Genomic DNA, 82,409 nt, shown 5'->3' on the forward strand with positions numbered 1-82,409 from the left:
GATAAGGCCAACTACGACAATAAGCTGGCGGAAAAAGCAGCGGCAGACGCCGCCAATGTCCAGGCGCAGGCCCAGTATGCCGCGGCCAAGGCCCAGTATGATGCAGCTAAGGTCCGGTACGATCAGGACAAAGCTCAGTACGATGCCGACAAGGCTGAGTACGATATCGCTAAGGTGCAGTACGACAGTAAGCTAGCTGAAAAACAGGAAGCTGACGCCTTCAATCAAGCCGAAGAAGAGCGCTATACCCGTGAAACTGAGCAGTATCAAAAAGACAAGGCTGATTATGAGGAAGCCCTGTCTGAATATACAATCGAACTCAAAGAATATCAGACAAAACTGGCTCAGTATGAAAATGCCAAGGAAGCCTATAATAAGTTCATAGCCGACCATGGTCTGACCGAAGCAGCAGCAGCGCAAGAATTAGTCTTCCTGAAGGAACCAAATGCGACTCATACTATTACAGGCATTGATACCTATCTGAAAAAAGAAGCTCAGCAGCGCCTTGGCGCTAGTGCTGTTAAACAATATGATTCTAATGCCCTGACAGATGGCGATATTGTTTCCAACAGCCCTTGGGACAATAAGGGAGCAGAGTGGTTAGTTATCAAAGAAGGGGACAAGTTCACAGTTACCTATGACGGCTTGTCTCAATCTGAAATGATTATCAACGGTAAGCCCCAACCTATTACTAAGGTCGTCTATCATTATACAGTTGAAGAACTGCCTTCAGCGAATGGCAAAGGGATTGCCAAGGTTGATGGTGACCCTACTGTCACCCTGACCGTGGGAGCCTCAACAGATGATCCCCAAAAAGAAATTAGGATTACTGTTGATGTTGAGTTCTATGATAAAAACGGTCAAAAATATGACCTGTCACAGCGCAAGGCCATACTGGCTCTTAACTCTCTCAACCACTGGACAGGGGCTGCTTATGCTAATGGTTCCGATAACCCCCGTGAGCTGGTTGTCGAAGCTAAGGATATCAACGGCAATCCGGTTCGCGGAACCTGGAATCCTTACGCAGACGGTAGTTCTCCAGCCTTAAACAACGGTGCGCCTGTTGTGAAATCTGGTCGTGCTACCTTTGACAATGGTGCCATCGTTGATTACTCAGCAGACAATCCACTGAAAATTGTTACCGTAAAATATAGCTGGAATGGCCAAATGTTTGCCCCAGAAGACGGCATTGTCACAGATGCGACTACAGTCAATGCTTCAGGCGGCGGCAACGGCCACTCTACTGGTACGGAAGATTATCAATTCAATGGTAATGATGATGTCCTCGGTACTTATACGATTGATCCTACTAGTGGCCTGATTACCTTCACGCCTAAGAAGAAGTTCCAGAGCACAGAACACCAAGAGTTTGTCAATATCGGTGATAAGGAATTCGTCGCTATTCCTAACTCAAGTGTAACCTACAACCCTGACACTAAGGAAGTCACCTCGGTTAATGATAACCAATATATTGAACACGGCGCCGTCTTTAATGGGGAGTCCACTCCGACCCTGCGCGGATGGGATGATTCAGAATCGCCTTATTTATACTATGGCGGCGGCGGTGTTAAACTGACTGACGGTCATCTTGTTTTCTCAGCTAAGGGGGGCAATGCTGATTATGAACCAACGATTTATTGGTTTGCCATCAACTCAAATGTTGGTTTCCCTAAGGATCCAGGCCAAAGGCCTCAAGAACCAGTTAAACCAGTTGCTCCAACTCCACCAGCCGAACCTGAAAAGCGTGTTGTAGTAGTTCCTCAAGAACCTAAGGAACCAACTGCTCCGACCGAGCCGACAGCGCCAACGCCTCCTGTTCTGCAGGAGGTAGAGGTACCAGACGAGCCCGTGGCCCCAGTTGAGCCGACAGCGCCAACACCGCCTGTTCTGCAGGAGGTAGAGGTTCCGACAGAACCTGTTGCCCCAGTTGAACCAACAGCGCCAACACCGCCTGTTCTGCAGGAGGTGGAAGTACCGGACGAGCCCATTGCCCCGACGGCCCCAGTTGAGCCCATTGCACCAACGCCGCCTGTTCTGCAGGAGGTAGAAGTACCGGACGAGCCAATTGCACCAACGCCGCCTGTTCTGCAGGAGGTAGAAGTACCGGACGAGCCAATCGAACCAACAGTTCCAGCTGTTCCTCTAGTTCAATGGCACAGAAATCTAGTGGTCCAACAATTTACGGTGACCAAACCACAAAAACCACTTCAAAAGTCAAGCTCTAAGCAGGCCGTCACACCTGTTAAGCTTACGGATCCAGCACCAGCAGCTGTAACTTCTGAAAAGACCCTGCCGCAGACTGGTGATACCAAAGACTACGGAATAGCAGTCTTTGGTGCAGGAATTCTGGCTTTCACAGTGGCAACCCTCTTGGGCAGCACCAAGAGACGTGAGGAAGATTAAGCCTAAATCAGAGCCTTATGGCTCACCCTCTAACACACTATATTTCCTTAAAAGAGGATGCCCTAGTGGCACCTCTTTTTTGGGTAAAAGACAGAAGTCGAGTTTTATACTTCACGAAAATCAAAATTTTCTGACGGGCAAGAAAAATCTAAGATTTGAAAACTCTTGGTTTGCAACAATAGCCACTCTGCTTTTGATTTTCAATGAGTATTAAGCAAACTTTGGAAAAACAATAACAGAATAGACACTTTATCTAAAAATTGAACAGTTTTTCCTAGAATTCAAAAAAATCCTATGGTCATAAGGATTTGAACGGTTTACCAGAATCCTGAAAGCATGATTTTCACTTTATTTTTTGCTTCCATTTTTGCTAAATCGTGCTAAAATGTAGGTGTCATTAGAAAGAAGGCGATTACATGACTGATCCAAGTGTTAACTATCAAGGGCTCACTCCCGAAGAAGTCTATCAAACCTTGGCGACTAGACAGTCCGGTCTCTACAATGAAGAAGTGGCTAAACGTCAGACTCAGTTTGGTAAGAATCTTCTCGAAAGCAAGAAGCAAGAATCCAAGTGGCTCAGATTTTTGAAGAATTTCACCAGTCTAATGGCGATTCTTCTTTGGATTGGCGGTTTGGTGGCCATTCTCTCAGGAACTGTTGAGCTAGGGATTGCCATCTGGCTGGTCAATGTTATCAACGGCGTCTTCAGCTTTATCCAAGAAAATCGAGCCCAAAAGGCGACCGAGGCCTTGAAAAATATGCTTCCTTCTTATGCTCGGGTTGTCCGTGACGGGATTGAGCAGAAAATATTAGCCGAAGACTTAGTGCCCGGTGACATCCTCCTGATAGAAGAAGGGGACAAGATTTCAGCCGATGCCAGAATTATTCTCTCGACCGATCTCCAAGTCAACCAATCTCCCCTGACAGGGGAATCCAACCCCGTCCGCAAAAATGCCAGACTTGTCACAGATAGTGATGTGACCGCTTTGGAGGCCGACAATCTAGTCTTTGCGGGGACGACAGTCGCCAATGGCTCGGCTCGTGTTGTGGTGACCGAGATTGCCATGCAGACTGAGTTTGGGAAAATTGCTAATTTGACTCAAACGGTTGCAGATGAGAAGAGTCCCCTGCAAAAAGAAGTAGATCGCCTAACCAAGCAGATTTCGGTCATTGCTCTGAGTGTGGGCATCTTTTTCCTTATGGCTTCTGTCTTCTTTGTCAAGGAACCCCCAGTCAGGGCTTTTATCTTCTCTTTGGGGATGATTGTAGCCTTCATTCCAGAAGGGCTCCTGCCAACCATTACCCTATCTCTGGCTATGGCTGTGCAAAGAATGGCCAGACAGAATGCCTTGGTTAAGAAGTTATCATCTGTAGAAACGCTGGGAGAAACTTCTGTTATCTGTTCCGATAAGACAGGAACTTTGACCAAGAATGAAATGACTGTTCATAATCTATGGACCACTAAGAAGGAATACAAACTGACAGGTCTTGGCTATGCTCCAGTTGGCCAAGTTCTTCTTCACGGCCAAACAGTAAGAGCCAGTCAGGATACTGATCTCAATTGGCTTTTGCGGGGAGCTACGCTCTGCAGCAATGCCAAAATCAGCAGTCCCAATGCTGATAATCCTAATTATACTGTTCTGGGGGATCCGACCGAAGCCTGCCTGGAAGTAGCTGCGCAGAAGGCTGGGATTGATTTATCGGACAATGAAGCAGAAAACTATCGCCTTAAAGAACTGCCCTTTGATTCGGACCGCAAGCGGATGACCACCTTTAATCATCTGTCAGAGGCCATTGATGGCAAAGAAACAGCCTCCTTCACCAAGGGTGCCCCAAAAGAAATTTTGGAGCTCAGTTCCTATGTTCGTGAAAATGGTCAAATCCGTCAGCTTAATGAGCAGGAAAAATCAGCCATTCTTCGAGCCAACGATGCCTACGCCCAAAAGGGCTTACGGGTCTTAGCTCTGGCCTGTCGGATCTATGATGATGAATCTCGTATTCAGGCTGCAGCGATTGACACGGCTGAAAAGGATATGGTCTTCATGGGACTTTTGATTATGCAGGATCCTCCGCGTGAAGGAGTCAAAGAAGCTGTTGCCAAGTGTCATGCAGCGGATATCCGGATCATCATGATGACAGGTGACTATGACCTGACGGCTGTCAGCATCGCCAAAAGTATCGGCATTGTTAAGACTGAGCAGCCGCGGGTTATCAGCGGCCGTATTCTGGCTGATATGTCTGATGTGGAACTGCAGGAAGCTCTGAAAGATGAGGTCATCTTTGCTCGGATTGCCCCTGAACAAAAGTTCCGTATTGTTACCAATCTGCAGGCTCTGGGTCATGTTGTCGCTGTGACAGGCGATGGTGTCAATGATGCTCCTGCCCTCAAAAAGGCCGATATCGGTGTTGCCATGGGGATTACCGGTACAGATGTGGCCAAAGAATCGGCAGATATGATTCTGACCGATGATCACTTCACCTCCATTGTTAGGGCCATTGAAGAAGGCCGAGCCATCTACAGTAATTTACGGAAGTTCCTCAGCTATATCTTCAACAGCAACACATCGGAAGCTGTGCCTTCGGCCGTCTTCCTCTTTTCTAAAGGTCTGGTGCCTCTACCCTTGAGCGTGATGCAAATTCTGGCCATCGACCTAGGCAGTGACATGATGCCCGCTCTGGGACTGGGGGTTGAACAGCCGGAAGAAGGTATTATGAACCAGCCGCCACGAGCCAAGACAGACCGGCTCATCAATTCCAAGATGTTGGTCAAGTCCTTCCTCTGGTATGGCGGTATGGAAGCCTTAGTGGCCATGGCTGCCTTCTTTGCAGTCTTTGCTCTGCATGGACAAAGCCTAGTTAACCTGCCCGCGAATGGAGAGCTCTACCGAGAAGCGACCACTATGACTTTGGGTGCCATCATCTTTTGTCAAATCGGTCAGGTCATGAACTGTCGGACCAAAATCCAATCCATCTTTAAGCGCGGTTTCTTTACCAACCGCACCATCAACTTGGGGCTGGCTATTGAAGTTCTCCTCTTCAGCCTCTTGGCTTATGTCCCTTTCCTTAATGGTCTCTTCGGCACTGCACCAATTACTAGCTTAGAATGGGGCATCCTCATTCTCTGCCCTATCCCAATCTTCCTCCTGGAAGAAATTAGAAAGGCCTGGCTGCGGAGAAGGCAGACTTGATAGACCTATCTAATACTCAATGAAAAAATCAAAAGCAAACAAGGAACAGAGACCCCAGCCGCTAAGGAGATCAGGTTGCAGTAGTTGACGGCTGTCTTGGTACCATTTTGAGGTACAGAAGGACAGCCAATCACCCTTGCTGGGGTAGTCAAATAGTCCGGTAGACTATTTTAGCCCGACACTTGAAATTAGAAAGTGAGGGACCACGAAGGTTTTGATGATTGTCAAAGCCTTTTTTTTCTGTCTGACTCCCTAACGGCAACCGTCCTGGCAGTTGCCTAGCACCCTCGCTAACTAGGATAAAATAGTATGAATAACTATTTTATACTCAATGAAAATCAAAAACAGACGAGGCAACGAACTGCAGATAGTATTGACGTACGGCAAAGTGAGTTAACGAAGTATCTTTTTGATTTTAGAAGAGTATTAGTTAATGTCTGAAGAAGGACAACTGCCTCTATTCATTAAAAACAGCGGATTATGGGTCTTTCGCAGGATGATAAGAGCTGATCTATCACCTAAGATGTCAAAGCTGTCATCATTTTGTTTCCACTTTGTTGCCGGACGTTTAACTTTTTGTAAATTATCCCCGTTAAACTGGTAACAACACTTTTAGAAAGGGTTAAGACATTATATTATGAATAAAAATTACATTTTCAACCGATCTGCGTTTTCTCAGAGCAAGGGACATGACATTAAACGCAAGTCCTCAAAAGGCTTGGTAACGGGTCTTGTCCTAGCTAGCACCATTGTATTACTCGGAGCCAGTCAACCTGCCTCAGCTGACGAGGCAACTGCTGCTAGTGACAGCAGTGATAAGGTGGTTTCTGTAGAGGAGCCCCCTACAGCAGCTGACAGCCAAACAAGCACTTCTGATACTGAAAACACTGCAGCATCCGATCAAACAGCTGATGCTGCTGACATTGATACCGATACGGAATCTGTTGCTGCCGACACAGACAGCCCTAGCAGTCAAACAGCTGATTCAGCTATAGATTCAGATGTCATCAGAGCCGATGCGGCGCATTACCATGAGAGATACGACTGGGATGAAGCACGTGGCCGTGATAGAGATGCACAAAGAGCAAGGGTGATTACCTTTGCTGATGCCAATGCGCAGTCCAACTCGTCAAGGGTCTCCATTGATGGGAAAACTATTACCATCAATCAAGCAGGCACTTATACTCTGACGGGTTCTGGCAATGGTTATAGCATCGGAATTGCAGACAATGTAACTGATGCAGTAACCTTCAATCTTAAAACGCTTGATTTAAGGGACTCTAATATTTCTGCCCGCAAAGATTTGACGCTCAATATCCTCTCGGACAGTTCTCTGGCTTCTTCAACAGCAAACACGATTGAAGCAGGAGGGGCTCTCTATATTTCAGGTAAAAATAAAGCAGCCTTGGTACTGAAAAGTACAGTAGGGCATGCCATCAAGGCAGATAACCTAAAAGTTAAAAAAGTCAACCTTGATTTAACATCTGCTAAAGACGGCATTCATGCTACTAAAAAGGTTACTATTGATGGCTCTGCCATCACGATTAAATCTGATGATGACGGTATTAAAGTTAAAGATGAGAGCGATGTCAATTCAGCAGATCTAAAAATTGAAGATTCAACCCTAACAATTAACGCCCAACATAAAGGACTGGCAGCTTACGATGAGGTAACAGTAGATGGCGCATCAACCATAACTATCACCTCTGGTCATGAAGGGATTGAAGGCCGCTTTGTGAATCTGAAGAAGGGGAACATCACAATCAATGCAGGCGATGATGGGATCAACGCTTCTGAGTGGACGGACAAGGATGATGCTGACTTGTCAAAACTGAAAAACAGTCCTTCCGATATCAAAAACGACTTAGGTATTTTTATTAAGGGGGCTGATATCTCCCTTATTGGCTATGGCGATGGCGTAGATTCTAATGGTAAAATTATTATCACCAAAGGAAGTCTCAAATCACAAAACATTACCAATTACAATTCGGCACTGGATCATGATGGCGATGCCTTGATTTCTGGCGGTACAGCTTGGGCAATCGGACATATGGGATTTTTCCAAGGCTTCTCTAATGGCACACAGCAGGCCTATGTTTCAGCTATTGTTTCCGGACTTGCAGGCGATACTATCACCATAACTGATTCTAAGGGAAGAGTTGTTGCCCAGACAACATCTGAAGTGGATTTTGACCATGTTGTCTTTTCAAGCAAAGATATTCGTAAAGGTAAAACCTATACAGTAACCACCTCTGATGGACATACGACAACTGTAACGGGAACGAAAGACTATATCCAACACAGTAAAGGAAATGTGCCGGACGGAACACCACCGCTTTTACCTAATGGTAAAAAGCCTGCCTTCCCAGGTAATGGAGTGCCACCAGAAAAAAATCCAGCCAATTCTAATGAGGATTCTAAAAATGATGCTAAGGATGGTGATAATGATGACAAGCATCACGCTAAGTTAACTGAAACTGATGCCAAGTCTATTGCGCTGTCAGATGCTGGTCTTACGGAATCTGATGTGAAATCTCTCAAGGTTGAAGGTGATTCGGATGATGATATTCCTGTTTATGAAATCGAATTTAAGCGAGGGGATACAGAATACGATTATACCATCAATGCCCTTGATGGTACAATTACGGAAAAAGATATTTCATAATACTTTTTACGACATTTCGTTTTCAAAATCGATGCTATTTTGAAAATGAAAGAGTAAGGTGACTAGGGAACTCGCTCTAGCGATTATCGCAGTTTATCAGTGGCTTTTAATCACTAATAAACTGGCTAGGTTAGAAAGTATCAAAATTGAAAGTTTTGAAACATAACGAGTATTAGCTATAAAGAAAGGACCCGCTCCAATCGGAGTAGGTCCTTTTGTCTGGACTGATAAGACTTAATCAGACTTTGCTGGGATTGCCACCGCCATCAAAGTGATAAGAAACCCCATCAATGGTCAATTCAGTATTCTTTGCTTGAACACCCTTTTCGTCGAAGTAGCGCTTGGTACCATCAATGGTTTGCCAACCAGTTAACATATGGCCATCTTTGTTGAAGTAGTACCAATTACCTTGAATTTCCTTATATTGATTGCTAGCTGGCGTACCATCCTCATCGAAGTAGTAGGCATTATTTTCGATAGTATAGAAGCCGTTTTTAGATTGGACGCCATTTTCATCAAAGTGACGCTTTAGTCCGTCAATGGTTTGCCAACCAGTCAGGGCTTGACCGCTTTCCTTGTCAAAGTAGTAGAAGTCATAACCATCAGCCTTATATTGCCCTTTTAGAGTGTCTCCTACATGGTCATAGAAGCCGAAATAGTAGAGCTTACCATTGATTTTACGGAAACCATTGTCTACTCTGCGATAATTATCGCCGAAATAATATTTATTGTTTCGAACAATATACCATCCTTTAACAGCTTTACCATCAGGTCCGAAGTAGTAGGATCCGTTTAGAGTGGACTTATCGTCGTTTTGGTACATTTGACCGGTTTCGTAGTCATCGTCATCGAAGAAATATAGATTACCATCGATAGTCTTAAAGCCAGTTGCGTTGCTACCATCTTCATTGCGATAGTAGGTTTTACCACTTCGAGTGTAGAAGCCTGTTGGGAGGCTGTAGGCCTTGCCATCTAGGGTGAAAGGATTACCATTTTCATCGAAACGAAGCTGGGTTCCTTCAATAGTGTAAATACCATTTTTGGCCTGGACGCCTGTCTGGTCATCAAAGAAGCGCAGAGTACCATCAATGGTTTGCCAGAATTTCAGCGGCTGACCATTATCCTTATCAAGGTAGTACCAGTTGCCATTAAATTCACCATAAGTACCTTTGACTTGACTGCCATCTGGTCTGAATAAATAAGTATCGCCATGGAACTTAGCTAAACCGTTTAGGATTTCACCAGTATCTTCTGAAGCGCAATACCAGGTGGAACCATTATCAAGACTAAAGAATTGATTTTCTACTAAGCGACCATCGTTTTGAAAATAATAAGGTTTTCCTTCAATGGTTTGGAAGCCTGTAAGGTTATGACCCTGACCGTCACCGTAGTATCTTTCCCTATCCCAACGATGCCAGCCTGCAGTTGTTGGTGGCTCTAGTGGAATACCATCAATAGATGTTGCTCGGCCATTTTGATTGAAGGTATAGGTCTTACCATCAATTGTTTTTGTTGTATTCTTCACTGCGGCATTAAAAGGATCAGCAAAGTAGAGAATTTCACCATTACGGTTGAGTAAGCCACTATAAGCTTTTCCGTCTTGGTCAAAGTAGAATGGACCAGGGTGAGATTTCACTCGCATGAAAGCGTAATAATCGTTAATGCTACCTTCAAGTATGATATCTCGGCCAAGTTTATTTTCCGAAGTCACAAAGAAGCAGACAGTAGCATCAGAACTGTAGTGGATTTCTCCACTCTCAAATTTTTCTCCTGAGGCAGTTGTAATATTATCATCTTTATCAACGACGGCAACAATCTTACCCTCACCATTAATACGGTACTCCTTATCTCCCACCTTTTGCAGCCCTGTAAAGACAACCCCGTCATCTGCAAAGTAGTAGTAGGCACCATTAAATTTTGTAATTCCTTTTTGATTGGTTATCTTATAATCAGAAGTCCTCACATACAAAAACTTTTTTCCACTTTCGTCTGCTTTAAGGTAAAGTGGAACAGTAAAACTTACTCCAATATCAGGTGAATCATTGGGGACTACTCGACCCTCATTATCAAAAGTATAAACGCTCTCGCCAATCTTTTTGACAGTATTTCGATACTGTTGATAGTTATCAGGGTCAAAATAGTAGCGTTCATTATTTAAACTTAGCCAGCCACCAACCTTTTGACCATCCCCATCAAGATAATAATAGTAATAGTGATTAACTTCAAAATGCGGACTGTTATAAGGGTCAATCAATGTTGGCGAAATATAATGATAGGTTACAAATTGATTAGCGACAGCATCGCCTTGGTCGTTGAAATAGTAGGCCTTACCGTTGACCTCGTGGAAACCACGATATGAAGTTCCCTTAGGTAGGTTGGGGTTGACTTGAAGCCTTTCTGTAGCGGGTTGTTCAGTATTTGTTGGCTGGGCTTGGGGCTGAGTTTGGTCCGCAGGTGTAGCTTGCTTGTCAGAGTTAGCCGTTCCATTGTTAGTTTCTGCGACTGGAATGGCTTGGTCCATTGGGACAGAGTCAGCCAAATCGCTAGCCTTTACTGTGGTGTCAGAACTAGTATCAGATTGGTTTGTCGATTCCTCTGTTTGGTTATCCAGTTTGTCAACTGAAGCAGTAGTGTCGATAGTAGCAACAGGTTTGTTAGCACTTGGCTGGACTTGACTAGTTGAATCGGCTTGCGCTACTGGGCTAGTTTCATCAGCGCTAACTTTGACAGCTCCTAGGCTGGTCAGAGCAAGAACCGTCATGCCGATAGCGACCCAGTGTTTTTTTACCTTGTGCATTTTGACACGGTGTTTCGCTTCCATATAGGACCTCCCCTTCTTGGATGCCAGCAAATAATCTCGTCAGGTTTCTAATGCAAGAGGGTTCAAGAGACAAAATTATTTGCAAATTAAAGTTTTCTAAATTTATTATAGCACCCCAAGAAAGGGCTTACAATATTTTTTAGAAAATTTTTAAGGAGCTTAAAGAGGATTCTCGAAAAATGAACAGACCAGCTAAAATAGAGGATTAAGAGCTAACAAAAGCATAAATCATCGGAAAATCACTTGAATCTCAGACGGCAGCAGTAGTGTATAAAAATAAATTGTCAGAAAATGATTTTTAGACTTGAAATTGTCAGAAAACTTTGCTAAACTAGCTTCATCAAAATAAAACGATGATAGAAAGGCACCAAATCAGCTATTTTAGAGAGTCCCGTGGCTGAAAAAGGGACAAGGGTTTGGTCACACATTCTTGAGTGCAGGTGCGAAGAGTTCAGTAGTGCCTGACGGCTGGTCCCGTTACCGACCGGAAGTCAATGACTTCGTGAGGAAAGGTGGGCGACTGCCTTTCGAAATAAGGTGGGACCGCGTTTTAACGCCCTTGCAAGTTTTTTTGCGAGGGCTTTTTTCTATGCCTCTTAGCGAATGCGAAACAGAGCTTAGAGACATTGATGCAGTTTGAGCAAAGCGAAAACTACGTTCCGCTAAATCCCGAAAGGCAAAGTCGAATTTAGAGCTATTGACGCAGTTAGTGTGGTAGCGAGAACTAGGGTCCTTAAAATTCTTAACGATTACCAAGAGAGCGGGATAAAGATCGTGATTTCGGAGAAATCGATTTTGTCGTCCCGCCTCCGCACAGTTGACTTGGTTTTCTCCAACAGTCTCCCAGACTGTTGGACCTATCACTTGCCTAGCAAGGAATACGGACTTCCAATCAACCACTGCGTCAAACTGCTAGATGTTTGAAAAGTAAGGAGGTTAGGAGCTTTTGTCCCAGCTTCAGCAAAGCGATACTAGTTTTCCAACCCCCTATTCCAAATTTAGAGGAGGTTCTTATGATGAGAGGTCTAAGAGAGATTGAGCCCTATGTAGCGGGGAGGCAACCCCAGGGCAAGCAGTTGATTAAACTCAATACCAATGAAAATGCCTACGGCCCCAGCCCTAGGGTGGCTGAGGCATTAGCTGATTTTAACAGTCAGGACTTGCGTAAATACTCTACCCTAGACCAAGAAGGCCTCTGTCAGGCCCTAGGCAAGGAATTGGAGATAGACCCCGACTGGATTATCATCGGGAATGGCTCAGATGATATCCTCTCTCTGGCTTTCCAAGCCTTCTTCAACAACGATTTGCCAGTTCTTTTTCCTGACTTGACCTATGGCTTTTACAAGGTCTGGGCTGATCTCTACCATATCAACTACCACGAAATCCCTCTCAATGAGAATTTCCAGATTGATATGACAGATTATTTGGTCGACAATGGCGGTATTGTCCTAGCTAATCCCAATGCTCCGACGGGCATTTACAAGTCTCTGGAGGAGCTGGAAACCATCCTTAAGGCTAATCCAGAAGTAGTTGTCATTGTTGACGAAGCCTATATTAATTTCGGTGGCCAGACGGCCCTGCCCCTCTTGAAAAACTATCCTAATCTCTTTATTACCCGAACCTTCTCTAAGGATGCTGCCCTAGCCGGTCTCCGGGTCGGCTACGGTATTGGCGACCCTGAGCTGATGGCCGTTATCAAGGCCGTTAAAAATTCGGTCAATCCCTACAATGTCAACAGCCTGTCGGAAAGATTAGCGACGGCAGCTGTTCAGGATTGGGCCTATTATGAAGATACCTGTCAAAAGATTATGGCAACCAGGGACTGGTTTAGCGAGGAATTACAGGCTCTGGGCTTTGAGGTCCTGCCTAGCTCGGCCAATTTCATCTTGACCAAGCCGGTAGTACCGACGGAAGGGCTCTTTAACTATCTAGAAAGTAAGAAAATCTATGTCCGCTATTTTCCAAAGGTAGAGAGAATCAAGGACTATCTGCGAATTTCCATCGGTAGCCAAGAGGAGATGGAGAAGGTCGTCATGGTAATTCAGGAGGTGCTTGGATGAAGAAAACAACACTCCCAGTTGGGATGCACGATAAATTATTTAAACGGGCGACGACCATCTATCGCCTGGAGCGAGATATTAGCGATTTGCTGATTGAGCAGGGCTTTAATCGGATTGAGACGCCGACTCTGGAGCATTTCGAGGTCTTTGGTGACCAGCTCAAGCCAAATCATTATCACCTCTTCGATAAGTCGGGGGACTTGCTTAGCTTGCGACCTGACATTACCAGTCAAATCGGTCGGGTTATCGCTTCGACCAAGGTGGAGACTCCCATTAAATTTTCTTATTCGGGCAAGGTCTTTAAGTCCAATGAAGAGTTGCGGGGGCTCCTCAATGAGCACACCCAGGCTGGGGTAGAAATTGTTGGTTTCCCGGCCGATAAGGCTCTCAAGGAAGCTGTCCTGACCGCTAGATCGGCCCTAGATGTGGCTGGGGTCAAGGTCTACCAGTTTGAATTTTCTCACGCAGCCATTCTGCAGACCATCTTTGAGGCTCTCAAGCTGGATGCTAGCAGTCTCGAAAATCTGCGATCTGCTATTTTAGAAAGGAACATTACAGGTCTCAATAGCTTTACCCAGGCCCACCCTAGTGAATTTGATGAGTTTCTGCGGGAGCTGCCCTTCCTCTTTGGTGAGAGCCATCAGGTTCTGGCCCAGGCTTGTCAGTTGGTCAAGAATAAGGTAATTCTGGCGGCTATTTCTGATTTGGAGGCCATGCTGCAGGATATTCATCGCTTCCTGCCCCAGACCACGGTGGATTTAGCCCAGATTCCTAGCATGCCCTATTATACAGGTATGATGTTCAAGGTTTTCGGTCCCCACGTTCCCGATGCCTTTGTTTCCGGTGGCCGTTATGACAAACTTTTTGAGCGTTTCGGTGCCAAGGAATTGACGGCCGTCGGTTGGGCTGTTGATTTGGATAGTGTTTATCAGGCCGTACATGATAGTCTGGAAGGAGGTGATCTGGCATGAGTGAGCGTTTAACCATTGCCCTGACCAAGGGGCGGATTGAGAAGTCAACCCTGGATTTACTGGAAAAGGCAGGCTTTGATATGTCTTTCATGGCCGATAAGGGTCGGAATTTGATTTTTGAGAGCCCCGATAAGCAATTTCGTTTTCTCCTGGTCAAGGCACCAGATGTGACGACCTATGTTCGCCATGGGGTGGCGGATTTGGGCGTGGTCGGCAAGGATGTCTTAATTGAGCATCCCAATGGCTATCTGGAAATGCTGGACTTGAATTTTGGTCTTTGTAAATTTGCGGTAGCCTCCATTCCTAGCTTTGACCCTAACGACCACAAGCGTAAGCGGATCGCTACCAAATACCCTAGCGTAACGACTGATTTTTACAATAAAAAGGGCGAGGATGTTGAGATTATTTCTATCCAAGGGAGTGTGGAAATCGCCCCTGTTGTCGGTCTGGCCGATGCTATTGTCGATATTGTCGAGACCGGCTCGACTCTTAAGGCCAATGGTCTCCAAGTTTTTGAAGACATCTGTCGGATTTCGGCCCGCTTGATTGTCAATCCAGCTTCCCTCAAGAATAAGTCGCAAGTCCTGCCCTTTATCAAGAAGATTCAAGCCCAAGTTGGCCAAGAGGAGGTGCCTTTCCAATGAAACGATTAAGTGGAACTAATGAAGAAATTTCTCGGATTTTAGCTGCCGAGCAGTTGGAGCTCAGTCGCCAAAATCTGGATGTGGAAGAAGCTGTCCGCCAAATTATCCAGGCAGTCAAGGAGGGCGGTGACCAGGCCCTGCGAGACTACTCGGAGAAGTTTGATAAGGTTAAGCTGACAAATCTGGAAGTCGGTCAAGATTTGATTGACCAGGCCTTCGATGAAGTGGATCCGACAGCCCTGACGGCTCTGGAAAATGCCAAGGCCAATATCGAATCCTACCACCGTCAACAGGTGGAGCAGGGCTTTGAGGACCAGCCTAGTCAGGGTGTTATCCGCGGTCAGCTTATTCGGCCTATTGGGCGGGTTGGGGTCTATGTACCTGGTGGGACAGCTGCCTACCCATCCTCCGTTTTGATGAATATTATTCCAGCCAAGATTGCGGGGGTTAAGGAAATCATCATGATTACGCCTCCTCAAGAGCACTTTGTGCCAGCTATTCTGGTTGCGGCTAAGTTGGCCGGTGTGGATAAGATTTATCAGGTCGGTGGAGCCCAAGGGATTGCGGCTCTGGCTTACGGGACGGAAACCATTCCTAAAGTGGACAAGATTACGGGACCAGGTAATATCTACGTAGCGACTGCCAAGAAGCAGGTCTACGGCTTGGTTGGTATTGATATGATTGCCGGTCCGTCAGAAATCGGGGTCATCGCAGATGATTCGGCTAATCCTAAATACGTGGCAGCCGACCTCCTCTCTCAGGCAGAGCACGATGTGCGGGCTAGAGCTATTCTGGTGACCGATTCGGCCGAACTGGCTCAAGCCGTTGAGCAAGAGATTGAGCAACAACTGACCAGCCTGCCTCGTGAGGAAATCGCCCGAGCTTCGGTTCAAAACAACGGTCGGATTATCATTGCCCGGGATGCCGATGGCATGTTTGACCTCATGAATCAGGTGGCTCCTGAGCACTTGGAAATTGCTATGGACCAGGCCTATGACTACCTAGACCGGGTTCAAAATGCTGGCTCTGTCTTTCTGGGCCATTTTACCAGTGAGCCTATCGGCGACTATTATGCTGGTGCCAACCACGTCCTGCCAACAACAGCCACCAGTCGTTTTTCTTCGGCTCTTGGAGTTCATGACTTTATCAAACGGATTCAATATACCCAGTACAGCCAGGCAGCAGTTAACTTGGCTGAGAAAGATATTACGACCCTGGCCTATGCCGAAGGTTTGCAGGCCCATGCTAAAGCAATAGAGGTGAGAAATGACAAAAACTAAGGGACTTCTGGTCATGGATGTGGATAGCACCCTGATTCTCGAAGAGGGCATTGACATTCTGGGGGAAAAAGCCGGTGTTGGTGCCAAAGTCGCTGACATTACCGAGCGAGCTATGCGGGGGGAGCTAGATTTTGAAGCCGCCCTGCGAGAACGAGTTGGCCTGCTTAAGGGCCTACCAGAAAGCATTTTTGATGACGTCTTGGCTGAGATTCATTTCACCCCAGGAGCGAAAGAACTGGTTGACGAGCTCCATACCCGAGGTATTAAGGTCGGTCTAGTTTCTGGTGGTTTTCACGAAACGGTTGATGTCCTAGCTGATCGCTTGGGAATTGATTATGTCCAGGCCAATCGCTTGGAAGTAGTTAACGGCCAATTGACAGGTCGCGTGTTGGGATTCATTGTCACTAAGTCCGTCAAATTGCAGAAGTTGCAGGACTGGGCGGTAGAGAATGATTTAGCTATGAGTCAAACCATTGCCATGGGGGACGGGGCTAATGACCTGCCTATGATAGGAGCAGCCGGCATCGGTATCGCCTTCTGTGCAAAACCTCTGGTCCGCCAAAAAGCCCCCTATCAAATCAACGAGAAAAATCTTTACAAGGTAATTGAGATATTGGAGGGTGTTCAAGGAGAGCAAACATGAAAATTGCAGTCATTCAGGCGAGTACACAAGCTGATAAAAACAAGGTGCTGACAGAAATAGTGAAAAAGGTTGCATCTCCTCTTGGCCACGAAATAGTGAATTTTGGTGTTTTTGAAGATGAAGCAAATTATTCATACACTGAAATTGCCCTGCTTATTTCAATTTTACTATCCAGTAAATCAGTTGATTTTATTATTACAGGCTGTTCATCTGGTCAAGGTATGGCACTAGCTTGCAATACTTTGCCTGGGGTACTTTACGGTTTTGTTCAAAATCCTCAGGATGCCTTTCTTTTCGGGCGTATTAATGATGGCAATGCTATTTCATTTCTTCTTGGGCTAGGTTATGGCTGGTTGGGTAAACTTAATTTAGAATATAGTTTAGAAAAATTGTTTGCGGGTGAATTTGGAATCGGTTATCCTGCATAAGATGCTGACCGCAAGGTTAGAGAAACGGATCAGGTAAAAGCATTTAACAAACTCGTAAAAAGAAATATAAGCTGGTTGTTAAAACAACTGGAAAGACCAATTGTTGAAAAGCTAATAGCTAAAACGGATGTCCTTGATTATATTATGAATATGGACAGGATGAGCAATTAGAAGCAGTCTTGATTAATTTGAGGGAAAAGGAGACCGCATGAGACAAGCAAGTATTGAACGTAAAACAGCAGAAACAGATATAAAATTGAGCCTCAACTTGGATGCCCAAGAGCCAGTTGATATTAAGACGGGTGTGGGCTTCTTTGACCATATGTTGACCCTTTTTGCTCGTCACAGCCGAATTTCTCTGGTGGTGGAAGCTAATGGGGACACCTGGGTGGACAGCCACCACACGGTCGAAGATGTCGGTATTGTTCTGGGGCAGGCCATTAAGCAGGCCCTGGGTGACAAGGCAGGTATCAACCGCTACGGGACCAGTTTTGTGCCCATGGATGAGACTCTGGGCATGGCCAGCCTTGATTTGTCAGGCCGGTCCTATCTGGTTTTTGAAGCTAGCTTTGACAATCCCAAGCTGGGCAAATTCGACACCGAGTTGGTGGAAGAATTCTTCCAAGCCCTGGCCTTTAATGTTCAGATGAATCTCCATCTGACCATTCTCCATGGCAAAAACAACCACCATAAGGCGGAGAGTCTTTTTAAGGCAACAGGGCGGGCCCTACGAGAAGCCATTACCCTCAACCCTGAAATTCACGGGGTCAATTCGACCAAAGGAATGCTCTGATATGAAGATGGTTGTCATTGATTACGATGCTGGCAATACTACCAATGTCCTGAGGGCTTTGGCTAAATTGGGAATCCAGGCACAATTGTCAGCCGACCCTCAGGTTCTGGCTGAGGCTGACGGCTTGATTCTGCCGGGTGTGGGTGCTTTTGCTAGCGCCATGGCCGAGCTGCAAAAGCGAGGGCTGGTTCAGGTTATTCAGACTGCAGTGGCAGCCGGCAAACCTCTGCTGGGGATCTGTCTGGGCATGCAAATTCTTCTGGAGCAAGGTCTGGAACATGGTCAGACTCCAGGTCTGGGTCTAATTCCAGGCACCTGTCGGCCCATTCCCAGCCAGCCCTCTTTTCCTGTTCCCCATATGGGTTGGAATGATTTAGAGGTCAAAAAGGCTAGCTCGCTAACAGCAGGTCTTGATGGACAGGCTGTCTACTTTGTTCATTCCTACTACACTGATGTTCCAGAAGGCTATATTGATGTCACAGCAGACTATGGCCTAGAAATTCCTGCCATGATTCATAGAGATTTGGTCTTTGGGGCCCAATTTCACCCAGAGAAATCCGGTCAGGTTGGCTTGGGTATCTTACAAGCATTTTCGGAGGTTGTTTATGCAAATTCTACCCGCCATTGATATAAAGAATGGTCAAGCCGTCCGCCTTTTTAAAGGGGATTTTGCCCAGCAGACGGTGGTCAATCCCGATGTTCTTGGCCAGGCTCGACTTTTCAAGGAAGCTGGCATCCGCTTTATCCATGTGGTAGATTTGGATGGTGCCTTGGAGGGCAAGGCCAGCAATCGTGACCTGATCGCCCAGATAAAAGAGACTACTGGTCTGGGTGTCGAGGTCGGGGGTGGCATTCGCACTCTGGAACAGATTGAGGATTATTTGGAAGTAGGCATTGACCGTGTGATTATCGGGTCCATGGCAGTTAAGAGTCCCGATTTCGTCCAAGCTGCTTTGGAAAAATTTGGAGCAGACCGCATTGTCGTTGGGATTGATGCCAAGTCAGGCTTGGTGGCCACCGAAGGTTGGTTGGAAACCAGCCAGGTCAACTATCTGGACCTAGCTCTGGCCATGGAAAAAATCGGCGTTAGACTCTTTGTTTATACCGATGTTGATCGGGATGGTACTCTAGCTGGTCCCAATCTCCAGCACTATCAAGCCCTGATGACCAAGTTGACATCAGCCCAAGTTATTGCCTCTGGTGGCATTGCCCAGCTCTCGGATTTGGAGGAGCTGGCCAAGATTGGTCTGCCAGCTGCCATCGTTGGTAAGGCCTACTACAGTGGCAATATTAGCCTAGCCGAGCTCAAAGCTTTCGGAGGTTAGCTATGCTGAAAAAAAGAATTATTCCCTGTCTGGATGTCAAGGACGGGCGTGTGGTCAAAGGGGTCAATTTTGTCAATCTGACCGATGTCGGTGATCCCGTGGACTCAGCCCAGGCCTATTATCAGGCTGGCTGTGATGAGCTGGTCTTTCTGGACATTACGGCCACTCATGAAAAACGCGATACGACCGTGGAAATGGTCAAGCGGGTGGCAGATCAGGTCTTTATCCCCTTTACGGTCGGTGGTGGCATTCGCTCAGTTGAGGACATGAACCGCATGCTCAAGGCGGGTGCCGACAAGGTGGCGGTCAATTCCTCTGCTCTAGCTAATCCCCAGCTGATTAAGGCCTGTTCCCAGAAATTCGGCAGTCAGTGCGTGGTCCTAGCTGTTGATGCCAAGAAGCAGGAAGACGGCAACTGGCATGTCTACGTGGCTGGGGGTCGCAAGGATACTGGCCGTGACTTGTTGGATTGGGTTCAGGAGGCCGTGCAACTAGGAGCAGGCGAAATCCTTCTGACCTCTATGGATAAGGATGGTACCAAGTCGGGCTTTGATTTGTCCATGCTGAATGCTGTAGCTAACCTAGTCAATGTTCCCATTATTGCCTCAGGTGGTGCTGGGTCTGTAGCTGATATGGTTCAGGTTTTTGAGGAAACCCCTGCAACGGGAGCCTTGGCTGCCTCCATCTTCCACTATGGGGAAATTTCTATTGCGGAGACCAAGGAAGTCATGGCTCAAGCTGGATTGGAGGTCAGACTATGACAGAAATCAAGCTGGATTTTGCCAAGCAAGGCGGGCTCATTCCCGTCATTGTGACCGATTACCAAACAGGGCAAGTTCTCATGTTGGCTTATATGAACCAGGAGAGCTATGACCTGACCCTGAAAACCAAAGAAATGCACTATTGGAGTCGCTCCCGTCAGGAAATCTGGCACAAGGGCGAGACCAGTGGTCATTTCCAAAAGGTCAAGTCTATCAAGACCGACTGTGATTGCGATACGCTCCTAGTAGCCGTTGAGCAAATCGGTGCCGCCTGTCATACCGGTGCCTATTCTTGCTTTTTTAATGATATTTTATAAAGTCACAAATTCCATTAATGGTGTCCAGCAGAAATTCTTAGGCCCATGCTTAGCATTTTTATCAACTTTGGTAGGGTCTACTTATTAGGACAGCTATATTTCATAAGGAGGAAGCTATGTTAGAAACACTTTACCAAGAAGCTCAGGACCGCAAGGCCAATCCCAAGGAAGGCTCCTATACCAATTATCTCTTTGACAAGGGGCTGGACAAGATTCTCAAGAAGGTTGGAGAAGAAGCAACCGAAGTTGTCATCGCCGCCAAGAATGGAAATAAGGAAGAAATCGCCAACGAAACAGCTGACCTCCTCTATCACCTAGCTGTCACCCTAGTCGAAACAGGTCTGTCCTTGGCGGATGTCGAAGTAGTCCTTCAAGCCCGCCAGGGAAGACAATCCCGCATTCATGACCGCCCAGAAATTACGGACTACTAAGGTTGGAGAAGTAGCTTTAAGATTCTAGCCTGAGCTAATGAGAGACTTCACCAAAAATAATTAAGATTTCTGAAAGCTATAAGGTTTACCATAAAAATAAAATCGGATTGAGCAGCTGAGCTGAAAAAGCTTTGCGTCATGTCAAGTCTAAATTTGAGAAGAAATCTTATGTTAGTCATCAATCAATTACTCAGTGCTTTCTTGCAACTAGGTCTAGTTATCCTGCTTTCCTTAGTTTGGTATTTCATTCGCCAGCACAAAATTCAGGGCTATTTTTCTTGGCTGGGACTAAAATCAAGCAAGTCCCTGCCCTGGAAACCCATGCTAGGGATTTTTCTAGCCTATTTTCTACTAGCTTTTCTACCCTACCTTTGGTTCTACCAAACTGGAAGCCTCCAGCTTTCTGATTTTCGAGCGCAGGTCTTTCATCAGTTGGGATGGTCCTGGCAAACGGTACTGGTCATCCTTGTCTGGTCAGTCTTTCAGACTTCCCTTAGCGAAGAAATCTTCTTTCGAGGCTTTCTCGGTAAAAGACTGATGGCCAGGCTCGGCTTTGTCAAGGGCAATAGTCTTCAAGCCTTGCTCTTCGGTAGCCTTCATACCTTGGCATTGGCCAAGTACAATCTTTTAGCAGCCTTTCTGGTCTTTCTTTTGACAGCTGGTATGGCCTACGCTTTGGGCTGGTTGATGGCTAAGAAGGCAGATGGGAGTATTATCTATGGTTGGCTCATTCATGCTCTGACTAATTTTTTCTCAAGTTTTCTGCTTCTAAGTCTTCTTTTTTAGAAGGAGCTTAAGCTTGAAGACCGATTTTGGGCTAGAATTAGGGAGCTCCATAAATCCTTAGACCCTAAGAGCTAGAAATAAGAGCAAAGACCCTCTAGGATGTACAATGTCATTAAGCTAAGTGTTCCCCTACCATCAATTTATATGGTAGGGGTCTTTTTTGATTTGTTTCACTTTTGTAGAGGGGTCAGTTTTTTGACGATAAAAAATAAGCTGAGACTTTCAATCTCAGCTTATTTGTATTCTATCTGCTTTCTTCCAGACCTACTTGGAGCTGGATGAGGAGGAATCAGAGCTACCGTGGATTTCTTCATAGGACTTGGCCTGATAGAGATCCTCTGTTGATTGGTCTCCTTTTTTGTGGTAGAGACTGGTTGACTTATCACCCTTGTTCTTACTGATTTTTTCCATCTGCTTCAGGGCGCCGTTGTAATTGTACTGGCTGGAATCTGTCTTGCTTAGGCCTGGAATGGTAGCAAACCTGAGTAGGTCTCCTGTTTGAATGGCATCACTATTAGACAGTTGAGCAGCTGCCGCATCCTTGAGCTTATCAAGGTCAGCCTTGGTTTGGGCATTTGGTGCTGTAATTTCTTGACCAGTTTGGGTGTAATAAACCTTGCCACCATAGCTAGTATAGGTTGGACTAATGAAGTAACCAGAAGTCCGCAGGGGCACTAGATTATCATTTTGTGGTGACAGTAGGTCTTGTCCCATTTGTAGGTAACCCTTGGTATCAATTCCGAGGAGGTGCAGCAGGGTTGGTAGGGAGTCAATTTCACCCCCATAGGTATCGCTGATAAAGCCATCGGTATAGCCCGGAATATTGATGATATAAGGGACTTTCTGCATCATGGCATTGTCGTAATCAGACCAGGTCTCGGCATCTTTGCCCAGAAGCGGAGCCAAACTCGTGTTGCGGTCATTAGAGATACCGTAGTGGTCACCGTAAAGGACGATGATAGACTTGTCGTAGAGGCCGGTAGCCTTAAGATAATCAAAGAAGGATTTGAGGGCCGAATCCAGGTAGTTGGCAGTTGCGAAATAGCCGTTAACCGTATCGTCCTTGGTATCAGCTAGAGGGAAACCAAGTTCCTTCTTGTCGCCATTGAGACTGGTGTAGGGGTAGTGGTTGGAAACTGTGATGAACTTAGCGTAGAAAGGTTGCTGCATTTGTTCTAGATACTTGATAGAGTCTTTGAATAGGTACTTATCATTGAGCCCATACTGGAAGGAGTTGGAATCATCTTGCTTTTCGAAGTAGGTAGAGTCGAAGAAGTAGTTGTAACCCCATTGTTTATAGGTATTATTGCGGTTCCAGAAACTTCCGGTATTACCGTGAAAGACGGCACTGGTGTAGCCACCCTTTTGGGCGAGGATGGAAGGTGTCGCATAGGCGGTATTATCACCACCGTAGTTAACCATGTAGGAACCGTTATTAAGACCATAGAGGGAGTTTTCCATCATGGTCTCGGCGTCCGAGGTCTTCCCATTTTTTACTTGGTTAAAGAAATTAGAGAAGGCGATAGAGGACTTGGAGTGATAGAGGGAATTTAGGAAAGGCGTAACTTCGTATTCCTTGTCATCTGATTTTAGCTTGTAATCGAGGAGGAATTGTTGGAAACTCTCAAGGTGAATGACGATGACATTACGGCCTTTAGCGATACCAAAGTATTTGCTGTTAGGGGCGGCGTAATTCTTTTTGACATAGGCATCAACCTTCTTGAGGTCACCAGCAGTTGCCGCGCTTCTTTCTCGGTGGGCCTGATAGGTTTGATTAGCGCTATAGGTCATAAAGGCTGGAAGTCCAATCCCTCTGACCACGTAATAGTTGGCAAATCCCCGAGTCAATAATTGGGGACGAATCGTTTCAGCCGCGAAGAGATTGGCCGAAAAGAGAAGGACTGACAGAGCAGTGACGGCAAAGCTAGCCCGTTTATTGAAGGGGCGCTTATCCGATTTCATCTTCTTGAAGAAGAGCAGAGGGATAAAGACCAGTAAATCAATCAGGAAGAAGAGGTCGGTAAGCTCAACCAAGTTACCTGCCGTATCTCCTAAACCAGCTGCCGACTTAGAACTAGCCATCAGCGTGTTTACGGTGATAAAATCAGTAAATTCCCTAAAATAAATAGCATTGCTGATAATCAGGATATTCAGAATCAAATAGATGAGAATTTCTAGGGGATAAAAAATCTTGCTCTTCTTGAAATAAAGCGGTAGCCCCAAAAGCAGGAGCCCTAGCGGTAGGGGATTGAAAATGGCAACAATTGTCTGAGAAGTGTTTTCTAAGTCTAAATTGAAATCAATATTGTAAGCCCAGAGGGACTTAATCCAATAAAAGAAGAGAAGGACTAACACAAAACCTAAACGTGTGTTGATTATTTTGCCCATTTTCTTTAAAGGGCTTAAATACTTTTTCATTCCATATCCTCGTTAATTTTAATTTCAGAAAAAATCTAATTTACATTATACCACAAAATAAAAGTTGAATAGGAAACGAGGTAGAAAGTTTCCTTACTTTTTGGTACAATGTTTAGTATGAATAAGCTTATTGTGGATGCCTTGGTTGAAAAGAAAATCAATCGTGGAATTCAACTCCTTCAGGGACAGGATTTTAATGATTTTTCGATGTCAGACCAAGTGCTTGGTCTCTATAATGCCAAGCAAAAATTTCTGGGGACAGCCTACCTTTCCAAGCAAAATAAGGGAATCGGTTGGCTAGTCTCACGAAAGAGCGTCCAATTAGATAAGCCTTTCTTTATCGATCTTTTTGAAAAAGCCAGAGTCAAGCGCCAAACCTATGAAAATGATGACCTGACTACAGCCTATCGTCTCTTTAATCAGGATGGCGATGGCTTAGGAGGGCTGACCATTGACCGTTACGGTGATTATGCTCTCTTTTCATGGTACAATGCCTACATCTATAGTTTGAAAGATAGCATCGTGGCAGCCTTCCGCCTAGTTTATCCAGAGCTTGGCGGTGGCTATGAGAAAATCCGTTTTAAGGGTCTGGACTACCAGTCTGCCCACCTCTATGGTCAGGAAGCACCTGAGACCTTTACGATTTTAGAAAATGGGGTCAGCTACAGCGTTTTTCTCAACGATGGCTTAATGACAGGGATTTTTCTGGATCAGCATGAGGTCAGAGCCAGTCTTATCGATGGCTTAGCCATGGGGAAAACAGTTCTCAACACCTTTTCCTACACGGCGGCTTTTTCCCTAGCAGCTGCCATGGGAGGAGCTTTTGAGACGACTTCGGTCGATTTAGCTAAGCGCTCTCGGGAGCTGTCTCAGGCTCATTTTCTTGCCAATGGCTTAAGTATGGACCAACACAAGTTGATTGTTATGGATGTTTTTGATTACTATAAGTATGCTAAGCGCAAGGGGCTGACCTACGACCTGATCATCATTGATCCACCTAGCTTTGCCCGCAATAAGAAGCAGACCTTTTCAGTCGCCAAAGATTACCATAAGTTAGTTTCACAAGCTCTGGAAATTATCAATCCTGGAGGTCATATCATCGCTTCGACCAATGCCTCCAATCTATCAGTTGGTCAGTTCAAAAAGCAATTGGAAAAAGGCTTTGCTGGCTACAAGCACCATTATCTGAATTTAAAGCAGTTGCCTGCTGATTTCGCAGTCAATCAAGCTGATCAAAGCAGTAATTATTTGAAAGTATATACAATAAAGGTAGAGTAGTAATAATATGAAAATAGTAGTTCCCGTAATGCCCCGTTCCCTTGACGAGGTCAATCAGCTTGATGTAGCTAAATACGACCATGCCGATATCATTGAATGGCGGGCAGACTTTTTGCCTAAGGATGACATTATCAATGTAGCACCAGCCATCTTTGAAAAATTTCCAGGTCGAGAAATCATCTTTACCCTGCGAACCCAATCGGAAGGTGGTCAGATTTCTTTGTCTGATGAGGAATATGTCAGCTTGATTAAGGAGGTTTCCTCCCTCTATCACCCTGACTATATTGATTTTGAGTACTATTCTCATCAGGATATTTTTTCACAAATGTTGGACTTCCCAAATCTGATTTTGTCCTATCATAATTTTGAGGAAACCCCAGATAACCTCATGGGTATCCTGTCTGAGTTGACAACTCTGACTCCTCGGGTAGTTAAGGTGGCTGTTATGCCTCAGTCTGAACAAGATGTCTTGGACCTAATGAATTTCACCAGAGGTTTTAAGGTTCTCAATCCTGAACAGGATTATGTGACCATGGCTATGGGCAAACTAGGTCAGGTTTCTCGTCTAGCCAGCGATTTGATGGGCTCGTCTTGGACCTTTGCCAGTGTCGATGAAGGAAGTGCACCAGGCCAAATCGGTTTGGCAGATATGTTTAAAGTAAGGGAGATTCTTGATGCAGATTGATGGACACACACGCATGGCCGCAGTTGTTGCTCGACCAATTAGACATTCGATTTCACCTTTTATTCATAACTATGCCTTTGATGCTAGTGGTATCAACGGCGTTTATGTCGCTTGGGACATTCCTGAAGAGGACTTGCAAGAGTCTGTCCAAAATGTTCGTCGTTACGATATGTTTGGGATTAACCTATCTATGCCTTACAAGCAGGTGGTAATCCCTTTTTTGGATGAATTGAACCAGGCTGCCCAACTGATTGGAGCAGTCAATACGGTTGTCAATCGTCAAGGACAGTTGATTGGCTACAATACCGATGGCTATGGCTTTTTTAAGGCATTGGAAAAAGATGACGGTTTCACGGTCAAAGATAAGATCATGACAATTCTCGGCGGCGGTGGGGCAGCCACCTCGCTTATTGTTCAGGCGGCCCTCAATGGTGCCAAGAAGATTAATATCTTTAACCAGACCCAATTTTTGGAAGAAACCAAGGCCAAGGCTGAAAAATATGCTGCAGCAACCGGTGTTGAGCTAGAGGTCTTCCCTGTTGAAGACCAAGCTCTGATTCAAGAAAAAATCTTGGAAAGTGATTTACTGGTCAATGCGACCAGCGTTGGTATGGATGGTCAGTCCATGGTCATTGCTAACAATACAGTTTTGCCAGCAGGTTTAAGAGTGGCTGATGTCATTTACCAACCCTTTGAAACACCTTTCCTCAGCTATGCAAGAAGCAAGGGACTCAAGGCTAGTAACGGGCTTGGCATGCTGCTCTATCAAGCAGCTAAAGCCTTTGAACTTTGGACCGACCAATCTATGCCAACCGATCAGATTTGGCAAGAGCTGGAAAAACGTTACGACGTCTAAGCGATAAGCTTTGGTATGCCAGCTATTATTGATAAGATATTATTGGTATCGAAATCGCTTGAACTAGTTTTTCTAGTCTTTGCAGGCCCAGAAAGGCTAGAGATTTCTAAAAAGTTTGATAGATCCCTGATAAGTTTTTGCCAAATGGAACAAAAGGAGGCAGTATGAAATTACGTGTCGATTTGAGTTACAATCCCTACGACTTAGTCATTGAAAAGGGATGTCTGAGCAAGGTCGGAGACTGGGCAGCTGGTCTTTGGAAACCGCAGAAAGTCACCCTTATCACTGATAACCATGTTGCCAGCCTCTATGCTGAAAAAGTCAAGCTGAGACTGGAAGCCGCAGGGTTTGAGGTTCACGTTTTTGATTTTCTTGAAGGTGAAGCCAGCAAGACTCTAATCACAGCCAACAAGGCCTTTGAATTTATGATTAAGGTCGGTATGACTCGCAGTGACGGCGTTATCGGCCTTGGCGGCGGTGTTGTCGGAGATTTGGCTGGTTTTGTTGCCTCTACCTATATGCGGGGGATCCATTTTCTACAAATTCCGACAAGTCTGACAGCCCAAGTTGACTCCTCCATTGGAGGAAAGACAGGGGTCAACACTCCTTGGGCTAAAAATATTGTCGGTACTTTCGCCCAACCTGACGGTGTTCTGATTGACCCAGATACTCTAGAAACCCTGGGAAGTCGTGAATTGGTTGAAGGCATGGGTGAGGTCATTAAGTATGGCCTGATTTCAGACCTGGATCTCTGGCAGGAATTGCAGTCTATGTCTGGCACAAGAACAGCTATTCTTGAGCATGCTGAATCCATTATCTACCATTCTTGCAATGTCAAACGTAAGATTGTCGTGGAAGATGAATTTGAAGGTGGCATCCGCATGCACCTTAACTTCGGCCACACCATCGGCCATGCCATTGAGCAAACGGCTGGCTACGGCAAGGTCATGCACGGCGAGGCAGTCGCTATCGGTATGGTTCAGATTGCCAAAGTAGCAGAAAGAAAAGGCCTTATGCCTGCAGGCCTTTCCCAAGAAATTGCTGATATCTGTGCTAAATTTAGCCTGCCAACTGATTTTGAGCCTTGGGATGTCGAGAAGCTCCACGCAGCTCTCAGTCATGATAAGAAGGCTCGAGGCAAGGATATTAAAATTGTTCTGGTGCCTGAACTTGGCCAAGCGACTATCAAGCAAATTCCTTTGACAGAAATGAAAGACTATTTGGTGAAATAGATGAGATATTTAACAGCTGGTGAGTCACATGGTCCTCGTCTGACCGCCATTATTGAAGGGGTACCTGCGGGTCTCCCCCTGACAGCTGAAGACATCAATGGTGATTTAAAACGGCGCCAGGGTGGCTATGGCCGCGGTGGACGCATGAAGATTGAAAGTGACCAAGTTGTCTTTACGTCCGGTGTCCGCCACGGTAAGACAACAGGTGCTCCCATCACCATGGATGTGGTCAATCGGGACCACCAGAAGTGGCTAGATATCATGTCCGCCGAAGATATTGAAGACCGGCTCAAGACCAAGCGGAAAATCACCCATCCCCGACCAGGTCATGCTGACTTGGTCGGGGGCATAAAGTATCGTTTTGAAGATTTGCGGAATTCCCTAGAGCGGTCCTCTGCCCGGGAAACCACTATGCGTGTGGCTATCGGCGCTGTAGCCAAGCGAATTTTGGCCGAGTTGGATATTGAAATTGCCAACCATGTGGTTGTTTTTGGTGGCAAGGAAATTGATGTACCTGACGGCCTAAGTGTTGCTCAAATCAAGAATTTGGCTGCCAAGTCAGAAGTTTCTATTGTCAACCAAGAGCGGGAGCAAGAAATCAAGGACTATATTGACCAGATTAAAAAAGACGGCGACACCATCGGTGGCGTCATCGAGACTGTGGTTGGGGGCGTTCCTGCTGGCCTAGGCTCTTACGTTCAGTGGGACAGAAAGCTGGATGGCAAACTGTCACAAGCAGTCGTGTCTATTAATGCCTTTAAGGGTGTTGAATTTGGTCTGGGTTTCAAGGACGGCTATCTCAAGGGGAGTCAGGTCATGGATGAAATTCTCTGGAACCCGAAAGACGGCTATACCCGTAAGAGCAACAATCTAGGCGGTTTTGAAGGCGGTATGACCAACGGCCAACCCCTAGTCATCCGCGGAGTTATGAAACCTATTCCAACTCTCTATAAGCCTCTCATGTCTGTCGATATTGAAACCCATGAACCTTATAAGGCAACCGTTGAACGGTCTGATCCGACGGCCCTGCCAGCCGCAGGTGTGGTTATGGAAGCCGTGGTTGCGACCGTTATTGCCAATGAAATTCTTGAAACTTTCACTTCTGACAATCTCCAAGAATTAAAAGAAGCCCTGTCCCATCATCGGGACTTCGTTAAGAATTTCTAACTGAGAAAATGAGTTCGGGGCAAAAGGCAAGAGTTGCTGACTTCCCAAACTTGCAAAATTAAAGTGAGAATTGGTTGGCAGTTGCTAATTGATTGCTTCCACTTTTATTAGAAGCTTAGGAGCACTTATGGAAACGAAAACCATCTATATTGCAGGTCTTGGACTGATTGGTGGTTCCTTGGCCTTGGGCATCAAGCGAGACCATCCAGACTATGAAGTCTTGGGTTACAATCGCTCAGATAAGTCCCGCAATATCGCCCTGGAAAGGGGACTTGTTGATGAAGCAACAGCTAATTTTGCTGAATTTGCTCCCAGAGCAGATGTCATCATTTTAGCGGTTCCCATCAAGCAAACCATTGCCTTTATCAGAGCCTTGGCCGACATGCCGCTAAAAGATAATGTTATTATTACTGATGCTGGTTCAACCAAGGCAGAAATTGTGGCAGCGGCTGAAACCTATTTAGACCCCAGCCAGGTTCAATTTGTTGGTTCCCATCCCATGGCGGGTTCCCATAAATCTGGAGCCATTGCAGCGGATGTTAACCTTTTTGAAAATGCCTATTACATTTTCACCCCCACCAGTCTGACCAGAGAAACAACTATTCCTCAGATGAAGGAAATCTTGACCGGCCTCCACGCTCGCTTTGTTCAAATTGATGCAGCGGAGCACGACCGAGTGACTGGACAGGTTTCCCACTTTCCGCACATTCTGGCAGCCAGCTTGATGGAACAGGCTGGGGCCTATGCCAAAGATCACGAACTGACCAATCGTTTTGCGGCTGGCGGTTTCCGAGACATGACTCGAATTGCTGAAAGTGAGCCGGGCATGTGGACCTCCATCCTTTTGAGTAATAAGCAAGCGGTCTTGGATCGTATTGCTGATTTTCAGGGACACTTGGATAGTGTTGCTGACCTGATTGAGGCCGATGATGCTGATGGTATTTGGCATTTCTTTAATCAGGCTCGCTTGACCAGAAAGACTATGGAAATCCATAAAAAGGGTGGTATCGATAGTGGCTTTGACCTCTATGTCACCATTCCCGACCAAGAGGACAGTATCCTTAAAGTTCTGGAAATTCTGCGGGGTATCTCCGTCATGAATATCCGTATTAATGAAGAAAACCGTGAAGACATCAATGGGATTCTCCAAATTACCTTAAAAAATCAAAAAGACCAAGCTAGAGCAATGGACCTGCTTGCTAAAGATCCAAACTACAATGTGACCCTCTAAAAGATACAAAACCGTTAAGCGACTCAATTAAAAGGAGAGAAAAATGACAACTAACATTTATGATTTAGCCAATGAATTGGAACGTGGCATTCGTGCCTTGCCAGAATACCAAACTCTGGTTGAGCAAAAGGCTAAGGTTGATGCCAATCAAGAAGCAAAGCAACTCTTTACTGAATTTACCAGCTTCCAAGAAGGCGTTTATAAGGCCATGCAAACTGGACAAATGCCAAGTCAAGACGACCAAAAGAAAATGCAGGAAATGGGCCAAAAAATTGAAGCCAACCCTATCCTCAAATCCTATCTAGAAGCCCAACAAGCCCTATCTGTTTATCTCAGTGATATTGAAAAAATCGTCTTCGGTCCTTTGGCAGAGCTGAATAAATAAAAAAAAATCCTGTGGACTTTTTTATCCTAAGCCTGGAAACGAAAAACTAGGCAAGGTTTTAGTTAATACTTTTTAAAGTTCAAAACCTGCTATCTTTTGCTCCAGCATGGATACAATTCGCTAAAAAAGCTGAGTACTTTAGTTGGATGACAGAATGATAAAGTGATACTTTCGCCAAAGTGGCATTCTTAGCAACAACGGCAATTGTTGCTAAGAACGGAAATTTTCGAGAGAGATTTAGTCCGGTGGACTAAATCTGCCTGAGCCTGAAAATTCAAAAGCGAAGGGGCTCAAAATTTATCACGTGACAAAGACATCAGCTACTAAAGTAGCGATGTCTAACGCCAATCTCTATAGCGATTAGCTAGTCCCCTGATTAACTCAGTTAGGCCAGTAAAACCGACTAGCCTAACCTCATGTCGCAATGAAACTCCGAGAGGAGTTTGCTTGCGTCCGCACTTTTAAACGACATTTCATTTTCAAAATCGATCTTATTTTGAAAATGAAATTAGTAAGGTAGCTAGGTAAGTCGCCATAGCGATTACTGTAGTTTATCAGTGACTTTTAAGCACTGATAAACTTGCTACGTTAGAAAGTATCAAAAATGAAAGTTTTGATGTAAAATGAGCATAATCACCTCCTACCTGCTTCAAACTAAAAAAGAGACAATAATAGCCATCCTGCTTGGGATGGCTATTATCATATCTATTTCAAATAAAAGGCCTGATTCTTCAATCCGATTTCCTGAACCTGCGCAAATTTCTTAAGTTTCTTCAAGTCTTGAGGGTGACTGACTAGGGTGATGACGCTCCCTTCCTTGCCCATGCGGCCAGTCCGGCCAGCTCGATGGGTATAAGCTTCCTTGTCTCTAGGGACCTCATAGTTAATGACAGTTTCCAGATTATCAATATCAATCCCTCTGGCAACTAGATCAGTCGCCAGCAGGAGAGCCAGCTCATAGTTCTTAAATTTATCCAAGATGACCTTACGGAATTTGACATCGACATCGCTGGCCAGGGAAACAGCAGAAGCCCCATTAAATTGCAAGCGTTCTTCAGCAGCTCCCAAATCGGAAAGGCTATTAAAGAAGACTAGGCCACGGAAGTCGGGAATGTTGGCCAGCTTGCGTAAAATCTCTAACCTGTCACGCTTATCCACCTGCAGGTAGTAGTGACTGATATTGTCCAATTCTTGGTCACTCAGGTCCAGCTCCAGCGTGTCTTCAGCCAACTGTTTCCGATCAATTTTATTGGTGACACTCATGTAAATGAGCTGGTGATCTCTTGGGACATGGTGACAAATCTTGCTGACGAACTGGTACTGGGAATCACCAAGCAACTCATCAAATTCATCCAGAACGATGGTGTCCACAGCCATCATCTTAACCTTTTTAAGCTTGACCAGCTCAAAGACACGACCGGGAGTGCCAATTAAAATTTGCGGTCCCTTTTTCAGCCGTTCAATCTGTCGCTTTTGACTGGAACCTGACAGGAGGACTTGGGCGGTGAAGCCCAGGGGCTCTGCCCACTCCTTAGTCACCTCAAAAATTTGGCCTGCTAATTCTGTATTGGGAGCCAAGATTAAAATTTGTTGGGCCTTTTTACTGGTCAGTTTGCTGAGCAGGGGCAGGAGGTAGGCTAGGGTTTTCCCGGTGCCAGTAGGACTGACACCTAGGACGTTCTTGCCAGCCTTGATGGGCTCAAAGGCCCGCTCCTGGATTGGGGTTAACTCCTGAATGTCGTCTTCTTTTAAGTGTTCCCTTAGGGCTTGCGGTAATTGGATAGTCATGCTTGTTTGCTTCCTTTTCAGTTCAAAGTCGCCTTTAATTATACCATCTTTTAGGGTATAATAGGGGATGATTTTATAGGAGATAGTATTGGAGTTCTTATGCAGAAAAAAACAATTATCATTGGTGTGACAGGTGGTTCAGGTGGTGGTAAAACCAGCGTTTCTCGGGAAATTCTCAATCATTTTCCCCATTCCAAGATTGCTATGATTGAGCACGATTCTTATTACAAGGATCAGTCCCATCTGACCTTTGAAGAACGGGTGTCAACTAACTATGACCATCCTCTGGCCTTTGATACCGACCTGATGATTGAGCACATCAAGGAACTGCAGGCAGGACGTCCTGTTGATATCCCTATCTATGACTATACCCAGCATACCAGAAGTAACGAGACCTATCGTCAGGAACCCCAGGATGTCTTTATTGTTGAAGGGATTCTGGTGCTGGAAGATGAACGTCTGCGGGATCTCATGGATATCAAACTCTTTGTTGATACCGACGATGATATTCGGATTATTCGCCGGATTAAACGTGATATGGAGGAAAGAGGGCGCAGTCTTGATAGCATCATCGAGCAATACACCAGCGTAGTCAAACCCATGTACCACCAATTCATCGAACCAACCAAACGCTATGCGGATATCGTCATCCCAGAAGGAGTCTCCAATACCGTAGCCATCGACCTGATCAATACTAAAATCGCTTCGATTTTGGGAGAGAAGTAGAAACATCAGAAAAAGGAACAGTGTCCCTGTTCCTTTTTCTGATGTTTGGCTCTGTTTCAAACAAAAAAATTTACCTCTTTAAATTATGCGATTTTTCAGAAAATTTCTAAAAAAAACTTGACAAGGATTTTCAAATAGGTTAGGATAATAAATAAGAAACATCGAAGGGAAAAAAGTCAAATGAAGACACGTTCTATGACAGTCTTGTTGTTGAGGTGTGAGGGCTAGTGCAAAAGCATTAGTCCTGTTTGGCTTACCAAGCGGGATTGACAAACATCCTGCTTGGCGGGATGTTTTTTTATTAAGATGCAAAAGCAAGTCTTACTAAGCAGGCTTTACTTTCTGACTTGCAAATGCTTCATAAAATTTGTTATCAACTATTATCCAAAAGAAAGAGGTCATTATGCGTAAGGTAGAATTTCTTGATACCAGTCTTCGTGATGGGGAACAAACCCCTGGTGTTAATTTTTCGATTAAAGACAAGGTCGCCATTGCCAAGCAATTAGAGAAGTGGGGAATTTCAGCGATTGAAGCAGGTTTCCCTGCCGCTAGTCCCGATTCCTTTGAGGCGGTCAAGCAGATTGCGGCAGCCATGACAAAGACGGCTGTAACGGGTCTGGCACGTTCGGTCAAATCTGACATTGATGCTTGCTATGAGGCTCTCAAGGATGCCAAATATCCCCAATGTCACGTCTTTATTGCGACCAGTCCAATCCATCGGGAATTTAAGCTGAAAAAGTCCAAGGAAGAAATTTTGGAAGTCATCAAGGAACATGTAACCTATGCCCGTCAGTTCTTTGATGTGGTTGAGTTCTCACCAGAGGATGCGACTCGGACAGAGCTGGACTACCTTCTGCAGGTTGTCCAGACAGCCGTTGATGCGGGTGCAACCTATATCAACATCCCTGATACGGTTGGTTTCACGACCCCAACAGAATTTGGGCATATTTTCGAATACCTGATTGAAAATGTCAAATCTGATCGTGATATTATTTTCAGCCCCCATTGTCATGATGACTTAGGAATGGCGACTGCTAATACTCTAGCTGCCATTAAAAATGGTGCTGGTCGGGTTGAAGGGACAATCAATGGTATCGGCGAGCGGGCTGGTAATGTTGCCTTGGAAGAAGTGGCTGTTGCCCTCAAAATTCGGGAAGACTATTTCAATGCTACTAGTGATATCATCCTCAATGAAACGGTCAACACCTCAGCTATGGTCTCACGTTTCTCAGGCATTCCTGTGCCTAAGAATAAGGCTGTTGTCGGTGGCAATGCCTTTTCTCATGAATCCGGTATCCACCAGGATGGTGTTCTCAAGAATCCGTTGACCTACGAAATCATCACCCCAGAATTGGTTGGAGTGAAACAAAGTTCTCTGCCTCTTGGCAAATTGTCTGGTCGTCATGCCTTTATCGAAAAACTCAAAGAGTTAAATTTGGATTTTGCTGAAGCCGAAATCAAGGAACTCTTCGCCAAGTTCAAGAAATTGGCGGATAAGAAGCATGATATCAGAGATGCCGATATCATTGCCCTAGTTGATGGGACTGATATCGAGAATCCAGAAGGCTTCCACTTTGCCGACCTTAAGCTGACCTCCAACGAAGACGAGACAGTTACTGCCGTCGTTACCATGACCAATAAGGATGCCGAAGCCGTGGATGTGGTGGCCAACGGTAAGGGTTCTGTTGAAGCGGCTTTCAATGCCATTGATAAATTCTTCAATCAAACCGTTCGCCTGCTCAGCTACAGTATTGATGCCATCACCGATGGGATTGATGCCCAAGCCCGAGTAGCGGTATCCGTTGAAAATGTTGATACAGGCACCATTTTCAATGCTACCGGTGTCGATTTCGATGTTATGAAGGCTAGCTCCATTGCCTATGTTAATGCCAATGTCTTTGTCCAAAAGGAAAACGATGGCCAAATTGGTCGTCGCCTGTCAGAAAAAGACTACTAGGCAGAAATCAGCCAACGGTTCGCTAAACTAGAAAAAGGAAAATTCAATGACTAAAAAAATCGTGACCCTAGCAGGGGACGGCATTGGCCCAGAAATCATGGCAGCAGGTCTAAAAGTGCTAGAGGCTCTTACTAAGAAGATTGACTTCGCCTACCAATTGGATGCCCAGCCCTTTGGCGGAGCGGGGATTGACCAGTCTGGTCATCCGCTGCCAGAGGCAACCTTGTCCGCTGCTCGCTCAGCTGATGCCATCCTCCTAGCGGCTATCGGTAGCCCCCAGTATGACACCGCCCCAGTCCGACCAGAGCAAGGCCTCCTGGCCCTGCGGAAGGAGCTCAAGCTCTTTGCCAATATTCGGCCAGTTAAGATTTTCGAGGCTCTCAAGCACCTGTCTCCCCTTAAACCGGAGCGGATTGCTGGTGTTGATTTTGTTGTCGTGCGGGAATTAACCGGTGGTATCTATTTTGGTCAACATGACCTGCAAGAGGACACTGCCCGAGACATCAATGATTATTCGGCTGAGGAGATTGAGCGAATTGTTCGCAAGGCCTTTACCATTGCCCAAGGGCGTGGTAAGAAGGTGACCAGCATTGATAAACAAAATGTTCTGGCAACTTCCAAGCTTTGGCGTAAAGTTGCGGACCAGGTTGCCCAGGATTTTCCTGATGTGACGCTGGAACACCAGCTGGTCGATAGTGCGGCCATGCTGATGATTGCCGACCCTGCTCATTTCGATGTTGTCGTGACCGAAAACCTCTTTGGTGACATCCTGTCTGACGAATCCTCTGTCTTACCAGGGACTCTAGGTGTTATGCCTTCAGCCAGTCATTCCCAAGATGGCCCTAGCCTCTATGAACCCATCCATGGCTCGGCCCCAGATATTGCTGGCCAAGGCATTGCCAACCCAATCAGCATGATTCTCTCAGTTGCTATGATGTTGCGGGATTCCTTTGGTCAGGAAGCAGGAGCAGCTATGATTGAGCAGGCTGTTGATGCCACCCTCAAGCAGGGTGTTTTGACCCGCGATTTGGGTGGTCAAGCGACAACGGCTCAAATGACAGCAGCGATTATTGCTAATTTGTAGGATGAAAATCTTTCTTAGCCTCTTGATTTTCTGGAATATCTTGACCTTCTGCCTCTACGGCCTTGATAAAAGACGGGCCATTAGAGGTAGGTGGCGGATTCCTGAAAAGACACTTTTAAGCCTCAGCTTGACAGGTGCTGGCCTAGCAGCCTATCTAGCTGGAAGAATTTTTCACCACAAGACAAAGAAGTGGTATTTTAAACTGGCTTGGTGCCTTGGCATTTTAATAGAAGTCAGTTTAATTTATTGTTTATGGAGATTTAAAAATGAGTGGACAATCAATTTTTGATAAGGTTTGGGACCGCCATGTTATTACTGGCAAGGAAGGCGAGCCTCAACTCATGTATGTGGACCAGCATTATATCCACGAAGTGACTAGCCCTCAGGCCTTTGATGGTTTGAGAGAAGCTGGGCGTCAGGTTAGACGGCCTGATTTGACCTTTGGGACCTTTGACCATAATGTGCCAACCGTCAATATCTATGACATCCGTGATGTCATTTCTAAGGCCCAGATGGATGCCCTAGCTCGCAATCTTAAGGAATTCAAGATTCCTCATGCTGCCCATGGTTCTGCCAGCCAGGGAATCGTCCACATGGTTGGACCAGAAACAGGTCGCACCCAGCCGGGCAAATTTATCGTCTGTGGCGACAGTCATACGGCGACCCATGGGGCTTTTGGTGCCATCGGATTTGGGATTGGGACGACCGAAGTTGAACATGTTTTCGCCACCCAATCCATCTGGCAGGTCAAACCCAAGAAACTCTTGGTCAAATTTGTCGGCCAGCCTCAAAAGGGGGTCTATGCCAAGGACTATGTCCTGGCCCTGATTGCCCAGTATGGCGTATCTGTCGGTGTTGGTCATGTGGTTGAATACACAGGCAAGGCCGTCCATGCCCTCTCCATGGAAGAGCGTATGACCATCTGCAATATGTCCATCGAGTTCGGCTCCAAAATGGGTATTATGAATCCCGACCAGACTACCTTTGATTACATTCAAGGGAGAGACCAGGCTCCTAAGGGAGAAAAATTTGACCAGGCAGTCGCCGATTGGAAGACCCTAGTTTCAGACCCGGATGCCCACTACGATAAGGTTATCGAAGTTGACGTTTCTCAATTAGCCCCAATGGTCACTTGGGGGACCAATCCCTCTATGGGTGTGGCTTTTGACCAACCTTTCCCAGAAATCCGTGATATGAATGACGAGCGAGCCTACAAATATATGGATACCAAGCCTGGGGAGAAGGTTGAAGATTTGGAAATCGGTTATGTCTTCCTGGGCTCCTGTACCAATGCCAGACTGAGCGATCTCAAGCTGGCGGCCAAGTTTGTCGAGGGCAAACACATTGCCCCTAATTTAACTGCTATCGTAGTACCGGGTTCCAGACCGGTTAAGACGGCGGCTGAAAAACTAGGTTTGGATAAAATCTTTACCGATGCTGGCTTTGAATGGCGTGACCCTGGATGTTCCATGTGTCTGGGGATGAACCCTGACAAAGTACCAGCGGGTGTTCATTGTGCTTCAACAAGCAACCGTAATTTTGAAGATCGCCAAGGTGTCGGCGCTAGAACCCACCTCTGCAGTCCAGCCATGGCAGCAGCGGCAGCCATTGCCGGCCACTTTGTCGATGTCCGTCAATTACCAGAAGCCCAGTAATATCAAGATACAAAGCCGTTAAGCAAGTCAAAGGATAAAAAAAGTCTAGCAGACTTTTTTTACCCGAGCATGGAAATTAAATGGCGAGGAGGAAAGCTGACGAAGAAGTATTGGACTTCAAACCAGAGTTTCCACCTAAAGGTAGTCGTGGCTGTAAATTGACTAAAGTCAAAACAGCCACCTCTCTTTTTCAAAGACTTGTAGGCGTGTTTGTTATAAGGAGACCTTAAAATGGAAAAATTTACCGTTTATACCGGGACCACCGTGCCTCTGATGAATGACAATATAGACACGGACCAAATCTTGCCCAAGCAATTCCTCAAATTGATTGATAAGAAGGGCTTTGGCAAGTACCTCATGTATGAGTGGCGTTATCTGGATGATAACTACACTGAGAATCCTGATTTTATCTTCAATACCGCCCCCTATCGCAAAGCGACTATTTTGATTACTGGGGATAATTTCGGGGCCGGTTCCTCGCGGGAACACGCAGCTTGGGCCTTGGCCGACTATGGTTTCAAGGTTATCATTGCTGGTTCTTTTGGGGACATTCACTATAATAATGACCTCAACAATGGTATCTTGCCCATTGTCCAACCTCTGGAGGTTCGTCAAAAACTAGCCCAATTAGCTCCAACTGACGAAGTGACTGTTGACTTGTCCAAGCAAAAGATTGTCTCATCAGTTGGCGAGTTTGCTTTTGAAATTGATGGCGATTGGAAACACAAGCTCCTAAATGGTTTGGATGATATTGGCATCACCCTCCAGTATGAGGACTTGATTAGTGACTATGAAAAACATCGTCCTGGTTATTGGCAGAACTAGGCCAACGGGAATTACTTAGTTTTTGAAAATTCTGAAAAAACCTTGAAAATTCCAACTTTTCATGGTAAAATAAGCGGAGCAATTGATTAATAATTTGGAGAAGTAACATGACAACACACATTCAATGGGACGGAAATCTTTCGCAAGAAGGACTTGAGATTGTAAAAAGCGAGGGCGGTTGTATTGTCTGTCCAACCAAGGTTGGCTACATCATTATGACCAGCGACAAGGCTGGCTTGGAACGCAAATTCGCTGCTAAGAACCGTAAGCGCAATAAACCAGGTGTCGTGCTCTGTGGTAGCATGGATGAACTGCGCGCTCTGGCTCAATTAACACCAGAGATTGAAAGCTTCTACCAAAAGCATTGGGACCAAGATATTCTGCTGGGTTGTATCCTCCCTTGGAAGGAAGATGCCTATGCTAAACTCCAAGCCTTTGGTGATGGCCGTGAAGAACTGATGACCGACAGCCGTAAGACCTCTTGCTTTGTTATTAAGTTCGGTGTAGCTGGAGAACAAATTGCTAAGGAAATGTGGGAAAAAGAAGGTAAGATGGTTTACGCTTCATCTGCCAACCCATCAGGTAAAGGAAACCGCGGTAAGGTTGAAGGCATCGGTAGTCAAATCGAAGAAGCTGTTGACTTGGTTATTGAGGCTGACGACTATGTCGCTTCCATTCAACCAGACAAGAACGTTGAGACCCGCTATGAACAGGGCGTTATGGTTTCTATGGTTGATAAGGACGGGAAGCTCATCCCTGAACAAGGTAAGGACAGTCGTTCCATCGACAACTGTCCAGTCGTCATCCGCAAGGGGCTGGACATCGACAAGATTATGATGAACCTTTCAGACACCTTCAACTCTTGGAACTACCGCCAAGGTGAATACTATTAAGATAATGATAGCCACCGTTTGGTGGTTTTTTCTATAGCAGAAAATCAGTTCAACAATTTGTCTGCTTGTCCAAGGATTAACAGAAGGGACAGGCTGTTTAACTAAAAAAGAGATATTTTATGATTTTAAACTACTTAATCCATCAATCCAAAATGCCATCAGGTCTCATGGGTAGGATGATGATGGCTATCTGGAATAAATCCTATTTACCTATGGTCAAGTGGAGTCTGAATTTTGTCAGAACTACTCAAGTTCAGCAGATTTTAGATGTTGGTGTCGGTAATGGAAAATCGACTGCCTACCTCAGTTCGGTCTTTCCTGGAGCAGAGATTCATGGTCTGGACATTTCCCCGACAGCCATCCAGGAGGCTAAAAGGCTAGAAGTTGCTGGTCAGCTAGATTTTACCGTTTCAGCTATTGAGCAGACTGATTTTTCAGCTGAGAGTTTTGATTTGGTCTGTGGCTTTCAAACACATTTTCATTGGGATGACCTGGTTGCAGGTCTGAACGAAATCCATCGCCTCTTGAAAGAGCAGGGCCAGTTACTCTTGGCCTGTGAACAGAGCAAATTGGACTATTTTCTCCCTCAGATGAAAACGACTGAAGACTTTCAATCCTTTATCCAACCTTTAGGGTTTCAACTGCTTGCTTCCCATCAAAAAGGACCTTGGATAGCTTACTCTTGTCAGAAAATATAAGATGAAAATCCACACAAAGCGGCCTTTCTTGGAATAAACATCAAGATCTTAAGACTTACCCATTAAGTCATAAATCCTATTTTTTTGAGGCAATGACACCTGCTTATTAGTTCGCCTCTAGCCCCAATTTTTGCTATAATATCCTTATGACACCTACAGAGAAAAAATCAGCTTATGATATATTACTAGCCCAGTTGAAAGCCCTTTTGGAAGGTGAGACCAATGCCCTGGCTAATCTTGCCAATGCTTCGGCCCTGATTAAGGAAGCCCTGCCCAATTCAGTCTTCGCTGGATTTTATCTTTACGATGGTCAGGAATTGATTTTAGGCCCCTTCCAAGGTAGGGTTTCCTGCGTCCATATTCAGCTTGGCAAGGGCGTCTGCGGGGAATCTGCCCAGAAGAAGCAAACTCTGATTGTGGAAGATGTGACTAAACATACCAACTATATTTCCTGTGATTCGGCAGCCCTGTCGGAAATCGTCCTTCCCATCTATCAGGGTGACCAGCTCCTAGGAGTCTTGGATTTGGATTCGAGCTTAGTTGCTGACTACGACCAGTTGGATCAGGACTATTTGGAGAAATTTGTGGCCATTCTGCTGGAAAAAACGGACTGGAATTTTGCTATGTTTGGAGTTAAGAACTAATGTATCAAGCCCTTTATCGAAAATACCGAAGCCAAACCTTCCAGGAATTGGTTGGCCAAGAAGTGGTCGCAACCACCCTCAAGAAGGCTGTAGCTTCTGGTAAAATCAGCCATGCCTACCTTTTCTCAGGTCCTAGAGGGACTGGGAAAACCAGTGTGGCCAAAATCTTTGCCAAGGCTATGAACTGTCCCAATCAGGTGAAGGGTGAGCCCTGCAACCAGTGTGACATCTGCCAGGATATTACCGAAGGCAGCCTAGAAGATGTCATCGAAATTGATGCGGCCTCCAACAACGGGGTCGATGAAATCCGGGAAATCCGTGACAAATCGACCTACGCCCCCAGTCGGGCCACCTACAAGGTCTATATCATTGACGAAGTTCATATGCTTTCAACTGGGGCCTTTAACGCCCTGCTCAAGACCTTGGAAGAACCGACGGAAAATGTCGTTTTCATTCTGGCAACAACCGAGCTGCACAAGATTCCAGCCACCATCCTCTCTCGGGTTCAACGCTTTGAGTTCAAGGCCATTAAGCAGACAGCCATCCGCCAACACATGGCTCAGATTCTGGACAAGGAAGGCATCGCCTATGAAGATCAGGCTCTCAATCTGATTGCCCGGCAGGCCGAAGGAGGAATGCGGGATGCCTTGTCCATCTTGGACCAGGCCCTCAGTCTTTCGGCTGACAATCAGGTAACGGCAGCTATTGCCGAAGAAATCACCGGTTCGGTCGGTCAGGAAGCCCTAGACAACTATTTGACCAATATCATCCAACATGATAGCCTAGCGGCCCTGACCAATCTCAATACCATCTTTGATAGCGGCAAGGGTATGAGTCGCTTTGCGACCGACCTGCTGGACTATCTGCGGGATATTCTCATGGTGCAGGCAGGTGGGGAAGCTACGCATAATAGTCAGGCCTTTCAGGACAATTTGTCCCTAGAACAGGAGCGACTCTTTACCATGATTGATATCATCACTCAGACCATGCCTGAGCTGAAAAATGGTACCCAACCAAAAATCTATGCTGAGATGATGACTATCCAACTATCTGATACTCAGCAGATATCAAGTCCTGTCCAGACTGGAGCTTCGGAGGAGCTGGAGAAAGAAATTCAGGTCCTCAAGCGAGAAGTGGCCCAGCTCAAGGCCCAGCTGGAAACTGGCAATTTCAGCAATACGGATCCCATCAGTAAGTCCAAAACTCCCACCAATTTCAGATTCAAAGTTGATAAGACTAAGATTTTGACCATCATGGAAGAAACGGTGGCGGACAGCGAAAAGTCTCGCCAATACCTAGATGCCCTCAAGTCTTCTTGGAATGAAATCCTGGACTCTATTGGGCCTCAGGATAGAGCTCTCCTCCTAGGGTCAGAGCCAGTCCTAGCCAACAGTGAAAATGCTATACTAGCTTTTCAGGCTGCCTTCAATGCTGAGCAGGCTATGAAACGAACTGACCTCAATACCATGTTTGGCAATATCATGAGCCAGGCTGCCGGCTTTTCACCGCAAATCATGGCGGTACCCAAGTCCGATTTCGAGGAAATTCGAACAGAGTTTGCCCAAAAAATGCGAAACCAAAAGGATCCTGATAATTCAGCCGATTCTCAGGATGATCAGGTGGAAGCAGAAGGACAAGACAGCCTGATTCCAGATGGTTTTGAATTTCTCTCTGACAAACTGGAAGTAGAAGAAGACTAAAACAAGTGCCTCTCTGGCAGTTTTCACCAAGTGATTAGTCGTCTTTTCACTAAATAGTAATAAATTTTCTTGAGATGAGAAAAAATCCACCATTGCGGTGGATTTTCTGCTATAATTACCTTATATGAATAGATTACAGTTTATCAGCATGGCTCTCTGGTGTGCCTTGGAAAGCTACTTTTTCAGCGATGCCTTGCTTACAGGACATTTTTGGTTAGCAGCTTTTTGGGCCTTCCTTATTATTCGCAATTTGCAGAATGCCTATCTGGCAGACCGTCTGCTCAAGGAATTGCTCAAGTCCCTATCTCATGGCCAAGGGACTAATAGTCCCAAGAAGAGAGACTAATTTCCCCAGAATTAAGGACTTTTTCTTGACCATCATCCAGCCGGACGACTAGCTGGCCGCTGTCAGTAATGTCAGTCGCTAGACCAGTATAAGATAATTGATTTTCCACAAAGGTCACTCGTTTATCCAGAACGAGTGATTTTTCTTTGTAAACTTTTATGAGATCTCGCTCAGGAGTATTTTGGAAAATGTTCCAGATTTCAGCAATCAGCTGATTGCGGCTGATAGGTGCTTGTTTGGTGAAGAGGCTAGTAGCCTTGTCCTGCAAGTCCTCAGGAAATTCAGGCACTAGGAAATTTAGTCCCACGCCGATGATAACATCGGTAATCAGTCCTGTCTCAATGGATGAAATAGCCTCGGTCAGGATGCCAGCAAGCTTTTTTTGCCCCAGATAAATATCATTGACCCACTTAATCTGGCAGTCAATGCCGGCCAGACGAGAGATGGCCTTGATGATACTGGAAGCAACCATGAGGGTATAGGCAGGAACCTGATCATAGGGCAGGTTGGGCTGGAGGTGAAGGGACATATAGATACCGCCTGACTCGGGCGAGAAGAAAGGGCGGGCGAAACGGCCGCGGGCCGCCTTTTGATTAGGAGCCAAATAGAGGGCTGGACTGGAATCCCCCTTTTCGATACCTTCCTTAGCATCCAGTTGGGTGGAAGCAGAAGTCTCATTGAGATAAACCTTTAGGCCTGTGGCTGATGCAATTTCGTCAGGCAGGAGCAGGTCACCAAGAAGCAGCCGGTAGCCTCGGTTCTTGATGGACTCAATAACCAAGCCCTTGCTTTCAAGAGTTTTCATAGATTTCCAAATGGCTGTCCGGGAGACATCCAGCTGCTGAGCCAAATCCTGCCCGCTGACAAAACCGCCAGCTTCCCGCAAAATTTGATAAATTTTTTCATAAGTTTTCATATTTTTCCTCGCTTTTATGCTTTTATTGTAGCATAAATAATGGCTTTGAAAAGGAAAGGCTGGGTTGCTTTGTTCAGGGTGGCAAGAAAGGCATCTTCAACCAGTTAATTTCTTAAAAGCTGGGCTTTCCAGTGTGCTATAATAAAATTATCAGAATTTACTTAGAAAGGCTTAGTATGCCACTGTATCAAGAAACCCAGCAAGAGAAGCGCTTAATCCAAACCCTAATTAGCGGGAAAAGTCAATGGTCCTATCGCCCTGACCTCAAGACCCCTGATGAACTATGGGATAATTTCTTTAACAAGTTAGAGCAGAATAATCTTGCCAGACTAGAGGGGGTCGCCCTGACTCAGCAAGAAAAGGAACAGATCCGCAACCAACTTAATTTTGTTAATTATTATGAAGCAGCCAAGTGGCTGGTGGGTGAAAATGGCATTGCCAAGGTTCGGATTCAAAGAGAAGATGCCCGTCTGGGCACCATCAATCTAGATGTCCTCTTTCGTGACCATGTGGCTGGCGGAAAATCTTCCTACGAGATTGTCAATCAAGTTAAGACCTTTGCGGAAGACGACTTGGACCATAACCGCCGAGGGGATGTCACCTTCCTCATCAATGGCCTGCCCTTGATTCAATTAGAGCTGAAAAGTCAGCACAGCCCCTTCATGGATGCCTTTCATCAACTCAAAAAATATGATAAGGAGGGCAAGTTCCGTGGCATCTTTTCCAGCCTGCAGATGTTTGTCGTGTCAAATATCGAAGATACCCGCTATATCGCAGCAGCCAAGGAGAATAAGCTCAATCCACGCTTTCTAACTAAGTGGGTTGACAGGGAGAACCAGCCCGTCCTTAACCTTTTTGACTTTGCCAAGGCTGTCCTTTCCATTCCACGAGCCCACCAGCTGGTCATGCAGTACTCGGTTTTGGACAATAGCAAGAAGAGTCTGATTTTGCTGCGGCCCTACCAGATTCATGCTATTGAGGCGGTCAAGGAAGCCAGCTATCGCGGAGAATCCGGCTATGTCTGGCATACGACCGGTTCAGGCAAGACCCTGACTTCCTATAAGGTAGCCAGAAACCTCCTGACTATCCCTTCCATTGACAAGACAATCTTTATCGTTGACCGCAGGGATTTGGATGACCAGACGACCTCCAGCTTTCTCTCCTATGCCCAGAATGATACCATTGACATTGATGAGACCAATTCCAGCAAGGAGCTGATTAGAACTCTGGCCGGCAAGGAACGGCGGGTGGTGGTAACCACCATTCAGAAAATTTCTGCCATGATGCGAAAGTTTGAGCAGGGTCATTACCAAGCAAATCAGGATAAGATTCGTCAGCTGCGAGTCGCTTTCGTTGTCGATGAGTGTCACAGGGCAGTAACGCCTCAGGCCAAACGCTCCCTGTCCAAGTTCTTTATCCATTCCCTCTGGTACGGCTTTACCGGTACCCCTATCTTTGGTGAAAATCGCCGAGCAGCCCTAGGTGATCTGGCACAGACTACCGAGGAACTCTACGGCAACTGTCTGCATACTTACACCGTTAAAAATGCTATCCACGATGGAGCCGTGCTGGGCTTTCGGGTAGAATACCAGACCACGGTTGGTGAAGAGCTGGATGAAAAGTCCATCCCTGACTCGGTTTATGAGTCCCAAGAGCACATGCTGGAAGTTCTTCGCTATATCCTTAGCAAGCCCGCCCGTCTCTTTGGCTTTCGCAATGGTATTGGCAAGACCTACAATGCTATCTTGACGGTCTCCTCCATCAAGCAGGCCCAAGCTTACTATGATTTGATTAAGGCAGTCAAAGAAGGCCGAAGCCCTTTGAAAATCTCTGAAAAGACCAAGCAGACTCTGCCAGATTTTCCAAAGATGACCATCACCTACTCACTGACGGAAAATGAAGAAGACTCTTCCCGCAATCAGGACAAGATGAAGGAGACTCTGAGTGATTATAATCAAGAGTTCGGTACCCATTTCGGTCTGGCCGATTTGGCTGGCTTTAATACCGATGTCAATAAACGTCTGGCCAGAAAGGAAGACCGCTATCTCAACCGCAAGGAGCAGTTGGACTTAGTAATCGTTGTCGACCGGCTCCTGACTGGTTTTGATGCTCCCTGCCTTCAGACCCTCTTTATGGACCGCAAGCCCCTCAAGCCCCAGCACCTGATTCAGGCCTTTAGTCGGACCAATCGGATTTTTGACAAGAACAAGAAGTTTGGTCAGATTATCACCTTCCAACAGCCCAAGGCCTTTAAAGAGGCAGTCGATAAGGCTCTCTGGCTCTACTCCAAGGGCGGGGAAAACTATGTTCTGGCCCCTGAGTGGGAGGATGAAAAGGCTAAGTTTGATGATAAGCTGGCGCAATTCCGCAGTCATATTTCCGAGCAGGCTGGTTTGGGCATTGATCCGGACCTAGCCGATACCGCCCAGCTCAAGCAGTTCGCTAAGGCTTACCAGGAGTTTGACAAGGCCTTCGCCTCCATCCAAGTCTATGGTCAGTATGACCAAGACCAGATCTATAGTGAAGCTGGGCTAAGCCAAGATAAGTTAGATAGCTACTTAGGTGTCTATCAAAATGTTCTAGCGGAGTTGAAGCTCAGACGGCAAGAAGATGACGAGGAGACTGATGATGACTTACTGGATATCCTGTATGAGCTGGAGGCCGTCCAGGTTGATGACATCAACTACGACTATATTATCAACCTGATTCAGGCCCTGATTGGTCAAGATGCTAAGGAAGTCAAGTCCTTTTCACCAGATGACTTGACAACTATTGATAGCTATATCGCCGATCTAGCCAAGCGCCGGCCTGAGTTGGCCAAGGTGGTCAGCCAGCTCTGGCAGTCCATTCAGAAAGACCCACAGAGCTACCAAGGTCAGTCGGTGACTGAGCTTTTGGAAGAAATGATTGACCAGGTCATTGAACAAGAGGTCACCCAGCTGGCAAGGAAGTGGTATATCGGTGAGGAGGAACTCTACTATCTGGCCAAGCACTATAACCCTAAGGCGCAAAAGCAAGCGGGCGAAAGCGAACTGATCGCCAGCCAGCGCTATCAGGACTATAAGGCCCAAGTCGCTGAACCCCTCAATCCCCTCAAATACAAGAAGGCCATCAAGGAAGACTATCTTAAGCTCATCCAAGAGGTCATCTATCCCCTGTTAGCTAAGCAATAGGAGCAAAGAAATCGGATTAATTACGAATAAATAATGAAGGCACTCGATAGGGTGTCTTTTACAGACTTAGTTTGACTTTTTCAAAAGGAGGTGCTACAATGTGTTACACAAGGAGAAGCATGATGAGTACAGTAACAGTCAGATTAAACAAAGATGAAGAAGACTTCTTTAAAACCTATGCTCAGATTACAGGAGTCAGTCTTTCAACCCTCTTTAAAAAGTCGCTGGAAAAGGCCATTGAAGATGAGTATGATTTGAAACTCTATCAAGAGGCCTTTCGAGCCTACCAAGAGGATCCAGAGACTCTTTCTCACGCAGATTTTAAAAAGGAATTAGGTTTCTAAATGTATCAGGTTCGCTATTCCAAGAAAGCCCAGAAGCAAATTAAAAAGTTGGATAAGTCTGTTCAGAGATTCCTCTTTTCTTGGATTGACAAGCATATAGACGGAAGTGACAACCCTAGACAGTTTGGGAAAGGCCTAAGCGGCAATCATGCCAGAGAGTGGCGGTATCGTATCGGCGACTATCGCTTGATTTGTGATATTGAGGACGACAAGTTGATCATTCTGGCCTTAGAGTTTGGTCATAGAAGGGACATCTATAAGTAGGTCAGAGACTAAACCTTCCGAGGCAAGGTTTGGCTCATCTCTTGTGAAAGACTCCCAATATCTTGTAAAATTAAATTAATTACGAATAATTCAATAAAGGCACTCGATAGGGTGTCTTTTTAGAACAAAGTTTAGTCAAAACTTGAATACGTGCTACACGTGTGATATGACTAAACTAGTCAGGAAATCATTCAGCTTATGCCCATGACACAAAAAGAAATGGTCAAACTTTTAACTGCCAATGGTTGGACCAAAATCAAGGGTAGAAAAGGATCTCACATCAAATTGGAAAAGAAGGGACAGCATCCAATTATTGTCCCCCACGGTGAGATAAACAAATATACCGAAAGAGCCATCAGAAAACAGGCCGGCCTTCTCTAGCCAGCCTAGCCCGCAAACCAAGGAGGTCTACCATGTTAGTCGCTTATCCTGCTCTCTTTTACTACGATCCCAATGAACCGTCAGCCAACCCTTACTTTGTCACCTTTCCAGATATTGAGCACTCAGCCACTCAAGGAGAATCCCCAGCCCATGCGATTCTCATGGCCAGTGACTATCTAGGAATGGCTCTGGCAGATGAACTGGAGCAGGGCAGAAGTCTGGCTCAGCCTTCAGATATCAATAGCCTGTCCCTAGAAGCCAATAATCCCTTTAAGGATGACGAGGACATGACCCTCAACTATGATCCTGATAAATCCTTTATCTCCCTAGTCAGCGTGGATCTTGCCAACTATCTAGGTAGTCAGGAACCCATCAAGAAAACCCTGACCATCCCCCGCTGGGCCGACAGACTAGGGCGTGAGCTAGGACTCAACTTTTCCCAGACCCTAACCGATGCCATCGCTGATAAAAAGCTAGGCAGCAATAGTTAATCTTAGTAGCAATGATATGAATCAACACGACAAGGCTGTCGTGTTTTTTAGTTGGGGTAAGTGGTGAGAGGACTAGAAGAGGTGTATAATAGAGGATGAGAAAAAAGTTACAATTCTAATTTTGGGAAGGAGATAATTTGACTTACACAAAGCAGCAGATTGCAAATTTTATGGATAGTAAAATCAGGTTTGAAATTGAAGTTGATGATGATTACTCTATAAACTATGAGAAGAAACAATTAACCTTTATTGAACTCGAAAGGATTTCAAAACGAAATTTAAAATTTTGGGAGTCAATCGAGGTTGATAATATTTCGAGTGATTTTACTAGCAATTGGAATAGCTTAAATTCTAGGGTTGAGGAAATAAGAACCCATCTTTCAGAACTTGAAGAACTTAATCATAATGGGATAACTAGTTTTATCTATCAAAAGTATAGTAATACTTATAGCGACAATGGATTAGTTATATATAGAGTACCGATTTCTTCTCCTATCGATACAGATAAATCCTTTAGAAAAATTAAACGATTTATAGAATACTACCTAAAATATTCAGATTCAAATTTAAGAGGAGCTCTAAGAAATTTTATTAGCTTATCGAAGAAACCTCAGCTTTACGGGGAAAAATTTTCAAGTTCACATGATTATAACTATTATCCCGCTTTATATTTAATGAAGCAGGAATTTGGAAAAATAAAAGACGATATTGCTGATTTCGACTCAGAGGTTTTAGTCCCTTTACACCAAAAATTAGATGACATTTCTCAATCGGCAGATGAATCCAGTAATGAAATTACTCAATTTTTTGAAGATGAAAACTCAAAAATTCAATCACAGGTTGAATTACAAGAGCAGTATTTGAATAATTTTACTGAAAACATGGAGAAATGGGAGGAAGAAAAAGAAATAAGTTAAGAGAGCTTGAAGAAACATATAAAAACAAATTACAATTAGAAGAGCCTGAAAAACTTTGGAATTTACGTGCTGAAAATTATCGGAAGAAGGCTAAGTTTTGGACATATTTCCTCGTTGGAGCCTCAATAATGTTGGCATTAATTTTTTCAATGCTAGTATGGTTTCTATATGAATTTCCACTGGATATAAGTAAAAAGATTCCGTTCTTATCACAATCTTTCTTTGTAGTTGCTATTATTTCCTTCTTTATTTACATCATTAGAATACTTGTGAAATTGTCAATGTCAAACAACCATTTGGCTATTGAGTATGAGCAAAAAGCAGCTATGACACGCTTCTTCCAAGCCTTGACTTATGATGGTGAATCAATCAATGAAAATGAACGTCTGATTATCATTAACTCACTATTTAATAAAGTTGATACAGGATTGGTCAAGACAGATGGTGTTGAAATGGAAAATATGTTAGCGATATTAGCGAAGAATTTAAAATAAAATTAACTAATACAGCAGACAACAATCACATAAGCCACTAAGATGATGGTATAATAAATAGTGAAATTTTCAGGAAGGTGGCTCTAATAAGTATGAATCATAAGAGTGTATTGGATATGTCAAATAAAGAAGCTTGGAACTTTTTTCTCAAGCCAACATCATACTCCAATGTTAAATTACCTTCCTATTTTAATGTTGAGAACTTATTAGATAATGCCAAAAAGATACTGGGAAAATCTGAGTTAAAAAGTATTATTTATACAGAAAAGGCTGTAAAAGATTTTTCAAAAAAAGAAAATTTGACGCTTGATGAGTATAAAGAAATAAATAATATAGAGTACCTTAAAGAATCCACGGATGTAAATTTAACAATAGTTACCAACAAAGATGCAAAATACGCTTGGAGGAGTTTACAACTAATTCACCCCATATTGTATGTTGATTTAGTTCGTTTGATAACAAAGGAAGAAAACTGGGATAAACTAAAAAGCAGGTTTCGTGATTTTCAATCGGACGAGAAAATTATCTGTATATCTGTACCTCTTGAGTCAACAGGAAAAAAACAAGATCAAGCTGAACAAATACTAAATTGGTGGAAAAATTTAGAGCAGGCACAAATTGAATTAGCATTAGATTATAATTATTGTTTGCAAACTGATATAACTGATTGTTATCCTTCAATCTACACACATACAATACCTTGGGCTATCCATGACAAAGAATGGGCAAAAGAAAATAGAAGCAAAGGACTTGGAAATACTATAGATTCCAAAATACAACAAATGCAGAATGGTCAAACTAATGGAATTCCTCAAGGAAGTGCCTTGATGGATTTTATCGCAGAGATAGTTCTAGGCTATGCTGATATCCTATTGTCAAAAAAAGCAACAGAATGCGGTATTACAGGTTTCAAAGTTTTACGATATCGGGATGATTATAGAATTTTCACCAATCAGCTTGATGTAGCTGAGAGATTAATGAAGCTTCTTTCTGAGATTTTACTAGAATTAAATTTAAAAATTAATTCAAAGAAGACCTTTTTATGTAAGGATATTATTGTAGATGCTATTAAGCCAGATAAACTTTACTGGACAAGTCAGAATGTTGGCTTTTATAATAAAATTACTAAAATAAATTTTGAGACTGCAAGAGAATCACATATCAGAGAATATAAGCTTTCTATGCAGAAACATTTACTGCAAATAAAGTTACTAGGTGATAAATTTCCAAATTGTGGACAATTGAAAAAAGCTCTGACTGAATTTTTTAAATATAGAATTAGCACGTTAGACTCACAAGTAAATCAACTTTCGGATATTCCTCAACTGATTAGTATAATAGTCTCTATTATGATTAATAATCCAAAGACGATTGAAATATCAGCAACTATCTTAGCAAAATTGTTTGAATATGTAGCTCCAGAAGAAATTTCAGCTTTGATTGATAGGATACTGAAAAAGTATCAATCACTCCCAAATTCAGATTTTGTAGAAATCTGGCTTCAACGTATCTCTTTAACTGTTGATAGGACCAAAGACTACAAAAATAGGATGTGTAAAAAAGTAAGTGACAAAAATTCTGTTAAACTTTGGAATTCAAACTGGCTAAAAAGTGATAAGAGGTTAGATGAGAATTGTTTTATTGATGAAGAAAAAATTGAAAGTTTGACGCTTAATACAGATATTACAGATATTGATAGCTTTATGGATATTTATGGAGAGTGATAATTTTAATGAAATCATTTTTTGAAAATCCTCAGTACCAGTTATTATTAGTGGGTGCTGCTATATCCCTTATTTCAACCCTAATTGGTATGTTTGCACAAACCCTGTTTAATAGTTTTCTGTCGCATAAGGGAAAAGTGAAACTATATATTAAATCCGTCTATAATCGTTCCAATCAGAAACCTTGGGGATTTTTTCAAGGGATTTCTGACATACTATTTCAAGTTCCCTTGTGGTTAGAGATTCATAATACGAAGTCCGTAAAGCAAGTCGTGAGAAATTTGAATTTGACTCTCTACTTGGACCATAAAAAGGTTGGACAAACCATTCAGATAACCTCTACTTCAAATGATGAAGAAAAATTTATTTTTGGTAATGAAGAGTCTTATTCTTTTTTGATTCAGGGTAATGAAATTAAACGTTTCAATCTATACTTTGTCGTTGGAAAAAATGAACTGAATAGTGATTTCGATGAAGTGAGATTATCTTATTTTGATACAAAAGATAGGTATCACGAGTATAAAATTTTTGATATAATCACCCCTTGGGCGATTAGCAATAACAAGATTGATGATGACTGGCGATTAGTGAATAAATAGAAGTGGAGTAGTAATGACAAAGCAAAAAATTCCAAATATAAGGTTTAAAAATTATACTGACGCTTGGGAACAGCGGAAGTTGGGGGAAGTGGTTGATTTCAATGTTCCCAATAACACTTTGTCTCGTGCAAATCTAAATTACGATAGTGGGATAATAAAAAATATTCACTATGGTGATATTTTAGTCAAATTTACTTCTGTTGTAGATGTTAATTCGAGCAAAGTTCCGTGGATAACTGATGCTAATTTCGATGATTACAAAAGACAACTTCTGGAAAATGGAGACATAATAATCGCTGATACTGCGGAAGATGAAACTACCGGAAAAGCTATTGAAATAAGCGGTATTGATAGTAATTACGCAGTCTCGGGACTTCATACAATTGTAGGGCGACCAAAAACTAAATTTGCACCAGGATATCTAGGTTATTATTTGAACTCACCGAGTTATCGGAAGAATATACTTCCGTTAATGCAAGGTATTAAGGTCCTCTCGGTTAGTAAAAATAATATTTCTGGTACGGTTGTTAAGTCCCCAAATTATTTTGACGAACAAACCCAAATCGGCTCCTTCTTCCAAAACTTCGATAATCTCATTGCTCTTCATCAGCGTAAGCTTGAAGAGTTAAAATCTTTCAAATCTACCATGCTTTCTAAAATGTTTCCCAAGCATGGTCAAACAGTCCCTGAAATCCGCTTAGCTGGATTTGATGGCGAGTGGAAAACAGATAAACTGAAAAATAGGATGAACATTAGTGCAGGGGGCGATATAGATAAATCAAGAATTAAAACTATCGACAAGTATCCTGTTGTTGCAAATGCCTTGACCAACAAAGGTATTGTTGGATATTACGACGATTATAAAGTAAAAGCTCCTGCGGTTACTGTCACAGGTAGAGGAGACGTTGGCCATGCTATCGCACGTCATACTAGTTTTACTCCAATTGTTCGATTATTGAGTTTGCAATCAAACGATTTTGATGTTGATTTTTTAGAAAATATGATAAATTCTATCAGGATATATAATGAATCGACGGGAGTTCCTCAGTTAACAGCTCCACAATTAGGAAATTATTATATACAATTTCCTAGTCTTGATGAACAACGTGTTCTGGGTACTTTCTTCTCCAACCTAGACAATTTAACATCATCAATCCAATCTAAAATCGAAGAACTTAAAACTTTGAAGAAGAAACTTTTACAGGACATGTTTGTCTAATATTATTAGAGGAGCTTTATAAAACTATTGGAAAAAAACAAAGATACAAGATTTATTGAATTAAACCATATTGATACAAGGGAAGCAGCTAAAAATGTTGCTAAACTTTTTGAAGAAAATAAAACCTATTTTCTGAATGGAGCTTGGGGTTCAGGAAAGAGTACCTTTCTAAACGAGGTTAAAAGTTATAGTAATATGGACTTTGTAGTATTAGATTTATGGCGATTATCTGATAATAGATCGATTATTGAAGTCGGTTTTTCAAAGATACACCCACAATTATACAGGTCATATAAGGGATTACTTGTTGCCATAGTTGCCATAGCTTTGCTATTTACGACCCAATTTAATTTTGGATTACAAAGTTTTATTAATGAAAGATTTGGAGCATGGGCAAACTTCATAACCCTTTTATTCGGGGTTATTGCATTAGGAGCTGCCATCTATCAATTTTTTAAACCCAAATCTGATATTTTTTATGCTAGTCAATTTGAAAGGCTTGAAATAAAAAATAAGCTCCTAATCATTGACGACTTTGATAGATTAACCGAAGGACAGCAAAAGGAATCGTACAAATTATTTGCATTATTAAATGGAAAACTTCCAATAGTTTTTGTTGGAGATATTGAAAAAGTTTACGATAATGCACCAGACAATTTTCTTTCAAAAGTTATCGATAGAAGGATTGATTTACCATTTGGACTTCACCCGTCAAATATTTGGAATGGATATTTCAAAGAGTTTGAAAGAAAATATGATATTGCTTTAAGTAAGGAATTTAAACAACTTTTTATAATAGAGAGACGGAATTTAAGAGATAGAGTTCATTTTAATGATTATGTTACCAAGGAATTTATTGATAGAATAAATATGGTCGTGTACAGGTAGAACAAATACTCGTAGTAATATACATTTATTTATTTTATCCAGGCGGGTATACAAAACTTTTTAACGACGAAATCGTGTTACTATTACCAGATGAAGAACTTGGAGATGATATAATCCCAAAAATTCTCAAAACAATCCTGAGAACAGAAATACACCAACTCCCAAGAGACTTCTTAACGAATAAGAAAGATTACTATGTTTATGAGTCACCGAGTAATTTGACAAACGAAGAACTAAAAAATATCTTTGATAATGAAAAAGCTCTCAGTCCTTACATTGCAGATTCTGAAATTATTAGTGACTTTTATATTTACCTTCAAGATAAATATGATAACTTTCCTGAAACTACGAAAACAATGCTTCTCAAAATTGCGTTGGGAGAGCCTGCGAAGACCGGTAATGTGAGTTATTCTGTGGATTTTATACTTAGGAGAGTAACCGAAAAGTACATCAGGGAGAATGATGTGGAAGTTGACTTTGAGGAGTTATTATATATTTTTTGGAAAACAAAACTCGAAGAATTTAAAATCAATGATTATAGCATCTTATTATTTATTTTAGTAAATTATTGTTACTACCGCGATAATATTGCTTTTGAGCGCATTAATATAGACTTTCCTGAGCTATCAAGATCAGATTTTAAAACATATCAATTTAAGCTATTTTAAATATTATGGAACTTCTTGGAAAGATCTAGGGGAAAATTCTGGAAAGCTGTTAATATTTTTAATGATGATAATTTTATTAGATATTGGCTTGACCGAGATTTTTTGAAAGAAATCGAATTCAATATTTTTCAATTCAATCCAGACCAGAATAGTGATGGACCGCTTATTTTATCCCATATTAGGAAAAAATAGGTTCATTAGAGAAAAATAATTTCACTGTAAAAATTAATAAATTTGACTCTGATAAATTAAGGTTTATGGACCAGACAAATGAGTAATAAATTGTCATGCCAGTGTTCGTCGCTATCTGACAAGCTTTGTCGAAAAAGACCTCTTAGCCATGTCAGGTTCTACACGAGACAGACAATACAGCTTAAAATAATATAAAAATCCGCTCATAATCCGCTCAAAAATCCGCTCAAATGGGTGAGCGGATTCTCTGGGAAGGGTTGAGATTACTGGATTTCTTGGTCTAGGAGCCTGATGTCCTCGAAGTCGTCAGTCATTCTTAAGTCATCGTCCCCCTGAAAAGGATTGCTTGGGAGAGGGATTAGTCTAATGACACCGTTTGCTTTGACTTGGAGGTCAAATTCTTGTCCTGTCTGGATGCCTAAGTCTTCTGGCAGGACTAGGACGAGGTTATCTCCCACTTGCTGGATTTTAATGCTTTTCATGGACTACCCCCTAGACTTATTTGGTCGCTCGAGATTTTATCTAAGTACATTTTACCATACTGGGGACGGATATCTGGGCTGAATTTTACTACTCTTTTATGAGCTCTGGCTAAACTAGCTTATCAGCTCTGCCATTCCCCTAAAAACAAAGAAGAAGGATAACAAACACTTATGTCAGAAATACAAACGTCGCAGTCGCTTTATCAGGCGCTCTGGAACTCAGCGGATATTCTGCGCTCCAAGATGGATGCCAATGATTACAAGTCCTACCTTTTGGGCATGGTTTTCTACAAGTACCTGTCGGACAAGATGCTCTTTTTCGTGGCTAAGACCATGGAGCAGGAGACCCAGGATTTGGATCAGGCTCTGGAGCTCTATCGAAGCTACTATGCGGATGAGGAGACCCATGCCGATTTGATTGAGGTTACCAAGGATGAGATGTCCTATGCCATTGAGCCGGATTTGACCTTTACGGCTCTGGTGCAGGAGATTAATGCCGGGACCTTTCAGCTGGAGCACTTAGCCCAAGGTTTCCGCAATATCGAGCAGGATGATGAGCTTTTTGAAAATCTTTTCGAGGACATTGACCTCTATTCCAAAAAGCTAGGGGCGACACCCCAGAAGCAGAACCAGACCATCGCTAATGTCATGAAGGAGCTGGCGGTGCTGGATGTGGCTGGTCACGCTGGTGATATGCTAGGGGATGCCTATGAGTACCTGATTGGACAGTTCGCGACCGATTCGGGTAAGAAGGCTGGTGAGTTCTACACGCCCCAACCTGTGGCCAAGCTCATGACTCAGATTGCCCTCATGGGGCGGGAGGACAAGCAGGGCTTTAGTCTCTATGACCCGACCATGGGGTCAGGCTCTCTCCTCCTTAATGCCAAGAAATATAGCCATAAGCCCAATTCGGTGGCCTATTTTGGTCAGGAGCTCAACACCTCGACCTTCAACCTGGCTCGGATGAATATGATTCTGCACGGGGTTCCCATCGAAAATCAGAAGCTCCACAATGCCGATACTCTGGATGAGGATTGGCCGACCCAGGAGCCGACCAATTTCGATGCAGTTCTCATGAATCCGCCTTACTCGGCTAAGTGGTCAGCGGATGCTGGTTTCCTTCAGGACCCTCGTTTCTCACCTTTTGGCAAACTGGCGCCTAAGTCCAAGGCAGATTTGGCCTTCCTCTTGCACGGTTATTTTCACCTCAAGCAGGACGGTGGGGTTATGGCTATCGTCCTGCCTCACGGTGTGCTTTTCCGGGGCAATGCCGAAGGTACTATTCGCAAGCACCTCTTGGAAGAAGGGGCTATTGATACCGTAATCGGCCTGCCAGCCAATATTTTCTTTAATACCTCGATTCCGACGACGGTCATTATTCTCAAGAAAGACCGGCAAAATCGTGATGTGTATTTCATTGATGCCTCCAAGGAATTCACCAAGGGCAAGAATCAAAACATCATGGAAGACAGCCATATTGAGAAGATTCTGGAAGCCTACAGCAAGCGCCAGGACATGGACAAGTTTGCCCATCTGGCAAGCTTTGCAGAGATTGCCGAAAATGACTTCAACCTCAATATTCCCCGTTATGTTGATACCTTCGAGGAAGAAGAAGTGGCACCCCTGACTGAGATTGCGGCCAATATCAAAGCGACCAACCGAGCCATTGAAGAGAAGTCAACCGAGCTCATGGCCATGCTGGGCCAACTCAAGGGCACCAACTCCCAAAGTCAAAAAGAACTGGATGACTTCCTGAAAGACTTGAAGCTATAGGAGAGCCTGATGATGAGTAAGAATCAGAATAGGAAAAACCATTTCAGCGACCAAGTCCAAGAAGCCAAATCTTATCTAGACAACTTTTCAGAAGAAAAAGCAGTCGATTTTGCTATCGACAATCCTCAAGATAGGGCTTGGCTATTGGATGAGGAATAGAATACATAAATACCGCAGAGCTAACGCTTTGCGGTGTTTTTAGTTTTTGGACAGAACTCTCAAAAGTTCGTCATATTTGGTCATAGCATTCTCTAGCTTTTTATCAAAGTTAAAGACCCTGTGTGTGGAATCATTACCTGATTGTTTCTGATTAAATTGCTTGTATTTATTAGCCGATTTTTCCATTTTATAACCTCCATATCTTTGAAAGTGTCATTATATGAGATGAAGTCGGACTTTTCGTTCGTTTCTGGCTGCCTATGTCCAAAGCTATACACGACTTGTATGTGACAGATTTTCCTTTGTTTCGATTGGTTTAGCATGAGAGCATAGAAGTGACAAGTCAATTCTTTTAAAAGTTTAAATGCCTACCTTTAAGTATAAGCTTCATTTATCTTCTGTGATTAAATATCTTTATAGCGGTTTCCTTATCCAATCTCTACAAATAATGGGAACTTCCCTCTTTTTGTGCTACAATAGTGAGGTTAATGAGTCCCGAAAAGGCGGTTTGACTGTCTAAATTCTTCATTGACTGCGTTGATTCGTCTGGTCGTACCAAAGTACTGTCTGCGACTTCATCGCCTTGTCACTGAAGCCTTTAGTCTTGTCAAACTCAGTTTTAAACTGAGAAACCGGTTCTTTGTAACTCTACACAAATGTCAGACACTAAAGTGTCTCGTCATTTAGCGCCAGTCGCTATCAAGTGATTGGCTAGTCAGCTTACTGGTTTTTTGAACTGCTTAATATCAAAGCTCTTCAAGAGAGCCGTAACTTGACACCAAGCCAAGGTGGGCCTAAGTGCTCGATCTTCCTTGGACGCCAAGTCCAATGGGACCTTGGCTAGCCGACTTGCTGCTTATCTATTTCGCTTAATATCGAAGTTCAATAGATAAGGTCGTAACTCAGCACAAATGTCGGATGCGACAGCGTCTCGTCATTTGCGACCAATTTTATTGCTTGGTCAGTTTTGTGTTCTAGAGTGGGTCTAGTCGGTAGATTTTAATTTTTAAGGGGGGGGGACATTTTTTATGTCAGAACGTAAACTTTTCACGTCTGAGTCGGTTTCAGAAGGGCATCCCGATAAGATTGCCGATCAGATTTCGGATGCGATTTTAGATGCGATTTTGGAGCAGGATCCAGATGCCCATGTCGCGGCTGAAACAGCCGTTTATACGGGATCTGTCCATGTTTTTGGGGAAATCTCCACGACCGCTTATGTCGATATCAATCGTGTGGTCCGCGATACCATTGCTGATATTGGCTACACTGATGCTAATTACGGTTTCGCTGCCGATTCGGTTGGGGTTCACCCATCCTTGATTGAGCAGTCGCCAGATATTGCTCAGGGGGTTAATAATGCCCTGGAAGCGCGTGAAGGTCAAGATGATGAGCTCAGTCTGATGGGGGCCGGTGACCAAGGCCTTATGTTTGGTTTTGCGGCCAATGAAACACCTGAACTCATGCCCTTGCCAATTTCCTTGTCGCACAAGCTGGTTCATAAATTGGCTGAGCTCCGCAAGTCAGACGCTATCAGCTATCTGCGACCTGATGCTAAATCTCAGGTGACGGTTGAGTACGATGAAAATGACAAGCCTGTCCGGGTGGATACGGTGGTCATTTCAACCCAACACGACCCTGATGTTTCGCAAGAACAAATCCGCAAGGATGTCATTGAACAAGTCATCAAGGCTGTTATTCCAGCCCAATACTTGGATGACAAGACCAAGTTCTATATCAATCCTACTGGTCGCTTCGTTATTGGGGGCCCTCAAGGGGACTCTGGTCTGACCGGTCGCAAGATTATCGTGGATACCTACGGTGGTTATGCCCGTCACGGTGGTGGTGCCTTCTCTGGTAAGGACGCGACTAAGGTTGACCGCTCGGCTTCATACGCCGCTCGCTATATTGCCAAAAATATTGTCGCTGCTGGCTTGGCCGACAAGGCAGAAGTTCAGCTGGCCTATGCTATCGGGGTGGCCCATCCGGTTTCTGTTCGGGTGGATACCTTTGGAACCAGCAAGGTTTCTGAAAGTAAGCTAGAAGCAGCTGTTCGGGACAACTTTGACTTGCGACCAGCGGGCATTATCAAGATGTTGGACCTCAAACGGCCAATCTATCGGCAAACCGCTGCCTATGGCCACATGGGCCGGACCGACATCAATCTGCCATGGGAAAAATTAGATAAGGTGGATGCCCTCAAAGCAGCTGTCAAATAAACAAGCAACTACATTCCTACTGGGGTGTAGTTTTTTTGATGAGTTTCGAATAGAAAACGGAACATCTTAAGATTCATCTGAAAATTTTTACTTGATTGTCAAAATCCTTAATCTCTGCTATAATAAAAAGGTTCAATTTAGTGATAGAAAGAAATTAAGGTATGCGAAAAATTATTATCAATGGTGGCAAACCACTTTCAGGTGAAGTGGCTGTATCGGGTGCGAAGAACTCTGTCGTTGCCCTGATTCCCGCCATTATTCTAGCAGACGGTATCGTGATTTTGGATGGTGTACCTGCCATCAGCGATGTGGATAGTCTGGTAGAAATCATGGAAATCATGGGGGCTAAGGTCAAGCGTGATGGCGAAACGCTGGAAATTGATCCACGTGGTGTTAGGGATATGCCCATGCCTTTTGGTAAAATCAATAGCCTGCGTGCTTCCTATTATTTCTATGGGAGTCTCTTAGGGCGTTTTGGTCAGGCCGTGGTTGGTCTTCCTGGTGGCTGTGATTTGGGTCCACGTCCCATTGACCTCCACCTTAAGGCCTTTGAAGCTATGGGAGCAAGTATCTCTTATGAAGCGGAAGCTATGCGGTTGGCGACCAATGGTCAGACCATGCAAGGGGCCCATATCTACATGGATACGGTCAGCGTTGGTGCGACCATTAATACCATGCTAGCAGCGGTCAAGGCGCAAGGTCGGACCGTGATTGAGAATGCCGCTCGGGAGCCTGAAATTATTGATGTGGCAACCCTGCTCAATAATATGGGGGCCCATGTCCGTGGGGCTGGTACCAACATCATTACTATTGATGGAGTTGAGCGACTAGGCGGAACCCGCCACCAAGTCATTCCTGACCGGATTGAAGCTGGGACCTACATTGCCATGGCGGCGGCTATCGGCCATGGTGTCCGCATTACCAACGTTCTCTATGAGCATTTAGACAGTTTCATTTCCAAGTTGGAAGAGATGGGCGTGCGGATGACGGTTGATGAGGATGCTATCTTCGTTGAAAAGCAGGAGAACCTCAAGGCTATCTCTGTTCGGACTTCACCTTACCCTGGCTTTGCGACTGACCTGCAACAACCCCTCACGCCCCTCTTGCTGACGGCCCATGGTCGAGGAACCATCCTTGATACCATCTATGAAAAACGGGTTAATCATGTGCCTGAATTAGCTCGGATGGGTGCTGACATTTCTGTCCTTGGTGGAAAAATCGTCTACAATGGTCCTAGCCAACTGACAGGTGCCGCTGTCAAGGCAACAGACCTGCGTGCTGGTGCAGCCTTGGTAACAGCTGGACTTATGGCTGAGGGACGGACTGAAATTACCAACATCGAATTTATCCTCCGTGGCTATGCCAATATCATTGAGAAATTGACCGCCCTAGGAGCTGATATCCAATTAGTAGAAGACTAAGCTAAACTGATTCACGGCCGTGAATCAGTTTTTTGCTGGACTCGAGATGATTGTGAAAATGGTGCCAACAGCGATGATGGACTCGAGATGATTGTGAAAATGGTGCCAACAGCGATGATGGACTCGAGATGATTATGGAAACGGTGCTAACAGCGATGCTGGTCTCGAGTTGATTATGGGAAGGGGCCCAACGACGATGCTGGTCCCGAGTTGATCATGGAAAGGGCCCAACAGCTATTGCGGTCTAGTTAATTGCGGAAACGCTGCCGATCTCTATGTGGACGCTTATAAGAAAAATGTTCAGACTGAATAATGGCATGCTAGACTGGTTCCGTAACTTCACCTTACCTCTCCCGTAGCAATTTTTGGACAGATGGTCGGGAAAAGGGATAAAATAGGTTTACCCAAAGAATAAGAATGAAAGAAGGAGATGCCATGAATATCTTTATTATTGGAGCTAACGGTCGGGTGGCTCAGGAATTAACCAAGCGTTTGGTAACAGCCGGTCATACTGTCTATGCAGGTGTCAGAGATCTAGCCAAGGTCCAGAAGAGTCAGCAGGTTAAGCCGGTGCCCTTTAATTTGCAGGATGCAGTAGAGGACTTAGATGAAAAACTGAAAGGTATGGATGCGGTCTATTTCCTAGCTGGTTCTCGTGGAAAGGATCTTTTACAGACCAATGCCTTCGGAGCGGTCAAGTCCATGCAGGCAGCTGAACAGGTTGGTGTCAAACGTTACATCCTTCTCAGCTCTCTCTTTGCGACCCAGCCAGAGAAGTGGAATCAGCCAGGCCTGAATCAACTGACCAACTACAATATCGCCAAGTTCTTTGCCGACAATCACTTGATAAACCAGACTAAGCTTGACTATACGATTGTCCAGCCGGGAGGTTTAGCAGAAGAGGCCGGAACCGGTCTGGTGGACTTTGCTCCTGAGAAGGTTGGTCGCAATCCTATTTCCGATGTGGCGGAAGTTTTGGAAAAGCTAGTCCAGTATCCAAATACTAAATACAAGGCCATTCAAATGCTGTCGGGTACTGAACCCATTGATGCTGGTATGGCAAAACTATAGGAGGCCTTATGACAGAGGAAAATCTGCGTGACCGTATTGGTGATTTAGCCTTTGAGGTTACCCAAAATGCAACAACTGAGCGGGCCTTTACCGGTATCTATGACGACTTTTTTGAAAAAGGCATCTATGTTGATGTTGTCAGTGGCCAAGTCCTCTTTTCATCGCAGGACAAGTACAATTCAGGCTGTGGCTGGCCTGCCTTCACCAAGCCGATTGAAAACCGCATGGTGACAAATCACGAGGACAAGTCTTTTGGCATGCGACGGATCGAAGTGCGAAGTCGCCAGGCTAATTCCCATCTGGGGCACGTTTTCAACGATGGTCCGGCTGACAAGGATGGCTTACGTTACTGTATCAATTCGGCTGCCCTCAAATTCATTCCCTATGAGCAAATGGCAGAGCAGGGATATGCGGATTGGTTGAAAATTTTTGAGGAAAGAAAAGAATAACAGGAGCAGTAATAATTTTAGTGCATTGTTTAGAACGGAAGTCAATTTGAATATTTGATGAGACTGTAAAAATTCCTCAGGAGGAAATTTTACAGATGATTGATGAGGCGGTCCCCCTTGGTGGATATGCAGTCCTGAAGTTTTGTCGTGGTTGAATGCCTTCAGGGGAAGGGGAAATTGGCACCACCTCTTCCATACAATCGGACGCAAAATAAAATCTCCTCAGCTATAATTTTGAATTTTAATGATTTGGACTGTCATGATTATGGTCAGAACGTTTACGAAGGTGCCCCATTTTGGGCTGGTAGCCTTTAAGTTGGATGAGATAATCCATCGAGAAAGGACAATCGTCAAGCAGAGGTCTCAAGTCTTTTTGGTAGCCAATCCAGCGGTCAAAGGGCAAATCAAAGCCCTGCAAAATAGGGTCCAATTTGGCGGACTTATTGTCAACTCCTCTGTCTATGACAGACCATCCAACACCAGTCCTTCAAGTTGCTCAAGCAGGTTGTGGATAAATTTTAAAGGGCAAAAGCCTCAGCAAGTCTTTTTCTAGCTGGGGCTTTTAAGTTGTAAGAAAAAATCGCCCTGCTGAGCAAGACAATCTTCTTAATTATTGTTGGATGTTTTGGTTAGGAAATTGAGGTTGGTCGAACTTCTTAAGTGAAGTGAGGTAAAGGACACCACCTATAAACTCTGGAATTTCACCAAATATACCAAAGACTATACTTAAGGCTCCGCCCACAATAAGTAGTATATGTGCTGCAAGAGAAACAGTATTGTTTTCGGCCTTTCTGAATTTAACTAAAGCAACAATCCCTAAAATTAATACAATCAGACCTGGGATGGCAGAAATCAAATAAACAGGCAGTTGAGCTGAAAAGATTTCTTGTTGTGTTAGGGTATGGCCTGTCTTTGCTAGTTTGGAACTGACCATAGCTAAGCCGATAATCCGAATAAAAAAGGAAAGAATTGGTCCGATAATCCCAATCAAGCCGTTAGTAAAAGCTAACTTTTTCAAGCCAGCAGTGTTGGTATCGTTATTCATAATAAAACTCCTTTTGTTTTGATACTCCACTAGTTTAGCAAATTTAAACAATATCCGCAATACTTTATTAAAATAATCTTAACTTGTAAAGGTATCTTAATAAAGCATTTGCTTGCTTTTCCCATCTTTTGTAGCAGAGAGACCGTTCTAAGTATTGAGGTCAAGCTGATATTGCTCGACTGGAATACTATTTTTCAAATAGCTAAACCTGAATTTCATAAACATTGTAGATATTAGCTTGACTAGCATCAAAACGGGTCAAGGCTTTGCTACAATACTCTCCTTAAACTGTCTTGACCAAACCATTCGGGACTCTGCTCGATAGAAGTTGTCAAATAAGGTCCAGTTTAAAATCGCTTGGTTCTTAGTTTAGCTAAGTATAAAAAGACCCCAGCCAATTGACTGAGTTACTTAAAAAATTTTAGTGATTGTTCGCATCGGACTCACTTGTTTCTGATTGCGGACTGAATGTTGGTTCAGCTTGCGCCTGGTTGGCAGCAGAATTAGCAAGAGAGTTATCCTGTGGCGATGGCTGTTGAACGGTTTCGTTTGAGAAACCGGCTGCCGGCTCCTGCGGACTAAGTTCTTGCCAAGGAGAAGGATTTCCATTAAAACCATCCACTGGGTTAGAAAAAGTACTATCTTGTTGTAGTGGCTGTTGGACAGGTCCGTTAGAAAAACCATTTGCTGGATTTTGCGGGAACGTTTGATTTACCGGCATTCCAAAGGAATCAAAAGCTGGTGCTGCTTGATCTAATTTTTTAATAGAAGCCAAGAAAAGAGCGCCACCTACGATTGTTAAGATATCAGCAACAATTCCCAAATATGGAATGACATTTATACCAAAAGCTACAATCAGTAGGATTGGGGCTGCTGAAGTAACTCTTGGATCATTTGAAAATTTGCTTATACCAAGGATACCATAAATAAATGTTGCCAAGCGAATGAGTCCAATAATAAAACCAAAAACAACCGCAATCACACCAACTCCGTATGTATACCCATTCTGATAAGCCACACTTTGAACTGCGCTAACAAGCATTCCCCATTTAACAAAGCGCAGAAGCATGGTGATAATACCAGTAACTAGGGCGAGTATGCCAGCTGTTTTAACAAAAGATTTTTCGTTTGACATAAGTAATAACCTCCAATTATATGCTACTAGCCTAACAAATACCAGCCAGAAAAGCAAGCCCCACTGAGCTCCTATAAGATCAATAGGTGCCCCAAAAAACATTATGTCAGGTTTTTCTTGCTTTCTCGAAATGAGAGCCAGCCACTTAGGAGAGCCAGAATATCGGGCAAAAGGTTGATATAGGGACTGAGTAAAAAAGTAATAGCAAGAAGCAATTGGGCCAGACTGGCAAGACTGATTTCATTTCTCAGCTTGAAAAATCCGATAAGACCAAAGATCATAATAACAAAACGGACCAGGGTAAGGAGAATTCCCAAGACCTGCTCACCAGGCAGATTCCAGTGAATCAAGACCAGATAGATAAGGGAGAGGAGAATTCCGATACCTCCACCGATAAGGCCAACCTTACCATTTCTAGCTAACAAGTTCTCTCGTGACATAAGATACTCCTTTATTATGAATTGAGGGCGATGAAAGATTGGTTGAGAATTAGAGAGTAAACTAATTTCTTACCTAGCTAAGCTACCTATTTCCCAATTTTCCTGCCCGAAATTCTATAAGCTTTTAGCCTAGTATAGCAAACCCTCCTAATAAATCAACAGGAACCAGCAAAATAAGAAGGATTGTCTCAAAGGTATTAGTTTTGCTGCCCAAAAATTGTAAACAGTTTGATTGCCCGAATTATTCCTATATAGTACTATGTTATTAAAGTGACATAGAATAGGGAATAAAATGATTAAAGCGATTGAACTTTATTTGGTAACTGATAAAGACGGCCTAGCAGCTGTCGATTTTTATGAAAGGGTCTTTGATGCCAAGATCCTAACGAAGACGACCTTCGGTCAGGCTATTCCTGATTGCCCTGAGGAAAATAAGAACTTGCTCTTAAACGCTCAACTGGATATTGATGGAATTCGTCTGCAGATTTCCGATAATAATCCTGAAGGCTATTATATTGTGGGGAACAATGTCTCGGCCTGTTTGCAAGTAGATGATGTTGACCAAGCTCGTCAGCTCTACGATAAGCTGGCTGTGGACGCTCGCCATATTGAGCTGGAGTTGCAAGAGACACCTTGGAGTCCGGCCTATGGCATTATTGTCGATAAGTTTGGCTTGACCTGGCAAATTAACACAGATATTGAAGGATTTGTCTCAGAGACTGTTAATTTTTAAAAATCTAAGAAATTAGAGCAAAACATTGGAAAAAAGACTATAATAAGAGGTAGACAATGATTAATAAAGAAGTGGGAGTTATGCTCTATGTCGATGATGTGGCTGCTGAACAGAAATTTTGGCAGGCCATCGGCTGTAAGGTTGAAGAAGAAAAGGAAGAAATGGGCTATCAAAGCTTCAGCATGCGACCAACCTCAGATAGTTCGGTTGTCTTTATGGTTTACGCCAAGGAGTTTATCCAAAAGGTTTCACCAGAAGTTTTGAACAATCAGCCCAGCCTTTTATTTGAAAGCGAAGAGTTGCTTATGTTGCATGCAAAAATCGCTGAATTGACCGACAAAATCAGTCCAATCCAGACAGAGCCCTTCCCCAACTTTAACTTTGCCAGTCCTAGCGGAATTATTATGCCGTTAAGGGCGTTTAAAATGGAGGTAGCAAGATGACAATCAGACGGGCGCAAGTGGCAGATATTCCTGCCTTAGAAAAACTTTTGAAAGAGATTCTCTTGGTTCACCATCAAGCGAGACCTGACCTTTTCAGGGCTTCAGGCAAGAAGTTCAGTCGTCAGCAATTAGAGGCTCTTGTGCCCGACGATAGCAAGCCGATTTTTGTCTATGAAGATGAACAGGGGAAGATTCTAGGTCATCTCTTTATCATTATCGAAAACACCGAGGGTAAAAACAGTCAGCCCCACAAAACCCTTTTTATTGACGATCTCTGTGTGGCTAAAGATGCACGGGGTCAGCGTCTCGGCCAGGAACTTTTTGATTTTGCCCGAGACTATGCCAAGGAGCTGGGTTGTTACAACCTGACCCTCCATGTTTGGAATGCTAATGAGGGTGCCCTGAGATTTTACAAACGTCAAGGGCTCAAGGAGCAGTTCACTTCCATGGAAGAAATTCTCTGAGATGTTATTGTTCACTAGTTAACTCTTAATTTAAGGATTAAGACCTTTGAATCTTTGTAAGTTTTTACAGAGATTTTTTAATTGCCGATTTCTGGTAATGGTTCTAGCATTATGAAAATTCTGGTGTAGGATTTTGGAAATTGTGGCGTTTTGAGTCTGAGATTTGTAGGAGACTCCAATACTTTCAGAATCGGATGGCTTTTGAGGTTTTCATGACTCAGCTAATGTGGTAAAATACTTAAGAAAAACTAAGTAAATTTGAAAGGACTAGCATGTCCCTGCCTCTTTTTTCGGTAGCTATTTTTCAACAGTTTATGATTAAGCTACTAATCTGTTCTTCAGAGTGGTCATTTTTCACCTATATGACCGGTATTAGGCCGAAGTTTTATAAGGTTAGCCTTTTGATAGGCTGCCATATTCTTCTCTCAATGCTTTTTGCTCCCTTTATCGGGGAAGTTACGGTTGGGATGCTGGTCTACCTGGCAGTTATTTCTGTTAAGATGACTAAAACCCCCTTCATAGAAAATGTATTCTTTGCCCTCTACCCACCGGTTCTCTATTCAATTCTCTGGAATTTCACTGCAAGAATTCTTTTTCCATTTTTCTTCAATAATTCCTTTCATTATTTGACCCACAATTTTATTTGGGAAATGATTATTATTATTGCGGTCATCCTATTGGAGCGCTTCCTGCGGGAATTTTACCAGATAGACTATATTTCTATGAAAAATAGTGTCTGGCTGGACAATCAGACTCGAAGAAATTTCTGGGTGACTTTTGGGGAAATGGCCAGTTATTATTTCTTCCAACATCTCTTAATCATACTGGATGCCTTGCATGTCAAGAGTATCTTGGGCCTACCGCTATCCGTCGCCTTTATTATTATATCAGTAGTTTACACAGCAATCTTGATGAAGGTTCTGATACTGATTGACTACTTTTCACGCGAATACCTCAAGGATTTGAGGCGCAATGAGCAAAAGCATTATCTAGAAAGCCTAGAATCCTATAGCCAACAAATTGAAGATCTTTACCAATCGGTTCGATCGTTCCGTCATGACTATAACAATATTCTTCTAAGTCTCAAGGGAAGTATTGATAGTGGTGATATCGCTTTGGTAACTAAGGTCTTCAATGAAATTTATCAGGAAGATATAGCTGATTTAGACTCCAAGAACCGTCAGGCCAAACTGATTAATATCATGGTACCTGAAATCAAATCCTTTCTCTTTGTCAAGATAGGTGAATTTGAACAGAAACATTATCGCCTAATTTTATCCATTCCCGAGATAATTAGAGATTGTGGAACTCCAAGTTCAGCAGGGCTGACGATCCTTTCAGAGATGTTTGACCGGATAGAACCTTGGTTTGAAAAGAACCCATCGGCTGTTTTAAATGTGAGAATTGTTGAAGAAGCAGGGCTGCAATCATATGGTTTAGAATTCACGCCCTACTCTGCAGAAGATATGAAAAAGCTGGCCGATTTGTCAACAGATAGTCAAAAGGTGCTCAATTATTATCACACGCTCAGCTTTACTCAAGGTGAGCATGATCAGACCTTCTATCAAGAATTGCATGTTAGAAGGGAGGAAGAATCATGATTTTTATCAGTTACTTACTTTTTGGTTGGACCCTTTTTGGGGCCGGCTGGTATGTTTATACTTGGATTAGTAAGCTTAGTCTTCCTCTGAAAAAGCTGCTTCCCGCCTCTTTAATTTCGGCTCTGATTATTTGTGTCAACCTAGTTTCAGGGACGATTGTGGATGTTGTTCATCTCTTACTTATCGGCTTCATTTTCTTTAAATTTGAGCCCAAGCGTAAGCTCGTCTTCTATGCCTTTTACACGACAATTGCACTGGAATTCCTACTCAGCCTTTCCTACTATATTGTTTTTAGAGCTGACCCCAACCAGATAAACTTAGGCGAATACCCTCTCTATAAGCTCTTAGTAGCTAATCTCTTGGTTATTCCTGAGTATTGGGTGGTGCATACGGTTTTCAATTTGAACTTCAAGTCTATTACCGAAAGTAATAATAAAAGGACTAAGAATTTTTTGGTTGAGATCTCGGTAGCCCTCATCGTTTCCTATCTTATTTTGCACGTCATCTACCTCCTAAGTGATATCCATGACAACTCAACTATTAATTGGCTGACAGCCAATCGCAATAAGGTAGTTTTTGTTGGAGTGACGGTCTTTTGCTGGTTCCTCTTTGGCTTTAACCGTTGGGTTCGCAGGACCTTGAAACAGGATATCGAATATGACAGGGAGCTCCACATTGCAAATCTGGAAACTTATAACCACCGAGTGGAGGCCCTCTATGATGAATTGTCTACTTTTAAACGTAATTACCAATTTGCCTTAGAAAGGTTAGCTAAGAGTATTGCCAGCCAGGATATGGACAAAATCAAGACGACCTATGAGCAAATCCTTGGGAATGCTGACCAGGCCCAACAGATCAGTCGCTCTAAGAATAGTGATATTGGGAAACTGTCGGCCATTCAGGTTTCTCCGATTAAGAGTATGTTATCGGCTAAGATTGTACAGGCCCAGGAAGCAGGGATTCAGGTAACCATTGAAGTACCAGATCAGATTGAGCAAATTCCAATGAAAATTATTGATTTAGTAACCATTATTGGAATTTTAAGTGATAATGCTATTGAGTCTGCTAAAGAATCTGAGGAAAAAGCTATCAGCGTTGCCTACTTTATGGTTGATAATCAACAGTTCTTCGTCATTGAAAATTCAACTAGGGAAGACCAGGTTCCAATCAGTCACATTTTTGAAGATGGCTTCTCATCAAAGGGCACCAACCGTGGTATCGGTCTAGCCAATGTCGAAAGAATAATTGCCGAATACGCCAATGTCAGCCTGTCCACTAGGTCGGCAGATTATTCCTTCCGTCAAACCTTGGCTATGGTTGAAGAACCAGCCAATCAATAAAAGAAAAGCCTTGGCTTCAGAAAGGAGCCAAGACTTTTTATGCTTTTTTAGGTCCTACAAATTTTTTAAGAAGAAGGAGCAGGTAACCCAGCAGGATGTAAAAGAGGGTTAAAACCAAGATATAGGTTAGGACGTAGGGCCAACCTTCCTTGGGAACGTTGAGAAAGAAGTAGGGAAAGGGGCTGACGCTGGAGCCAGGGATGGGCCACTTAATCAAAAGGCCATTAAAGAGAGACCAGATACAGTAGAAGATGGGCATAATGATCCAACGAATGGGGTCCAGCAGCTTGTAGACCTCTCGTCTATCAAAGATAATAGTATCAAGAATCATACCCAGAGGAGCGATATAGTGGACCAAAAAATTGCGAATATTCCAGTAATCGCCTGCTGAAGCCTTAGGTGCCAACATAAAATGGTAGACCAAAAAAGTTAAGGTGATGACTAGGGTTGTACTCCCCTTAATTCTAAGCAGTAGAGGATGCTGGTTGATGGAACCTCCCTTGGCCTCCAAGTAGATGTGGTAGAAGTGACTGACAAAGACAAGGATGTTGGAAAGAACTGTATAGTAGAGCAACATGCCAAGGCCACTCTGGCTAAGTTGCATGCTAACGCCAAGAAGGCCACAGAGAGCAAAAATAAGACGATAAATTTGTGTCAGGGACATAAATGTCGAACTCCTAAGTTTAATAGTTTTTCTTATATTACCATAGTTATGGGCTTTCGCCTAGACCGATTTCCCGGTTTTTTGCAATCGTTTAAATTATGCTATACTGAGACTAAGAGATGAGGGAAATAGACATGCCAACTTTTTTAGATTATGCTAAAGTTTACGGTCAAAAATCATTTACGGAACAGGTCCTAAACAGCATTGATTTAGCTATTTTCAATGAATTAGGTTATCTACCGTTGGGTCAAGGGCAAGCCCTAGTTCAGCCTATTAGTCTGCAAGAGCTTAAAGAGGATTTTCTAGCAGCGGTCAGACGCTCACCTATTCCTTCTCCATTACCAAGGAGCGCATTGCCCTATTGGAAACGGTTTTGGCAGCACCGCGCTACCAAGGAATCAGCCTGGCTTCCTATATCAATGATGTTGATCCGGAATTCGAGAAGCAGTTTGCGGCTATGGTGATTGAGCTACCTTCTATCAACCACCATCAAGTTATCTTCCGAGGAACCGACGAAACCTTCATCGGTTGGAAGGAAGATTTTAAGATGACCTATTTGGATGGGATTCCAGCTCAGCGCCAAGCCCTAGTCTATCTGAGAAAGATTCTGGAAGCTAGTCCTTTTACTTATACGGTAACTGGCCACTCCAAGGGGGGAAATCTGGCCCTCTATGCGGCATCATGTTTGTCCGAAGGTTTGCAGGCTAAGATTGACCAGCTAGTCCTCTTTGATGCGCCCGGTCTGCATGACCGTATTTTGGCGAGTCCCGGCTATCAAAGGATTAGCGGGAAGGTTCTCTGTCTTCGTCCCAAGGACTCCATTGTTGGTAGTGTGCTAAAAAACGACATTCCCAGCTATTTTATTGAAAGTAAAGCTATTGGTACCTTCCAGCACAATATCGCCAGTTGGGAGGTGGAAGGAAAAGACTGGAAGTTTGCCTCTGGTCAATCTGAGCTCAGTCGCGCCATGGAATTCACCTTTGGTCAGTGGACCCAAGAGCTTTCCCAAAAGGAGCTAAAAACCATCTTTGATACTGTCTTTGACCTTTTCTTGGAAAATGACGTAGACACCCTGGATGAACTCCAGGCCGATGTTTTAAGGAGTGCCAGGACCATCATGGCAGCCTTCTCACAACTGCCTGCTGACAAGCGACAGTTACTCAGTAAGTCAGCCATCAGTCTCTTGAGCATTTTTATCAAATCGAGGATCCAACAAGTTAGTCCCCCTAGTCTGGATCACGTTTCGGACAAAATAAAAGGCCTTTTTGGGCCAATGGAAAAATAATGTTTTAGAGCAAAAAGCAATATTGTGAAACAATGGAAAAGAAAGTCCGCCTCAGGAGATACCAAAGCTCCAATAAGTTTCTAAGCCAGTAATGGGCAGCATTAAGCTGACTATACATCGAAAATAAAGCAAGCCATCTACTAAAAATAAGTAGGTGGGTTGTTTTATCTTAGGCTTATTTTTTGCGAATGGAGATTGCGTCTCCGTTAAGGAAGCAGAGAACGATTGTCGCAATAATGCTAATAACAAAATTATCCATGAGGAATTTCAGGGGATGATGGAAGGCTTGTTCTGGATTTTTAGTCAGAAAAAGGGCAATGAAGAGCATAACCAAATATATAACTGGCAATAATTTAACCGATTCCATAATGCGACTTGATTTGCTAGGCTCTTGGAACTTCTGGTCCGATTCTTCATCATTTTCAGGAGTCTCAACCTTTATGTTCTTTTTCATTAGGGAGTAGAAGGGAAAACCAGTCAAGCTTGCAAAGAATAGGAAAAATAATAGGCTACTTAAAAAGGACTGGTTTCTTAAGAGGCTATAAGCCAAAATCATAAAGGGCGTGAAAATTGCTGATATACTTGCACCAAAGACGATAGCGCCTAACTTTAATTGTTTCAGTGTAGATTGGTAGACATCATCGGCGACATAAAGTTTATCCATTTGGAATCGTCTAAGCTTTTTTACCTTTTGCCTTTCTAGTCTGAGTTGAAAGAAAGACTGCACCATATAAGTTGCTAGAAAGCCGATAGCTGAAACTGAGGGCCACTTGAAGAGCAAGATAAAAAATAGCAAATTTGGCAGGGCTGAAATCAACTTGCATAATCGGTAAGCTTTACCATCGTATTCATTGTAAATCTGTTTTTGCAGTTCATCGTAGCCAGATTCCAGGGTCACGCTATTTTTAAGATTATTCCAGTAATTCATTTTTAATCTTCCTTTTTGATGATTGTTCTTTTGGGTTTGAGGGTAAGGTACATCAAGGCCACCAAACTAAGCCAGAGATAATGCTTGTGATAATGTGCTTAGGGCTAAAAATAATGCTCCAGTAGTCCTTGCCGTTTTCACTAAGAGGTATGATTAAGTACATAAGTAAAGTAAATAATAATATACCGAACATAGCGTTTTTTCTAAATTTTTTCGCTTGCTTATCGTAGTCTGCCTGATTTTCATATATGGTGTCTTCCCGAAAATCGACGGCCTTTCTAGATTGTCAAATAATATAGAGCGGTAGAATAAAGACGAAGATAAGTAGGTTAACAATGAACATGGTCCAGGCCGCAATTCTAGTATTTATAGAGACTAGAATCAAAAATAGCAGGTTTGCGAAAACATAAAAAGCGTAAAGTAGCATTAGTGCTTGGCTATTGATGCGATTGAGCTCGCTTTTTCGATATTCGTCTAAGGTACGAATGCCGTAAAATCTCTTAAGACAACGAGTCCAAAAATTTTCTTTTTTCATGACTTTGTTTCCTTTCATACTAGTTGAAAAACAGGCTTGCAGGAGTGGCTGCAAGGGATGGTCTAGTTATTTTGCGATTGGTTTCGACTTTGCCAAAAGAGAGTGTTGAGGTCGGTACCTAAAGTCTCTGCTAGCTTGATGCAGAGTTCCAGCGAAGGATTGTACTTGCCGTTTTCAATCAGGTTGACGGTTTGTCTGGCGACCCCGATTTCCTTGGCTAGGGCTAACTGGGACAGTTTTTTGCCCTGGCGAAATTCTTTGACGCGATTCATGAATACTCCTAAATGTCATATATATGTTACATATACCAGTATAACAAAAATTGAAAATGTGTCAATTATATATGACAAATCTTTAGAAAACTGGAAAGGCTTGTTAATAGCGAATTATAAGGTGGAGAGTTCAAGATGATAGCACTTTGAAGTCATTCCTATTATTTTAAGAAAAAACTAAGGTTAAATTCTTGACAGATTTGGGACAAATTGGTAAACTATAAAAGTAATCGCCGATTTAGCTCAGTAGGTAGAGCAACGCACTCGTAACGCGTAGGTCGTAGGTTCAATTCCTGCAATCGGCATTCTTCATAGACAAGTGGTGGCACAGCATAGCGGTGTCACCTTTTTTGAAGAAAAGGAAAAGTTTATGATGAATAGGAAAGACAAAAAAGCTAAGGCTAAGACTGGCTTTTTGACATGGGCGCTGGTAAAGGTTGGCATTACGGTAATGCTTATTACCTCTGGCCTAATTTATGGAAAAAAAGAATCGTTATATTATTGGTTGGTCAATGGGGTTACAAATTGCTAGCACTGCCTTAATGATTCCGGCTATTTTATTTACTATGGGGCTAATGTTTTCTCCCTCCTTCAGGGAAGCTATCGGAAACGGTCTCAATCATCTTTTAGGGCTGAATCAACAAGGTGGCTTTGGCGATGATTGGGATAATTTTTTCAAAATCATTTGGCTATTTTATATGACTGTTATCTTTGTCATTTTCCTTTTGGTCCTCAATTTAATTAGTAACATCATCAGCCTTGCAGCGGTTTTTACTTGGTCTCGTTATATTGGGAACCTTATTGTATATACCTTAAGTTGGTTTCTAGAAATCGTAGCTTTCATTGGGATGGCTTGTTGGATTTTTGTACCTGACGGCTCCTATAAGCCACTCTTTGCGACAATGTTAATACTAATAATGATTGCCAAGGTCAATGAGCTCTTGAGTATGATTTCCCTCTTTTCACAAGCTGGTAAAGAATTGGGAAAATCAACCCCAATTAATTTGTCTGAGCCAAGCAGCCTAGGTTAGTTGTATAGAAGAACTATTAGCAGGAGTGACTTACTAATAGTTATGAATCTGGAGTCATCTAATGTGACTTGTGAAGTTCATCGTTATCACTTTTCTTATTTTATTCTCTAAACGAATGAAACAGGAAATCAAAATCTAGTCTTCGACAGCAGACCTTAGAAGAATCAACCGACCTTTCAAAAGTTAGTAGAAGGAGGACTTTAAGATGTCTAAACCATTTTTCCAACCAACCGACGTGTTGCTAACGAATTATATGGATAATCGGCCCGAACAAACGAGTCGGAAATTAGTGAAAGTTGCTTTGGCTCTGCAATTTTTAGCCATGCTGGTCATACTCATTTGGGGAGCTACCTTGTCTTCACATCTGGGAAAAGACTCCTATTCTAATGAGGAGATGGCAGGTGTCGTAACAACTATGGCCTTAGCCTTCCCTTTTGTCCTTGCAGGAGCGGCTGCTATCCTTACGCCGGCAATATTTTCTTTGATGGCAGCCTTATCGCTTGACAAGAGAGTGGTACTAAAGACTTTACTCATGTTAGTCGGCTTTTCAGATCTCATCCTCTTCTTGCTAGCAATGGCCTTTTTGCTGAAAGCCGATGCTGAAGGTTACTTGGCACTACTGGCTTTTGAGCTCCTAGCTAAAGCGATATCCCTGCCCATACTTATTCTTGCTATTATCCGATTGAAAAGTCGGAGAATTTTTCCATGAGGAATAAGAAGATTTTCCTCTTGGGAAGTAATCAGTATTGCAGCCACTATTAACTTATGTCTTCAATGGACCTAGGCCAGATAGGCTGAATTATCTAAAGGCAGGAAAATAACCATCAGTCAGTGCTGATGGTTATTTGGTATCTAAAAAATTGGCGAATATTTTGTCTTAATATCTGACTACTATTTTTCATATGTGAGGGTATTTTCGAGAGTTCCTATTCCGTCAATAGTGATAGTTATGCTATCATCTTGTTTCAGCCAATCTAACTGGTTGAGATTGTGGCCCATAATGACGCCGGCAGGCGTACCGGTGAAAATTAGGTCACCAGGTTCAAGTGTTAGATATTGTGAGAGGTAACTGACTATCTCTTGAGGGCTGAAAAGCATATCTGTCAGCATTGCCTCTTGGACGATTCGACCATTGATTTTAGTAGATAAATGAGTTTGGCTCAAATCTAGCTGATCTCTAGTCACCAGATTTGGTCCGATAGGAGCAGAGCCATCTAGAGATTTCCCTAAAATCCATTGACTGGTTTGTAACTGTAATTTACGGGAACTAAAATCATTGCCGATAGTATACCCAAAAATGGCTTGAGAACCTTGTTCAGGACTGAGATGTTTGGTTTCCTTGCCAATGACAATAACCAGCTCTCCTTCGTAGTCGTATTCCAAATCTTTATCCGGCACGATAATAGGAGATTTATGGCTATTAAGACTATTGGAGAGTTTGGCAAAAATTTCTGGAACCTTGGGCTGATCCATTTTTGTTTCGGTGATATGATTCCTATAGTTGAGACCAACGGCTAAAATTTTATTTGGCCGTCTGACAGGAGGATAGAAAGAAAGGTTATCTATTCCGTCCAGCCAAAATCGGCTGTCAATCTCAGTCAAGTCAGATTCTAAGAGAAATTGTAGGCCCTTATAGACTTTGCTGTCGAAGAGACTTTCCATGGTAAAATGTGCCACCTGCTCAACTTCAGCGAAGTAGGAGGTCAGCTTGAGCCAGCCGTTTTCTGTTTGGACAACTAGTTCAGGCTTCTGGTCAATGTCAATCATACTCAGTTTCATAGTGAACTCCTCTCTGTCATATATGAAGACGGTTTATTTCCTGACTTAATTATAACAAATCTGAATCTCATCACTTGATTAAAGTTAAATTTACATGGATTTTGGTACAATAAATGTTGAGAAAATTAGGAGGGGTGAATAATGGTTAAAGAAATTCAGGTTAAAGAATTGGCGGCAAAAATACGGCGTGGCTAGTCAAAGGTCCTAGTCCTAGATGTGCGTGAGGCAGAAGAGTATAAAGAAGGCCATATTCCAGGATCTATTAACCTTCCCCTGAGCCAGTTAGCCAGTCGTTATCAGGAATTGGATAAGGCGGGCCATTACTATATTGTCTGCCAGTCAGGAGGTCGCTCGGCCTAAGCCTGTACTTTCTTAGATGACAAGGGATACATCGTCACCAATGTCGCTGGTGGTACTGCAGCTTGGTTGGACCGCTTGGAGATGTAAGGACGCAGGACTGGACCTACAATAGATAAATAAATCTGCATCTTAATTAGGTGTAGATTTTTTATAGAACCAGAGGGGCGAATTAAGAAGTGTAGAAAGTCCTGTTTCTTTCATAGGTGCTCTTGCCAATTTGAAAAAATTGTCCTTTTTCTGAGCATTAAAGTTGATATTGTATAAATAACAAGGTATACTATCCTTATAAGCTGTTAAAAATAAAGAAACAGCTGGTAGAGATTAATTTTTAAAATAGGAGAAAAACTATGGCAAACGTAACAATTTTTGGTAAAGGTAATATGGGAACAGCTATCGCATCTGTTTTTGAAAGAGCTGGAAATACCGTCAACTTCTCAACAACGGAAGAACCTGCGACTAGCTTTGGCGACATCATCGTTTTGGCTGTGCCTTACCCAGCTCTTGAAGGCATCGCAGCGGCAAACCAGGAGAATTTTGCTGGTAAAATTGTCATTGATATTACCAACCCCGTTAACTTCCAAACCTTTGATGAATTGATTGTTCCAGCAGATTCTTCAGCAGCAGCTCAACTGCAAGCAGCTATGCCAGGTGCAAAGGTTGTTAAAGGTTTCAACACAACCTTCGGTGCAACCTTGACGAGCGGTAAAGTTGCTGGTAGCCAACCAACAACTGTCCTTTTGGCTTCTGACCATGCGGATGCTAAGGAAGCTATTATGGAAGCCCTCAAGGGTGGCGATGTTCAAGCTATTGATGCCGGCAGTCTCAAGCGGGCACGTGAATTGGAAGCCATGGGCTTCTTGCAAATTAGTCTGGCAGCCCAAGAGAAGATTGCTTGGACCGGTGGATTTGGTATCTTTAAATAAGGACGATCGCCTTCATTCAGATTTGCCATTTATTCTGGTATAAGCTATAGTAATAATAACGAAGGATTAAATGGAGTGATGATCTATGAAACAATCTCATAAGTTGAGTGATGCCCTGCATATTTTAAGTTATATTGCTCTCAATCAGGAGGAGATGACCAAGATTTCCAGTCAGACTATTGCGGATTCAGTCGGCACCAACCCCGGCTTGGTTCGTCGGCTTATGTCCAATCTCAGCAAGGCAGGCCTGTTGCTGACCAAGGTTGGAACAGCCAAACCGCAATTGGCTAAAGAGCCTAAGGATATCTCATTTTATGATGTTTTTGAGGCAGTAGAGGGCGACGGCTTGCTCAAAGTTGATGAAGGCACCAATCCTAACTGTGCCATTGGTAACAGTGTTCCTAGAGTCTTGCCTGGCTTTTACCAGAGAATAACCCAGGCTGCCTTTAATGAAATGAGGGCTATTAGTCTGCAGGACATGTTGGATGAGCTTGAAGCAAGTTTGAAAGTCTAGGCTATCTGAAGAATCACTAGAAAATAGTGAGAGGTTGGAGTTTGGCTTCCAGCCTCTTGTTTATAAGTATAAGTTACTAACTAGTGATTTAACCAGATGAACTATTTCAAAAAGAGGAGTATTATGTACAATTATCAATCAAGAATTCGATTAGGCCGAGTGGTTTTAAATGTAGTCAACTTGGATTTACAAACAAGGTTCTACCAACAGGTCTTAGGTCTGAGCATTTTGGAGCAGGGTCAAGCATGGGTTGAATTAGGGATTAAGGAAAGCGAGCTGAACCTGATTCGTTTGGAAGAAGTGCCAGCTAGCGAGGTTGTAACCTATGGTCTCTACCACTTTGCTATCTTGCTGCCTAGTCGGGCAGATTTGGGTGATTTTCTCCGACATAGCTTGGTTAATCAGGTTCCCCTGCAAGGGGCTAGCGACCATGGTTACAGTGAGGCTATTTACCTCAATGATACCGAAGGCAACGGTATTGAAATCTACCGGGACAAGCCTGTATCTGACTGGGACATTCAAAATGGTAAGATTCTCGGTGTCACCGAGGTCATGGATGGCGACGGAGTCTTAGCTTCAGCCCATGGCGAATATAGGGGTTACCAAATGCCAGCTGGAACCAAGATGGGCCATTTTCACTATAGTGTAAATAACGCTGCTAAGCTCTCGGCTTTTTATCGTTATCTCTTTGATATTAAGGAAAACCAAGCCTTTTCGACAGCCAGTTGGATTGCGGATGGGGGTTATCACCATCATTTTGCCTTTAATCATTGGGCGGGAGCAGGTCTAGCAAAGCGAAGTCAAGGTGACCCTGGTCTCAATCATGTTCAGATCCTGGTCAGCGAATCATCCTACCTAAAATTTGTTGCAGAGCGGGCTCTAGCCCTCAAGGCTCTGGTTGAATCCAATCATCAGAGCTTAGTCATTGAAGATCCAGTCGGTAATCGGATGGTGGTGGAACTGGAGAAAATGCAGTAATCATTGTATAATGGAATCTATCTCAGAATAAGGAATCGGACAAAATTTTGTCAGCAAGTTGCTGAAAATATGATTTAGTAAAAAGCAGAAGGTCCTAGACCAACTCGAAAGTAAAAGAGGTAAGTAAGCGTAGATGGACAAAAGCATCTAGGAGACTTCGTATTTTCCACAGAATCATAGGTATGTTCAAGAGCAAGGAGTTTAAAGTTGGAATTACTATCGAAGATAAGCCCAGTCTTTTGCTGGCGGGCATCCTTCTAGAAAATGTCTCTAAATAAGGACTGTCCAGCAGCTTGGGAGCAACTTTTTCAAAATTATAACGTGCAGGCCTTGGAAGAGTTGGGAAATGGACAGGCTTATGGAGTCTGTCTTAATCTGCCGGGGCAAGGGGGCATTAACTATTTAGCTGGCTATCAAGTTCATGATCGAGCCAAGGCTGAGGAGCTAGGTTTGACGGTCATGGAGGTTACTTCAGCCAAGTATGCCATTCTACCTATTTCGGGTCCTGTCCCTGATTCGATTCGTCAGGGCTTTCAAAAAGCCTGGCAGGAATTTTTCCCGAGGTCTATTTATCGTCATGCAGAAGGTCCCGACTTGGAAGTTTATTCCAAGCAGAATCTATCCGTTCCCAATTTCAGATGGAGCTCTGGTTCCCAGTGACTAAATAGGGGTAACTGTGGATTAGCTGGTAAAGTCTGAGGATTTAATTTGTAAGTTGCGCTGATGGCTCGGGTTGAAGCCTGCTAAGCTTGTCTTGCTACTAGTAGGTTAGATGGGGTAGCACTCGCTCGCAGTTGCCTTGTATCCTCAAGGAACTTTGCTATAATAGTAGGCGTTAAGTGGGCGAGGAGGTCCTGTACATGATAAAACAGTATGTTGTTGATGCTTTTACAGATGAAATCTTACATGGTAATCCTGCTGCAGTCTGTGTCTTGGAGGATTGGCTATCTGAAGGGCTCATGCAAGACATTGCCAAAGAAAATCGTCTGTCAGAAACAGCCTTTGTTGTCAAAGAGGAGGCAGGCTATCAGCTGCGCTGGTTTACTCCAGGTGGAGAAATTGATCTCTGCGGCCATGCCACTCTGGCAACAGCCTTCGTCCTTTTGAATTACTATGAAAAGGATGTTGAAGAGGTTAGTTTTCAAACCCTGAGTGGTCAACTTGATGTAGCCAGAAAAGGCGACCTCTATGAAATGACCTTTCCGGCCTATCCTTTGAAGAAAATTGCTGTGACAGACGAGATGGAAGCGGTTTTGGGTGTTCGCCCTCAAGAGGCCTGGCTGGCGAGGGATTTAGTCTGTTTGCTGCCATCAGAAAAAGATGTGCGTGAGCTAAGGCCTGATTTGGAACTAGCCCAGGACCTTCCTGGCCTTTTGTTGCATGCTACGGCAGGCGGAAAAGATTATGACAGTGTGACCAGAAGTTTCGCCCCCAAGCTAGCTATTGATGAGGACCCTGTCTGTGGGTCCGGCCATTGTCATACCTGCGTCCTCTGGGCGGAGAAATTAGGCAAGAAGGAGCTCAAGGCCTGCCAAGCTTCCGAGCGTGGCGGAGAACTTTATTGTCGGGTCCAAGGTGATAAGGTCCTGTTGGCTGGCAAGGCCGTCCTCTTCTCGGTGGCTGAATTACGTATTTGAGTTAAGTCTCTCAAACATTTAAAAAGTGGCTAATTTTATAGTGAGGCTTGCTGAAGCTAAATTTCCCATGCTTATGTTATGATAAGGCTTAGTAAGTTCATGAAGAGCCCTATTGTTTATAATTTAGCCACTCAGGTAGACTGCACCAAGCGGGCTCTCTACTTCATAGAAAGGAAACTGGCTGTGTCTTATAAATTTTTACTTTTCGACCTTGACCACACCCTCTTAGATTTTGAAGCGGCGGAAGAGGTTGCTCTAACGCAGCTCCTGCAAGCAGAAGGGGTGGAAGATGTCGAAGGCTATAAATCCTACTATAAACCCATGAATCAGCAACTTTGGCGGGATTTGGAGGCTAAGAAAATCTCAAAGTCCCAATTGGTCAATAGCCGATTTGCTCTTCTGTTTGAGCATTTTGGGAAGACTGTTGATGGGCCAACCTATGCTGAAAAATATCAGTCCTTCCTGATGCATCAAGGTCAGATCTTTGCCGGAGCTAAGGAGCTTTTGGCCGAATTAAAGGTCTCAGGCTATGAGATCTATGCTGCTACCAACGGCATTACCCGTATTCAAGAAGGCCGTCTCGAGGCCTCAGACATCAAGCCTTATTTCAAGCGGGTCTTTATTTCTGAACAGACGGGTTATCAAAAACCAGACAAGGAATTTTTCCAAATTGTGGCCAAGCAGATTCCTGGATTTGATAAGGAGCAGACTCTTTTTATTGGCGATAGTCTGACAGCTGATATTCAAGGTGGCAACAATGCTGGTTGGGATACGGTTTGGTACAATCCCGCAAATAAGAAAAATACTAGTTCTGCAAGACCAACCTACACCGTAAACTCTTACTCGGAACTCTTACAACTGCTTCATGGACAGGTTTAAGCCAATCATCACTACTGGAAAGGTAGTGATTTTTTTCGTCGGCCTTAGGCTTTAGACGACTTTTTGTCCTGATTGCACTTGTCCAAGCCGCCATTTTGACAAAGAGTTGAATTTAGTCCAAAGGCCAGTGGCCTATGCTTAAATTTTTGACAAAAATAATGCTGAGTTTATCTTTTTATGAGATAAATTGCAAGAATAAGTGCAACATTTACTTGAACTCATCCTCTAGAGCTTCACTAGCAGTTCTGTAAGCTAAACATTTTCGTGGTCGGTGATTGATATCATATAAAGCCTTATTCAAAACCTCATCAGAGATAGCGGCTAAATCTGTTTTCTTTGGGAAATATTCTCTTAGTAAGCCATTTGCGTTTTCATTGCTTCCTCTCTGCCAAGATGAATAGGCGTCCGCAAAGAAAAAGGAAATTCCTAAATTCTCTACCAGAGGATAGCAGGCAAACTCTTTTCCTCTGTCTGAAGTGAAGGTTTTAAGAGCCTCTT

General features: G+C 43.7%; 78 protein-coding genes, 1 tRNA gene and 5 pseudogenes. 67 read left to right on the plus strand and 17 right to left on the minus strand.

All coding sequences use genetic code 11. The features are described from left to right. The 3 genes from BS63_RS01000000111175 to BS63_RS0110315 all read left to right on the plus strand — a co-directional run. Positions 1 to 2,403, plus strand: a 2,403-nt coding sequence (locus tag BS63_RS01000000111175) for a GbpC/Spa domain-containing protein (RefSeq protein WP_032798624.1), incomplete at its 5' end; no start/stop codon positions are given. A gap of 416 nt (positions 2,404 to 2,819) precedes the next feature. Beyond that, positions 2,820 to 5,591: a cation-translocating P-type ATPase gene (locus BS63_RS0110310; RefSeq protein WP_019785126.1), complete on the plus strand. Its 2,772-nt coding sequence runs from the start codon at positions 2,820 to 2,822 to the stop codon at positions 5,589 to 5,591. Between the two features lie 637 nt (positions 5,592 to 6,228). Then, on the plus strand, positions 6,229 to 8,256 hold the full coding sequence (locus BS63_RS0110315; protein ID WP_028798578.1) for a carbohydrate-binding domain-containing protein: 2,028 nt from the start codon (positions 6,229 to 6,231) through the stop codon (positions 8,254 to 8,256). A 238-nt stretch (positions 8,257 to 8,494) separates the two neighbouring features. Here BS63_RS0110315 and BS63_RS0110320 read toward each other — a convergent pair whose 3' ends face one another. After that, positions 8,495 to 11,077 carry a KxYKxGKxW signal peptide domain-containing protein gene (locus tag BS63_RS0110320; protein ID WP_019790194.1) on the minus strand — a complete coding sequence of 861 codons (2,583 nt, stop codon included), beginning with the start codon at positions 11,075 to 11,077 and terminating at the stop codon, positions 8,495 to 8,497. A 1,013-nt stretch (positions 11,078 to 12,090) separates the two neighbouring features. Between BS63_RS0110320 and hisC the strand changes: the two genes are divergently transcribed. The 13 genes from hisC (at position 12,091) to BS63_RS0110385 (ending at position 21,516) form a co-directional block, all read left to right on the plus strand. Continuing rightward, positions 12,091 to 13,137 (plus strand): histidinol-phosphate transaminase, encoded by a 1,047-nt coding sequence (hisC, locus tag BS63_RS0110325; protein ID WP_028798579.1) that lies wholly within the window; start codon positions 12,091 to 12,093, stop codon positions 13,135 to 13,137. After that, a complete protein-coding gene (locus tag BS63_RS0110330; protein WP_002959151.1) occupies positions 13,134 to 14,108 on the plus strand; it encodes an ATP phosphoribosyltransferase regulatory subunit in 975 nt (324 codons plus the stop codon). The genes hisC and BS63_RS0110330 overlap by 4 nt, the downstream gene beginning before the upstream one ends. Beyond that, the gene (hisG, locus tag BS63_RS0110335; protein WP_002959149.1) at positions 14,105 to 14,752 is read left to right on the plus strand and encodes an ATP phosphoribosyltransferase; all 648 of its coding nucleotides are present in this window, start codon (positions 14,105 to 14,107) and stop codon (positions 14,750 to 14,752) included. The genes BS63_RS0110330 and hisG overlap by 4 nt, the downstream gene beginning before the upstream one ends. After that, positions 14,749 to 16,032: a histidinol dehydrogenase gene (hisD, locus tag BS63_RS0110340; RefSeq protein ID WP_019775658.1), complete on the plus strand. Its 1,284-nt coding sequence runs from the start codon at positions 14,749 to 14,751 to the stop codon at positions 16,030 to 16,032. The genes hisG and hisD overlap by 4 nt, the downstream gene beginning before the upstream one ends. Further along, positions 16,019 to 16,675, plus strand: a complete 657-nt coding sequence (gene serB / locus BS63_RS0110345; RefSeq protein ID WP_002959145.1) for a phosphoserine phosphatase SerB — start codon at positions 16,019 to 16,021, stop codon at positions 16,673 to 16,675. Before hisD ends, serB begins: the two co-directional genes overlap by 14 nt. After that, complete coding sequence (locus BS63_RS0110350) at positions 16,672 to 17,103, plus strand: RpiB/LacA/LacB family sugar-phosphate isomerase (protein ID WP_002959143.1); 432 nt, start codon at positions 16,672 to 16,674, stop codon at positions 17,101 to 17,103. Before serB ends, BS63_RS0110350 begins: the two co-directional genes overlap by 4 nt. A 208-nt stretch (positions 17,104 to 17,311) precedes the next feature. Further along, positions 17,312 to 17,896 carry an imidazoleglycerol-phosphate dehydratase HisB gene (gene hisB, locus BS63_RS0110355; protein ID WP_002959140.1) on the plus strand — a complete coding sequence of 195 codons (585 nt, stop codon included), beginning with the start codon at positions 17,312 to 17,314 and terminating at the stop codon, positions 17,894 to 17,896. 1 nt (position 17,897) lies between these two features. Continuing rightward, positions 17,898 to 18,524 carry an imidazole glycerol phosphate synthase subunit HisH gene (gene hisH, locus BS63_RS0110360; RefSeq protein WP_002959138.1) on the plus strand — a complete coding sequence of 209 codons (627 nt, stop codon included), beginning with the start codon at positions 17,898 to 17,900 and terminating at the stop codon, positions 18,522 to 18,524. Further along, entirely contained in the window at positions 18,502 to 19,221 is a 720-nt protein-coding gene (gene hisA / locus BS63_RS0110365) for a 1-(5-phosphoribosyl)-5-[(5-phosphoribosylamino)methylideneamino]imidazole-4-carboxamide isomerase (RefSeq protein ID WP_002959136.1), read from the plus strand. The genes hisH and hisA overlap by 23 nt, the downstream gene beginning before the upstream one ends. A gap of 2 nt (positions 19,222 to 19,223) precedes the next feature. Beyond that, positions 19,224 to 19,982 (plus strand): imidazole glycerol phosphate synthase subunit HisF, encoded by a 759-nt coding sequence (gene hisF / locus BS63_RS0110370; RefSeq protein WP_002959135.1) that lies wholly within the window; start codon positions 19,224 to 19,226, stop codon positions 19,980 to 19,982. Further along, positions 19,979 to 20,299 carry a phosphoribosyl-AMP cyclohydrolase gene (gene hisI / locus BS63_RS0110375; protein WP_002959132.1) on the plus strand — a complete coding sequence of 107 codons (321 nt, stop codon included), beginning with the start codon at positions 19,979 to 19,981 and terminating at the stop codon, positions 20,297 to 20,299. The genes hisF and hisI overlap by 4 nt, the downstream gene beginning before the upstream one ends. A gap of 116 nt (positions 20,300 to 20,415) precedes the next feature. Next, the gene (gene hisE, locus BS63_RS0110380; RefSeq protein WP_002959130.1) at positions 20,416 to 20,730 is read left to right on the plus strand and encodes a phosphoribosyl-ATP diphosphatase; all 315 of its coding nucleotides are present in this window, start codon (positions 20,416 to 20,418) and stop codon (positions 20,728 to 20,730) included. 168 nt (positions 20,731 to 20,898) lie between these two features. Continuing rightward, complete coding sequence (locus BS63_RS0110385) at positions 20,899 to 21,516, plus strand: CPBP family intramembrane glutamic endopeptidase (RefSeq protein ID WP_002959127.1); 618 nt, start codon at positions 20,899 to 20,901, stop codon at positions 21,514 to 21,516. 264 nt (positions 21,517 to 21,780) lie between these two features. On the opposite strand, the gene BS63_RS0110390 is transcribed toward BS63_RS0110385, so the two are convergent. Beyond that, positions 21,781 to 23,934: an LTA synthase family protein gene (locus tag BS63_RS0110390; RefSeq protein WP_002959125.1), complete on the minus strand. Its 2,154-nt coding sequence runs from the start codon at positions 23,932 to 23,934 to the stop codon at positions 21,781 to 21,783. A 117-nt stretch (positions 23,935 to 24,051) separates the two neighbouring features. On the opposite strand from BS63_RS0110390, the gene BS63_RS0110395 reads away from it, so the two are divergent. From BS63_RS0110395 to BS63_RS0110430, 7 genes are all read left to right on the plus strand, one after another. Then, positions 24,052 to 25,212: a class I SAM-dependent rRNA methyltransferase gene (locus BS63_RS0110395; protein WP_002959124.1), complete on the plus strand. Its 1,161-nt coding sequence runs from the start codon at positions 24,052 to 24,054 to the stop codon at positions 25,210 to 25,212. A gap of 7 nt (positions 25,213 to 25,219) precedes the next feature. Beyond that, positions 25,220 to 25,897 carry a type I 3-dehydroquinate dehydratase gene (gene aroD, locus BS63_RS0110400; RefSeq protein ID WP_021673864.1) on the plus strand — a complete coding sequence of 226 codons (678 nt, stop codon included), beginning with the start codon at positions 25,220 to 25,222 and terminating at the stop codon, positions 25,895 to 25,897. Next, a complete protein-coding gene (locus BS63_RS0110405) occupies positions 25,887 to 26,753 on the plus strand; it encodes a shikimate dehydrogenase (protein ID WP_002959121.1) in 867 nt (288 codons plus the stop codon). The genes aroD and BS63_RS0110405 overlap by 11 nt, the downstream gene beginning before the upstream one ends. A 164-nt stretch (positions 26,754 to 26,917) precedes the next feature. Continuing rightward, complete coding sequence (gene aroB, locus BS63_RS0110415; RefSeq protein WP_002959119.1) at positions 26,918 to 27,985, plus strand: 3-dehydroquinate synthase; 1,068 nt, start codon at positions 26,918 to 26,920, stop codon at positions 27,983 to 27,985. After that, complete coding sequence (gene aroC / locus BS63_RS0110420) at positions 27,986 to 29,152, plus strand: chorismate synthase (RefSeq protein ID WP_002959118.1); 1,167 nt, start codon at positions 27,986 to 27,988, stop codon at positions 29,150 to 29,152. A gap of 127 nt (positions 29,153 to 29,279) precedes the next feature. Next, complete coding sequence (locus BS63_RS0110425) at positions 29,280 to 30,383, plus strand: prephenate dehydrogenase (protein WP_002959117.1); 1,104 nt, start codon at positions 29,280 to 29,282, stop codon at positions 30,381 to 30,383. Positions 30,384 to 30,426: 43 nt separating this feature from the next. Continuing rightward, entirely contained in the window at positions 30,427 to 30,768 is a 342-nt protein-coding gene (locus BS63_RS0110430) for a YlbF/YmcA family competence regulator (RefSeq protein WP_002959116.1), read from the plus strand. A gap of 705 nt (positions 30,769 to 31,473) precedes the next feature. Here BS63_RS0110430 and BS63_RS0110435 read toward each other — a convergent pair. Continuing rightward, entirely contained in the window at positions 31,474 to 32,556 is a 1,083-nt protein-coding gene (locus BS63_RS0110435; RefSeq protein WP_002962952.1) for a DEAD/DEAH box helicase, read from the minus strand. 99 nt (positions 32,557 to 32,655) lie between these two features. Between BS63_RS0110435 and udk the strand changes: the two genes are divergently transcribed. The 11 genes from udk to BS63_RS0110495 all read left to right on the plus strand — a co-directional run bounded on the left by udk (position 32,656) and on the right by BS63_RS0110495 (position 43,084). Further along, a complete protein-coding gene (gene udk, locus BS63_RS0110440; protein ID WP_002962953.1) occupies positions 32,656 to 33,282 on the plus strand; it encodes a uridine kinase in 627 nt (208 codons plus the stop codon). A 403-nt stretch (positions 33,283 to 33,685) separates the two neighbouring features. Beyond that, a complete protein-coding gene (locus BS63_RS0110445) occupies positions 33,686 to 35,239 on the plus strand; it encodes a 2-isopropylmalate synthase (RefSeq protein ID WP_002962954.1) in 1,554 nt (517 codons plus the stop codon). Between the two features lie 46 nt (positions 35,240 to 35,285). Beyond that, positions 35,286 to 36,323 (plus strand): 3-isopropylmalate dehydrogenase, encoded by a 1,038-nt coding sequence (gene leuB, locus BS63_RS0110450; RefSeq protein WP_019771119.1) that lies wholly within the window; start codon positions 35,286 to 35,288, stop codon positions 36,321 to 36,323. Between the two features lies 1 nt (position 36,324). Continuing rightward, complete coding sequence (locus BS63_RS0110455) at positions 36,325 to 36,612, plus strand: DUF1294 domain-containing protein (protein ID WP_002962956.1); 288 nt, start codon at positions 36,325 to 36,327, stop codon at positions 36,610 to 36,612. Beyond that, entirely contained in the window at positions 36,590 to 37,978 is a 1,389-nt protein-coding gene (gene leuC / locus BS63_RS0110460) for a 3-isopropylmalate dehydratase large subunit (RefSeq protein ID WP_002962958.1), read from the plus strand. The genes BS63_RS0110455 and leuC overlap by 23 nt, the downstream gene beginning before the upstream one ends. Before the next feature lie 231 nt (positions 37,979 to 38,209). Then, the gene (leuD, locus tag BS63_RS0110470) at positions 38,210 to 38,803 is read left to right on the plus strand and encodes a 3-isopropylmalate dehydratase small subunit (protein ID WP_019768698.1); all 594 of its coding nucleotides are present in this window, start codon (positions 38,210 to 38,212) and stop codon (positions 38,801 to 38,803) included. 107 nt (positions 38,804 to 38,910) lie between these two features. Continuing rightward, the gene (locus BS63_RS0110475; protein ID WP_019774678.1) at positions 38,911 to 39,696 is read left to right on the plus strand and encodes an L-threonylcarbamoyladenylate synthase; all 786 of its coding nucleotides are present in this window, start codon (positions 38,911 to 38,913) and stop codon (positions 39,694 to 39,696) included. 119 nt (positions 39,697 to 39,815) lie between these two features. Further along, the gene (locus tag BS63_RS0110480; RefSeq protein ID WP_002962015.1) at positions 39,816 to 40,394 is read left to right on the plus strand and encodes a class I SAM-dependent methyltransferase; all 579 of its coding nucleotides are present in this window, start codon (positions 39,816 to 39,818) and stop codon (positions 40,392 to 40,394) included. Positions 40,395 to 40,540: 146 nt separating this feature from the next. Next, entirely contained in the window at positions 40,541 to 41,038 is a 498-nt protein-coding gene (locus BS63_RS0110485; RefSeq protein ID WP_002962013.1) for a GAF domain-containing protein, read from the plus strand. Next, a complete protein-coding gene (gene dnaX / locus BS63_RS0110490) occupies positions 41,038 to 42,738 on the plus strand; it encodes a DNA polymerase III subunit gamma/tau (RefSeq protein WP_002962011.1) in 1,701 nt (566 codons plus the stop codon). The genes BS63_RS0110485 and dnaX overlap by 1 nt, the downstream gene beginning before the upstream one ends. A 124-nt stretch (positions 42,739 to 42,862) precedes the next feature. After that, positions 42,863 to 43,084, plus strand: coding sequence for a DUF3272 family protein (locus BS63_RS0110495; RefSeq protein ID WP_255264602.1), 222 nt, complete (start codon positions 42,863 to 42,865; stop codon positions 43,082 to 43,084). On the opposite strand, the gene birA is transcribed toward BS63_RS0110495, so the two are convergent. Beyond that, positions 43,059 to 44,000 (minus strand): bifunctional biotin--[acetyl-CoA-carboxylase] ligase/biotin operon repressor BirA, encoded by a 942-nt coding sequence (gene birA, locus BS63_RS0110500; RefSeq protein ID WP_002962007.1) that lies wholly within the window; start codon positions 43,998 to 44,000, stop codon positions 43,059 to 43,061. The genes BS63_RS0110495 and birA overlap by 26 nt on opposite strands. A 176-nt stretch (positions 44,001 to 44,176) precedes the next feature. Between birA and BS63_RS0110505 the strand changes: the two genes are divergently transcribed. From BS63_RS0110505 to BS63_RS1000000111540, 11 genes and pseudogenes are all read left to right on the plus strand, one after another. Beyond that, on the plus strand, positions 44,177 to 47,173 hold the full coding sequence (locus BS63_RS0110505; protein ID WP_002962006.1) for a type I restriction endonuclease subunit R: 2,997 nt from the start codon (positions 44,177 to 44,179) through the stop codon (positions 47,171 to 47,173). 122 nt (positions 47,174 to 47,295) lie between these two features. Continuing rightward, positions 47,296 to 47,517 (plus strand): type II toxin-antitoxin system RelB family antitoxin, encoded by a 222-nt coding sequence (relB, locus tag BS63_RS0110510; protein WP_002962004.1) that lies wholly within the window; start codon positions 47,296 to 47,298, stop codon positions 47,515 to 47,517. Beyond that, positions 47,518 to 47,781, plus strand: coding sequence for a type II toxin-antitoxin system RelE family toxin (locus BS63_RS0110515; RefSeq protein ID WP_002962001.1), 264 nt, complete (start codon positions 47,518 to 47,520; stop codon positions 47,779 to 47,781). A 198-nt stretch (positions 47,782 to 47,979) separates the two neighbouring features. Continuing rightward, positions 47,980 to 48,162, plus strand: a complete 183-nt coding sequence (locus BS63_RS0110520) for a type II toxin-antitoxin system HicA family toxin (protein ID WP_002961998.1) — start codon at positions 47,980 to 47,982, stop codon at positions 48,160 to 48,162. A gap of 32 nt (positions 48,163 to 48,194) precedes the next feature. After that, positions 48,195 to 48,653: a type II toxin-antitoxin system HicB family antitoxin gene (locus tag BS63_RS0110525; protein ID WP_002961996.1), complete on the plus strand. Its 459-nt coding sequence runs from the start codon at positions 48,195 to 48,197 to the stop codon at positions 48,651 to 48,653. A gap of 137 nt (positions 48,654 to 48,790) precedes the next feature. Beyond that, positions 48,791 to 50,064 (plus strand): annotated as a pseudogene (locus BS63_RS1000000111470) (DUF6161 domain-containing protein). Positions 50,065 to 50,156: 92 nt separating this feature from the next. Then, positions 50,157 to 51,788: an RNA-directed DNA polymerase gene (locus BS63_RS0110535; protein WP_002961991.1), complete on the plus strand. Its 1,632-nt coding sequence runs from the start codon at positions 50,157 to 50,159 to the stop codon at positions 51,786 to 51,788. An 8-nt stretch (positions 51,789 to 51,796) separates the two neighbouring features. Further along, positions 51,797 to 52,387, plus strand: coding sequence for a hypothetical protein (locus BS63_RS0110540; protein ID WP_002961990.1), 591 nt, complete (start codon positions 51,797 to 51,799; stop codon positions 52,385 to 52,387). Positions 52,388 to 52,400: 13 nt separating this feature from the next. Beyond that, complete coding sequence (locus tag BS63_RS0110545; protein WP_002961989.1) at positions 52,401 to 53,606, plus strand: restriction endonuclease subunit S; 1,206 nt, start codon at positions 52,401 to 52,403, stop codon at positions 53,604 to 53,606. 27 nt (positions 53,607 to 53,633) lie between these two features. Further along, positions 53,634 to 54,494: a P-loop NTPase fold protein gene (locus tag BS63_RS1000000111535; protein WP_050585018.1), complete on the plus strand. Its 861-nt coding sequence runs from the start codon at positions 53,634 to 53,636 to the stop codon at positions 54,492 to 54,494. Between the two features lie 74 nt (positions 54,495 to 54,568). Continuing rightward, entirely contained in the window at positions 54,569 to 55,162 is a 594-nt protein-coding gene (locus BS63_RS1000000111540) for a hypothetical protein (RefSeq protein ID WP_050585019.1), read from the plus strand. Between the two features lie 455 nt (positions 55,163 to 55,617). On the opposite strand, the gene BS63_RS0110555 is transcribed toward BS63_RS1000000111540, so the two are convergent. Beyond that, complete coding sequence (locus BS63_RS0110555; RefSeq protein ID WP_019785095.1) at positions 55,618 to 55,836, minus strand: hypothetical protein; 219 nt, start codon at positions 55,834 to 55,836, stop codon at positions 55,618 to 55,620. A 171-nt stretch (positions 55,837 to 56,007) separates the two neighbouring features. Between BS63_RS0110555 and BS63_RS0110560 the strand changes: the two genes are divergently transcribed. Both BS63_RS0110560 and BS63_RS1000000112175 read left to right on the plus strand, forming a co-directional pair. After that, positions 56,008 to 57,609: a type I restriction-modification system subunit M gene (locus BS63_RS0110560; RefSeq protein WP_021673239.1), complete on the plus strand. Its 1,602-nt coding sequence runs from the start codon at positions 56,008 to 56,010 to the stop codon at positions 57,607 to 57,609. Between the two features lie 9 nt (positions 57,610 to 57,618). Beyond that, positions 57,619 to 57,768 (plus strand): hypothetical protein, encoded by a 150-nt coding sequence (locus BS63_RS1000000112175; protein WP_019782296.1) that lies wholly within the window; start codon positions 57,619 to 57,621, stop codon positions 57,766 to 57,768. Positions 57,769 to 57,807: 39 nt separating this feature from the next. Here the strand turns inward: BS63_RS1000000112175 and BS63_RS1000000112180 are convergent, their stop codons facing one another. Beyond that, on the minus strand, positions 57,808 to 57,954 hold the full coding sequence (locus BS63_RS1000000112180; RefSeq protein ID WP_019771395.1) for a hypothetical protein: 147 nt from the start codon (positions 57,952 to 57,954) through the stop codon (positions 57,808 to 57,810). A gap of 842 nt (positions 57,955 to 58,796) precedes the next feature. On the opposite strand from BS63_RS1000000112180, the gene metK reads away from it, so the two are divergent. The 4 genes from metK (at position 58,797) to msrB (ending at position 62,925) form a co-directional block, all read left to right on the plus strand. Beyond that, entirely contained in the window at positions 58,797 to 59,984 is a 1,188-nt protein-coding gene (gene metK, locus BS63_RS0110575) for a methionine adenosyltransferase (RefSeq protein ID WP_002961984.1), read from the plus strand. 161 nt (positions 59,985 to 60,145) lie between these two features. Continuing rightward, positions 60,146 to 61,405 (plus strand): UDP-N-acetylglucosamine 1-carboxyvinyltransferase, encoded by a 1,260-nt coding sequence (gene murA / locus BS63_RS0110580; RefSeq protein ID WP_002961982.1) that lies wholly within the window; start codon positions 60,146 to 60,148, stop codon positions 61,403 to 61,405. 435 nt (positions 61,406 to 61,840) lie between these two features. Then, positions 61,841 to 62,476 (plus strand): SDR family oxidoreductase, encoded by a 636-nt coding sequence (locus tag BS63_RS0110585; protein ID WP_002962215.1) that lies wholly within the window; start codon positions 61,841 to 61,843, stop codon positions 62,474 to 62,476. 8 nt (positions 62,477 to 62,484) lie between these two features. Continuing rightward, positions 62,485 to 62,925, plus strand: a complete 441-nt coding sequence (gene msrB, locus BS63_RS0110590; protein ID WP_002962217.1) for a peptide-methionine (R)-S-oxide reductase MsrB — start codon at positions 62,485 to 62,487, stop codon at positions 62,923 to 62,925. A gap of 241 nt (positions 62,926 to 63,166) precedes the next feature. Here msrB and BS63_RS0110595 read toward each other — a convergent pair whose 3' ends face one another. The 4 genes from BS63_RS0110595 to BS63_RS0110610 all read right to left on the minus strand — a co-directional run bounded on the left by BS63_RS0110595 (position 63,167) and on the right by BS63_RS0110610 (position 65,545). Then, a complete protein-coding gene (locus tag BS63_RS0110595; protein WP_002962218.1) occupies positions 63,167 to 63,355 on the minus strand; it encodes a hypothetical protein in 189 nt (62 codons plus the stop codon). Between the two features lie 180 nt (positions 63,356 to 63,535). Continuing rightward, positions 63,536 to 63,970 (minus strand): hypothetical protein, encoded by a 435-nt coding sequence (locus BS63_RS0110600; protein WP_002962220.1) that lies wholly within the window; start codon positions 63,968 to 63,970, stop codon positions 63,536 to 63,538. 421 nt (positions 63,971 to 64,391) lie between these two features. Beyond that, a complete protein-coding gene (locus tag BS63_RS0110605; protein ID WP_002962222.1) occupies positions 64,392 to 65,207 on the minus strand; it encodes a hypothetical protein in 816 nt (271 codons plus the stop codon). Next, positions 65,207 to 65,545: a hypothetical protein gene (locus tag BS63_RS0110610; RefSeq protein WP_002962224.1), complete on the minus strand. Its 339-nt coding sequence runs from the start codon at positions 65,543 to 65,545 to the stop codon at positions 65,207 to 65,209. The genes BS63_RS0110605 and BS63_RS0110610 overlap by 1 nt, the downstream gene beginning before the upstream one ends. Positions 65,546 to 65,837: 292 nt before the next feature. Here BS63_RS0110610 and BS63_RS0110615 point away from each other — a divergent pair, with 292 nt between their 5' ends. The 5 genes from BS63_RS0110615 to BS63_RS0110635 all read left to right on the plus strand — a co-directional run bounded on the left by BS63_RS0110615 (position 65,838) and on the right by BS63_RS0110635 (position 70,126). Continuing rightward, entirely contained in the window at positions 65,838 to 66,278 is a 441-nt protein-coding gene (locus BS63_RS0110615; RefSeq protein WP_002962226.1) for a VOC family protein, read from the plus strand. Between the two features lie 56 nt (positions 66,279 to 66,334). After that, the gene (locus tag BS63_RS0110620; protein ID WP_002962227.1) at positions 66,335 to 66,721 is read left to right on the plus strand and encodes a VOC family protein; all 387 of its coding nucleotides are present in this window, start codon (positions 66,335 to 66,337) and stop codon (positions 66,719 to 66,721) included. After that, positions 66,718 to 67,185, plus strand: a complete 468-nt coding sequence (locus BS63_RS0110625; protein ID WP_002962228.1) for a GNAT family N-acetyltransferase — start codon at positions 66,718 to 66,720, stop codon at positions 67,183 to 67,185. The genes BS63_RS0110620 and BS63_RS0110625 overlap by 4 nt, the downstream gene beginning before the upstream one ends. Before the next feature lie 272 nt (positions 67,186 to 67,457). Then, positions 67,458 to 68,786 carry a sensor histidine kinase gene (locus tag BS63_RS0110630; RefSeq protein ID WP_002962229.1) on the plus strand — a complete coding sequence of 443 codons (1,329 nt, stop codon included), beginning with the start codon at positions 67,458 to 67,460 and terminating at the stop codon, positions 68,784 to 68,786. Next, positions 68,783 to 70,126 (plus strand): sensor histidine kinase, encoded by a 1,344-nt coding sequence (locus tag BS63_RS0110635; RefSeq protein ID WP_028798580.1) that lies wholly within the window; start codon positions 68,783 to 68,785, stop codon positions 70,124 to 70,126. Before BS63_RS0110630 ends, BS63_RS0110635 begins: the two co-directional genes overlap by 4 nt. 37 nt (positions 70,127 to 70,163) lie before the next feature. On the opposite strand, the gene BS63_RS0110640 is transcribed toward BS63_RS0110635, so the two are convergent. Next, positions 70,164 to 70,790, minus strand: a complete 627-nt coding sequence (locus tag BS63_RS0110640) for a Pr6Pr family membrane protein (protein ID WP_002962231.1) — start codon at positions 70,788 to 70,790, stop codon at positions 70,164 to 70,166. A 134-nt stretch (positions 70,791 to 70,924) separates the two neighbouring features. Between BS63_RS0110640 and BS63_RS0110645 the strand changes: the two are divergent. Next, positions 70,925 to 72,075 (plus strand): annotated as a pseudogene (locus BS63_RS0110645) (Mbeg1-like protein). 175 nt (positions 72,076 to 72,250) lie between these two features. Here BS63_RS0110645 and BS63_RS0110650 read toward each other — a convergent pair. The 4 genes and pseudogenes from BS63_RS0110650 to BS63_RS0110660 all read right to left on the minus strand — a co-directional run bounded on the left by BS63_RS0110650 (position 72,251) and on the right by BS63_RS0110660 (position 73,810). Then, a complete protein-coding gene (locus BS63_RS0110650; RefSeq protein ID WP_002962233.1) occupies positions 72,251 to 73,003 on the minus strand; it encodes a hypothetical protein in 753 nt (250 codons plus the stop codon). Positions 73,004 to 73,005: 2 nt separating this feature from the next. Continuing rightward, positions 73,006 to 73,196 (minus strand): annotated as a pseudogene (locus BS63_RS1000000112445) (hypothetical protein). A gap of 93 nt (positions 73,197 to 73,289) precedes the next feature. Continuing rightward, entirely contained in the window at positions 73,290 to 73,538 is a 249-nt protein-coding gene (locus BS63_RS0110655) for a DUF3278 domain-containing protein (protein WP_019773470.1), read from the minus strand. Positions 73,539 to 73,600: 62 nt separating this feature from the next. After that, positions 73,601 to 73,810, minus strand: a complete 210-nt coding sequence (locus BS63_RS0110660) for a helix-turn-helix transcriptional regulator (protein WP_002962235.1) — start codon at positions 73,808 to 73,810, stop codon at positions 73,601 to 73,603. 232 nt (positions 73,811 to 74,042) lie between these two features. On the opposite strand from BS63_RS0110660, the gene BS63_RS0110665 reads away from it, so the two are divergent. From BS63_RS0110665 to BS63_RS0110675, 3 genes are all read left to right on the plus strand, one after another. Continuing rightward, positions 74,043 to 74,115 (plus strand) — tRNA-Thr (locus BS63_RS0110665). 171 nt (positions 74,116 to 74,286) lie between these two features. After that, positions 74,287 to 74,841: a hypothetical protein gene (locus tag BS63_RS0110670; protein WP_019795058.1), complete on the plus strand. Its 555-nt coding sequence runs from the start codon at positions 74,287 to 74,289 to the stop codon at positions 74,839 to 74,841. A gap of 205 nt (positions 74,842 to 75,046) precedes the next feature. Then, on the plus strand, positions 75,047 to 75,550 hold the full coding sequence (locus tag BS63_RS0110675; protein WP_002962238.1) for a hypothetical protein: 504 nt from the start codon (positions 75,047 to 75,049) through the stop codon (positions 75,548 to 75,550). Between the two features lie 182 nt (positions 75,551 to 75,732). On the opposite strand, the gene BS63_RS0110680 is transcribed toward BS63_RS0110675, so the two are convergent. Next, a complete protein-coding gene (locus BS63_RS0110680) occupies positions 75,733 to 76,620 on the minus strand; it encodes a fumarylacetoacetate hydrolase family protein (protein WP_002962241.1) in 888 nt (295 codons plus the stop codon). Between the two features lie 141 nt (positions 76,621 to 76,761). Here BS63_RS0110680 and BS63_RS1000000111485 point away from each other — a divergent pair. From BS63_RS1000000111485 to pynA, 7 genes and pseudogenes are all read left to right on the plus strand, one after another. Next, positions 76,762 to 77,067 (plus strand): annotated as a pseudogene (locus tag BS63_RS1000000111485) (rhodanese-like domain-containing protein). A gap of 260 nt (positions 77,068 to 77,327) precedes the next feature. Then, positions 77,328 to 77,903: an NADPH-dependent F420 reductase gene (locus tag BS63_RS0110690; RefSeq protein ID WP_002962243.1), complete on the plus strand. Its 576-nt coding sequence runs from the start codon at positions 77,328 to 77,330 to the stop codon at positions 77,901 to 77,903. An 85-nt stretch (positions 77,904 to 77,988) separates the two neighbouring features. Continuing rightward, a complete protein-coding gene (locus BS63_RS0110695; RefSeq protein ID WP_019770683.1) occupies positions 77,989 to 78,417 on the plus strand; it encodes an Rrf2 family transcriptional regulator in 429 nt (142 codons plus the stop codon). A 123-nt stretch (positions 78,418 to 78,540) separates the two neighbouring features. Continuing rightward, positions 78,541 to 79,395: a VOC family protein gene (locus tag BS63_RS0110700; protein ID WP_002962246.1), complete on the plus strand. Its 855-nt coding sequence runs from the start codon at positions 78,541 to 78,543 to the stop codon at positions 79,393 to 79,395. A gap of 264 nt (positions 79,396 to 79,659) precedes the next feature. Next, positions 79,660 to 80,063, plus strand: a pseudogene (locus BS63_RS1000000111490) (GyrI-like domain-containing protein). Between the two features lie 192 nt (positions 80,064 to 80,255). After that, on the plus strand, positions 80,256 to 81,032 hold the full coding sequence (locus BS63_RS0110715; RefSeq protein ID WP_002962250.1) for a PhzF family phenazine biosynthesis protein: 777 nt from the start codon (positions 80,256 to 80,258) through the stop codon (positions 81,030 to 81,032). A gap of 183 nt (positions 81,033 to 81,215) precedes the next feature. Then, on the plus strand, positions 81,216 to 81,911 hold the full coding sequence (gene pynA, locus BS63_RS0110720) for a pyrimidine 5'-nucleotidase PynA (protein ID WP_019781337.1): 696 nt from the start codon (positions 81,216 to 81,218) through the stop codon (positions 81,909 to 81,911). 208 nt (positions 81,912 to 82,119) lie between these two features. Here pynA and BS63_RS01000000111205 read toward each other — a convergent pair. After that, positions 82,120 to 82,409: IS30 family transposase (locus BS63_RS01000000111205; protein WP_032798629.1), on the minus strand; the 290-nt coding region annotated here is incomplete at its 5' end.

This window comes from Streptococcus sobrinus DSM 20742 = ATCC 33478 (assembly GCF_000686605.1).
Taxonomy (GTDB): domain Bacteria; phylum Bacillota; class Bacilli; order Lactobacillales; family Streptococcaceae; genus Streptococcus; species Streptococcus sobrinus.

Bases quoted from the DNA above. Each gene is read 5' to 3' on its own strand.
- BS63_RS0110310 (WP_019785126.1), top strand. From the start codon at position 2,820: ATGACTGATCCAAGTGTTAACTATCAAGGGCTCACTCCCGAAGAAGTC.
- BS63_RS0110315 (WP_028798578.1), top strand. From the start codon at position 6,229: ATGAATAAAAATTACATTTTCAACCGATCTGCGTTTTCTCAGAGCAAG.
- BS63_RS0110320 (WP_019790194.1), bottom strand. From the start codon at position 11,077: ATGGAAGCGAAACACCGTGTCAAAATGCACAAGGTAAAAAAACACTGG.
- hisC (WP_028798579.1), top strand. From the start codon at position 12,091: ATGATGAGAGGTCTAAGAGAGATTGAGCCCTATGTAGCGGGGAGGCAA.
- BS63_RS0110330 (WP_002959151.1), top strand. From the start codon at position 13,134: ATGAAGAAAACAACACTCCCAGTTGGGATGCACGATAAATTATTTAAA.
- hisG (WP_002959149.1), top strand. From the start codon at position 14,105: ATGAGTGAGCGTTTAACCATTGCCCTGACCAAGGGGCGGATTGAGAAG.
- hisD (WP_019775658.1), top strand. From the start codon at position 14,749: ATGAAACGATTAAGTGGAACTAATGAAGAAATTTCTCGGATTTTAGCT.
- serB (WP_002959145.1), top strand. From the start codon at position 16,019: ATGACAAAAACTAAGGGACTTCTGGTCATGGATGTGGATAGCACCCTG.
- BS63_RS0110350 (WP_002959143.1), top strand. From the start codon at position 16,672: ATGAAAATTGCAGTCATTCAGGCGAGTACACAAGCTGATAAAAACAAG.
- hisB (WP_002959140.1), top strand. From the start codon at position 17,312: ATGAGACAAGCAAGTATTGAACGTAAAACAGCAGAAACAGATATAAAA.
- hisH (WP_002959138.1), top strand. From the start codon at position 17,898: ATGAAGATGGTTGTCATTGATTACGATGCTGGCAATACTACCAATGTC.
- hisA (WP_002959136.1), top strand. From the start codon at position 18,502: ATGCAAATTCTACCCGCCATTGATATAAAGAATGGTCAAGCCGTCCGC.
- hisF (WP_002959135.1), top strand. From the start codon at position 19,224: ATGCTGAAAAAAAGAATTATTCCCTGTCTGGATGTCAAGGACGGGCGT.
- hisI (WP_002959132.1), top strand. From the start codon at position 19,979: ATGACAGAAATCAAGCTGGATTTTGCCAAGCAAGGCGGGCTCATTCCC.
- hisE (WP_002959130.1), top strand. From the start codon at position 20,416: ATGTTAGAAACACTTTACCAAGAAGCTCAGGACCGCAAGGCCAATCCC.
- BS63_RS0110385 (WP_002959127.1), top strand. From the start codon at position 20,899: ATGTTAGTCATCAATCAATTACTCAGTGCTTTCTTGCAACTAGGTCTA.
- BS63_RS0110390 (WP_002959125.1), bottom strand. From the start codon at position 23,934: ATGAAAAAGTATTTAAGCCCTTTAAAGAAAATGGGCAAAATAATCAAC.
- BS63_RS0110395 (WP_002959124.1), top strand. From the start codon at position 24,052: ATGAATAAGCTTATTGTGGATGCCTTGGTTGAAAAGAAAATCAATCGT.
- aroD (WP_021673864.1), top strand. From the start codon at position 25,220: ATGAAAATAGTAGTTCCCGTAATGCCCCGTTCCCTTGACGAGGTCAAT.
- BS63_RS0110405 (WP_002959121.1), top strand. From the start codon at position 25,887: ATGCAGATTGATGGACACACACGCATGGCCGCAGTTGTTGCTCGACCA.
- aroB (WP_002959119.1), top strand. From the start codon at position 26,918: ATGAAATTACGTGTCGATTTGAGTTACAATCCCTACGACTTAGTCATT.
- aroC (WP_002959118.1), top strand. From the start codon at position 27,986: ATGAGATATTTAACAGCTGGTGAGTCACATGGTCCTCGTCTGACCGCC.
- BS63_RS0110425 (WP_002959117.1), top strand. From the start codon at position 29,280: ATGGAAACGAAAACCATCTATATTGCAGGTCTTGGACTGATTGGTGGT.
- BS63_RS0110430 (WP_002959116.1), top strand. From the start codon at position 30,427: ATGACAACTAACATTTATGATTTAGCCAATGAATTGGAACGTGGCATT.
- BS63_RS0110435 (WP_002962952.1), bottom strand. From the start codon at position 32,556: ATGACTATCCAATTACCGCAAGCCCTAAGGGAACACTTAAAAGAAGAC.
- udk (WP_002962953.1), top strand. From the start codon at position 32,656: ATGCAGAAAAAAACAATTATCATTGGTGTGACAGGTGGTTCAGGTGGT.
- BS63_RS0110445 (WP_002962954.1), top strand. From the start codon at position 33,686: ATGCGTAAGGTAGAATTTCTTGATACCAGTCTTCGTGATGGGGAACAA.
- leuB (WP_019771119.1), top strand. From the start codon at position 35,286: ATGACTAAAAAAATCGTGACCCTAGCAGGGGACGGCATTGGCCCAGAA.
- BS63_RS0110455 (WP_002962956.1), top strand. From the start codon at position 36,325: ATGAAAATCTTTCTTAGCCTCTTGATTTTCTGGAATATCTTGACCTTC.
- leuC (WP_002962958.1), top strand. From the start codon at position 36,590: ATGAGTGGACAATCAATTTTTGATAAGGTTTGGGACCGCCATGTTATT.
- leuD (WP_019768698.1), top strand. From the start codon at position 38,210: ATGGAAAAATTTACCGTTTATACCGGGACCACCGTGCCTCTGATGAAT.
- BS63_RS0110475 (WP_019774678.1), top strand. From the start codon at position 38,911: ATGACAACACACATTCAATGGGACGGAAATCTTTCGCAAGAAGGACTT.
- BS63_RS0110480 (WP_002962015.1), top strand. From the start codon at position 39,816: ATGATTTTAAACTACTTAATCCATCAATCCAAAATGCCATCAGGTCTC.
- BS63_RS0110485 (WP_002962013.1), top strand. From the start codon at position 40,541: ATGACACCTACAGAGAAAAAATCAGCTTATGATATATTACTAGCCCAG.
- dnaX (WP_002962011.1), top strand. From the start codon at position 41,038: ATGTATCAAGCCCTTTATCGAAAATACCGAAGCCAAACCTTCCAGGAA.
- BS63_RS0110495 (WP_255264602.1), top strand. From the start codon at position 42,863: ATGAATAGATTACAGTTTATCAGCATGGCTCTCTGGTGTGCCTTGGAA.
- birA (WP_002962007.1), bottom strand. From the start codon at position 44,000: ATGAAAACTTATGAAAAAATTTATCAAATTTTGCGGGAAGCTGGCGGT.
- BS63_RS0110505 (WP_002962006.1), top strand. From the start codon at position 44,177: ATGCCACTGTATCAAGAAACCCAGCAAGAGAAGCGCTTAATCCAAACC.
- relB (WP_002962004.1), top strand. From the start codon at position 47,296: ATGAGTACAGTAACAGTCAGATTAAACAAAGATGAAGAAGACTTCTTT.
- BS63_RS0110515 (WP_002962001.1), top strand. From the start codon at position 47,518: ATGTATCAGGTTCGCTATTCCAAGAAAGCCCAGAAGCAAATTAAAAAG.
- BS63_RS0110520 (WP_002961998.1), top strand. From the start codon at position 47,980: ATGCCCATGACACAAAAAGAAATGGTCAAACTTTTAACTGCCAATGGT.
- BS63_RS0110525 (WP_002961996.1), top strand. From the start codon at position 48,195: ATGTTAGTCGCTTATCCTGCTCTCTTTTACTACGATCCCAATGAACCG.
- BS63_RS0110535 (WP_002961991.1), top strand. From the start codon at position 50,157: ATGAATCATAAGAGTGTATTGGATATGTCAAATAAAGAAGCTTGGAAC.
- BS63_RS0110540 (WP_002961990.1), top strand. From the start codon at position 51,797: ATGAAATCATTTTTTGAAAATCCTCAGTACCAGTTATTATTAGTGGGT.
- BS63_RS0110545 (WP_002961989.1), top strand. From the start codon at position 52,401: ATGACAAAGCAAAAAATTCCAAATATAAGGTTTAAAAATTATACTGAC.
- BS63_RS0110555 (WP_019785095.1), bottom strand. From the start codon at position 55,836: ATGAAAAGCATTAAAATCCAGCAAGTGGGAGATAACCTCGTCCTAGTC.
- BS63_RS0110560 (WP_021673239.1), top strand. From the start codon at position 56,008: ATGTCAGAAATACAAACGTCGCAGTCGCTTTATCAGGCGCTCTGGAAC.
- BS63_RS1000000112175 (WP_019782296.1), top strand. From the start codon at position 57,619: ATGATGAGTAAGAATCAGAATAGGAAAAACCATTTCAGCGACCAAGTC.
- BS63_RS1000000112180 (WP_019771395.1), bottom strand. From the start codon at position 57,954: ATGGAAAAATCGGCTAATAAATACAAGCAATTTAATCAGAAACAATCA.
- metK (WP_002961984.1), top strand. From the start codon at position 58,797: ATGTCAGAACGTAAACTTTTCACGTCTGAGTCGGTTTCAGAAGGGCAT.
- murA (WP_002961982.1), top strand. From the start codon at position 60,146: ATGCGAAAAATTATTATCAATGGTGGCAAACCACTTTCAGGTGAAGTG.
- BS63_RS0110585 (WP_002962215.1), top strand. From the start codon at position 61,841: ATGAATATCTTTATTATTGGAGCTAACGGTCGGGTGGCTCAGGAATTA.
- msrB (WP_002962217.1), top strand. From the start codon at position 62,485: ATGACAGAGGAAAATCTGCGTGACCGTATTGGTGATTTAGCCTTTGAG.
- BS63_RS0110600 (WP_002962220.1), bottom strand. From the start codon at position 63,970: ATGAATAACGATACCAACACTGCTGGCTTGAAAAAGTTAGCTTTTACT.
- BS63_RS0110605 (WP_002962222.1), bottom strand. From the start codon at position 65,207: ATGTTTTTTGGGGCACCTATTGATCTTATAGGAGCTCAGTGGGGCTTG.
- BS63_RS0110610 (WP_002962224.1), bottom strand. From the start codon at position 65,545: ATGTCACGAGAGAACTTGTTAGCTAGAAATGGTAAGGTTGGCCTTATC.
- BS63_RS0110615 (WP_002962226.1), top strand. From the start codon at position 65,838: ATGATTAAAGCGATTGAACTTTATTTGGTAACTGATAAAGACGGCCTA.
- BS63_RS0110620 (WP_002962227.1), top strand. From the start codon at position 66,335: ATGATTAATAAAGAAGTGGGAGTTATGCTCTATGTCGATGATGTGGCT.
- BS63_RS0110625 (WP_002962228.1), top strand. From the start codon at position 66,718: ATGACAATCAGACGGGCGCAAGTGGCAGATATTCCTGCCTTAGAAAAA.
- BS63_RS0110630 (WP_002962229.1), top strand. From the start codon at position 67,458: ATGTCCCTGCCTCTTTTTTCGGTAGCTATTTTTCAACAGTTTATGATT.
- BS63_RS0110635 (WP_028798580.1), top strand. From the start codon at position 68,783: ATGATTTTTATCAGTTACTTACTTTTTGGTTGGACCCTTTTTGGGGCC.
- BS63_RS0110640 (WP_002962231.1), bottom strand. From the start codon at position 70,790: ATGTCCCTGACACAAATTTATCGTCTTATTTTTGCTCTCTGTGGCCTT.
- BS63_RS0110650 (WP_002962233.1), bottom strand. From the start codon at position 73,003: ATGAATTACTGGAATAATCTTAAAAATAGCGTGACCCTGGAATCTGGC.
- BS63_RS0110655 (WP_019773470.1), bottom strand. From the start codon at position 73,538: ATGAAAAAAGAAAATTTTTGGACTCGTTGTCTTAAGAGATTTTACGGC.
- BS63_RS0110660 (WP_002962235.1), bottom strand. From the start codon at position 73,810: ATGAATCGCGTCAAAGAATTTCGCCAGGGCAAAAAACTGTCCCAGTTA.
- BS63_RS0110670 (WP_019795058.1), top strand. From the start codon at position 74,287: ATGGAAAAAAAGAATCGTTATATTATTGGTTGGTCAATGGGGTTACAA.
- BS63_RS0110675 (WP_002962238.1), top strand. From the start codon at position 75,047: ATGTCTAAACCATTTTTCCAACCAACCGACGTGTTGCTAACGAATTAT.
- BS63_RS0110680 (WP_002962241.1), bottom strand. From the start codon at position 76,620: ATGAAACTGAGTATGATTGACATTGACCAGAAGCCTGAACTAGTTGTC.
- BS63_RS0110690 (WP_002962243.1), top strand. From the start codon at position 77,328: ATGGCAAACGTAACAATTTTTGGTAAAGGTAATATGGGAACAGCTATC.
- BS63_RS0110695 (WP_019770683.1), top strand. From the start codon at position 77,989: ATGAAACAATCTCATAAGTTGAGTGATGCCCTGCATATTTTAAGTTAT.
- BS63_RS0110700 (WP_002962246.1), top strand. From the start codon at position 78,541: ATGTACAATTATCAATCAAGAATTCGATTAGGCCGAGTGGTTTTAAAT.
- BS63_RS0110715 (WP_002962250.1), top strand. From the start codon at position 80,256: ATGATAAAACAGTATGTTGTTGATGCTTTTACAGATGAAATCTTACAT.